The sequence below is a fragment of the Streptomyces sp. NBC_00178 genome (genome assembly GCF_036206005.1).
Lineage (GTDB): Bacteria > Actinomycetota > Actinomycetes > Streptomycetales > Streptomycetaceae > Streptomyces.
The window spans coordinates 6,499,914-6,613,983 of the sequence record NZ_CP108143.1; the positions used below are offsets into that span (position 1 = coordinate 6,499,914).

Here is a 114,070-nt window from a genome sequence, read left to right on the forward strand (position 1 = left end):
ACGGGCCGGTGCAGCGCGGGTCGTCGCCGTAGCGCGCACCCGTGTCCGCCTTCCGGGGCACGGGGGAGACGCACGGCTGCGCCATCAGGTGGTCGAAGTCGGAGAACGGGGTGCGCAGCCGGAACACGATCGTGCGTGCGTCGGGGGTGAGCACGGCGGGCAGGCCGTCCTCACCGCCGTCCCGGTAGGGCCCGGCGTACGGGCGGTCCGGGTCGTCCAGCAGCGGAACCAGGTAGGTGGGGCCGCCGGGCAGCACGTCCTGCGCGAAGATGCGCTGCACGGCGTACCGTACGTCCGCCGACGTCACCGGGGTGCCGTCGTCGAAGCGGATGCCCTCACGGAGCCGGTAGGTCCAGGTCCGGTTGCCGTCGCTCGCCACGCCCGGTGCCTCGGCGAGGTCGGGTACGGGCACCAGTCCGGCCGGCCCCGGATCGGTGGGATAGGCCATCAGGGTCCGGTTCAGCAGCCGTTGCAGCAGCCACACCCAGACGTAGTAGGTCCGCGCGGGGTCGAGGGAGTCGACGTCGGCGGAGGAGACCAGCCGCAGGGTGCCCCCGCGCCGGTCCGACGGGTTGACACACGCTCCGACGGCGGCGTTCCAGCCGCCGCCCTCCTGGGAGCCGGTGGCGGAACTCATCGTGGCGTCCTCTCCCGGTCCTCGGCGTGCGTGCCCGCGGTGTCCTCCGTACGGCGCAGCGGCAGCAGGTACGAACGCTGCTCGCTGACCCGGCAGCCCCGGGCCAGCTTGGCCTTGACGCTGCCGATCCCGGCGTGCAGGACGGTGGCGCCTTCCTTGGCGGCGGCGTCCAGCACCTCGTAGTACAGGACGTCGTAGTAGAGGGGCAGCTTGCCCTGGGCCTCGTAGTCGAAGCCGGCGCGGTGGCCGTACCACTGCTCCTCGCCACGGGCCCGCGACCGAAGCACCATGCCGAAACCGATGACGGCGCCCCGCTGCCGGGCCACCGAGACCAGGACGTCGTCGCCCATGATCTCGGCGATCCGGCCGATCATCCGCGCCGAGCCCTCGTCGCTCGCCGGATTCCCGTACTTGCGCAGGAGGTTGGCGTCGAGCTGCCCGAGGCGCGGGCAGAGCTCCTGGGTCAGCGGTTCGACGTTCACCTCGACGCCCGCCTCGGCCAGCGCCCGGCGTTCCAGACGCACCCGGCGGCGCCGGTGGGCGCTCATCTCCTCGACGAACTGCTCGAAGCCGCCCGGAGGGATGTCCAGCCAGGCGTAGTGGTCCGAGGGATGGTGGTGGTAGCCGCGGCTCTCCAACAGCGCGACGAGCGACGTGTCGCGCACGTCCACGTGCGGGAAGCAGACCGTGACCGCTCCGCGGTCGGCCGCCATCGCCTCGGCCCTGCCCACCAGGGCGGCGAGGTCGTCCGCGGTGGCGTCGGCGGAGGCGAGGGTACGGGTGCGGCCCAGGTGCCGCCCACCGCAGACCAGGGAGGGCAGCAGGCTGTCCGGATCGCCCCCCGCGACCTCGCGGAGCACGGCGGCCGCCTCGGGAACGTCCTGCTCCAGGGCGCGCTTCAGCATCGCGTCCGGCCGGGCGAGCAGCCAGGCCACGGAGGTGTCGGCCCAGGCGGTCACCAGCCCGGCGACCGGGACGCCGCCCCGCTCGCGCACCAGGAAGTCCATCGCCGTACCGGAGTTGTGCTCCTGCACGGTGAGCCACCGGGGGGTCTGGAAGAAGTCCTCCGCCCCCAGCAGCGAGTCCCAGCCCGCCGCTTCCAGCCCGGCTGCGCCCTCGACCGCCCGCACACCGTCCGGGCCTTCGGTATACGGGCTCACCGGAGGTCTTCCTCGACGACGAAGTCCAGCAGGGCGGCGGCCTTGTCCGCGAGCTCCTGGGCGGCCACCCGGTCCGGCCCGTTGCAGTACGTGAAGCCCACGCACGAGGAGTTGTCCATGCGCTGGAGCAGGTGGTCACCCTTCTCGACGTGCAGCAGCACCTGCACGTTCTCCACGGCCTCGGCCGCCTCCAGCCCGTCGATGCGGGCCAGCGTCCCGCGCCGTGCCGGGTAGATCATGCGCACGGCCGCGCCACCGTTGTGGACGACCGGCTCGATCGGCGGGGTGACCCCGATGGTGAGCAGCCAGGCGTCCAGGATCGGGCTGCGGCCGGTGACGTCGGTGACCAGCATCGTCATGCAGCTCGACGGGGTACGGGGGTTGGCCTCGATGATCCGCCAGCCCGACTCCGTGCGCCGCACCTCGGTGTGGCAGGGGCCGTGCCGGTACCCGATCATCTCCAGGGTCGTGCGGACCACGTGGTACAGCTCGTCGCGCTCCTCGTCGGACAGCGGCACCGGGAAGGTGTGCCCGCACTCGATGTAGGCGGGGTCGCCGAAGAGGTCCTTGGACGTCACACCGAAGACATGGGTGTGCCCGTCCACGGTCATCGTCTCGACGCTGACCTCCACCCCCTCGACGTACTGCTCCAGCAGCACGTCACCGCTGCGCGGCTGGCCGCGCAGGCTGTGCCGGACGGCGGAGAGCTCCTCCCACGCCTCGACCAGGCCCGTCATGTCGTCGACCCGGCGGACCCCGTAACTGATGGCCTCCGCCGGGGGTTTGGCGATCATCGGGAAGCCGAGACGGCGGGCGGCCTCGTCGAGCTGGCTCCGGTGGCCGACCAGTACGTGGGGGATGTTGAAGGGCTGGTCGCCGAGCGCGATCCGCAGGTGGTCCTTGATGTTCGCCGTGCGCACCGCGGCGGGATCGGGACCGGGCAGCCCGAGACGCCGGGCGGCCAGGGCGGCGAGTTCGGTGTGGTAGTCGGAGAACGACGTGACGCCGTCCACCAGGGGCGCACCGTCGTCCCCCGTGACGACGGCGAGCACCGCGTCGAGGTCCGTGGTGTCGACGTCGATCACCCGGTCCACGATGGCCAGCGGGTGGGTGTCCCAGTCGTGCCCGTGGGTGTACCAGGACCGGTCACCCGTCAGCAGCCACACTTCGAGGCCGTGTTCCTGCGCCTGCTTCAGACCGAGGACGAAGGGGTGGTTCTGCATGTGCTCGACGATCGCGATCCGCTTCCCGGCGAACCTCGCGTAGTCGGCCAGAGGTGTTGTCATCGGACGCCTCCCGTGTGGGTGATGTGCAATCGACCGGTTCCGGGTTCTCGGGGATCAGTTGAACCGTCCCCGGGCCGGCCGTGCCATGCCCCGGGCGGCAGGACGCATAGGCGGCGGGCGAGGCGCATAGGAGGTCCGGGGCCGGCGCGGGAGAGCCGGGGCCGCCGGCGGAGCACCGCGCCGACCACCTGCCGCGCCCGCGCCGTGACACCGGGCAGACTCGACTGCTGACCACCGACTGCCAGACCCGCGTGCCAGACCCGCGTGCCAGACCCGCGTGCCAGACCCGCGTGCCAGTCCCGCGTCGAGGCTGCCGGCACGGCGCACCGCGACCGCCCGCCGTGCCGTGGACCGCCCGTACGAGAAGGGAGGCGGTACCGGACAGGTCCGGTACCGCCTCCCTTGGTGCTCCGCAGCTCAGACGCCGCGGTCGTCGTCCTGGATGTGGACCGCCGCCTCCTCCGCGGAGGCCGCGCCACCGTCGATGCCCACGTCGCGGCCCATCACCCGGTTGTTGCGCAACTGGTCCGCCTCGTCCGCCTCGGCGACGCGTCCCGCACGCTCGTCCCCCGCGTCGTCCTCCTCCGGACCGTTGTCCTCGGGACCGTCCGCCAGGACCGGGTCCGGCTCCGGTTCCTCCTGCGAGAGGCGCATGTCGAGGGACTCGCCCTCCCTCTGCTCCTCGTCGGTCGTGCCGTACTTCGTCACGCCCAGAGGCTTCTCGGGCGGGGAGTAGCCCGAGTCCAGTACGTCGTCGAGGTCGGGCTCGTCGAGCACGTTCTCCGGATCGAGCTCGTCCGTCGGCCGGTTGTCCGCATCGGACCCGTCCGGCTGGTAGACGTCGTCACCGCGTCCTTCGTCCGACATCCGGTCGCTCCTTCCCTTGAGGTATGCCGCGTCCGCCGTAGCCCGTAGCCGGGTCTGCGGCGTCGCCGCTCTCCTGCCCACGTGAGGGCGAGTCATGGATCCGTCTTCCCACGGACGTCCGTCCGCCCGATCCATCGGCCATCGCGGCAGCCGGGGGGACAGAAGGCCTGGTCAGCCCCATCGAGGCCGTGACCCCTCGGCCCCGGCAGCTTATGGCCGATCCCAGGACGGTGCGACCGGGGGCCGGATCGCCGGCCCGCCGGGGCACGGGCGCGGACCGGTGCGGAACGACAGGTCTCAAGAGGCCGGGAGCGGGCAGACGGCGAGACGCCGGGATCCAGCCCCGCACCCACACGCCCACAGGCCACCGAACGACGGGAACGACATGCCGACCGACATACCGGAGAGACCCGCAGCCCTCGCGGACGCCCACGTCGCCGCCGCGTCCCCGTATCCCGCCGACAGCGCCGTACCCCTGCCGTCCCCGGCAGGCGGACGGTCCGGCGACGTGAACGCGCCGCAGGTACCGGCGACCGCCGGGGGGAACGGCCGGGCCGTGGGCATCATCGCCTCGACGGCGGTCTGCCAGGCCGCCCTGATGGTGGGCCTCGGGCTGCTGATCACCGGGCCCGCCGCCGGCGTCTGGCCGCTGACGGCCGAGGACGCGGTGACCGACGGGCTGGAGCGCGTCCGCACCGCGACCCTCGACAACGTGTCCCTCGTCGTGTCCGAGGCGGGGAACACCGCCACGGTCGTCATCGGCACCCTCATCAGCTGCCTGGTCCTCCTCCTCGTGCCCAGGCTGCCCCGGTGGCGCGACGCGATCTTCCTGGCCGTCGGCGTGTCGTTGCAGTCCCTGGTCTTCCTGGCCATCACCGAGGCGGTGGACCGCAACCGGCCGGACGTCGAACGCCTCGACCCCTCACCCCCGACATCGAGCTACACCTCGGGCCACACGGGGGCCGCGACGGCTCTCTACGCCGGTCTCGCCGTGCTCGTCCTGCACCGCGTGAAGGGCCCCTGGCGCAAGGTCGTCGCAGCCCTGCTGCTGCTCGTGCCCCTGCTGGTCGGCCTCGCCCGGATGTACCGGGGCATGCACCACCCCTCGGATGTCGCGGGCGGCCTCCTCAACGGCGGGCTCTCCCTCCTGATCGTCGGCCGTGCCCTGCTGACCGGGCCGCACGTCCCCGCGCCGGCACCCTCCGGCGAGGTGACGGACGTGCCCCGCACGGCCCCGCCCGAGCGGCCCGCCGGCCGTACCACCGTCGTCTACAACCCCACGGTCACCGACGAGGACGCCCGCAGCGCCCTGCTGCAGGTCCTGGAGGACCACGGCCACCACGGGGCCGCGTTCGTACCGACCACCGCAGACGACCCCGGCGAGGGCCAGACGGCCGACGCGGTGCGGGACGGTGCGACGCTCGTCGTGGTCTGCGGGGGCGACGGCACGGTCCGCGCGGCGGCCGAGGCGCTGGCCGGCACGGATGTACCGCTCGTCGTGGTGCCCTGCGGGACGGGAAACCTCCTGGCCCGCAACCTGGGTCTGCCGGTGAAGCCCGCCGAGGCGCTGGCCGTGTCGCTCGGCGGCACCCCGCGCCGGATCGACCTCGGTCTGATCGAGGGCGACGGGCTGGCTCCCACCCACTTCACCGTGATGTCCGGCGCGGGGCTCGACGCCGCGATGCTGGAGGGCACCAGCGACCGGGCCAAGGCCGTCATCGGGTGGCCCGCCTATGTGATGGCCGGTCTGCGGGAGCTGCGCGCGCCCCGGATGCGTCTCACGGTCTCCGTGGACGGGGCCAAGCCCGTGCGGCGCAGTGCCCGGATGGTGCTCATCGCCAACACCGGCAAGGTGCAGGGCGGGGCGGCCCTGGTGCCGGACGCCCGGCCCGACGACGGGCTTCTCGACCTGCTGATCCTCGACCCGCGCGGACCGGCGGGATGGCTGAGCGCCGCCGGATCGCTCCTGCGTCCCCGACCGCACGCGAAGGCCGGTCCGGACGCGAGGACGGGCGGGGACGCGGGGAGGGGCGAGGAGGCGAGGACCGGCCCGGATACTCCCGGCTCGCACCGGTCCGTCGAGTACTTCACCTTCCGCCGCGCCGAGATCCGCTTCGACGCACCGCAGCCCCGCGAGCTCGACGGCGACCCCGTCGCGGCCGGACGGCACCTCACCGCCCAGGTCAGGCCCGGCGCGCTGACCGTGCTCATGCCCGTCCGGGGGGAGTGACGTGGGTACCGCCACCCGGGTCCCGCAGACCCGCGACATGATCGGCAGCGAGCTCTCCGGTGACGAGGCGCTCGCCACGCTCCGCCGCTACGGCCGCTGGCCGCTGCTGCGCGACTCCTTCGTCCGCTTCCGGTACGCGGACGGGTTCAGCCACTCCCGGGCGCTCGCCCTGCAGACCGTGCTGGCCGTGGTCCCGCTCGTCATCGCCTTCGTCGGGCTGTCCACCGCCCTGCATACGGAGGACCTGGGCAGGGTCGCGGAACTGACGATCCACCGGATCACGGCGGGCCCCAGCGCCGAGGTGGTGGACGACGCGCTGGACCGCAGCCGGCGCCACGCCGACGACGGGGCCCAGCTCGCCCTCTGGTTCGGGCTGGTCTTCTCGCTCACCAACACGACGACCGCGATGTGCCAGATCGAGCGCGGCGCCAACCGGATCTACGGGGTCGAGCGGGACCGGGTGTTCCACCGGAAGTACCTGCGGGGCCTGGTGATGTCGCTGACCGCCGGAATCCCCCTCGGCGTCGGCTTCGTCGCCATGGTGGCCGGCGGTGACCTGGTGGCCGCCGTCGTCGACGTCTACGACCTCGGGGACGGGTCCCGGTCCGCCTGGGACCTGCTGCGCTGGCCCGCCGGGATGCTGCTCGTCATCCTCTCGGCGAGCGCGATATTCCGCCGCTCGCCGAGACGGCGGCAGCCCGGCTACACCTGGCTCGCCTTCGGCGCGGCCGTCTACCTGGTCCTGTGGACCACGCTGACGTGGCTCCTGAGCCTCTACCTCTCGGTCAGCGGTTCCTTCGACACCGTGTACGGCCCGCTGACGGCGTTCATGTCGCTGCTGCTGTGGGCCTACCTCACCTCCATCGCCCTCTTCCTCGGCCTGTCCTTCGCCGCCCAGCTCGAGGCGGTGCGGGCCAAGCGCCCCGGCCCCGTAGAACCCGATCCAGGAGCCTGAATGTCCTTCCGCCCCGCCGCGCCGGCCGCCCGTCGGCGCACCCGTCAGGACGCCGACCGGAGGTTCGGCATCCGGCTGTTCGGCTCCGTCGCCGTCGGAGCCGTCGCGGCGGTCCTGTTCGGCCTGCTGCTGGTCCTCGTGGAGAGCGGGTGGCATCCGCTGCGGCGCCTCGACGCGGGCGCGGCCCGGTGGCTGAACCGGGCCGCCCTGGACCACCCGGCCTGGACCGGCACCCTGCGCTTCTTCTCGGACGTGGTGTGGGATCCGCTGACCCTGCGCGCGGCGGTGGCGTTGCTCACCCTGTGGCTGGTGTACCGCCGGGCGTGGCGGCTCGCCGCGTGGGCGGCGGTCACGGCGGTCGCCGGAGGACTGACGGGGCTGCTCGCGAAGACCGTGGTCGAGCGGGCGAGGCCGGTGCTCCCGGATCCGGTGGCGCACGCCCCGGGCTTCTCGTTCCCCTCCGGCCACGCGATGACGGCCACGACCTCCTTCGCGATCCTGCTGCTCGTCCTGCTGCCCATGGTGCGCAGGGGTCTGCGCCCCCTGTGCTGGGCCGTGGCGGCGGTCTCGGTGCTCGGGGTCGGATTCACCCGTATCGCGCTGGGTGTCCACTGGTTCAGTGACGTGGTCGGCGGCTGGATGCTCGGGCTGGCGGTGGTCGCACTGACCGGCTGGTCCTTCGAGGCGTGGCGCGCGGACGCGGGTATGGGCCGGACCGAGGTGGCCGAGGGCCTGGAACCGGAGCTGAGCGGTGACGACCCCGAGGGACCGGACCCCGAGGATCCGGCCCCCGGGAGACCCGGTCCCGAATCGCCGGGTACGCATCCGCGCCGTTCGCCTGCGCACGGTACGGAGCCGGACGGGCCCTCCGGCCCGGGGCCGGCGGATCCCCGGTAGACGTCCGGCGGACGGCACGCATCCGGCGATTCCGGCCGGTCCCTGCTGCCGCCATCCGCGGTAAGGGAACGTTTGTTCTAATGCGCCGCTAGACTGGCTCCCATGTCCCTACCTCTCCAGGGTTCGCTGTTCGACCAGGCCGGCAGTCCGGGCCTCGGGCCGCTCGCCGGGCTGCACCGCACGGTCCTGGGCGAGGGGGCCTGGATCGACCTGCTGCCCGGCTGGCTGGGCGGCGCCGACGACCTCTTCGGCGGGCTCGTGACCGACGTGCCCTGGCAGGCCGAGCGCCGGCAGATGTACGACCGGATGGTCGACGTGCCGCGCCTGCTCGCCCACTACCGCGAGGGCGACGCGCTGCCCCACCCGCTCCTCGCCGACGCCCGGGAGGCGCTGTCCTCCCACTACGCCGGCGAACTCGGTGAGCCCTTCACCACGGCGGGGCTGTGCTACTACCGGGACGGCCGCGACAGCGTCGCCTGGCACGGCGACCTGAGCGGGCGCAGCAGGCACGAGGACACGATGGTGGCGATCCTCTCCCTCGGTGCCCCGCGTGATCTGCTCCTGCGCCCGGTCGGTGGCGGTGACGTCGTGCGCCGGCCGCTGGGGCACGGCGACCTGATCGTCATGGGCGGGTCCTGCCAGCGCACCTGGCAGCACGCCATCCCCAAGACCGCGCACGCCAAGGGCCCGCGGATCAGCGTCCAGTACCGCACCCGCGGGGTGCGCTGACACGGTCCGGCGGGGAGAGGCCGGGGGAGGGCGCGCCGTCCGGGACACCCGGGGCGACGAGGGGCGTACGCATCGGTCGGCAGCCACGGGGCACGCGAGCCGCATGCACCCCACCCGCGCGCGGGCTGCCGCGTGCCCCGGAGCAAAGGCTTCGCATGGAGGCCGTCCGACCGGGCAGGCGATCCGACGTACGGGAACATTTCCGCTCGAAAGGATACGAACGTGCCCCAGGAGCTGCCCAAGAACGTCTTCGTCATCGGCCTCGACGACGCGAACCTTCCAACACTGGAAGCCGTCCCGGACGCCGACTCGTACAGGTTCCACCGCCTGTTGGGCATCGACGAACTCCAGGAGGGCGAGGTCTCCGTGCCCGTGCTGATGGACCGCGCCCGCGCCGTCCTCGACGCGCACGACGGCAGCATCGACGCGATAGTCGGTTACTGGGACTTCCCGGTGAGCACCCTCGTCCCGATGCTCGGCAAGGAGTACGGCGTGCGTACGACGAGCCTGGAGTCCGTGGTCAAGTGCGAGCACAAGTACTGGAGCCGGCTCGAACAGCAGAAGGTCATCGACGAGTACCCCAGCTTCGGCCGGGTGGACCTGGACACCGACGACCCGAAGCCGCCGGAGGGCGTGAACTTCCCCATGTGGCTCAAGCCCGCCCTGGCCTACTCGTCCGAACTGGCCTACGGGGTGTCGGACATGGCCGAGTTCAGAACCGCGGTCGACCGGATCCGCGAGGGCATCGGCCGGGTCGGCAAGCCCTTCGACTCCGTGCTCGAACTGCTCGAACTTCCGCCGGAGATGCAGGGAGTGGGAGGCCAGGTCTGTCTGGCCGAGGAGACCATGACCGGCATCCAGGTCGCCGTCGAGGGCTACGTCCACGAGGGCGAGGTCACCGTCTACGGCGTGCTGGACTCGATCAACTACCCGGCGTCACCCTGCTTCCTGCGCCACCAGTACCCGAGCGCCCTCCCGGCCCCGGTCATCCGGAAGCTGCACGACGTCAGCGAGCGGACGATGCGTCAGATCGGCATGGAGTCAGCCACCTTCAGCATCGAGTACTTCTACGACCCGAAGACCGCCGACATCGCCCTGCTGGAGATCAACCCCCGGCACTCGCAGTCCCACGCCGAACTCTTCGACTACGTCGACGGAGCCCCGAACCATCACCGCATGCTCAGCCTCGCCCTCGGCAACGACCCCACGCTGACCGGCGCCCGGGGTCCGTACGCGGTGGCCGCCAAGTGGTACTACCGCTGGTTCGGCGACGGGAAGGTCCACGAGGTGCCCACGCCGGAGCGCATCGCCGCGATCGAGGCGGAGATACCCGGGGTGCGCATCGACGTGGTGCCCGAGGAGGGGCAGAAGCTCTCCACCGTCTCCCAGCAGGACAGTTACAGCTACGAGGTCGCCCACATCTTCACCGGGGGCGACGACGAGGACGACATCCGCCGCAAGTTCGACCGGTGCGTGGCCGCCCTCGGGCTCACCTTCGACGAGACGGAGCCGGGGGAGCGCGGCAGGAAGACCCGGTGAGGGGCCGGACCAGCACGACGAAAGGAGGTCGCACAGGCATGCGCTACGTGGATCAACTGCCCTGCGCGGTCAAGGAAGAGAACAACGTCACCATCCCCATGCCGGACGGCGTCCGGCTCTCCGCCCGCATCTGGCGCCCGACCGCCTCGGACGCCGAACCCGTGCCGGCCGTACTGGAGTACATCCCGTACCGGAAGAACGACCTCACCTCGACCCGTGACGCGATCCACCACCCCTACATCGCGGGGCACGGATACGCCTGCGTACGGGTCGACGTGCGGGGGACCGGCGAGTCGGAGGGGGTGCTCCTGGACGAGTACCTGGAGCAGGAACAGACCGACGCCGAGACGGTCCTGGCCTGGCTAGCCGACCAGCCGTGGTGCGACGGAAGCACCGGCATGATGGGCATCTCCTGGGGAGCCTTCGCCGCACTCCAGGTGGCCGCGCGCAGGCCGCCGAGCCTGCGCGCCATCTGCATCTCGTCGTTCACCGACGACCGGTACGCCGACGACATGCACTACCTCGGCGGCGCGATGCTCTCCGACAACCTCGCCGAGGCAGGCACCATGTTCGCCTACGCGACGTGCCCGCCCGATCCGGCCGTGGCCGGCGAACGCTGGCGTGAGATGTGGCGCGAGCGGATGGACGCCTCTCGCCCCTGGGTCCTGGAGTGGCTGCGCCACCAGCAGCGGGACGACTACTGGCGCCATGCCAGCCTGAGCGAGGACTACTCCGCCCTGCGCTGCCCGGTGCTCGCGTCGAGCGGCTGGGCCGACGGCTACTCCAACGCCGTGACCAGGCTGCTGAGCAACGTCGACGTACCCCGCAAGGGCCTCATCGGCCCGTGGTCGCACAAGCTTCCCCACCTCGGCGAACCGGGGCCGGCCATCGGATACCTCCAGGAAGTGGTGCGCTGGTGGGACCACTGGCTCAAGGGCGTCGACAACGGCGTCATGGACGGGCCGATGCTCACCGCGTGGATGCAGGAGAGCGTCCCGCCGTCCACCTCCTACGAGGAGCGGCCCGGACGCTGGGTCGGCGAGCCGTCCTGGCCCTCGCCGAACATCGGTGAGTCGGTCTTCCCGCTGCTCGACGGCGCCCTCGGTATGCCGGACGACGACAGGGAACAGGAGGACCGCGTCCACACGGTGCAGTCGCCGCTCTCCGTCGGCCAGTTCGCCGGAAAGTGGGCCTCGTACAACGCCCCGCCGGACCTGCCGTACGACCAGCGCGAGGAGGACGGCGGCTCGCTCGTCTTCCAGACGGCGCCGCTGGCCGGCCGCATGGAGATCCTCGGCGCCCCCTCCGTCACCGTGGAGGTGTCCGCCGACGCGCCGCTCGCCCAGCTGAACGTCAGGCTGTCCGACGTGGCACCGGACGGGCGCTCGACCCGGGTCACGTACGGGGTGCTCAACCTCGCCCACCGCGACGGCGAGGAGAGCCCCGAAGCCCTGGAGCCCGGCAGGCGATACCGGGTGCGCGTACCGCTGCACAGCGTCGCGCAGGCGTTCCCGGCGGGACACCGCATCAGGCTGTCGCTGTCGACCTCGTACTGGCCGCTGGTCTGGCCGGCCCCCGAGCCCGTGCTGCTCAGCGTCCACGAGCCGGGGAGCAGCCTGACGCTCCCGGTCCGCCCGGCCGACGTACCGGAGGACGCGGCCCTGTCGCCGTTCGGCGAGCCCGAGGGCTGCGCGCCCCCCGCCGTCACCCGGCTGAGCGAACCCGAGCAGGCGTGGACCGTCTCCAGGGACCTGGTCGACTACCGATCGGTGCTGGACATCGTGAAGGACCGGGGACTCGAACGGTACGAGGCCAACGGGATCGAGACGGGCCTGCGGGCCTGCGAGCAGTACAGCTGGGTCGGTGAGGACTTCGGATCGGTGCGCGGGGAGTCGGCGTGGGAGATGCGGTTCCGGCGCTCGGACTGGGACGTCCGGGTCGAGACGCGGACCGTGCTGACCTCGGACGCGGAGGCGTTCCACGTGGACGCGACCCTGGACGGCTACGAGGCCGGACGCAGGGTGTTCTCCCGGACCTGGAACGAACGGATCCCGAGGGAGAACGTCTGACCTCCAGGCCCGTACGCACGGAGGCGGCACCCGGGGATCCGGGTGCCGCCTCCGTGCGTCTGCGCGACCGGCGGCCACGCACCCGCCGTACCGCCCCCCTGCCGGGAGCGCGTCGCGGGCCGGTCCGCGTCAGGCGAGAAGCTTCTGCTTGGCCCTCTCGTACTCCTCCTGGCTGAGGTGGCCCTTGTCCTTGAGATCCGCGAGTTTGGCGAGGTCGGACACGTGGCCGCCGGCGCCCGACGGTTCGCCGTCGGAGGCCGCTGCCTGCTTCACGTACTGCCGGAAGGACGCCTCGCGCGCCTCCGCCTCCTTGGCCTCGCGGCGCCCCATGCCCCTGCCGCGCACGATCAGGTAGACGAGCACGCCCACGTAGGGCAGCACGATCACGAAGACCACCCACACCGCCTTGGCCCAGCCGTTCAGCGAATGGTCGCGGAAGATGTCCGTGACGACCTTGAACAGCAGGAAGAACCACAGCACCCACAGGAACAGGTACATCATGGTCAGGAAGAGGTTCAGGAGCGGATAGTCGTCCATGGGCCTACTCCGATCGTGCGGATGGTCCCTTATTGGTACATCCACTCACGATCAGCCGCATTTCGTGCCGATCAGGCCGCGAGCAGGTCCAGGAAGGCCGACAGCTTCGTCCGCGTCCGCTCGATCTGCTGTTCCACGGTCAGAGACTCCTCGAAGCGCCCTCCGGGTGCGGGCGACTTCCTGCCGCGTACGTACAGCGAACAGTCGAGGTCGGTGCAGACGTAGATCCCCACCGAGTTGCCGTCCCTGCCCGCCTGTCCGCGCTTGCGGGCGGTCATCAGGGAGACGCCGCTGCCCGGGTGTGTGGTCAGGCAGACCGAGCACATGCTGCGGTGCAGGAAGCCTCGCTGCTGGGACGGGAAGCGGAGGGTGACACCCGTCAGCTCGCCGCGCAGTTCGGTGACGATGTAGCTCCGGTCCGGGGCGGAGAGGTCGCGCCACCCCAGGAAGTCCAGGTGCTCCCAGGGGCGCTCCTCCAGGTCGCGGGGCAGGGGCAGACGCTTCGCCTCGCCCTTCGAACAGTTGACGAACGACGCTCGGATGTCCTGCTCGCTGACGGCTCTCATGGCAGTGAAACTAACTCTGCCTATGAGCCCTAGGCAAATGGTTAATTGACTTAGGTCGCGGCCTGGTCCGCTGCGGGCGGGGCAGCGGGCCCGATCGGCAGACGGTGTGCGGCCGGGTGCGTGATGCCCAGGTCCGGGCGCCAGGCGGCCAGGATCTGGGCCGAGGGGTGGAACAGCGGACCGGGCAGCTCGTCGAGGGCGGTCCACCGCCACACGCTGATGAGGTGGGGCTCCGTGACCCGGGCGGCCCCCGAGCCCGCCCGCACCAGCGCCGCCATGCTGATCCTGTTGATGCCGCCCACCACGTCGTGGAGCATCGCGAAGACGGTCACCGCCTCCTCGGGCACCCGCAGACCCGTCTCCTCGCGCAGTTCGCGGACGGCCGCCGCCGCCACCGACTCGTGCGTCGGGTCGATCTTGCCGCCCGGCAGCTCCCACGTTCCGTCGCGGTGCCTGCCGAGGAGGATCCTGCCGTCCTCGTCCTCGACGACGACACCCACGCCGAAGGCCGCCTGGGCCAGCGGCGGACGGGTGTTGCGGGTGGGGGCGTCCATGGAATCACCGGTCATGCGCTGTGCTGCTCCCGTCGGGTCGGATGCGGGGCGTCGGGCTCCGACATCCTCACACGCGGAGCTACGCGACCAGGTTGAGTGAGGTGTCGGAGACCCCGAGGCGGACGGACTGGCCCCACGTCAGTTCCAGTGCGTCGGACTCCATTCCGTCGCCGAACACCACCATCCGGTCCGACTCGACGGTGAGCCTGAGGGCGTCGCCGCGCCCCAGCTCACCCGCTACCACGGAGGTGCCGGTGACCGGCGAGGGCCAGGCCTCGCGCACGAACCAGACCAGCCTCGGCTCCGAGGGTGCGGGCAGTCGCACCGTGCTGCCGCGTTCGAGCCAGAGGGAGCGCAGCCAGCCGGTCGAGCCCGTGCCCGTGCCGACCAGGACCCCCGAGGAGGCCTGGGCCTCGGCGGCGCCGGGAGCCGCGTCCGGTCCGATGCGGTAGCGGGCGGTCTGGTGCCCGGGCGGGCCGAGGTAGATCTCGTTGAGCGCGAGGAGCCGCTGGGTGTCGTCGGCGACGGCCTCGGTCATCGTGAGTGCGTCCGTCCGGGCACGCGGCCCCAGGGCGGCGCGGCAGAGAGCCGCCGTGTCCTTCGCCCGGTGCCGCACGAGGACCCCGGGATTGCGCCCCGGGTCGGCGTCGATGCCCACCACCGGCTGACCGGAGAGGTACTTCGCGACGTTGGCGACCAGGCCGTCCTGTCCGACCACGACGACCACGTCCTCCGGACCGAAGAGGAAGCGGTCCAGGTCCGCCCGCTCCACCCGGGTCCGGCGCCACCTCAGGGGCAGCGCCGCGGCGACGTCGCCGAGCGCCCGGGCGTTGCGCCGGTGGCGCTCAGCCACCTCGTCGAGGGACCTGCCGCGCCCGGCCAGCACGAACGCGGCCTGGCCGTGCGTCCCGTGGCGGGCCAGCAGTTCCTCGTACTCGGTCGTGCGGTGCACGAGCACCGCGCGCGGCGCCAGGCTCACGCCCCGGCCTCCGTCTGCGTCTCCGGCCTGCCGAGCCTGGCGAGCAGCCCCGTCAGCACGTCGGGGGAGAGGGTGAGGCTGTCGATGCGTGGCAGGTTCTCGGCCAGCCGGGTGGCCGCCAGGGCGTGCAGCGTGCGCGGGTCCACATCCGCGTGCGCCCGCAGCCATGCGGCCTGCGCCTCCGCGCGGGCCGCGCCGGTCTCCCGGGCCGCCTCCGCCTCGGCTGCGGCCAGCCGGACGGTGCGGGACGCCTCCGCCTCCGTACGCACCCCGTCGGCGGCCGACTTCTCCTCGGCCTCCCGGCGCGCGTTGGTGCCGCGCTGGTCCACCAGCTGTTCCTCGCGCCGCGCGAGCTCGATCCTGCTGGCCAGCTCGTTCTCGGCGATGGCGCGTTCGCGTTCGACGGCGACGGCCCGCCGCTCGTACACCGAGCGGTCGGCCTCCTGCTGGATCTGTTCCCTGGCCGGGGTGCGCAGGGCCCGCTCGACCTCGGCCTCGGGCCGGATGGCCACGACGCGCACGGCCACCAGGTCGATGCCGGTGGCCGGCAGCCGGGGCTCCGCCGCGAGGCCCGCGGCGACCCGTTCCCGTACGGCGGAGACGCCGTCCACGAGCGCCGTCGCGAGAGGGGTCCGGGCCAGGACGTCCAGGGTGTGCTGCTGGGCGGTCTCGGTCAGCAGGGTCGCGATCTGCTCCAGGGGTGCGCCGCGCCAGACCCCGGTGTCGGGGTGCACGGAGAAGTCGAGCCGAGCGGCGGCCTCGGCGGGATCGCTGATGCGGTAGGTCACCGTGGCCTGCACGGTGACGTCCTGGAAGTCGGCGGTACGGGCGTGGAACGCCATCGCCAGTTCGCGGTCGTCCACCGGCACCTCGGAGAGTGCGGCGGTGAGGGGGCGGAACCAGAAGCTCGCGCCGGGACCGTCGTGGGCGAGCCGGCCACGCCTGTGGTGGCGGATGTGGGCGGTGGGCGCGGAGCGGACGTGCCGCCAGCCGAAGCGCCGGGTGATGTCGGCCATGTCTCGGAACCCCCTCTTTTCTCGTCATGAAGACGATAATGACTCGTGACTCATATCGTCAAGAGGACGAAAAGGGGGGTGTTAAACGCGGAAGGCCGGCGGTTCCCGTGGAAACCGCCGGCCTTCCGTTCGTGCGCCGACCCCGTCCCCACGGTGCGGCGCGCAGGTGGACCGTCGTCATCCGCTGGAGCGACGGCCCACGTTCATCGGGTCCCGTCCTCCGGGGCGCCGGCCGGGCGCGGGGGGTCGGTCGGGCAGTTCGGAAGCCCGAGGGAGGGGAGTACGGCGCATTCGATGAAGCGGGTGAGGAATCCCGCGTCCGGATAGCGCCCTTCCAGCAGCGGCCTGCTGCGCATCGCTCCGATCACCTGCGCGGCCACGAAGTCCGCGGCGGGGTTGTCGGCCGCGATCTCCCCGCGCCGCACGGCGCGCTCGACCATCGTGTCGATCGCCGCGATCGACGGCGCGATCAGGGTGGAGCGGAGCGCGATGAGCAGGTCCTGATTCTGGAGCGCGGCGTGACCGAGCGCGTGCATCAGTGCGGTGTCCTGGCCGGACGCCGCGTCCACCGCCCGGGCCGCCTCGTGCAGGTCGCCGGCCAGGCTGCCCGTGTCGATGTCCGAGAGCAGCGTCCTGCGGGCGCAGCGCAGGGCGGCGACGACCAGTTCCGGCTTGGACCCCCACTGCCGGTAGAGCGTGGACTTCCCGCAGCGTGTGCGCGAGGCCACGCCCTCCATCGTCAGCGAGTCGTACCCGCTCTCCCGGAGCAGGTCCAGCACGGCGGCGTACAGCTCTTGCTGGCGTTCCGGTGTGATCTTCGACCGGCGTGACGCGAGCGATGTCTCCTGTGCGGAACCGGGCGACGGCATCTGATTCCCTCTCTGCGACTGCGGCGGGACCTCGGTACGTCAGTGTACCGATACGCGCGTGTACCGATACGCCGACGTATCGGTACACTGGCGTATCGATGCGGCACGGACTGGCCATGCCGCCGCGATGACAGCGCACCGTCAGCAAAGGGGCACGGGTGATGCACACCCGCAGCGAGCCTGCAGACCGGGAGCCGGACACCTCAGCCCGACCGCCCCTCGTCCGCGAGCTTCTTCTGGTCGCAGGACTCTTCCTCGTCTACAAACTCGGCCGCCAGGCCGCGAACGGACACGTCGAGGAAGCCTTCAGCAACGCCGGACACGTGTGGAACTTCGAGCGGGCCGCCGGCTTGCCCGACGAGGGAATCGTGCAGGGCGCTCTCCTGCACGGCCGCCACCTCGTCGAGGTGGCGAACACCTACTACGCGACCGTGCACTTCCCGGCCACCCTGGCCTTCCTCGTCTGGCTGTACGTGCGTCGGCCGCACCACTACGTCTGGTCACGCCGCGTCCTGACCGCACTCACCGGAGCGGCACTTCTGCTGCACCTGCTCTTCCCGCTCGCACCGCCGCGCATGCTGCACGCCGCCGGCCTCGTCGATACCGGCCAGGTCTACGGCCCCTCGGTTTACGGCGACAGCCCCGCCGGAGACTCCATGGCCAACCAGTACGCCGCCATGCCGTCCCTGCACTTCGGCTGGGCACTCGTCGTCGCCGTCGGACTGATCGTCGCCACCCGCTCCCGGTGGCGCCTGCTCTGGCTGCTGCACCCGCTGATCACCCTGATCGTCATAGTGGGCACCGCGAACCACTACTGGCTCGACTCACTGGTGGTCTCCGCCCTCCTCTCCCTGGCCTACGCCGCGCTCCACCTGCCGCGCACCGGGGGCCCCGCCCACCTGTCGTGGCCCGGCGCCGTCCCCGCCCAGGCCTACGCCTCGCCCGTCCTCGCCCGCCCGGGGGTGCGCCGATGAACGCCACACTGATCGCCGTCGCCCTCTCGCTGGTCTCCGCCGTCGCCTACGCCTCCGCCGCGGTGGCGCAGGCCCGTCTCGCCGCCAGGACCGACTCCTCCACAGGAACGCTGCGCATGCTCGGCCGGGGCGCCTGGTGGTCCTCGGTCGGCCTGAACGCGGGCGGCGCACTGCTGCACGTCGCGGCTCTTAAGTACGGCCCCCTCACCCTCGTCCAGCCGCTCGGCGCGCTCACCCTCGTCGCCGCCGTGCCGCTCGGCGCGCGTTCGGCGGGCCGCCGGGTCAGCCGCAGGGAATGGCGCGGCACACTGCTCACCCTCCTCGGCCTCGGCGCGCTGCTGCTGGCCGCGGGCGGCGCCGCACCGCACGACACCCTCACCCTTCCCGAGGCCCTGGGCGTCGGTGCGGTGACGATGGCGCTCGTGGCGGGGCTCAGCCGCCCGGGTGCCAAGCCCGGCCTCCGGCACGCGGCGGCCTCGGGCATCACCTCGGGGGTGGCCTCCGCCCTTACCCAGACCCTGACCGTCGCGGCCACCGACCATTCCGGGCCGCTGCTCAGCTGGCGGCTGGTCGGTGTGGCGGTGCTCGTCTCCCTCTTCGCCGTGGGCGGTCTCCTGCTCGCGCAGACCGCTTACAGGGGCGGTCTCGGCGCCCCGCTCGCGGTGGTCACGCTTGCCAACCCGGTCGCGGCCGCCGCGATCGGACTCGTCCTGCTGGGCGAACGGCTCCAGGGCGGGGCGGCCGGACTGGCCCCCGCGCTCCTCGGTGGCCTCGCCGCCGTGCGGGGCGTGGTCCTGCTCAGCCGGGCACAGGCGGCGAGCCCGGCCGAGGAGGCCTCGGTGCTGCCGGCTGCGCCCACACCGTCGAGGATCGTCATCTCGAACCCCGCCCCGGTCGCTCCGCGGACGCCGCAGCGGGTCTCCCCGGGCACGGCGGAACCGTTCACCGAGCGGCCGAGGGCGGTCAGGGTGCCCAGGAGGCGTCCGCTAGCGTCCGCCGGTCACGGGGCCCGCGGCGACCGGCGGACCTGAACCGTCCAACTCCTCGACCGCGCGGCTCAGCCAGCCCGTCCAGAACGTCTCCAGGTCGATCCCTCCCCGCAGCACCAGGTGGCGCAGCCGGTCCTCTTCCGAGGTCAGCCCGGGAGGGAAGTCCCTCTCCTCGATCTCCAGGTACTCCGCCAGCTGCTCGCGGTGCATCGCCAGATGCCTGCGCAGCTCCCCGGCCAGCCCGTGGGCCCCGACCACCGCCGCCGCCCGCATCCGCAGCAGCAGCGGATCGCGTACCGGCCGCGGGTCCTCGGCGAGCCGGACCCAGGCCGACAGCTCGGCGCGGCCCGCCGGCAGGACCTCGTACTCCTTCTTCCGGCCGCGGGCCGGCCGCGCCGCCGGAAGGACCCGGATGTGCCCGGCCTGTTCCAGCCTTCCCAGCTCGCGGTAGATCTGCTGGTGCGTGGACGGCCAGAAGTAGCCGATCGACCGGTCGAACCTCCGCGTCAGCTCCAGCCCCGACGAGGGCTTCTCCAGGAGAGCGGTGAGGATCGCGTGCGGCAGTGACATGGCTGCATCCTAGAGACGGCGGCGGGCCGCGCCGTCACAGCTCCGCGGCGACCTCCGTGCCCTGGCGTATCGCCCGCTTCGCGTCCAGCTCGGCGGCCACGTCCGCGCCTCCGATCAGATGCACCGCCCGGCCGCCGGCACGCAGCTCCTCGTACAGGTCGCGGCGCGGTTCCTGCCCGGCGCAGAGCACCACCGTGTCGACCGGCAGGAGTCGCTGCTCGCCGTCCACGGTGAGGTGCAGGCCCTCGTCGTCGATCAGGTCGTACGACGCGCCCGCGATCATCGTCACCCCCCGGTGGCGCAGCTCGGTGCGGTGGATCCACCCGGTCGTCCTGCCGAGCCCCGCCCCGACCTTGGTGGCCTTGCGCTGGATCAGGTGCACCGTGCGACCCGGCTTCGGACGCTCCGGAGCCCTCAGTCCGCCCCGGTCCGCGTAGTCGGTGTCCACACCCCACTGCCGGAAGAAGACCTCCGGGTCGAGGCTCGCCTCCTCGCCCCCGTCGGTCAGGAACTCCGCGACGTCGAACCCGATGCCGCCCGCCCCGACGATCGCGACCCGGTCGCCGACCGGAGCGCCGTGGCGCAGGACGTCCAGGTAGCTGACGACGCTGGGGTGACCGACGCCGGGGATCGCGGGGGAGCGCGGCTCGACGCCGGTGGCCAGGACGACCTCGTCGAAGTCCTCCAGCGTGGCGGCGGTGGCGCGGGTGTTCAGCCGGAGTTCGACGTCCTCCTCGGCGAGCCGGGTGCGGAAGTAGCGAAGGGTCTCGTCGAACTCCTCCTTGCCGGGGACGCGCCGTGCCACGTTCAGCTGGCCGCCGATCTCACCGGCGGCGTCGAACAGCGTCACCGCGTGCCCGCGCTCCGCGGCGGTCACCGCGCACGCCAGCCCCGCGGGGCCGGCGCCCACGACCGCGACGCGCTTGCGGACACGGGTCGCCGAGAGCACGAGTTCCGTCTCGTGGCAGGCGCGCGGGTTCACCAGGCACGAGGTGATCTTGAGGCTGAAGATGTGGTCCAGGCACGCCTGGTTGCAGCCGATACAGGTGTTGATCGCGTCGGCCCGGCCCTCGGCCGCCTTGCTCACGAAGTCCGGGTCAGCGAGGAAGGGCCGCGCCATCGAGACCATGTCCGCGCGGCCTGATGCCAGGACCTCTTCCGCGAGCTCGGGCGTGTTGATGCGGTTGCTGGTCACCAGCGGCACGGCGACCGCGCCGCGGACCTTCTCGGTCACCCAGGTGAAGGCGCCGCGGGGGACGGAGGTGGCGATGGTGGGGATACGGGCCTCGTGCCAGCCGATGCCCGTGTTGATGATCGTCGCGCCGGCGGCCTCGATCTCGCGGGCGAGGTGGACGACCTCCTGCAGCGTGGAACCGCCGGGCACCAGGTCGAGCATGGACAGCCGGTAGATCAGGATGAAGTCCGGGCCGACGCGCTCGCGGACGCGCCGCACGATCTCGACGGGGAAGCGGATGCGGTTTTCGTACGAGCCACCCCAGCGGTCCTCGCGGTGGTTGGTCGCGGCGACGATGAACTCGTTGATCAGGTAGCCCTCGGAGCCCATGATCTCCACCCCGTCGTACCCCGCGCGCCGAGCGAGTTCCGCGGCCCGGACGAAGTCCTCGATGGTCTCCTCGACCTCGTCGTCCGTCAGCGCATGCGGGGTGAACCCGCTGATCGGGGCCTTGAGGGCGCTCGGCGCGACCAGATCCGGGTGGTGGGCGTACCGCCCGAAGTGCAGGATCTGCATCGCGATCCGCCCGCCCGCCGCGTGGACGGCCGCGGTGACCTCGGAGTGCTGCTCCGCCTCCGCCTGCGTGGTCATCTTCGCCCCGCCGGGGAAGGAGCACCCGCGGTCGCTGGGCGCGATCCCACCGGTGACGATGAGGCCCACCCCGCCGCGGGCGCGGGCCGCGTAGAAGGCCGCCATCCGCTCGAAGCCGCGCTCGACCTCCTCAAGGCCGATGTGCATGGACCCCATCAGCACCCGGTTGGGGAGCGTGGTGAATCCGAGGTCGAGGGGGCTCAGCAGGGTGGGATACGGGCTCATCCGGGTCTCCTCGCAGGTGTCGTCCAGCCAGTTGTAGACCACCCGGACGGCCTTATGCAACTAGTTGCACAATGACGTACGTCGCAGTTCACCCACGGCTCCGCGGGCCGGTGGGGTCCGTCCACGCAGGCTTGCGGAGTGGGTGTGCGGAGTCCGTCCATGCGGGTGTGCGGAGTCCGTCCTCGCCCACGTCCACATCCCAGTCCCCGCAAGGCCGCGCCACGAATGGAGCAGCACCTTCGGACTCCCGCGCCTCAGGCCGAGGAGAGTGGGTCGGGTACGGCTTCGAGCCGTTACTCCTCCTCGTCGACAGGAGAAACACATGAGTTGCAGCTGCATCAACCGGCGTGATCTCGGACTCCTCGTGCTCAGGGCCGGTACGGGCGCCGTCCTGGCCATCCACGGTGCCCAGAAGCTGAGCCACCTGTTCGGCGGCGGAGGGATCGAGGGCACCACGGCGGCGATGGAGGCCATGGGCTTCCACCCGCCGAAGCACAGCGCCCTGGCGGCCGGGCTGGGCGAGGCGGGCGGAGGAGTCCTGCTGGCCCTCGGTCTCGCCACTCCCGCGGCAGGCGCGGCGGCGGCCGGCACGATGGCGGGAGCCGTCGCCGTCCATGCACCGGCCGGCTTCTTCTCGACCGGCGGCGGATATGAGTACCCGGCCTTCCTGGGCTTCACCGCCGCAGCCATCGGACTGACGGGCGCCGGACGCTACTCCCTGGACCATGCGACCCGGCACGTGTTCGACCAGTCGTGGTTCGTGGCCCTCGCCTTCGCGGGCAGCGCTCTCGCCGCGGCGGCCGTGGTCGGCCGCCGGGCCAAGGGACAGGCGGCGCAGGCACAGGCGGCCGCCGCCGACGAGGACGCCTCGCCGGGCGCGTGACCTCCCGGGCGGACGCGCGGCGCTCCCGCGCGGGGAGTCCGCTGCATTGATCGCCTTTTCAGGGGCATCAGGCAGTGCATGAATGCGAACGCACTGTCGACGAACGCTCAAGGTCAGGCCAGAAGAGCCGCGCGGAGCCGCGCCATGGACGTCGGGGCCCGCGCGGGCTTCGTCGCGCGCGGCGTGATCTACCTCCTGGTGGGGATCCTGGCCCTGCGCGTCGCCTTCTCCGACGGCGGCGGAAAGCAGGCCGACCGAGGCGGCGCCATCGCGGAGATAGCCGAGAAGCCCTTCGGGAGTGTGCTGCTCTGGGCGCTCGGCCTGGCGCTGGTGGGGATGGCCCTGTGGCGCCTCTCCGAAGCGCTGTTCGGCCAGGCCGGCGCCGACGGCGACAAGCCCTCGAAGCGGGCCATGGCGGCGGCGCGATTCGTCTTCTACGCCTTCGTCTCCTACTCCGTCCTCTCGTACGCCGCCGGTGACAAGTCGAGCGGCAGCGGGTCCAGCGACCGCCAGACCGACGACGTCACCGCGCGCGCCCTGGAATGGACCGGCGGCCAGTGGATCGTCGGGATCGCCGGAGCCGTGGTGACGGGCGCCGGCCTCTGGATCGCCTTCCGCGCTCTCGCACGCAAGTACCACAAGCATCTGAAGATGACCGAGATGTCGAAGAGGACCCGTCAGGCGGTCGACGTCGTGGGTGTGTTCGGCGGCACCGTCCGCGGCGCGGTCTTCGCCACGGCGGGCGGATTCGCCATCGCCGCGGCGGTCCAGCACGAACCGGGCCGGGCCAAGGGCATGGACGACACCCTGCGCTCCTTCACCGAGACCCCCGCGGGCCCCTGGCTGCTCGTCCTCATCGCGCTCGGCCTTGCCGCTTTCGGCCTGTTCTCCTGGGCCAACGCCCGCTGGCGCAAGGTCTGACGGGAAGGCGGCTCCGGCGCGTCGGACGATGCCCGTGGCCTGCCCGACCCGTGGGACGAGGCCCCTGACCCCCTCGACCCGTCAGTCGAGGCCCCTCGCCTTCTTGAAGCGGGCCAGCCCCTCCGACAGCCCGACGACCGGCTCCGGATAGCCGGAGCCGGACCGCTCCCCGGCCGGCCGCTTCCAGGGCTCGAACACCGCGGAACCGGAGACCCCCGCCAACTCGGGCACCCAGCGCCGCACATACGTGCCCTCCGGGTCGTAGCGTCTGGCCTGCGTCACGGGATTCAGCACCCGGTTCGGCCGGCTGTCCGTCCCGGTCCCCGCCACCCACTGCCAGTTCAGCTGGTTGTTGGCGATGTCCCCGTCGACGAGCAGGTCCAGGAAGTGGCGCGCCCCGGTCCGCCAGTCCACGTACAGCGTCTTGGCGAGGAAACTCGCCGCGAGCAGCCGTCCACGGTTGTGCATCCACCCCTCGTGGCGAAGCTGCCGCATGGCCGCGTCCACCAGCGGGTAGCCCGTACGGCCCTCCTTCCAGGCGTCCGTGTCGTCCGCCACCGCCCTGTCGGTGCGCCAACGGTCCTGCCGTGGGCGGTAGTCCGTGTGGGACGCGGCGGGTCGGGCGGACAGGACCTGGTGGTGGAAGTCCCGCCAGCACAGCTGCCGTACGAAAGCCTCCGCGCCCGGTCCGCCGGCGGCGCGGGCCTGGTGCACCAGCTCGACGGACGACAGGGTGCCGAAGTGCAGGTGGGGCGAGAGCCGTGAGGTCGCGTCCCCCGCGAGGTCGTCGTGGAGGTCCTCGTACGAGCTGATCCCGCTGCGGCGCCACGCGGTGACGCGCTTGCGGCCCGCGACCTCGCCGCCCTCGGCCAGACCGGGGGACAGCCCCTTGACGCCGGTGCGCGACGGCAGTGCGGCGGACCCGGGCCCCTCCGGCACGCGCACGGTGCGAGGGGCCCGGAACGGCTCGCGGAGCCCCTCGGCGGACCACTTGCGGAAGTAGGGCGTGAACACGCCGAAGTGGTCCTTGCCGGTGCCCGAGGGAACCACGGCTCCCGGTGCGACCGCGGTGATCACGGCGTCGTGCACCCGCACGCGGCAGCCCGTGGACCCGAGCGCCTCGCGGAGCCGTTCCTCGCGGCGGTGGGCGTAGGCGCTCGCGCCCGCCGCCATGTGGACCGACCTCGCGCCGGTCTCGGTGACGACGCGGGCCACCTCCTCGGCCACGTCGCCCTTCCGGACGATCAGCCGACCACCGCGCTCACGGAGCCCCGCGTCCAGGTCCCGAAGACAGTCGGCGAGGAACGCACGCCGGTTGGGGGTGCCGAACCCGGCGGCCTCCACGGCCTCGTCGAGGACGAACAGCGGCACCACCTCGTCGGCGGAGGCGAGCGCGGCGTGCAGCGGCGGATGGTCGTGGAGGCGGAGGTCCGAGGTGAACAGGACGACGGCGGTGGTCATGCCGGACCACCCGTCCTTCCCTGGTTCGCCGCCCGCGCGATGTTGCGGGCCATCCCGCCGAAGACCACCGCGTGGAACGGCGACACACTCCACCAGTAGGCGTGGCCGAGGAGCCCGAGAGGATGGAAGATGGCGCGCTGCCGGTAGTGCGACCTGCCGTTCTCGCCCACCTCCGCGTACATCTCGAGCCAGGCCAGGCCGGGCAGCCGCATCTCGGCGCGCAGCCGGAGCAGCCGGCCCGGCTCGATCTCCTCGACCCGCCAGAAGTCCAGCGAGTCACCGACGCGCAGTCGTTGGGCGTCGCGCCGTCCACGGCGCAGGCCCACCCCGCCCACGAGCCGGTCCAGCCACCCCCTCAGGGCCCAGGCCAGAGGGAAGGAGTACCAGCCGTTGACCCCGCCGATGCCCTCGATGACCCGCCACAGGGCTTCGGGCGAAGCGTCCACGTCCAGTTCGCGGACGTCCGTGTAGAGACTGCCACCCGCCCAGTCCGGGTCGGTGGGCAGCGGGTCGCTGGGAATACCCGGGGTGGAGGCGGAGGACCACCGCGTGGTCACGTTGGCCTCGCGTACCCGCTTGAGGGCCAGGGCCAGGGCCTTGTCGAAGGAGAACGGCTGCCCGGGGCCGTCCGGGACGTACCGGGTGATGTCGTGTTCGCTGCACACCACCTCGTACCGCAGCGACTCGGCGAGCGGGCGCGCGAGCTGACGGGGCACGGGGGTGACCGCCCCGATCCAGATGCTGGACAACCCCGGACTCAGCATCGGCACCGGAAGGATCACCCGTCGGAGACCGGCCACCCGCGCGTACTGCTCCATCATGTGGCGGTACGTGAGGACGTCGGGCCCGCCGATGTCGAAGGCGCGGTTCACGTCGGCGGGCATGTGCGCGCTGCCGACGAGGTACCGCAGGACGTCCTCCACCGAGATCGGCTGGATCCGGGTGGAGACCCAGCTAGGGGTCACCATCACCGGCAGCCGTTCGGTGAGGTAGCGCAGCATCTCGAAGGACGCCGAGCCCGAACCGAGAATGACCGCCGCGCGCAGCACGGTCGTCGGCACGCCCGAGTCGAGCAGGATGCGTCCTACCTCCGCGCGCGACCGCAGATGGGGTGACAGCTCCCGCGCGGGTACGTCGTCGGGGGTGAGCCCGCCGAGGTACACGACGCGTTTGACGCCCGCGGCCCGTGCCTGTTCACCGAAGATGCGGGCGGCCTCGCGGTCGGTCTTCTCGAAGCCAGGCCCACCGGCCAGCGCGTGAACCAGGTAGTAGGCGACATCGATGTCGCGCATCGCCGCGGCGACCGCGTCCGCGTCGGTGACGTCCCCCTTGGTCACCTCGGCGTCGCCCGCCCAGGGGTAGTCGCGCAGTTTCTCCGGGCTGCGCGCCAGGCAGCGCACGCGGTGACCCGCCTCGAGGAGCTCGGGCACGAGCCGGCCCCCGATGTATCCCGACGCGCCCGTCACCAGACACCGCAGTCCGCCGCTGTCGTCCTTGCTCTCCATGACCCCTCGTTCCGGCTCGTGTGTCCTGCGTCCACCGTGTCCCGGTACCGAGTATTCCGCTTGTCGGCGGCACTTCAACACGCCGAAGCCCACCCCAGGGATGGCGGAGTGGACATCAGTGCGGGTAGCGAAGGGTGCGCCTGCGGGTGGGGAAGGGTGCGCCTGCGGGTGCGCGTGGGCGGAACTTTCCGGGTGGGAGCGAGGGCCGTCGGGGCCGGGACCCTCAGTTCGGGCCGGGCTTCTCCGTGGCGGTGCCCCGGATGACGCGCGGATTGCCCGTGTTGCCTTCGTGCCCGTCCGCCGGAGTGGCCGGGGAGGCGGCGTCGGACTTCAGGGCGCGCGCCTCGCTCTTCAAGATCCGGGCCGACTTGCCCAGGGAGCGGGCCAGTTCGGGCAGTTTCCTGGCGCCGAAGATCAGGACGGCGATGACGACGAAGATGGCGATCTCGCTGATTCCGAACATGACGACTGTCTACTCCCTGATCGAAGCGGGTGTGTGCACCGGGCGGCCCCGACGAGGGCCGGGCTTTCGTCGACCCCGGGGCGGCTGCGGAGGGATGCGGGCCGTGTCCGGGGGCGTGACGGTAACGAACGGTTTCTGAGGGGTGCCGGCCGGTTCTTGAGGGGTGCCGGCCGGCTCCGGAGGGTGCCGAACGGCTCCGGGACTACTCCCGGAGCCGTTCGGCACGCGGATATCTCCAGCACCGCGGAGGGGGTGCGGGAGGTGGGATGTGGGGTTGCGGATAGCAGAAGGCGGGGAGCGGGGTGCGGAATGCGTCACCGGAACGGTGCCGCGCCGCGCGTCCTGCCGACGAGCTCAGCCCTCGTCGCCTTCCTCCTGCTCCTCGTCGTCCTCGTCACCTTCGAAGAAGTCGCCCACCTCGTCGACGACTTCGGCCGCCACCATGCCGCCCACCACGCCGACCGCGACTCCGGCCGCTCCGGCCGCGATCACGGCGCCCGTGCCAGGGCCCGTGCGGTGGTGCTCATGCCCGGCGTCGTGTCCGTGTCCCCACGCGCCGTACGCCGAGGCGCCGTGCGGCGTACGGGCGCCGAGCAACGCTTCGATCCGGCTGTCCATCTCGGCGACCCAGTCGCGGTCGTGAACCTCGTGGTGGGCGATGGTGAACCGGCCCAGAGTGTCGCCGCCCTGCGAGGAGAAGCCTCCTCGCTTGTCCGCCTCCAGCACGACCTCGAGCCCGCCCGATGCGGCCAGGAAGGTCACCTCGATCTCGTTGACCCGGTCGGCGTACCGGGGGGCCGGTGAGAGCTCGATCTCCTGGTAGAAGGGCAGCAGCTGACCCGTGCCGTGGATGTGGCCGAGTTCCAGGTCCGCCGACCTGAAGCCGAAGCCGAGCTGCCCGAGCGCCTCGAGCACGGCCTCCTGAGCCGGGAGGGGGCCCACGGTGAGCCGGTCGAGGTCTCCCTTGTCCCGGGCCCCGGACACGGAGAGCTCCGTGCGCACGCCGAGAACGATCCCGAGGTCCTGGCCGTAGAGCTCGGTGACGGGCGTCTCCCAGGGCAGCGGCACGTCGAAGGGGATGACGCGCACCTCGCCCCGGGAGAGGGTGAAGCCCCCGGCGACGGTGAAGCGGTCGAAGGTGAGCCCGCCCGCCGACTCCCCGTCCTCGTGCTCCGCCTCGACGTGTGCAACGAGCTCCAGCGTGATGTGCTCGATTCCGAAGTCGGCGTCGCCGCCCTTCAGGTGGACCTCGCCGCCGAGGCTGCCGCCGGGGGTGGCGGTGCCGGAGTGCAGGACCGTGTCCACGGTCGGGCCGCCCACGCCGAGTGAGCCGAGCAGCTTCTTGAACACCATCGTGGCGTTCACTCCTTCTTCCGTACACGGGAACGCGTTCGGTCGCGTTTCTACGCGACTGTAGAAGTCTAGTGGCCGGATGAGCTGCGCAGGCGGTCTCCGTGTGATCTCCGTGGGTGGTGGCCGAGGAAGTCCGGAAGTCGTCGCACCCGGCCTAGGATGGACCGGTGGACACTGCAGACGACCCTCGCGACGGATCGCGCTCGGAGGCGACCGGAGTGTCGGACCTTCAGGCTCTCGCGGTGGAGTTGCGCCGGATGAACGGCGAGATCAACCGTCTGGTCCACGCCTTCGCCCACGCCCAGGGTCTGCACGCCACCGATGTGCAGGCGCTCGGTGCGATCCTCGACTCGGAAGTTCCCCTGACGCCCGGCCGGCTGCGAGAACACCTCGGCCTGACCTCCGGGGCGGTCACCGCGTGCCTGGACCGGCTCGAACGCGCGGGGCACATCCGGCGCGCGCGGGAGAGTGCGGACCGGCGGGTCGTGCACCTCCACTACGAGTCCGGGGCCAAGGCGGCCGCGCGTTCCTTCTTCATGCCCCTCGCTCAGGCGGCTGCGGGTGCGCGCTCCGCGTCCGAACCGCACGAGCTTGCGGCAGCGCTTCGTTTTCTCGGCCGCATGAACGAGGAACTCTCCGGAATGCAGGTCCCCCGGCGCTGAGTCGGCGCCATTCGGGTATGCGGTGCAGAGCCGCTCGGTTCGCCATGTAATCTCAATCATTGAGATACATCATCATTGAGAGATCGCGGCCGACCCTGGAGTGCCATGTCCACCGCATCGAAGCCGGTCCGCCGGCTGATTCTTGTACCCGTCTTCTTCGTCCTCGCCTGGCTGGTCGTCGGGGGCGCGTTCGGCTCCTATGCGGGGAAGCTCGGGGAGGTCGCCACCAACGATCAGGCGGCGTTCCTCCCGCAGAGCGCCGAATCCACCCGTGTCATCGACGCCCAGAAAGCGTTCAGCAAGCAGGAGACCGTACCCGCGATCGTCGTCTGGACGTCCGAGGAGGGCGGCGAGCCGCTCGGCGCGGCGCAGCGGAAGGCGGCGACCGCCGCGCTCGCGTCGGCCGAGGGCGGACCTGGGGTCGCCGGCAAGGTCAGCCCCGCGCTTCCGTCCAAGGACGGCAAGGCGCTGGAGGGTGTCGTCCAGCTGCGGCCCGACCTCGGAGACGAACTCCCCGACGCACTCGCCGATATCCGGACCGCGGCCGAGCGAGTCCCGGGGACGGTGGTCCAACTGGCGGGCCCCGCCGCCTCCCAGGCCGATCTGTCGGACGCCTTCGCAGGCATCGACGGACTGCTCCTCGGCGTCGCCCTCGTCACCGTGCTCGTCATCCTGCTCCTGGTGTACCGGAGCGTCCTGCTTCCCCTGATCATCATCATCGGCGCGGTGTTCGCCCTCGGTGTGGCCTGCGCGATCGTCTATGTGCTGGCGGATCACGATGTCGTCCGGGTCGACGGGCAGGTCCAGGGCATCCTGTCCATCCTCGTCATCGGTGCCGCCACCGACTACGCCCTGCTGCTCACCGCCCGGTTCCGTGAGGAACTCGGACGCATGCCCGACCGGTGGACCGCGATGCGCGCCGCACTCCGCGAGTCCGCCGGCCCGATCATGGCCAGCGCCGCGACCGTGGCCCTGGGGCTGCTCGCCCTCCTGCTCAGCGACCTGACGAACAACCGGGCGCTCGGGCCGGTGGGCGCCATCGGCATCGTGTGCTCCGTGCTGAGTGCCCTCACCTTCCTGCCCGCCGTACTGGTCCTGCTCGGCCGGGCGGCGTACTGGCCCTCCGGCCCGAAGAAGGGGCAGACGGAACCCGATTCCGGTTCGACGGGGATCTGGTCGCGGATCGCGGCACTGGTCGACCGCGCCCCGCGCAAGGTGTGGGCCGTCACGCTGATTGGCCTGCTCGCCTGCGCGGCGTTCATGCCGACCCTGAACTCCAAGGGTGTGCCCCTGGAGGAGATCTTCGTCAACGACGCACCGTCCGTCGCCGCGCAGAAGACCCTGAGCCGGCACTTCCCGGGCGGCTCCGGCAACCCCGCCGTCGTCATCGCGGACGCGGACCGGTCGGAGCAGGTCGTCGCGGCCGCCGAGAAGGTGAGCGGCGTCGCGAGTGCGTCCGTGCTGACGACCTCGGGCCGTCCGGGCGGCGGGGAACCGCTCGTCGTGGAAGGCCGGGTGCGCATCGACGCCACGCTGTCCGCTGCCGCGGACAGCGACGCCGCCAAGGAGACCGTCACACGCCTCCGCGACGCGGTACACGCCGTGCCCGGGGCCGAGGCGCTCGTCGGCGGCTACACGGCACAGCAGTACGACACGCAGAAGACCGCCGAACACGACCGCAACATCATCGTGCCGGTCGTGCTCGTCATCATCCTCGTCATCCTGATCGGTCTGCTGCGGTCCCTGCTGATGCCGGTGCTCCTGGTGGCGACCGTCGCTCTCAACTTCCTGGCCACCCTGGGCATCTCGTCGCTGGTGTTCCGTCATGTGTTCGGATTCAGTGGTACGGACTCCTCCGTCCCGCTGTACGGATTCGTCTTCCTGGTCGCACTTGGCGTCGACTACAACATCTTCCTGATGTCGAGGGTGCGGGAGGAGTCCCTGATCCACGGCACCAGGCAAGGTGTGCTGCGGGGACTGACCACCACGGGTGGAGTCATCACGTCCGCCGGTGTCGTCCTGGCCGCGACGTTCGCCGCCCTGGGAGTCATTCCGCTCGCGTTCCTGGTCCAGATCGCGTTCATCGTCGCCTTCGGTGTCCTGCTGGACACCCTCGTCGTGCGGTCCCTCCTGGTGCCCGCCCTGGTCAGGGACATCGGCCGCACCGCCTGGTGGCCCGGCGCGCTGAGCAGGGACGACAAGGGGACACAGGCACCTGACGGAGTGAAGCCCGTGGCATAGCCTTGCCGGATGCGCACCGGGAAGATCGAACTGCACGTCCATCTCGAGGGTGCGATACGTCCGGCCACCCTCCTGGAGATCGCCCGGCGCAATGGGGAGGCGCTTCCCGCCGACACGGTCGAGGGCCTCACCGCGCTGTACACGTTCACCGACTTCCGGCACTTTCTCGACGTGTGGCGGATGACCACCAACTGCCTGCGCAGGGCGGACGACTTCCGTCAGGTGGTGGTGGACTACGCGCGGGAGGCCAGCCTTCACGGCGCCGTGTATATCGAGGCCATTTTCTCGCCGGCCGAGCGGGTGGAGTTCCACGGCATCGCGTGGGACGAGATGTACACGGGATACACCGAGGGCGCAGTCGAGGCCAGGGAGAGGTTCGGGGTGACGGTGACGTTCACCCCGGACCTCTACCGCGGCTGCCCTGTGGAACTGGCCGAGGAATGCGCCGCGGTATCGGCGCGCTACCGGGACCGGGGAGTGGTCGGGATCGGCATCGGCGGCGACGAGCGCCGAAGCGGGCTCGCCCCCTACGCCACCGCCGTCAGGATCGCGCGGGACCGCGGCCTCGCGTTCGTACCGCACGCCGGGGAGACCGGTGGGCCGGAGTCCGTACGGGAGGCGCTCGCACTCGGCGCCGCGAGGGTGAGGCACGGATTCCGGGCGGCCGAGGACCCGCACCTGCTTGCGGAGATCGCGGAGCGCGGCGTCGTGCTCGACGTCTGTCCGACGTCCAACCTCCGCACCGGTGTGGTCGCGGACCTCTCCCGGCATCCCCTGCCGCTGCTGCGCGCGGCCGGAGTGCACTGCTCGATCAACACGGACGACCCCGCCATGTTCGGCACCGATCTCGGCCGTGAGTACGAGCTCGCCGCGCGGTTGGGCGTGTCCGCCGAGGACGCCTACGCGGCAGGCATCGCCGGGGCGTTGTGCGACGACGGCACCCGGCGGAGGCTCAGGCGCGGGGGAGCCGCGACCTGACCGCACGACCCCGCGGGCAGGCCCTTCCGTGACGCGGAGGAAGACAAGCCGGGTGTGGCGCCGACGCGGTGCCGGGCTCAGCGGATGTGCGCGGTGACGTCCGTCGTTTCTCATGCTTCGACCGTGACAGAGGCGCGTTGCGGCCTGCCTCCCCCGCAGGGGGAATGTGTCTCCCCCGGGTGGGGGATGTCTCGTCAGCGGGTGACCGGGAGCATTGGCCAAGAGCGCGACACGGACGCCGCAGGTGCTCAGCTCCCACCGGCAGTTGTGCATGGTGTCCCTGCCGCTCCAAGCGTCGCGAGACGGCCAAGAACTCGCGCGGGCTGATGAGATGGGGCAATGGGATGTGGCGTGGGAGGCGGGGCCGGATCCGGACGGCGGGCTGTCATGGAGGCGGTAGCAGAGCGAGTGCCTGGATGCGGGAGGTTGCGAAGTCGCTGCCGCAGACGGGGCATCCGCTGATCAGCCGGTGTGCTGCGAGATGGCTGCCGAAAAAAGGCATACCAAGGTCCGGGTGGACGGCTTGGAAGCGTTCTCCGCAGGCACGGCAGGTCAGGGAATGAATCTCTGCGAGGACAACATCTCGCATGTCCGGTGAGGGGGGTCCGGCGTTAGTGGTGAGGAGCTGCGGCTGCGGTCGGTTCGTGGGCCAGACTGCCACGAAGGGGTACTCGCGACCTCGGTGCAGGCGCAGCAGCGCCGGACAGAAGCGGTCCTCAGCGCGGGCGAGGGCTGCGGCGGTAGGTTGCAGAGTCTCACTCACGTTGTCGCGTGTGAATACGTCGAGTTCGGCCCAGGGCAGCGTGAACCGCCATATCGGTCGTGGAGCCCTGTCGGTCATGGTGTCGGCCATTGTGGTCGATTCGGCTTCCGGCTCCGGAGCCGGCTGATCTGAATGGATGCCTGCTGACCCCTGAGCCATGTCGGTTCGGTTTCGCCGACGGCTGCCCGGCTCAGCCCGTCCCACCATGGCGGTCTATGCGCGTCCCACCGCGGTGCAGACGCAGACCTTGTTGCCCTCGGGATCGGCGAGAACGGTGAAGGCGGGGGCCTGGGCGTCGTCGATCAGGGTGCCCCCTGCCGCGACGGCCGCCGCGATGCGGGCATCGGCCACCTCGGGGGCCAGCCACAGGTCCAGGTGCCAGCGCTGGCGAGGCTCCGGCTGTGCGTCGCGGCGCTGGAACCACACGGCCGGGACGCGATCCGACGGGTCGAAGACCGTGTCTCCCGTCAGATGCCCGGCGTCCCCGGTGAGCAAGGCGGCCCAGAACGGCCCGGTCACCGCCAGGTCGGCGGTGTCGAGGGCGAGTTCCACACGGGCGGCCTCGCCGGGCAGCGAGGACAGTTCGAACGACTGCGCAATCCCGGTGATGACCAGGGCTAGTTCGAGGTCCTTGGCGGTGACGCACCGGTCGCCCGTCTCGTCGACGCTGAACAGGGCCACGTCGACCAGCCCGCGACCCAGCCGGATCTCCGGGACGGCGTGGCCGGCCGCCGCGGCGGCCTGTGCGATCGCCGCCACGAACGCGGCACCGGCCACGTCGTCCTCCGCACGGAAGCGTGCGGTGAGCGGCTGGGCGAGTCTGCGCCAGTCGCTGAGCTCGTCCGCGGTCCTCGCGAGAATCTCGGGTGTGCCGACGCGATCCATGCTCCCGATGGTCCCAGCATTCCCGCCGGACGTCCTGGGAAGCGGACGACCGCACGGTGAGGAACCGGGACGGGTCCATAAGGCGCTTGAGGGTGACGTGCGCGTACGGGGCGTCTTCGGCGTGGACGGCGAGCGCTGACGCCGAGATCCCGAGACGGCCGGTGCGGTGGGCCGCACGGCCCAGCCCTTTCACCCCGTCGGATTTCCGTCTCGACGGGACAATAGTCCCACTGGGACATTTTAAGGTGTATGGTGCAACTATGGATGCGACAGGGAACGGTCCGGTACGGCGTGGCCGCAAGGCGCGCAGGACCCGGGAGGCGCTGGCGCGGTGCGCCCTCGACCTCGTGATCGAGCGCGGTCTGCGGGGCGTCACGGTCGAGGAGATCGCGCAGGCGGCCGATGTCGACCGGCGTACATTCAGCCGGTACTTCTCCAGCAAGGAGGCCGCCGTCCTCGATGTCGTGCGGGGCGACGGTGATCGCATCAACCGGGCGCTGCGCGCTCGTCCATCGGTCGAGGCGCCCCTCACCGCCTACCGCCGGGCCGTACTCGACTGGCTCGACGACCCCGCGGCGGAACCCTGGCATCTGCGCCCCCGCGTCTTCGACCTGCTCGCGATGGCCGAAGCGGAGCCGACCCTCTACGCCGCGTACCACCACATCCGTGTGGACGCCCAGGAGGAGTCGGTCGCGATCCTCGCGCAACGTCTCGGCGTCGACCCGCGGGCGGATCTCCGTCCCGCCGTTGCCGTCGCCGCGGGGGCCGGGGCGCTGCTCGCCGCGCAGGCGGCGTGGATCCGGGGCGGCCGTCCCGCCGCACTTCCCGAATTCGTCGTACAAGCCTTCGACGCCCTCTCCGTGAACCTGCGGGAATACCCGCAGGTTCACGGCGGCGCCGAACAGCACTGAGCAAGGAAGCACCACATGAACACCAACCTCCCCACCGCCTACGAGGCGGAGTTCGACGGCAGGATCGCCCTCGTCACCGGCGGTGCCTCCGGTATCGGCCTGGCTCTTTCCCACCGGCTCGCCGCGAGCGGCGCGACCGTCGTCGTCGCCGATCACAACGAGGAGAGCGCCCGCAAGGCCGCCGACGACCTGCGGGCCGCGGGTGCCCGTGCGGCCGCCGTCGCCCTCGACGTCACCGACCCGGCCTCCGTCGAGGCCGGCGTGCGGTTCGCCGTCGACACCTTCGGCGCCCTGCACCTCGCCGTGAACAACGCGGGCATCGGCGGTCCCGCCCAGCCCACCGGCGCGTACGGGATCGAGGACTGGAACAGGGTCCTCGCCACCAACCTCAGCGGCGTCTTCTACTCGATGCGTTACGAGATCCCCGCCATCCTGGCCGCCGGAGGGGGTGCCGTCGTCAACATGTCCTCGATCCTCGGGACCAACGGCTTCGCGAACTCCCCGGCGTACGTAGCCGCGAAGCACGGAGTCGTCGGCCTCACCAAGACCGCCGCACTCGAATACGCGGCGCAGAACATCCGCATCAACGCGGTCGGACCCGGCTTCATCGACACGCCCCTGCTGCGTGACACCGACGGCCCGGCCCGCGACCACCTGATATCCCTGCACCCCGCGGGTCGCCTCGGAACCTCCGAGGAGGTCGCCGAGCTCGCCGCGTTCCTGCTCTCCGACCGGGCGTCCTTCATCCACGGCAGTTACCACCTCGTCGACGGCGGCTACTCCGCCTCCTGAGCCCCGAGTGGCACACCGCCGCCACGGGGGTCACAAAGGAAGCACGGAGAACGAAGGAGAGTCATGAAGGCCGTCCAGTACCGCACCGTCGGCGCAGCCCCCGAGGTCGTCGACATACCGGAGCCCGTAGCGGGCCCGGGACAGATCCTGCTCAAGGTCAGCGCCGCGGGCGTCTGTCACTCCGACATCGCCGTGATGAGCTGGCCCGCCGAGGGGTTCCCCTACGAGCTGCCGCTCACGCTCGGTCATGAAGGAGTCGGCACGGTCGCCGCGCTCGGTGAGGGTGCCGTCGGTGTGTCGGTCGGAGACGCCGTCGCCGTCTACGGCCCGTGGGGGTGTGGCACCTGCGTGAACTGCGCGGAGGGCCGGGAGAACTACTGTCTGCGCGCCGCGGACCTCGGCATTCACCCGCCGGGGCTGGGCAGTCCAGGGGCCATGGCCGAATACATGATCGTCGACGACGTGCGTCATCTGGTGCCGATCGGCGGCCTCGACCCGGTCCGGACGGTTTCCCTGACCGACGCGGGGCTCACGCCCTACCACGCCATCAAGCGCTCGCTGCCGAAGCTGCGGCCGGGTGCCACCGCGGTGGTCATCGGTACCGGCGGCCTCGGCCACGTCGCCATCCAGTTGCTGCGGGCCATGACGGCGGTACAGGTCATCGCCCTCGACGTCACCGAGGAGAAACTCGCCCTCGCACGTGCCGTCGGTGCCCACGAGACCGTTCTCTCCGACGAGGACGCCGCCGCCACCGTCCGCGAGCTCACGGGCGGCATCGGTGCGGAGGTGGTCCTCGACTTCGTCGGGGCCGAGCCCACGGTGAGGACGGCGGGAGCGGTCGCCTCCATCGACGGCGACGTGACGATCGTCGGGATCGGTGGCGGGCTGCTGCCGGTCGGATTCGGTGCCCTGCCCTTCGCCACGTCGGTCAGCGCGCCGTACTGGGGTTCCCGCAGGGAACTCGCCGAGGTCATCGAGCTCGCCCACGCCGGATCCGTCGACGTGCACGTCGAGACGTACTCCATCGAGGAGGCCCCGCTCGCCTACGAGCGGCTGCACGCGGGCAAGATCAACGGTCGCGCGGTGATCCTTCCCGACAGCTGACGTGGGATCCTGCCCGACCGCGCCCGCGACGGCTACCGCGCCCGCGACCGCGACCGCGACCGGGGCCCGCCCGACGGCGCGCCTGGGGTCCCGTCCGACGGCTGGTCGAGAGCCGACGGCCCGCCTGGCCCCTGTTCAGGGGCAGCCGGCAGGCCGTCGGCCCTCCCCGCACCGCCGCCCGCCCCGTCGGCACGCACCAACACCCGACCGCCCGACCGCCCGCGCCTGCCCTCGCGGGCAGGCAGCCGGTACGCGCCGGGCGGACAGGCAGCCGGCACGACTCAGGGCGCTGTCGTCACCGCGTCGGTCCGGGTCAGGCGTACCGGCTCGGTTCCGGTCGCACTGTGCCGTTCCGCCCAGTTCTCCAAGGCCGTACGGCATGCGTGGTCCAGGTGGTTCAAGCCGGACAGGTCCAGTGAGATCGGCCGGTCGTCGGGGAGGGCCTCCAGGCTGTCGAGTATCTTCGGCAGGCGCAGGAAGGTGGCGTTGCCGGACAGCCGTGCCCGGATACAGCCGTCGCTGCGGTCGACCACCTCCAACTTGATGTGCGAGGCGTCCCAGGCGGCCTTGGCCACCGAGAGCGCCAGCCCGGTCAGAACCCCCTCGAACATGTTGACCGCCACGATCGCCACGGCGGTGACGACGAGGATCAGCGCCTCGCCCCGGTGCTCGCGCCACAAGGTCGCGATCGCGCGGAGCGGGATCAGCTTCCATCCGGCGTGGATGAGGATGCCGGCCAGGGCCGGCAGCGGGATGAGCTCCAGCGCGGAGGGGAACAGGGCCGCGAAGAGGAGCAGCCAGACGCCGTGCAGCACACGCGAGGCCCTGGTCCGCGCCCCCGCCCGTACGTTGGCCGAACTGCGGACGATCACGGCGGTCATCGGGAGTGCGCCCAGCAGCCCGCACACCGTGTTTCCGGCACCCTGAGCCATCAGCTCCTGGTCGTACCTGGTGCGGGGTCCGTCGTGCAGCCGGTCCACAGCGGCAGCGCTGAACAGGCTCTCGGCCGAGGCGATCAGGGTGAACGCGGCAATGGTTCCCAGCAGCCCGAACACGGCGGCCCCGCCGAACTCGCCGAAACCGGGGAGCCGGACGGCGTCGAGCACGCCCTGGACGCGCACGGTTGCGACGGGCAGGTCGAACACCAGCGTGGCCACCGTGGCCAGGGCGACCGCGGCGAGGGCGCCCGGAACGGCACGCACCCGCTTCGGCGTCCTGGTCCACGCCACCACCAGGACGATGGTCCCGGCACCCATCGTCAGGGAGATGAGCGCGGTCGTGCTGGACAGCGCCTCCGCGAGCATGCCGGGAAGTCCGGCGATCTTGCCGGTCCCGGTGCGCGGTGCCGCGATGCCCGCCGCGGCGTAGAGCTGGCCGGCGATGAGGACCAGCCCGATGCCCGCCAGCATGCCCTCCACCACCGAGACCGAGATGGCGCGGAACCAGCGGCCGAGCTGCATCGCGCCCATGGCGAGCTGGAGCAGTCCCGTCGCGAGCACGATGGCGCCGAGTGCGGCCAGTCCGAACGACTGCACCGCCTCGAAGACGAGCACGGTCAGCCCGGCGGCGGGACCCGAGACCTGCAGACTGCTGCCGCGCATGACGCCGGTGACGAGCCCGCCCACGATGCCGGTGATCAGCCCCAGCTCGGCGGGGACCCCGGAGGCCACGGCCACTCCCACACACAGCGGCAGCGCGACGAGGAAGACGACGACGGACGCGGCGAAGTCCTGCCGCAGGTAGGGGAATTTCGTTCCACGGTCCATGGCGGCCCTCATCCCGTGCGGCGGGGCGCCGGGCGGACGCCACCGGGCGGGCGGGCCCAGGTGGCGGTGTCGCTGGAGCGTGGGACCTCTGAGGTGGATCGATCGACGAGACGTTGCATACCAGTGGTTCCTCCTGGCGCGCCGAAGGACGGCACGTCGGTGTACGTACGAACTGTGGCTCGGGAGGGCCGGGAGACACGGCTCCGCGCCCGCACGTCACGGGGGACGCCGGAAGGAGCGGGTTCTTCGAGGGCCTCGGGGTCAGCTCAGCAGCGGAACACTTGGAGTACGTGCGAGGAGTGCGCGGTCGAGGATCTGGAGGTGTGCTGCGCGTTGCCCATCGCCGCGACGGCGGCAGGGGCGAGCAGGCCGGCGGTGTCGTCCGCTACGGCGGACCGTGCCGGTGTGTCGACGGCGGATGCGGTGGTGGACCGATGGCGGTCCCGGTGGCGCAGAAGGCCGTTCGGCTCACCCCGGCGATCGGGTGCGCCGCACGTGCCGTATTCCCTGTCGCTCTTCTCGCGAGTCGTTTCCGGGACCCGGTCCACCGTAATTCCCGGAGCGGAGACGTGGGTATGGAGCCCGGATGAACCGGAGAGCGGGAGCTGCGGTGCGAGAAGGAGGCTCATAAGGAGAGCGAGTACGAACCGGACTCCCGTTGTCCGCACTGTTCTCCTCCTTCCTTACTCCGAAGACTCCATCCTTGCTTCGTGACGCTAACAGGCCGAAGCCCATTTGGAGTTAACCCCTTGCGAAGAGTCCGGAAGTCGCCGCGCGAACGTGTCGGCATGCGCGCCGGGGTGCCGATGGCCTGCGGAAGTACCACCTGCCGCGCCCTCGTCCCGAGGCCACGCGTGAGACCGGCGGTGATGTCCGTGGCCACTGAATCCGGAGGTGTGTGCGGAATGCGAATAATTCGTACACCGGTTCGGTGGAGTGTGGGAGGCGAGGGGCGTGAAATGGCGGAAACGGAATGCGGCCCGGCGGCCCGGACGGTACGGCACCGAATTATTCGTCGAATATCGGCCGCAAGTCCGGGTGCTTTGGCTGGAAATGCGTGTCGGTGCGCGTCGGTGACTGCCGTCGGTGCCTCCCGTCGGTGGCATCCGCTTCCGCCGGTGCCGCGATGGGGCCGACGCGAACGGACCGGCGCGATGGGACCGTGGAGTCCCGCGCCCCGGCACCGGACGCCGGCCCTGTGGGATGCTGGGCGGGTGAACCTGGAGGACCTCGTCCGGCTCCGCCGGGCCCGTGACCGGATGGACCGTGACTACGCGGACCCACTGGACGTGCCCGCCCTCGCGCGCACGGCACTGATGTCGCCCGGACACTTCTCCCGCAGCTTCCGGGCCGCCTACGGGGAGACGCCGTACAGCTACCTGATGACGCGCAGGATCGAGCGGGCCAAAGCGCTGCTCCGGCGGGGCGACCTGTCGGTGACGGACGTCTGCTTCGCGGTCGGATGTACGTCGCTGGGATCGTTCAGCTCCCGGTTCACCGAACTCGTCGGCGAGAGCCCCAGCGCCTACCGGGCGCGCGACCACGTCGACGGCGCCGCCATCCCGGCCTGCGTCGCCAAGATCCACACGCGACCGGTCAGGAATGGAGAAGCAATACCCGACCCCCGCCCGTAGCGTGACGTGCATGGACATCAAGCTCTCGCAGTGCTTCATCGCCGTCGACGACCACGACAAGGCACTCGCCTTCTACCGGGACGTTCTCGGCCTGGAGGTGCGCAACGACGTCGGGTTCGAGGGAATGCGCTGGGTGACCGTCGGCCCGCCGTCCCAGCCCGGCGTCGAGATCGTCCTCGAGCCGCCGCTCGCGGACCCCAACGCGTCGGCCGCCGACAAGGAGGTCATGGCGGAACTCCTGGCCAAGGGCCTGCTCCGCGGTGTCATCTTCAGCACCGACGACGTCGACGCCACTTTCGAGCGGATCCGCGCCGCCGGCGCCGACGTGCTCCAGGAACCGATCGACCAGCCGTACGGCGTCCGCGACTGCGCCTTCCGCGACCCCGCGGGCAACATGCTGCGCTTCAACCAGCCCCGCGAGCGGTGATCCCTGGCCCCGCGAGGGGGCGGACGCTACGCTGCCGGGCCTGAACGGACCCGGCCTGCGCCCCCGCGCACTCCGGCCGTCCCGGGAAGGGGACGCGCACAATCGGACCTGCCGTCCCCGGTGCGAGGGCCTCGCGCCGGGGACGGGGCAATACCTGCGGAGGCCGTTGCCACGGCCCGCGTGACGGATGGAGACAGGAAGAGCATGGCCAAGAGGACGGGCACGCCCGCGCCCGAGCTGGACGCCGCCGACAGCCACGATCTGATCCGTGTGCACGGCGCGCGGGTGAACAACCTCCAGGACGTCAGCGTCGACCTCCCGAAGCGGCGGCTGACGGTCTTCACCGGGGTCTCCGGGTCCGGTAAGAGCTCCCTGGTGTTCGGCACCATCGCCGCCGAGTCGCAGCGGCTGATCAACGAGACCTACAGCGCCTTCGTGCAGGGTTTCATGCCGACGCTCGGACGCCCCGACGTCGATGTGCTGGACGGACTGACGACCGCGATCACCGTCGACCAGCAGCGGATGGGCGCGGACCCCCGCTCCACGGTCGGCACCGCGACGGACGCCAACGCGATGCTGCGCATCCTCTTCAGCCGTCTCGGCAAGCCGCACATCGGACCGCCCAGCGCCTACGCCTTCAACGTCCCGTCGGTCCGGGCGAGCGGTGCGATCACCGTCGAACGCGGGGCGAAGAAGGCCGTGAAGGCGACCTTCAACCGGACCGGCGGCATGTGCCCACGCTGCGAGGGCCGGGGCACGGTCTCCGACATCGACCTGAGCCAGCTCTACGACGACTCGAAGTCGCTCGCCGACGGTGCCTTCACCATCCCCGGCTGGAAGTCGGACAGCTTCTGGACCGTACGGGTCTACGCCGAGTCGGGCCTCCTCGACCCGGACAAGCCGATCCGCAGGTTCACGAAGAAGGAGATGCACGACTTCCTCCACCACGAGCCGGTCAAGGTGAAGGTCGAAGGGGTCAACCTCACCTACGAAGGGCTCATCCCCAAGATCCAGAAGTCGTTCCTGTCCAAGGACAAGGAAGCGATGCAGCCGCACATCCGCGCGTTCGTGGAGAGGGCGGTCACGTTCACCACCTGCCCGGAGTGCGACGGGACACGGCTCAGCGAGGGAGCCCGGTCGTCGAAGATCGAGCGGATCAGCATCGCCGACGCGTGCGCCATGCAGATCAGCGACCTGGCGGAGTGGGTCCGCGGCCTGGACGACCCGTCGGTGGCTCCCCTGCTCGCCGCGCTGATCCGGACCCTCGACTCCTTCGTGGAGATCGGGCTCGGCTACCTCTCGCTCGACCGGCCGGCGGGCACGCTGTCGGGCGGCGAGGCGCAGCGCGTCAAGATGATCCGTCACCTCGGGTCCTCGCTCACCGACGTCACCTACGTCTTCGACGAACCCACCATCGGGCTGCACCCCCACGACATCCAGCGGATGAACAACCTGCTCCTGCGCCTGAGGGACAAGGGCAACACGGTCCTGGTCGTGGAGCACAAGCCGGAGACGATCGCGATCGCCGACCATGTCGTCGACCTCGGTCCCGGTGCCGGTTCGCAGGGCGGCACCATCTGCTTCGAGGGGACTGTCGAGGAACTGCGCGCAGGGGACACCGTCACCGGCCGTCACTTCGACGACCGGTCCGCCCTCAAGGAGACGGTACGCAAGCCCACCGGCGCACTGGAGATCCGCGGCGCGACGGCCCACAACCTCCAGGACGTCGACGTCGACATCCCCCTGGGCGTGCTGGTCGTCGTCACAGGCGTGGCCGGCTCGGGAAAGAGCTCCCTCGTGCACGGGTCCATCCCGGCGGGGGAGGACGTCGTGTCCGTCGACCAGAGCCCGATCAAGGGATCGAGGCGGAGCAACCCGGCGACGTACACCGGACTCCTCGACCCGATCCGCAAGGCGTTCGCCAAGGTCAACGGCGTCAAGCCGGCGTTGTTCAGCGCCAACTCGGAGGGGGCCTGCCCCACGTGCAACGGGGCCGGGGTCACCTACACCGACCTCGCGATGATGGCCGGTGTGGCCACCGTCTGCGAGGAGTGCGAGGGCAAGCGGTTCCAGGCGTCGGTGCTCGACTACCACCTCGGCGGACGTGACATCAGCGAGGTGCTCGCGATGTCGGTCGCCGAGGCGGCCGAATTCTTCGGGGCGGGGGACGCCCACACCCCGGCCGCCCACCGTATCCTCGGCAGACTCGCGGACGTCGGACTCGGATACCTCCGCCTCGGCCAGCCGCTCACCACGCTGTCCGGCGGCGAGCGCCAGCGGCTCAAGCTGGCGACGCACATGGGCGACAAGGGCGGCGTGTACGTCCTCGACGAACCCACCACCGGCCTCCACCTCGCCGACGTCGAGCAGTTGCTCGGTCTCCTCGACCGGCTCGTCGACTCCGGGAAGTCGGTCATCGTGGTCGAGCACCACCAAGCGGTGATGGCCCACGCCGACTGGATCATCGACCTGGGCCCCGGGGCCGGACACGACGGCGGGCGGATCGTCTTCGAGGGCACCCCGGCCGACCTGGCCGCCGAACGCTCCACCCTGACCGGCGAGCACCTCGCGGCCTATGTGAAGGCCTGACGGCCGAGCCGGGCCGCACCGTGCCGAGGCACGGCCGCGACCTGCCGAGGGGTCCGGGACCGTACGGTCCCGGACCCCCGACACACATGGGCCATTCGCAGGTGCTGCTCTCCCCGCACCAGAGCCGGGACGGCGACACCGCCTATTCCAGCTCGACCGAATCGGTCGCCGCGAAACTGCGCGGCACGGGCGTGAAGATGGTCGCCCGCTACAACAACCTCATGGGCGGCTGGCCGTACGTCTGGAAGGGCGTCGACGACTGGATGGGCAAGGTCGACAGCGCCACCCGCTCCATCCAGAAGTACAAGGACGTCCTGCACTCCGTCGCCCCGCTCAACGAACCCGACAACAAGCTCGGCCCGCAGGCCGGCAGCCCGTTCATGACCGACCCCCGCGTGCCCGGTGGCACCTACGATGCCAAGGTCGAGTGGCTGTGGACGGAGACCGTCCGGCGGATCCGTGCCATCGACCCGTCGGTGAAGGTCATGGGTACCGACTACGAGCACTACAACCCCTGGGAGGCCGCGGACCGGCAGCCCCGGATGCGCGCCTTCCTCGTCAACGCGAAGAACACGGGGACGCTGCCGGACATCATCGAGTGGCACAGCCTGGGCCCCAGTCCCGGTGACGTGCCGGAGTCCCTGACCCGCTACTACAGGCCGCTGGCGAAGGAGGTCGGAATCTCCCCGCGACCTGTGATGATCGAGGAGTACGGCCCGGGCAACGGGGAGTTCGAAGGGGTGCCGGGCATCATGATCAAGCACTGGGCCGAGTTCGCCCGCTACGGGGTCGACTTCGCGGCCATGGGCACCTACACCAATCCCGGGCTGCTCGGGAACACCCTGCGCCGTACCTCGGACGGGCTGCGGCCCAACGGTGGCTGGTTCACCATGAACTGGTTCCGCGAGATGCGGGGGCTCAGCTCGCGGTCAGCCGCTGGGACACCCGCCACTACCAGGCGTCCGACGGCGTGGCCTCGTGGGACCCGGCCGCGCGCACGGTGACGTTCCTGGCGGGCGGGGAAGACGGTGACGTCGACGTGGGGCAGCTCGGGCTCGCGGCCCGTGGCCTCGGGCCGCAGGTCAGAGTGCGGGTCGACTGCGCCCTGTGGACCACGGACCCGCTCGCGGCCGACCGCAGGGCGGACCGCGCGGGCGATCCGCGGAGCGCCCCGTACAACGTCTACGACAAGGTGCTCACCCTGGACGGAGGAGGCCACCTGACCGTACCGATCCGCCGGATGGAGCGCCTCAACGGCTACCGGATCACGGTCCAGCCCGTCTCGGCGCCCGCCGTGTACGCCGGCAAGTACGAGGCCGAGGCCGTGAGGGGTACCAACACCGTGTCCCATCTGGGAAGCGACACGGCCCTCGCCTCCGGGCGCGGCTACGTGGGAGGGATCGACCGCCCCACCAGCGCGGTGGAGTTCTCGGTCGACGCGCCCAGGGCGGGGGCGTATCTGCTGGACGTCGGATACGCCAACAGCCTGGCGGGCGCCGCCGACCACGTCGTCACCGTCGACGGTACCGAGGCCGGGCGCATCGACTACCCGACGACCGGGGCGTGGCTCGGCACCGCAGAGCAGGACGCCGTGGCGAAGGTCGCCACGGTGCGGGTCACCCTGCGCGAGGGCACGAACCACGTGCGACTCTCGCGGGGGCAGGGCTACGCCGAGCTCGACTGGGCAGCACTGCGCGCTGCCTGACGTCGTTTCAGGTGTTCGGGCAACCGGTTCGACGAGCCGGGCGAGGGGAGCGGTTGCCCCCGCCCGGCCGGCTCGCGCGACAGGGCGTGGTGTCGCACGAGCGTGGACGTGGCCTCGTGCGCAGCCTCGTGAACAGTCGGGGGCGGGCGCGTGGCGTCGCAGATATTGACATGCTCAGAACTAATCTCGATGCTGATACCGCACTCTTCCATCGATGTAAAAGTCGGGGTCGGCACGGTGTCGCGTCTGACGGCGTCCCGTCCCGACCCCGGCACGTCCTGCCCGGACGCCGCCCCCGGCTCCTGGGGCGGGAGTCCGCCCGGCGCCCATGAGGCGGCCGCCAACCAGGGAACGAGGCCATGAAACTCTCCCGCTTTCTCTCCGGCGTCACGGCACTCGCGCTGTCGGCCGTCGCCGCCACCGTGATGTCCGTGTCGTCCGCCGAACCGGCGCGTGCCGACCAGACCGGTCTCCGGGCCGCCGATCCGAGTGTCCTCAGGGTGGGCGGCACCTACGTCTCGGTGCAGTCGACCGGGGGCGGCATCGCCGTACGGCAGGCGTCGTCCACCGGGGGGCTCGCCTCGGCCCCCGCGCGGCAGGTCTGGTCGGACACGCGCAACCTCGGCGAGGTCTGGGCGCCGGAGATCGTGGTCGACGGCGGTCGCTACTACGTCTACTTCTCGGCCGGCCGGGGATCCGCCCACCGGATGTACGTGATCAGCTCCGGTGCCCCCGACAGCGGCTACACCGCCGAGACGAAACTGGCGCTGCCCGACGACAAATGGGCCATCGACGGGAGCCTGTTCACCTTCAACGGCCAGCGCTGGTTCGTCTGGTCCGGGTGGGCCGGTGACACGAACGTCGAGCAGAATCTCTACGTCGCGCGCATGAGCAGCCCGACGACGCCGACGGGTGGGCGCTCCGTCATCTCGCAGCCGCGCGAGAGCTGGGAGAGGGTCGTCGGCAATCCGTTCATCAACGAGGGCCCCGAGCCCGTCAAGGACCCCGACGGCCGACTGCACATCGTCTACTCCGCCAACGGCAGCTGGAGCGACCAGTACTGCCTGGCCGATCTGCGGCTGCGGGCGGGAGGGGACCCGGCATACGTCTGGGACTGGTACAAGTCCAACGGATGCCTGTTCGGCTCCAACCGCGCGACGATGATGGCCGGCTGGGACCCCACCCTGCACGTCAACGGCCCCGGGCATCACAGCTTCGTCCTGCTCAACGGTGACATCGACACGAGCCCGCCCGCCGGCCCGAAGTTCCCGTCCATGTTCCACGCGGTGCCGAAGGGGACCCCGTACACCTGGGAGAACCGCTACTGGTACACCGGCACGTTCGCCTGGTGGGGCAACACCACCTACAGCCGGGCCAACGTCCCCGGACCGAACACGAACACCGGCTGGAGCCTCAAGTTCTTCGAATGAGAGGACGGGTCTCCCGGGCGGGCCGGCCGGAGGAGTCCCGGTCCGCCGGCCGCGCTTCGGCCCCCGGCCGTACGGGTCAGGGGCGGGCCGGCACGCGCAGCGCGAGAAACGCGGTGTCGTCGCTGGCCCAGCCGCCGTGATGGGCGGCCAGCGCCGCGGTGAGCCTGTCCACGGTGGCACCGGCATCCAGGCCGTGCGTGCCGGCAAGCGTCCGGGCGAGGTCGGCGTCGTCGAACATCGGCTGCGCCGGCCCGGCCACGCGCGGCGGACGGGCCTCGCAGGCGCCGTCGGTGTACAGGAGCAGCAGGTCGCCGGGTGCCAGGCGGAAGCGGACGTCGGTCAGGGACAGTTCGTCGAGGACGCCCAGGAGGGAACCGGGAGTGCCGAGCTGCACGACACGTCCGTCCGCGCGGCGTACGAGAGCGGGCGGATGACCCGCCAGCGCGAGCCGTCCCGCGAGACCGGCGGGGGTGAGACGGAAGGTGGTGTAGACGGCAGTGAGGAAGCGCTCCGCTTTCTGCTCCCGCATGGCGGTGTTCAGCCGTCGCAGGAGTCCGGCCGGTGACGCGTGGGCGTCGGCGTCCGCGCGCACGGTGTATCTGGCCATCGCCGTCACCTGCGCGGCCTCGACACCCTTGCCGCACACGTCGCCCAGCACGGCTCCGAAGTGGGCACCGCGGGTGCGGAAGAGGTCGTAGAAGTCGCCCCCCACCTCGACGTGCTCCCCGGCACTCTGGGAGGCGGGGAGATAGGCGGCCGCGGTCTCGAGCCCCGGAACGGGGCGCAGCGCGGGAGGGAGCATGCCCTGCTGGAGGGTGTGCGCGAGATCGGCGGAGACCCGGTGGGCCTTCTGCGAGGCGGCCAGCGACTGGCGCAGGTGGATCTCGGCGGACACCGAGCGGGCCAGGGTCGCGAGTGTGGTCAGGTCCGAGGCCGACCAGGTGCGGGGGGCGTCGTCGATGACGCAGAAGCTGCCGAGGACTTCGCCACCGGGACCCCGCAGCGGATACCCGGCCCAGGCGCCGATCTCCATCGGTGCGACCGAGGGGTGATCGCGCGTACGGGGGCGGCGGCCGCGTCGTCGACGACGAATGGCTCGCCGGCCAAGCCGACCAGGTAGCAGCAGAAGCTCTCGTGCACGGGGTTCTGCCGGTCGGCCACGTCCGTGAGGTCCACGCCGACGCAGGACTTCCAGAACGAGCGGTCGGCGTCGACCAGGGTGACGAAGGCCCGACCGGCTCCGGTGATCCGCGCCGCGAGCGCGGCCAGGTCCTCGAAGACGTCCTCCGGGCCCGTGTCCAGCAGGCCGGTGGCCTCCACCGCCATCAGCCGGAACGGATCGGACAGGGCTGCCGGCAGTCCGTCCGCACGCAGTCCGCCCGCGAACTCCATCACTGCCGCCATTGCCCCGCCCCTCCACGATCTGCTCTCCCGAGCCGGCGAAGCCGATCACGGCGCGCACCTGCGGTCACGCCCGCGCACGGGTGGCCGACGTGCCCCGGTGACGCCGCACAGGCGTCACCGCGTTGTCTCCTCCGCTCCGGGGAGTCGGAGGGCACGCGGCCCCATCGTACGTGTGTGCGGGTGCCGGCCCTGTCGATGGGGAGGCGGGCCGCCGGGCCTCGCCGCCGGTGCCGGCCCGCCTGCGCACGGGCAGCGCCGGCCGTGGCGCGGGTACGGCCGGACGGGTGAAGCTCGTCGGCCCTGTTCCTGTGCGGAGGGCGCCCGGGGCCGCCCATGTTCCGGCGCCGGTGCGCTTCGGGCCCATGGAGCGGCGCCGTGACGGCGCGGGCGGAGATTTGCCGCGGGAAGCCGCGACTTTGCAGGCTGTCCGTTGCTGATCCCTCGTGCCGGGCAGTCGGTACGGGGACAGCAGCAGTCAGCCGAGGAAAGGAACCGCCCGTGCCCACCGGACTCTCAGACGACCTCAAGAAGCTCATCGACGACACCCCGGTCTTCGCCACCCTGGCCACGATCCAGCCGGACGGCAGTCCTCAGCTGTCGGTCACCTGGCTCGGCCGGGACGGGGACGACCTGCTGGTGTCCACGACGGTCGGCCGCCGGAAGGAGAGGAACCTGCGCGCCGACCCCCGGGTCAGCGTGATGATCAACCCGCCGAACGCGCCCTACACGTACGCCGAGGTGCGCGGGTCGGCCGTGCTGGCCACCGAGGGCGGCCAGGAGCTGATCGACGTGCTCTCGCGGAAGTACACGGGCAAGGCCTACGCCGACTTCAACCCGAACTCGCACGAGGACGCCGAGCGGGTCGTCGTCCGCATCACCCCGCGCAAGGTGGTGGGCTCGATCTGACGCCAACGGCGGCGCGTGCGACATCGCGCCCACGTGTGGCCGGCCGGCGCCGCTCCCGTCCCGTGGGTGAGGGAGCGGCGCCGTCGTCGTACCGGTGGCGCAACGCGCGGCGTGCATCCTGCCCTCTTGCCCGGGGAGTCGGCCGCGCTCTACCTTACTTTTAAGTAAGTTTACTTTCTGGTAAGGAGGTTGTTCCGGTGGCCTATCGGACTGTCATGGTCGGCACGGACGGATCGGAGTCGTCGTTCGCGGCGGTCGAGCGCGCGGCCCGGCTCGCCGCCGTGTGCGAGGCCGAACTCGTCATCGCCTGTGCTTACATGCCCATGCGGGGAACCGAACTGGCCGTGGCTCAGGACCAGCTGGGATCCGAGGCGTACCAAGTAGTGGGCTCGGCGCCCGCCGAGGACACCCTGCGCACCGCCAGGGACCGGGCCCGGGCCCAGGGTGCGACGACGGTGCGGTCGGTCGCGGTGCAGGACGAGCCGGTCGCCGCCCTCGTGCGGACGGCCCGGGAGACCTCGGCCGATCTCCTCGTCGTCGGCAACCGCGGACTGCGCTCCCTCGCGGGGCGCATCCTCGGCTCGGTACCCGCCGACATCGCCAGGAAAGCGGGCCTCGACGTGCTGATCGTGCACACCACATGAGTGCGCCGGAGGACATAACCGCCTCCTCCGCCCCCGGCGAACCGCACCTGACCGTGGAGAAGGTCCTGCTCGGCGGCGGCCGTGTCTGGACGAGGCGGGACATCGTCGAGCGGTCCGGGGTCGGGCCCGGCCGCACGGTGCAGATCTGGCGCGCTCTCGGCTTCCCCGTGGTCGACGACGACGCGAGGGTGTTCACGGACGCCGACGTCGACGCGCTGCGGGCGGGAGAGCGGCTCATCGAGGCGGGACTGATCACCGAGGACAGCGAGACGATGATGGCGCGCGCTCTCGGACACCACCTGTCCCGGCTCGCCGAATGGCAGGTCTTCGCCCTTCGGTCGTGGGTGAACCGTGGCGCCGGCGACCCCGCCGACGGGAGCGCGTGGCTGGAACGCGCCGGGCAGCTGCTGCCGGAGCTGGAACTGCTGCAACGGCATGTGTGGCGCCGGCACCTCGCGGCGTACGCGGGGCAGGTGCTCGAGGCGGAGGGGGACGACGCCTCGGTGGGACATCGGGGTCCCGGACCGGCTGGGCCGGGGGAGGCCCGGCCGGCACCGTCCCACGAGGACGCCGATGTGCGCGACCGGGCGGTGGGCTTCACGGACATGGTCGGCTACACGCGCATGACCCGAGGGCTGGACAGCAGCGCACTCGTCCGGGTTCTCGACCGCTTCGAGAGCCTGACGGGTGATGTGGTCGCCGAAGGGCACGGCCGGGTCGTGAAGACCATCGGCGACGAGGTGCTGTTCGTCTGCGAGTCCGCCTCCACGGCCGCCGACATCGCCCTGGAACTCACCGCGCGCGCCACGGCCGAACCGGGCCTGCCGCAGATGCGGACCGGACTGGCGCACGGCGCCGTCCTCGGCCGCTACGGCGACGTGTACGGCGCGGCGGTGAACGTCGCGGCCCGCCTGACCGCGGTGGCCCGCCCCGGCACGGTGCTGGTGGACACCGCGTTCGCCGGTGAACTCGCCGGGATGACGGAGTACGCGCTCAAGGGACTCCGCCCCGTCTCGGTACGCGGGTACAGCAGGCTGCGCCCGGTGCTGCTGAGGCCGGCGCCGGCCCGCCAGGGCATGCCTGACAAGTGATCAGCTGGTTCGGTTCGCGTGGCCGGAGGATCAGGCAGGCCAGAACGGTTCCGGTGCGCCGGCGATCGGCGAGCTGGTCGAATCGCCGGGTCCACAGCCCGTCTCCGACCGGTCCCCGGCCCGCCTGCCGAACTGCAGCACGATGGCGCTCCGGGATCGCTGGACCGTCGTACGGGTCGGAGGCGTGATCGCGACGATGGACGTCAGCAACTCGACGGGACCGCTGCCACCCGACGAAGTCGGCCGTCTCGAACCGGATCCCGGCCACGACGAGGCCGTCGTCGCGACCCTGATCAGGAATGTCACCGAAGCCAGAGGGCCTAGCCCAGGAGGCGTCCGTCCCGTGACCACACGCCGAACCACTGCTCGGCGCCGTACTCCTCGAACCGCTCCGCCTCGGTGAACCCCAGCTTCGCCGCGAGGCGCAGCGCGCGGTCGTTGGCCGATCGAGTGGCAAGCACCAACGGTTCGTCGGGAAGGGCGGCGGCGAACCAGTCGAGTGCGGCTGTGCACGCCTCGGAGGCGTAGCCGCGTCCCCACGCGTCCGGAAGGAACATGTAGCCGAGCTCGGGCTCCTCGCCCTCCGGACGGACGTGGCCCGGACGCTGCGCGTCGCGGCGGTCGAACGTGACCATTCCGATCATCGCCCCGTCGAGAGCGGCCACGAAGCAGCCGGGGCGCCGTCCGGGGACCGCGGGCACCGAGCGCTCCAGTTCGTCACGTGGCCGAGGCCCACCGATGTACGCGCCCACCTCCTGCGAGGCGAACAACTCGATGAAACCCGCGCGGTCGCGGGCCTCGGATGCGCGCATCACGAGCCGCTCGGTGCTCCTCGCGGCGGGCGGCCAGGGGACGGGGCCTGGTGTGCTCATGCCGGGCAACGTAGCGCACACCCCTCACACACCATCCGGCGTACCCGCGATGTGGCGCGGACCGAGCGGTAGTCGGGACGTTCGGGTCCCTGTGCGGCGACGAGAACGCCCGGGCGTCGTCCCGGACCCCACCCCCGCGCGGGCCGGCCTGCGATCCAGGCGGGTGTGCCGGCGGCGCGGGCACCGTCCCGCGTCCGTGAGATCCGCTCCGGGGGTCACCCGGAACGGACCTCGCATCCCCGGACGGTCACACGCGTGAGCGCGGCCGACCAGGTGCCCCGCCGCTCAACGCTCGGTCCCGTCCCCGGTCGCGTCGCCGGTCGTCGTGAGCGAGCGGGGCGGGTTGTCGTCGCTTCATCACGGTTGAGTCCCGAGCCGGAACTATGGCTTCCGTCACAGCCAAGGTGATCTTGCCCTGGTGAGATCGCCCCATGCTCGGTCTCCTCCCCCGTCTCCTGCCCTTCTGGGTTCGTGAGCCCCTGTTCATCGTGGTCGGGTCCGTCTTCGGCGTACGCATCATGTATCTCGCCGTCCATGACGAGGAATGGGTGCCGGCCGGGATCGGCACGGTGTTCCTGGTGGCCACCGCGCTCCGCGTGCACACGGTGGTCAGAGCCCTGCGCGCACGCCGGAACCCGAGCCCGGCGGCCGTCGCGGAAGCGGCAGTACCCGAGCCTGCTTCCCAGCCCCAGCCCCAGCCCCGGCTGCAGGAGCCGGCTCCAGTGGGTCGGTACCCCGCCCCGCCCGCCGCGCAGAAGGAACCCAACGCGTGGGGGCAGGCCTTCGCGGCCGTGGCCGTGTTCGCGGCGCTCGGGGTCGCGCTGTGGCTCGGCCCGAGCCTGGTGCCCTCCGACGACGCCGGCACGCCGCAAGCCGCCGCGTGTCCGAGTGGGGAGGACGAGAAGCTGCCGAGCGCCTACAGGAAGACGCCCGGGGCCGTCACCGGCGAAGAACTGTGCCAGGCGCTCAACAGGCCCGGCCTCGCCCAGCTCCTCGGAACGCCCGGCGAGACCGTGACCGGGGCATCCAGTGGCAGCAACACCGCCCCCCTGACCGACGGGAAGGTCGCAGCGCCGGAGGCCAAGGTCCAGTTCGACACCTACACCGTGAACGTCGCGGTCACGTACAACAAGCTGTCGATCGCCCAGTACGTGAAGCTGATGGACTTCGGGGAGGAGACGGACATCGAGAAGCTCTCGGTCCTCGGCCGGCCCGCGGTCCTCTCCTCGGATCACACCATGAAGATCGACATCAGCAGGGGGAGTGGTCCCGTCGAGCAAGGGCCCCTGGCCAGGACCCTGACCGTCGCCCTCGACGGTAAGGACCGGGGCGGCTATTGCGACATCACCGTGTGGAGCGACTCGGGAGCCCTCCCGGACGACAGCGCACTCCTCGGCATCGCCGAGACGGTCGTCCCGGCGATCCCCGAGCGGACGGCGTGAGTCAGGTCCAAGGTGGTGGCGGTGTCCGTCGGTCCGAGACCTGCCGACGCCCGAAACACCGGGCCTGAGCCTGACAGCCGGTCATCCGAGCGGGCATGACGCTGTCTTGATCACATTGCATCCGCGCTGCGTACAACCGTGTGACGTCCTCCCCTGTCACACAGGAAGCAGCCGAGGATGCCCTTCGGCACGGCGGGGCCGCCAGGTCCGGGCTGCGGAGAAGGCGGGCCCGAACATGGAGAGGACGAGGATGGGGAAGACGATGCGGAGCGCGGTGGTGGCCGTGGGATCGGCCATCGTGTTCACAGGGGTGGCGGCGGTGCCGGCCGGTGCGGTGGAGGGCGGTGTCTCCTTCTCCCGGGTCGCGGTGAACGGCGGGAAGCCGATCGTCGTCGGGGTCCAGGAAGAGGTCGAAGTTCCCGCTGTCTTCCGGATGACGACCAAGCTCAAGTACCGCTCCGGGCCGACGGTGTTCCCCTACCGGGGGAAGACGGGCACGGGGGACACTCTTCACAGCGCCGTCATCACCAGTGACTGCAAGGTCGTGGACAGGGCGAAGGGAGTCTGCGACTTCGAGGAATGGCTGTACATCGACCCGCGGAACCTTGACTTCGGGAACGAGGACGCCGGCACCTGGAAGACCGCCGCACGGGTCTTTCTCCCCGGTGACAGCCAGGACATCGACGACATGAGCATGCCGTTGGAGGTCAAGCGGGCTACACGCGTGACCGCCGACGCGTCGCCTGAGCCGGCGGTAGCAGGGAAGACGATCACTGTGACCGGTCGGGTCACACGGGCGAACTGGGACACCCACACGTACCAGGGGTACGCGGGGCGCACGGTCAGCCTGCAGTTCAAGGCGGCGGGCGCCTCCTCGTACACGACGGTCAAGAAGGCGACGTCGAGCAGCACGGGAGCGCTCAAGACCACGGTGAAGGCCACCAGGCCGGGGACGTGGCGGTGGACGTACTACGGGAACTCCACCTCCGGGGCGAAGTCGTCGACCGGGGACTACGTCGCCGTGCGCTGACCGGCAGGCCCGGACCACCCCCTGAAGCACGCTGCGGCAGATCGCGCGCCGGGACGGCACCAGTTCGTGCGATTCCGGCGCGCGAGGTCGGTGCCGGGCCTGGCCGGCGGCAACCGGGAAGGGGCCTTCCCCGTCCCGGTTCGGTTCCGCCTCCACCTGACAACCGATCGACCGGCGCGGGGTGCCGCTCGCCTCGGCAGCCACGACCCGGCCCGCCGGGGAGCCCCCGCGCGCCCGGTGGTGCTGGGCATGGCAACCGCCGCGCACGCCCGATTTCGCAGCTCAAGCATGAAACACCGGAAGATGCCGGTTCCGGCGACCGATCGCAAGCCTCGGCCACTCGGCGGGCCTCCCGGTGCGGCTACTCGGCAGCCTCGCGTTCGCCGACACTGACCAGTCCCGTCTCGTAGGCGACGATGACGGCCTGGACACGGTCGCGGAGTCCGAGCTTGCCGAGGATACGGGCGACGTGCGTCTTGACGGTCGACTCGGCGAGATGGAGGCGGGCGGCGAGTTCGGAGTTGCTCAGTCCTCGGGCCAGCAGGCCGAGGACCTCCAGCTCACGCGGGGTCAGCGCCGCGAGGTCGCGATGAAGTGCGGCGGTGTCCCCGCCTCGCCGCGTGAACCGCTGCACGAGACGGCGGGTGATGGCGGGAGCGAGGAGAGCGTCGCCCGTATGGGCTGTACGAACAGCCGCGGTCAACTGCTCGGGGGTGACGTCCTTGAGGAGGAAGCCGCTGGCTCCGGCGGACAGCGCCGCGTAGACGTACCGGTCGAGGTCGAAGGTGGTCAGGATGATCACGCGCGGTTCGCCGGCAGCGCCGGTCAGGATGCGGCGGGTGGCCTCCAGACCGTCCATCGCGGGCATCCGGACATCCATCAGAACCACATCGGGCCGGGTGCGCTCGACCGCTTCGACCGCTTCGAGGCCGTCGGTCGCCTCGGCGACGACATCGATGCCGTCGGCACCGAGAATCATCCTGAAGCCGGTGCGGACCAGGGTCTGGTCGTCGGCAAGAACCACACGCAGCGGCTCGGTCACGGCGTCTCCAAGGGAATCAGGGCTTCGACACGGTAGCCGCCGGTGAGTCGCCGGCCGGTGTTCAGGGTTCCGCCGTAGACGGCGAGGCGCTCGCGCAGTCCGATCAGGCCCCGGCCGCTTCCGGAACCCGTGCCCGGGTGTCCGCCGGTGTCGGTGACTTCCACCCGGAGTTGACGCGGGCCGTAGTCGACGGTGACGGCAGCGGTCGCGCCCGACGCGTGCTTCACGGTGTTGGTCAGGCCTTCCTGGACCACGCGGTAAGCGGCGAGTTCGAGGCCGGGGGGAAGGGAGCGGGGCGGACCTGCCACGGTCAGGTCGACGTGCAGTCCGGTGTTCCGTACCCGTCCCACGAGCGTCTCCAGCTGGTCAAGGCCGGGCTGCGGGGCCAGTGCGGCCTCCGTGTCCGCATCCGTGCCCTCGTCCCGGTCGTCCATGGTGAGCAGGCCCATGACGTGGCGTAGCTCGGTCATGGCCGCCCGGCCGCCCGCCTCCACGGCCAGCAGCGCCTCGCCTGCCTGCTCCGGGGAGGTAATCATGATCTTGCGGGCGGCACCCGCCTGGATGACCATCACGCTGACGTTGTGCGTGACGACGTCGTGCAGTTCGCGGGCGATCCTGGCCCGCTCGTGCTCGACGGCCCGGCGAAGGACCTCGCCCTGCTCGTGCTCCAGGGCAGAGAGCCGGGTGCGGCCTTCGTCGGTACGGAGTTTCCAGGTGCGCAGGCCGATGGCGGCCCCGGCCATCGGGACCAGAATCAGCAGGGCGATGTACTCGTTGGGGACGATCGGCGTCACCGAGTTCCCCGAGGTGCCGACCAGGAGGACCGACACCGGCAGCGCAACGAGGGTGGCCGTCCGGTAGGGACTGTGGACGGCGGCGCTGTATACGGCGATGACGAACGCGTAGAACGTCAGCCGCATCACGCTGTGGGGTGTCGCCAGTGTCGCGGCCGTCACCACGCTCAGCACGGCGAGGGGGAAGCGGCGGCGCAGCGCCAAGGCGCCGGAGGCGACGGCCGCGAGCGTCACCATGAGAGCCAGGCCTCCCGGGCCGGACGGGCGCGGGACGGCCACCTCCACACCGGGTGCGACCTCCCGCAGCACGATGTTGCCCACGTTGTCGATGCCGTAGTGGACGGTGGCGATTCCGACCACCAGCGCCACCAGCACGTCGAACTGCCAGGCGCGCCGGGTGGGCCGCAACGGTGGGCCGCTCGGAATCCTGGCGTCGCGGACCCTCTCGCGGGCTGCTTCCCGCAGCCGCACCAGCGTCGTACGTGCGTTCATCACCGGCTCATTGTCGCCGTCGGCCGGATCCGTGGCGTCCGACTCGGAGGTTGTTCCGGCCCGACCGGATACATCCCCCGCCTACATCGCAGGGATGACGTTTCCGGCGTTCGTCCCAGCGCGGTACCCCAAAGGGTCCGGGCGGGCGACGCGCGCGCGCCGGGCCCGCTCCTAGCGTTCAGGCAACGCCCACAACCCGCTGACCGTACGCAAGGAGCCGTTGATGACCGTGCCAGTGATCGAACTGCGGGGGGCAAGCCGCCGGTACGACGACGGCCCTCCCGCCCTGCATGAGGTGTCGCTGACCGTGCGGCGGGGCGAGGCCGTCGCGGTCCTCGGCCCTTCCGGCAGCGGCAAGTCGACGCTGCTCAATCTGATCGCGGGCCTGGACCGGCCGGACACAGGGACCGTCACCGTGGACGGGGTGCGCGTGGACGAGTTGGGGGAGTCCGGCTCCGCTCTCTACCGTCGCTCGAAGATCGGCATGATCTTCCAGTTCTTCAACCTGCTCGACGATCTGACCGTCGCCGACAACGTCGCTCTGCCGGCACGCCTGGCAGGGGTGGCACGGGCCGAGGCACGTCGGCGGGCGGCGGAGCTCCTGGAGAACCTCGGTATCGACCGGCACGCCGGCGCGTACCCGGGGCGGCTTTCCGGCGGCGAACGGCAGCGCGTCGCGGTGGCCCGGGCGCTGATGAACCGGCCGCCCCTGCTGCTGGCCGACGAGCCGACCGGAGCCCTGGACACGGCCGCGGGACAGGACGTCAGCAGGCTGCTGGCGGACCTCAACGCCGAAGGCCAGACCCTCGTCGTGGTCACCCACGACCTGTCACTGGCCCGCTCCTGCACGCAGCGTCGGGTCGAGATCGCCGACGGCCGGTTGACCGAGGACGTCCCGCCGCGGGCGGCCGCCACGGAGGCCGTCCGTTGAGCGCGCTCGCTGAAGTGGTGCGCTCCGGGGTGGGACGGCGCCGGGTGCAGTCGCTGGTGATCGGGCTCGCCGCGGCGATGGCGGTGGCCGCCTCCGTCCTGGGCGGTTCGCTGCTGGTGATCTCCAGCGCGCCCTTCGACGACGCCTTCGCCCAGCAGCGTGGCGCACATCTGTCCGTCGAATTCGACGCGGGCAAGGTGAGCGCGGCACAACTGTCGAAGTCCAGGGACAGCGCAGGGGTGAGCAGTGCGGCCGGACCGTTCCGCACGTCGACCGTCACCCCTCGGGCGGACGAGGAGGGCCCCGGCTGGCCGATGACCGTGGTCGGCCGCTCCGATCCCGGACGGGACGTGGACGAGGTGGCACTGGTCGGCGGCCGGTGGCCCGCACGTGCCGGCGAGATCGTGCTGTCCGTCGACTCCCCGCTCATCCCCACCCTGGGCAGGCAGGTGACCTTCACTCGTCTGCCCGGCGAACCGACCCTCACCGTGGTCGGTGTCGCCCGCTCGGTCACGCGGACCGCCGACGCCTGGGTGGAGCCGGCTCAGATGCCCGCGCTCACCTCGTCCGGCAGCGGCGGGTACCAGATGCTCTACCGCTTCACGAACGCGGGTACCGCCGCGCAGGTCACCGCCGGCGGCGAAGCCGTGACGCGGTCACTGGTGCCGGGGGCGGCCGTCGGCAAACAGTCCTGGCTCACCGTCAGGAAGGACGCCGAGCGCGACACCGCCCTCTACGTCCCGTTCCTCATCGCGTTCGGCACCCTGGGCCTGGTCATGTCGGCGCTCATCGTCGGCAACGTCGTGGCGTCAGCCGTGGGGACGGCAACGCGCCGCATCGGCATCCTCAAGGCCGTCGGCTTCACCCCGGCCCAGGTCGTGCGTGCCTACATCGGTCAGGCACTGGTCCCTGCCGGCGTCGGTACGGGTCTCGGCGTCCTCGCCGGCCACCTGCTCGCCGTCCCTGTGATGGCCGAGACGGAGGAGGTCTACGGCTCCTCGTTGCCGGCCATCGCTCCCTGGGTCGATCTGACGGTGATCGCCGGGGTGCTCGGACTGGTGACGGCCACCGCCTGGGGGAGTGCGTGGCGGGCGGGACGGCTGCGTACGGTCGAGGCGCTCGCCGTCGGGCGGGCCGTTTCGGCGGAGCGCGGCCGGTGGGCCGTCCGGCTGGCCGGATGGTTGCCGCTGCCCCGGCCGGTGGCCCTGGGCCTGGCCAGGCCCTTCGCGCGGCCCGCCCGCGCGCTCGCCATGGGCACGACGATCCTGTTCGGCGCCGTCGCTGCCACGTTCACCGTGGGGATGGCCGCCACCCTCGGCAACGTGATGGACGCCAAGGCCCACGACGTCGCCGATGTCACCGTGCCCGCGCCCATGCCGGACTTCGGTCCCCAGCCCCCCGGCGGCAGCAAGCAGCCCAAGGCCGATCCGGCCGCGGTCGCAGAGGCCGTCGAAGCCACCCCTGGAACCGGTAAGTACTACCGCGCTTCGACGGTGCGCTCGACCGTGTCCGGACTGACCGGCACCGTCGACGTGGTCGCCTTCACCGGCGACGCGTCGTGGGGTGGCTACACGATGGTCGCGGGACGCTGGATCGACAGGCCCGGCGAGGCCGTGGTCCCCACCCCGTTCCTGACCGCCACCGGCACCCACATCGGCGACAGCATCACCTTGAACGGCCTGGCCGAGCCGGTCACGGCCCGGGTCGTCGGGGAAGTCCTCGACCCCCGCAATTCCGGCATGCAGGTCTTCACCGACGTCGCGACCCTCGCCGCCGCACACCCCGACATTACGGATACGAGCCATCACATCGCGGTCGCATCAGGCACTGACGTCGCCGCCTACGTCACCGCGCTGAACAAGGATCTGGCACCGCGGGGGGCCACCGCTCAGGCCGGCGGCCTCGACGCCGGAGGCGACATGGTCGTCACGCTCAAGGCGCTGTCGGCGATGCTCACACTGATGCTCGTCGCCGTCGCCGCGCTCGGTGTGCTCAACGGTGTGCTGCTCGATACCCGCGAGCGGGTGCGGGAGATCGGTGTCCACAAGGCACTCGGCATGACCCCCCGACAGAGCCTCACGATGGTCCTCACCTCGGTCGTCGTGACCGGCCTGGTCGCGAGCGCCCTGGGTGTGCCGCTGGGGGTAGCCCTCCACGGCTGGGTCCTGCCCGCGATGGGCGACAGTGTGGAGTTGAGGCTGCCCGATTCCGTCCTCGCCGTCTATCACGGCACCGAACTGCTCCTGCTCACGCTCGGCGGCCTGCTCATCGGCGTACTCGGCGCACTCATGCCTGCCGGCTGGGCTGCCAGGACCCGGACCGCCACGGCCCTGCGCACCGAGTAGGAGGTCGAGTCCAGAGTTCGTGCCACCGGCCCTCACCGCGAGGAGAGAGGGGGGCCGGTCCTCCGGCCACGGCGACCGAGGCCCTGTCATCCCATCCCCGATCCCGCCGCGAAGCAGCGCCTGCCCCGCCAGGACAGCGATCGGTTCGATGAGGCTGTGACCACCGTCGCCCGCCCGCCCGCCGGTCCGTGCGCCGCCCGACTCCCGTTGGTCCTAGCGGCACGCACACGATCACCCCTGATGGCGGACCGCTGAACTCACGGAGAACCGCCGCGCACCTCCGTACGGCCGTCGACTGTGACGCACCTCCACCCTTGACACCCTCTGCGGTCGGCCGGGCGACAGCAAACGGGTTGCTCACGTGCCGGCCGACAGGGCGCCCTGCGTGTTTCGCCGGGGAAGCAGGGGGCACGCGGCACACTCGTTGGCGGTTGTCGGCGGAGGACGGAGCGGGATCATGCGGGCACTGACCTATCAGGGAAAACGTGACGTGCGGGTGGAGACCGTTCCGGATCCGCAGATCCGGGACCGGACGGACATCATCGTCAAGGTCACCTCGACGGGTATCTGCGGGTCGGATCTGCATCTCTACGAGGTGCTGGGCCCGTACCTCGATCCGGGGGACATTCTCGGCCACGAGCCGATGGGCATCGTGGAGGAAGTCGGGCCCGAGGTGACCGCCGTGGCCCCGGGCGACCGGGTGGTCATTCCGTTCAACGTCTCCTGCGGACACTGCTACATGTGCGCACAGGGGCTGCACTCCCAGTGCGAGACGACCCAAGTCCGTGAACGTGGCACCGGCGCCGCACTGTTCGGGTACACCAAGCTCTACGGCCAGGTACCCGGGGGACAGGCCGAGTACCTGCGGGTTCCCTTCGGGAACGCCCTGCCGATCAAGGTGCCCCACGGGCCGTCGGACGACCGTTTCGTCTATCTCTCGGATGTGCTGCCGACGGCCTGGCAGGCCGTCGAGTACGCGGACATCCCGCCCGGCGGTAGCGTCACGGTTCTCGGGCTGGGACCGATCGGAGCCATGGCTGCCCGGATCGCCCTCCATCGAGGCGCCGGTCTTGTCATCGGTGTGGACATGGTCCCCGAGCGTCTCGACAGGGTCAGCGCTTACGGAGCCACGTGTCTCGACCTCCGTCGATACGGCAAGGACCTCGGCAGCGCCGTCCGTGACCTGACGCAGGGGCGAGGAACGGACGCGGTGATCGACGCGGTCGGCATGGAGGCGCACGGCGCACCGTTGGCCAAGGCCGCGCATGCGGCGGTCGGACTCCTGCCCGACGCCGTCGCCCAGAGCCTGATGGAGAAGGCGGGCATCGACCGGCTCGCCGCCCTGCACACGGCGATCGACCTGGTGCGCAGGGGCGGCACCGTCTCCGTCTCCGGAGTCTACGGAGGGTCGGCCGACCCGATGCCGCTGCTGACCATGTTCGACAAGCAGATCCAGCTCCGCATGGGCCAGGCCAACGTCAAGCGCTGGGTGGACGACCTGTTGCCTTTGCTGGTCGACGGCGATCCGCTGGGCGTGGACTCCTTCGCCACGCACCACCTGCCCCTTGAAGACGGGCCGCAGGCGTACGCGACGTTCCAGAAGAAGGCCGACGGCATGATCAAGACGCTTCTTGTCCCGTGACGGCGCCGCCGGTCACGGGCAGGCAGGACGGGAGGGGATGGACCGGTGAACAGCGATGGGCTGAGGCCGGGCAAACGAGTGGTCGCCACGGGGGCCACCGGGAATGCGGGGACCAGCGTGGTCGCCGCGTGGCAGGCGGTCCTGGCGTCGCCTCGGTTCTCGCGCCGGCCCGCAGAAGACCCGTCGCTGACGATCGCGAAGGCCGACTGGGACACCGTCGATCTTGCGCGGGCCGACAGCGCCGACCGATGACGCCGCAGAGGCCTACCGACTGGCCGTTGCGAGGCGTACGCAAGGGCGCGGCGGAAGACGCCGCGCCTCTGACCGGCCGGAAGATCGGCTGACCTGCCGCGCCGCGCACGCAGGCGACGGGTCCACCTGCACTCAGCGACCGAGAAGAGGCGAGACCGATCGCGTCCCGCCCGGCACAGGAGGTACAGCCATGGTGAGCGATGAACGAGCGCAGGACCCGACCCGGGCCCATCCCCGGCCCGACTTTCCCCAGCAGGACCAGGCCCACCCCGGATGGACCGGTCCCATGGACCCGCCACCGGACCACGGTGAGGATTCCTACCGGGGCTCCGCCCTGCTCGTGGACCGCAAGGCGGTGATCACGGGTGGTGACTCGGGCATCGGCCGCGCCGTCGCTCTGGCCTTCGCGCGGGAAGGCGCGGACGTGTTGTTCACCCACCTGGCCGAAGAGGAGGAAGAGGCAGGGGAGACCGTCCGCCTGGTGGAGGAAGCGGGCCGCAGCGCGGTGCCCGTCCTGTGCGACATCCGGGACGAGAAGCAGTGTCGCTCGCTCGTCGAACGGGCCGTATCCGAGTTCGGCCGGATCGACATCCTGGTCAACAACGCCGCCTACCAGATGTCCCAGCCCGACGGGATCTCCGCCATCTCGACCGAACAGTTCGACCGTGTCGTACGCACCAACCTCTACGGGATGTTCTGGCTGTGCAAGAGCGCGCTGCCGCACATTCCGGCCGGGGGCTCGATCATCAACACCACGTCGGTGCAGGCGTACAAGCCGAGCCCTCATCTGCTCGACTACGCGATGACCAAGGGCGCGATCGCGACCTTCACCCAAGGGCTGGCCCAGATGCTCGCCTCCGACGGCATCCGCGTCAACGCGGTCGCCCCGGGGCCGGTATGGACGCCCCTCATTCCGGCGACGATGCCCGACACCGCCGAGTTCGGCAAACAAAGTCCGCTGGGCCGCCCCGCTCAGCCCGCGGAGATGGCGCCCGCATACGTGTTCCTCGCCTCCGACAACGCTTCGTTCATCACCGGCGAGATCATGAACGCGACCGGGGGCACACCGCTCCCTTGACGCGTGAGGAGATCACCGGCCCCACGGACCCGTCGGAGCCGACACCTCGCCTCATCGCGAAGGAGAGAGCCACACCATGCGCGCACTCGCCCTGGTCTGCACCCTGAACGCTTCGCCCGCCCCTTCCAGCAGTCACCATCTCGCCTGACAGGTCGTGGCCCAGCTCGCCCACCACGACGTACAGGGCGAGACCATCCGGGTCGCCGATCACGACGTCGGCCCGGGAACCGGAACGGACATGGGCGACGGCGACGCCCGGCCCGTCCTGCGGGAGGTCCTCGCCGCCGACATCCTTCCGATCGCCACCCCCATCCGGCTCGGCCACCGCTCCAGCGTCTGCCAGAGGGTTCTGGAACGCCTCAACGCCGGATCCCCCGAGTCCGACGGTCAGGGCCGCCCGCACACCTACGGCAAGGTCGCGGCGGTAGCTGTCGTCGGCAACGAGGACGGGGCGCACAAGGTGAGCGCCGACGTGTTCCAGGGCTTGAACGACATCGGCTTCTCCCTGGCGCCCGGGGCCGTCACGTACTGGGTCGGTGAGGCCATGCAGGGCACCGACTGCCAGGACCTGGACCGGACTCCGGACGCCGTCGCCTCGACCACGAAGACGCTGGTCGCGAACGCGGTCCAGCCGGCTCGCCGACTGGCCGACCACCCGTACCCGGCACCGGCCGCGGCGCCCTCCGCCGACTCCTGATGTCCGTGCGAGGGCGCCGGCGGCCGGTCCGCGTCGCGGCTCAGTGGCCGAGGGCTTTGCGGAGCTGCTCCTTGTTCATCGAGGATCGGCCTTGGACGTGGCGCCTCTTGGCCTCTTCGTAGAGCTGATCCCGAGTGGGGCTCACGGGGCCGCGGTGCGAACGCTCACCCCCGCGCTGCGAGGCGGACTTCTTATCCCGCAGGGACGCCTTGCTTGCTTCCCTGGACTCACCCGCACGGGCCCGTTCCTTGTTGACCGTACGTGCCGCGATCTCCTTCGCGCGCTCGGCGGAGGCACCATGCTCTCGCGCACTGTCCTTGACGTGCTCGTACTGCCGTTCGCGCTTGGGGCTCGAACCTGCCGGCATCGTCGTTCTCCTTCCGTGCGGCGTCGGCACGTACCGACGCCGTATCCATCGGGTGCTCACCGCGGTGCGTGTTACTCCCGCGGTTCCAGTGCACGCCGTACGGCCGGCGCTCGCTACCCGGAGGCCGCGAGCTTCTCCGCTCAGGGCGCACGCCGTGCCAGGGGAGCAGCGGGAGCCCGAGCCGGGATACGGGGCGCGGGATCGGGCTCGAACGGCGTTTGTGGCGATGCCATGCCCTGACGCTCGGTACGGGCAGGCCGTGGTTCCCGCCAGCTGCTTTCGCCTCGGGTTTGCCGAGGCCGAAGCGCGCTGGGCTCGTCGTGGGCGGGAAGACAGTCGGCGCGCAGGTGCACGCCCAAGAAGTCGCCCACCTCCCACCCGTTCTCCGGTCGCGGGTTCGCCGCCACCGTGATGTCCTTCCCTGGCGGGTTCTCCACGTCGCTGCCCGGCGACGCGTGGCCAAGAATTCGACGCGCAGCCGGGCGAAGTTGCAGCAGCTCGTGCGTTCGAGCCGGGGGAGGCGTCAATGGGCCGGACACCGGCGGCCGAGGGTGACGGCGAGAGAGACGGCATCGCGGTGAACCCGCACAGTGGCCGGCGCGAGTCCGAGGAGGAGCGGGCCGACCGGCGGTGGGGTGACCTCCTCCAGGAGCTCCGGGTGGCGCAGACGGGCGTCCAGATCCTGTTCGGATTCCTGCTCGCGGTGGTCTTCCAGCCCCGGTTCGCCGATCTCTCAACCGTCGACCGCGACATCTACGTGGTGACGGTCATGTTGGGATCCGCGACCGCGGCGGCCCTGATCGGTCCCGTGTCCTACCACCGGCTCCTCACCGGCCGGCGGATGAAGGCACGAACGGTGACCTGGGCCTCGCGCCTGACGAAACTCGGGCTCGGCCTCCTGTTCTGCACGATGTGCAGCACCCTGCTGCTCATCCTGCGGGTGGCGCTGCACAGCGTCGTGGCGTTGTGGCTCGTGGGCGTGATGGCGCTGTGGTTCGCCGTCTGCTGGTTCGTCTTCCCGCTCTGGGCCATTGCCCGGGACCACGGCGAGGGAGCGGTCGGAGACCAGGCAAGGACGCCCGCGAGAGGCGGCTCGGACGACCTGCGGGGCTGAGCGCCGAAGCCGCTCTGATGGCGGCCCACCCTTGCAGTCCGGCCGAAGGCCGCAAGGCCTCGGCGACGGTCAACAGCCCGGCGGCGCCTGCCCGCTCGCGGGCGACGTGCGCGCGCGGTCCACGTGCGGGAGTGCAGCGTACGGGTGATGCTGGCGGAGACCGTGCGCCGCATCCCGGCGTGGGACGCGAGAGAGGTGGCCCGATGGCCGGCAAGGGCAAGAACAAGAGGTTGTCCACTGGCGACAGCGTCACATGGAAGAGCCACGGCCAGGAGGTCGAAGGCACGGTCGAGCGGAAGCTCACGAAGCGGACCAAGGCTGCCGGCCGGACCGTGGACGCCTCCGAGGACGAGCCGCAGTACAAGGTGAAGAGCGACAAGACCGGCAGGTCCGCCGCCCACAAACCCGAGTCGCTGCGCAAGAAGGACGGCGGCTCGTGAGCGGGGGAGGGGGCACTCTTTCCCCAGCGGTCCCTGGCGGCCGGGCGCGTGCGGATCGCCGGCAGCTGACTCCGGGCTCCGGCGGAGTCGTCGCCGGCCACGCTCGGCGGCTTCGAGGAGGACGTCGGAGGTGTATCTGAACTCTTCCGTCAGCCGCCCTGCTTCGGTGACGAGGATGCCGTACGGGACAGTGGGATCGGCAGGAGACAGGGCCAGCCGTCCGGCCTCCTCGACGGACCTCGGCGCGGTGCGACTCGGCTTCCCGGGTGAGGCGTTCCAGTCGCTTGGCTTGCTGGAACAGGGTCGTCTCGTCGAGCGTCGTCAATACCGCGGCGGCCTCGCCGGTGGCTTCGAGGAACGCCCCGTAGCGCTGCAGGAGAGGTCTGCCGGCGTCCCCCAGCTCGCGTGACTGATCGGGGGCGCGGGTGAGGCCGGCCACCTGGTGCAGCGTGCGTTCCAGTGCGTCCAGCACGGCATCGTAGCCTGCGAAACCAGGGTGACCGCGGTAGCGGCGCATCATGCGCCGCGGGTTGAGAAGTGTGCTTTCCTTGGCCGTTTCGATTCCTGACCGGGCCTGCTCGATCATCTGGCCGGTGTGCGCTGCGCGGGCCCGCCATCCGGCGGTCGTCTCCTGATCCGGGACCCGCTGCGAGAGCACGGGATGCATGTCGGCGAGGAGCCCGTAGAGAGTGCCGGCGAGGTTGCGGATGCCGTACTCGGCGCTGCGATAGCGCAGCGGCGGGGCGATGAGGACGTTGACCGCGGTACCGGTGGCACATCCGATCAGCACGAGCACCACGATCTCCCCGAGCCGCATGAAGCGCTCGGAGCTCCCCGCGGACGCGGTGTAGGTCGCGAAGGCGAAGAAGGCCGCCGTGGAGACCTGCGATCCTTGGGCGCCCAGGACCGGCCAGCGTCCGATCGTCAGGGCGATGAGGGCCCGAGCGCGAACGTCAGCAGTTCGGGGCCTGCGAACAAGCCGAGGGCAGCCTGCACCATGACACCCGCCACCACCGCGGCGACGTAGCGCAGCGACTGTACGAGGGAGCGGTAGACGGTCACCTGCATGATCAACACAGCGGAGAACGGAGCGAACGCCGGCGAGTGGGCGTCAAGGACATCGGCCGCGATCGCCCAGCTCAGGGTGGCGGCAAAGGTGCTCTTGCCGATCACGAGCAGAGTGTTCCGCTCCTCGCCGCCGCCAGTGACAGCGCGGTGCCACCACTGCGCCGCGGCTCGCAGCTTCCCCGGCACTCCTGCCCGGGCCTTCGTATTCTCCGAGATGGCCTCCACCTCCGTCCGTCCTCGGCCTTCATCAGTGCGGTGCGGCCCGGTCCTCGCTGAGCACGGTCGGGTGCGACGGCCGTGCGTCCCTCACGAGCTGGGCAAGGTGGTCTGCGTACCCGCCCCGTGCCCGGGCGGCCAGACGCGCAGAGGTGAGAACCGGGAAGCGCCTGGTCCGCAGGACCTGGTATCCATGCGCCTGCAGGGCGGCGACCAGCGCGTGATCCTCTCCTGCCGTGAGGGCGGGGAATCCGCCGACCCGTAGATAAGCATCCGCTCGCACACCCAGATTCGCCCCGTGGACATGCGGGTGAAGACCTGAGGGCTGCCCCTCGCCGCCGGCTGTCGCATAGGCACGCACATGGTCACCGATCACATCGGCGAGCGCGGGGGGCCACCCTTGCGGTCGGATCGTGCCGACCACCGCGTCCCAGCCGCGTTCCGCACAGGCACGTTGATGGGCGAGCCAGCCGGTCGGAACCTCGCTGTCCGCGTCGGTGGAGGCGATCCACACGGTGGCAGGGTCCAGGCCGAGGGCACTCAGAGCCAGCCGCGAGCCCGCGGCTCTGGCTTCCCCCGGGCTGCGCGCATCGAGCGTCGCGACCACGGCGCCCCCCTGCCGGGCCACCTCGTACGTCCGGTCGGTGCAGGCGTCGGCAGCGACCACCACAAGGAGCCTGGACGCCCTGACGGCCGGATGCCGTGCCGCTGTGCGGACAGAGGCGAGGGCCGCCGGAAGGAAGGTCTCTTCGTCGTGCGCGGGGATCACCACGGCGATGGCGGCGAGACCCGTCACAGAAGTCCCTCGAACCCGGCAGGGGAGGGGGGAGGGGCCTCGCCCGGCAGAACCCGGCTGAATGTCTGCAGAACGAAATCCTCCTCCGCGTGGTCCACGCCCAGGAGCAGCCCCGGTTCACGCGACAGCCGTTCGGCCAGCTGAGCACCGGTGTACAAGTGCTCCTGCACCGGATGGTTCCAGTGCACCGTCACCAGGGTCCCGCCGACGTCGAGTGAGCCGGTGGCCCGTGACAGGAGTTCGTCCAGTCGCCGCTCGTCGAAATAGTAGAGGAGCTCGGAGAACACGATGAGATCGAACGTGCCCTCGGGCCACTCATGCGGCACGGTGAGACGGGTCACCTCGACATGGCCGAGGTCCGCTGTGTGACGGCGGGCGGTGGCGACGGCGGATTCGATCCGATCGGCGGCGATCAGTTCGTCGCACCTCCCAGCGAGAAGGCGGGTCAGCTGCCCTACGGAGCAGGCGGGTTCGAAGGCGCGTCGGTAGTGCGGCCGTGGAAGCGAGGCCACGGTCAGCGCGTACTTGCGTTGTTCGTACCAGCGCTCCTGGAGTCGCCACGGATCCCTGCTGCCCCGGTACATCTCTTCGAAGTATCCGGCCGGAGTGCTCACCGGAACACCACCTCGCGCGGACGCAGATGATGGGCGATCTCCTCGGGCGGCAGAATCGCCGCATCCTGCGCCCCCGGCCCGAGAGGCAGGATCTGCGAGGCGAACGCGTCGATGGCATGCCGCTTGCGCACCTGCACTTCGGGGCTGAGCGGGAGTTGCGCAGCCCGGCTCCAGGGCACGCGCGGATCACCCGGTTCGGCCCAGTGCCACAGCCATACCGGGTACTCGACCAGGGGTACGTCAGCCTCTTCGGCCGCTGCTCGCGCGGCGCGGCCCGCTGCCTCGTGGTCGCTGTGCACGTCACCCGTCCACGGGGCGGCGACGAGAGCGGCGCCGCGGCACAGCGGAAGAAGCGCCGTACGCAGATCGTCCTCGTGCTGTGCCACCCGGGAGTCGGGGATGTTCAGCCGCACCACGTCGGCGTGGCCGGCCCCCAGCCTGCCCAGAGCGGTCCGGGTCTCCTCCGAGCGGATGGCGGCGAGCTCACGAGGCCTGAGCACTGCGCTGTGAGGATGAGAGGCCTCGCCGTCCGTCACCGCCACGACGGTCAGCGGGTGCCCGAGGTCCGACAGCAGGGCGAGGGTGCCACCGAAGCCGAGTACCTCGTCGTCCGGGTGTGCGGCCACGACCACCACCCTCCCGGAGGACGGAAGCGGATACTCACGCATGGCACCCCAGCCCGGCCACGTCGCCCAGAGACCCTCCGCGGTGCCGGGGGCCTGGATCGGATCCGCGTAGCCGGACGGATCGTCGGGACGTGCGCTCACAGGCCCTCACGCTCGCTGAGGAGGGTGCCGAGCTCGGCGAGATTTCGCTCCGCGTGGTGCTGACGGATGTACACGGTGAGGTCGGCGACGTTGCGCGCGTGCCGTTGGTCGTGGCACAGAGGTCCCGCACCGGTGGCGCGTCCGACGTGGTCCAGTGCGCGACGGCAGGCAGCCTCGATGAGTGCCCGGACGCGCAGGCTCAGCAGCCGGGCCTCGCCCTTGGCGTCCAGGGGGTCGCTGTCGATCGCGGTCGCCGCCGCCTCCAGGGTCAGTCCTGCCGCATGCAGGTCGACGTCCACCGCGCCGAGGTGCGCTCTGGTGTGCGGGTCGTTCCCGCGCGCCGCCGCCGCATGCAGCGGACGCGCCACCGCGTGGGCTCCGCCGAGCCAGCAGGCGGCCACGCCGATGCCTCCGTGCTGGAAGCCGGGCCGGTTCACGTAATCCTCGACGCCTCCGACGGGTTCGGCCGGCGCCTCGTGGAAGCGCACATCCGGCGTGTCCGAGCCGGCCATGCCCAGTGCGCGCCACGTCCCCTCGACCGGTTCGTAGGAAGCGTCGCTCAGGGCGACGGCGAAAAGACGTCGGCCCTCCTCAGCACGTGCGGTGACCAAGGCGTGCGTGCAACTGTGCGCCCCCGAGCAGTACTGCTTGAGTCCACTGACCGACCACCCGCCGCCCGGCCGACGGGTCGCCGACAGACCTTCACCCGGAGGTTCCGCAGCCCACACGCCCCAGCGGCTGCCCGACTCCGCAGAAGGACCATCGAGCTCGGCGAGGATCGCCACAGCGTCGACATGTCCCTCCACCAGCCGGGCTAGGCACAGATCATCCTCTGCCACCGCGCGCAAGGCGGCGAAACGGTCGGCTGTGCTGCCGTTACCGGGCAGTGGGAAGTGCAGGCGCCCGCTTTCCATCGCGGCGACCGCCTCGGTGAAACGCCCCGAGGTCTCCGCCCGCAGGGCACGTGCTTCGAAGTCTCCGGCGCGGTCTGGAGGTGCAAGGTTTTCCGGCACGACAATGCGCCGTTCGGAATTGCCTGTCACGAGGACGTCCTTTCGCTCTGGTTTTCGGGGTGTTCCATCCGTCGAGAAAGCTCTCGCGACGTTCGTGCGGGCCGGGCCGGCGTGCGAGGGAGGACGCGGCGCCCTGAAGACGGGGCAGCCCTTAGGACCGGTGTTGCGCGCGAAGGCCGCGGAGGCGTCCGTCGAGCTCACGGCTGTAGAAATCGATGAAGCCCTCGGGGTCCGGGCCGGCGTTCTGCATCACGACCCGGTCGAATCCCGCATCCAGGTAGCGCTGTACCGCCGCGACATGGCGAGCGGGGTCCGGGCCGCACGCGAATTTCTCCGTGATGTCCTCGATCCGCACCGTGGTCGTAGCCGCGTCGAAATTCACCGGATTCGGCAATTCGCTCATGACTTTCCACCCGCTCAACGCCCATCGGGAGGTTTCGAGGGCAGCCCGCGCCGCGGTCTCCTCCTCCGGTGCCCAAGCGACCGGAACCTCGGCGTACCGGGGCCCGGTCCCGCCCGCGGCCCGGTACTCGTCGACGAGTTCGGGACGGTCCTCCGTCGCGAAGAGCCCGTCCCCGAGCTCCGCAGCCAGGACGGCTGCACGCTCCCCTCCCGCGGCCACAGCGATGAGGGGCAGGGAGTCGGGCAGGTCGAATACACGGGCGTCGGACAGCCGAAGGTGCTTGCCGTCGTACGACCGATAACCTCCCCGCCACAACAGCCTGATGATCTCGATGGCTTCACGCAGCATGTCCTGCCTGGTGCTTACCGTGTCCGGGAAGCCGAGGCCCACCACGTGCTCGTTGAGCCGTTCGCCCGACCCCAGCCCCAGAGTGAAGCGCCCGTCGGACAGGAGAGCCAGAGTCGCCGCGGCCTGCGCGATGATCGCCGGGTGATAACGCACCGTCGGACAGGTCACCCCCGTTGCCAATCCGATTCGATCGGTCCGGGCCGCGATGGCGCCGAGCACCGTCCACGCAAAAGGCGAGTGCCCCTGACTGTCCAGCCAAGGGTGGTAGTGATCACTGATCTCCACGAAGTCGAAACCGGCCTGCTCGGCCATGACGGCCTGACGCACCAATTCCCTCGGACCGAAGGCCTCAGCTGAAAGTTTGTACCCGATTTGCACAGCCATCGACTCCTTGCGCGGGTTTCAGAAACACCACACCTGTTAAGGGCGGGCACGCGAGAGCAAGCACCATCGCCTGCCTGCCTTCGCGTGCCCAGGCTTTCCGCTCACAACCTAGTCGCGACGTATCGTCCGATTCGGGAGCCGCGTCCCGGCCGGAAGCGTGCCGTGTGGCCCGGCCCCGATCACTACGGCGCCCTTTCGACTGCCGCCGCCGCGGCACGCGCGACCCCGAGCTCGTCATTGGCGACGGTGCCATGGGCCTGTGGCGGGCGCTCGCCGAGGTGTTCCCGGCAGCCAGGCCGCAAAGGTGCTGGGTTCACAAAGCCCGCAACGTCACCAACTGCCTGCCCAAGTCCGCGCAGCCCGCCGCGACGAAGGCGATGCGGGAGATCTGCAACGCCGAGGACCGCACCCACGCCGAGAAGGCGATCGAAGCCTTCGCGAAGACCTACGGCGCCAAGTGGCCCAAGGCCGTCGCGAAGATCACCGAGGACCGGGACGGACTGCTCGCCTTCTACGATTTCCCCGCCGAGTACTGGATCCACCTGTGGACCACCAACCCCATCGAGTCGACCTTCTCCACGGTCAAACTCCGCACCAAGGTCACCCGCGGCGCAGGCAGCCCGGCGGCCGCCCTCGCGATGGTGTTCAAGCTGGTCGAATCCGCTCAGGCGCGATGGCGCGCGATCACCGGAGCCCACCTGGTGTCCCTCGTCCGCGCCGGTGCACGATTCGAGAACGGCGTCCTGGTCGAGCGCCAGGAGCAGGCCGCCTGACGCGAAAAGCAGGTGCACAGATCAGGTGCAACGATGCGACACTGCCTCTATGGCCAGGCCAGAGCTCTCCGAACTCGACTATCTGCGGGAGATCGAACGGCTCGCCAGGGCAGTCACCTCCGCAGCAGCTGGCGAGCATTGGTACGCCGGCGACACCGAAGATGAGGGGCCGCTCCAACGCTGTATCAACGCTCTGGGAAGGGCCCTGCTGCACTACCACTTCCCCCTAAGGGCTGTCCCGTAAATGATCTCAGGCTGGGCATGGACGTGGCTGATGGCCAGTCCGGCAAGGCGAGGTTGTGGAGGCGGGCGATGCCGAGCGTGGCGTGGTGGACGCCGGCACCCTGAGGCGGCAGTCGCGGAGAGTCTTCAAGGTCTTCATGCGGGCGAAGACGTGCTCGACGCGGGCGCGGACGTTTGTGGGACTTGTTGTGGGCCTGTTTCCAGTCGGGCAACTCTTCGCCTTTCCAAGGCCGAGCGCGAGGCTGGCCCGGCGAGATCGAGGGACTCAAAGTCAGCCTCGCCGGCGCCGAGGATAAGCTCGCGCAGATCGACCGGAAGTCCCAGAAGGCCACCATCAGCCTGGGCATGCCTACGACCAGGAGGGGGGACCTTGAGTAGCGACACACACCGAGAAGAGCCCGCCGGCGATCTGAGCACCTGGACGTTCGACCAGCTGCAGGCGTTCATCCATGATGCCTGCGGCCAGCAACTTGAGACGGCGCGCGTCGCCGCGCTGGGCCATGCTTACAACTCCAGCCATCCGCAGAAAGTCCGTCGCCAGTGGGCGAAACTGTCGTTGCTCGCGAGCCGACGCATGTTCGACCACGCCGACGGACGCGCTGCGCGCCTGGCTCAGCAGGAATTCATGCTCCGGATGTGGGTGATTGACCGTCTGGGCCCCGACGACACGGATACCGACTGGAGTCCCGAGGCGCTGGCGTGCGACACACTCGACGCATTGGCCTTCACGCCCCCACAGGCTGCTGGAATCGCCGAGAGCTGGCGCGACCTTCCCACCGAGCAGATCCGTGAACTGCGGCGACACAAGAACCTGACGGCTCACCTGGAAAGCCTGGTCGACTACCTGGCACCCGGCCCGGCCCGCGAGCAACTTCTCACCTGGACCGCAATCCGACTGCTCCTGCCTTGACCAGCCCCCTTAAGGGCAGTCCGTAAATGATCTTTACTTGAGGCGGTTGCAGTTGATCGTGGGGACATCTGTCTCTCTACCCTGCGAGGCTGATGTTGTGTAGGCGGGCGATGCCGAGCATGGCGTGGTGGACGCCGTCACCCTTCAGTCGGCAGTCCCGCAGGATCGTCCACGTTTTCATCCGTGCGAACGTGTGCTCGACGCGGGCGCGCACCTGTTTGTGCGAGCGGTTGTGCTCCTGCTTCCACCCGGCCAGATCCTCGTCGGCCTGGCGTCTATGCGGCATCACGAGCCCAGTGCCCGGATAGCCGCCGTCGGCCAATGTCGTGGTCTTGCCCACGGCGGACTGGGCCCCGGATTCCTCCCACGCCTTGCAGTCGTTACGGTTGCCCGGCAGCGGTCGGCCCACCACAACGACGAGCCGCGTATCAGCGTCGATAACGACCTGGTGGTTGGTGGAATACCGATAGTTCTTGGACTTTTCCGCGATCGTGTGGTCCCGGGTGGGCACCAAGGTGCCGTCCACGATGAGCACGGCATCCTTCGCGAAGCGCCGCCGAGGCTGGAGCGCCAGGAGCGGGCCCAGATGGTCGATGACCCGGTCAGCCGCCGACTTTGAGACCCCGAACAGCGGGCCAAGCTGGCGCAACGTCAAGTTCGTGCGCCAGTAGGACACGACGAGCAACACACGATCCTCCAGCGAGAGCTGCCAGGGCCGACCTCGGAGCGGCGCGTCGGCTCCCTCCCGGCGCAGCGCGGTCACCAACTTGCCGAGTGCTCGTGGCGTCAGCCCGGTGAATGGAGCTATCCAGGACGACTGCGACGCCGTGATCACACCAACCATGCGGTAGATCATTTCAGTTGCTGGCACGCCCCCCGCGACCGATCCTGAGCACCAGACAAACAAGGAGAACAGGATGGGGCTCGTGCTCTTCCCAGGAGACGACGATGTGACCAGCCCGGACATCTCCTGGTCCTACACTGGATTCAACATGTTCCGGGAGTGGCTGGCCCAGGCTGAGGGGTTCACCCTCTCTGAGATGCACGGATTCCATGGAGACCGCCCGTGGAGCAGCGACTCCACACCGCTGACACCACTACTCGACCATCCAGATGACGATGGTCCGGACCTCACGCCCGCTCAATGCGCGGCCATGCTGCCCCGGCTGGAGGCCATCATCGATGAGCGGCATCACGATGGCAGCGACCCCGCTCTCGCACGACGCATCGATGGCACCCGCCAACTGGTCACCGTCATGAAGTTCTGCCTGGACAGAGACGTTGAGATCATCTTCGGCTGATCACCAAACCGCGGGCGCCCACAACTTACGGGACAGCTCTTAGACGGGTGCCTGGAGGAGGAAGCGTAGCGCCCGCAGGTTCCCCTCGCCGCCGTGGCCCTCATCCGGCCCGAGGCTATGCCTATCGGCACCGACGAAACCTACCCGCATGCCTGTGCTCGACTGGGAGTGGAAGCACGCCCCGAAGGATGGGCGTTGTGGGACACCTGGGTCGACGGCAACGCGAAGGTCACCATGGTCGTCTCCGCCGTGGACACCACCGAGGGCCTCCTCACCAACTGGGCCAAGGGCAGAAATCTGCTCCCCGTCATGCCTCTGCCCTCCCAGATCGCCCAGGTCCACGCCGGCTGGACCGGTTGGGCGTCGATCTTTTCCCCCTACGGCAAGAGGAAACTCGGCCTCAACGGACAGCCGTGATCCGCAGGTATTGACAATTACTCAGGTCGCGGTCAGCTCGGCGTGCTCGACGTAGTGGATCGTCTTGAAGACGGTGAACAGCGTGTCGTCGTAACGCTCCAGCTTGGGCCGCTGATGGTTGGCGCACCACGCGTCCCGCCCCCACACCCGGAGAGTGGTTCCGTCCTCGCCTGGCGACGGCATCCGATTCCTGGCAGACGGCACCACGTCCTCACCGGACACCCTCATTGCTGCCCTGAATGCCTGGTGACGCCCTCTGGGGTGACTGAGGTGGCCGCGTGCCTGACTGAACGCCTTCACCATGCCGGCGCGCTGCCCGTTCGGCTCCTGCACGTGTCTGATATGCTTGACGGGTCAATTAAGTGTATTACCCCAGATCCTTCGAGAGAGGTGCTGTGTCGGTGGGCTACCCAGACCCTTCGCCTCACCGCACCAGTCACGGGGCTCAGGCCGCGGTCCGCGATTTTCGGCACCCAGAACTGCCGAATGCGCGCGCCGGCCGACGTCCTCTGCCGCATAGCGGTGCCCCACGCGGACTTCCGTTCACTACGTCGTCCAGAGACGTTGATCGCGAGTGAGATGGGATGACTTCGCGCGAACCCCAGCGATACGCCGACTATGTGACTGTGCGTCCATGCGGCGAATCACGGGCTTGCGGGCAAGGTGAACCCCGCCATGCCGTTCGCCGCAAGCCGACGTCCTGCCTCGAGTTCCGGCTCGTGGTCCGGAACGACGGCGGCTGTCCTACAAGCGGGTCCAGTCCGTCAAAGAGTCTTGGCTTTTCACTCTCCGAAGACCCAAACATACGGAAGAAGGTCGCATGTCCCAGAAGATTGATGTCGATGTTCCGGTGCTGATCGTCGGTGGAGGTGGAGCCGGCCTCACGTCGTCGATCCTGCTGTCCCGACTCGGAATCCGCTCGCTGCTGGTCACCCGATACCCGGACACCACTACGCTTCCCCGGGGCCACTACCTGAATCAGCGATCCATGGAAATATTGGCTGATATGGGCGTCGCTCCGGACATCAGGGCGAAGGCCACACCCTTGGAGAACATGAGAGGGGTCGCCTGGTACTCCGGACTCGCGGGCGGCGGTCCTGAGGACGGCCACGGTCGTCTGCTGGGGTTCTTGGAGTCCCTTGGCGCGGGACACGCAGACCCGGATCACATCGCAGCCAGCCCCGAGGCAGGCGCGAACCTCTCCCTGCTGCACACGGAACCGATACTGCGGAAGCACGCCGAGAGCTATCCCGAGGCTGCGGTACGGTTCCACCACGAACTCGTCGGAACTGAACAGGACGCCCACGGGGTCACTTCGACGATTCTGAATCGGAGCACGGGCGAGACGTACACTGTCCGCTCCGCCTATCTGCTCGGCGCAGACGCCGGACGCACCGTGGGTAATCTTGTCGGTGCCAAGGTGGCGACGCATGAACGTATGCGGAAGCTGGTGAGTCTGTATCTTGCCATGGACCTTTCGCAGTATCTCCCCGGCGACGATTCCATGATCACCTGGGTTTTCAACCCGGAGTTCCCCGAGCATCTGGAATACGGGGCGGTTCTCGTCCCCCAGGGGCCCACCCGATGGGGTCGGCACTCCGAGGAATGGACGCTGGCCGTTTCCAGGCCGGACCTGGACGGTTCGGAGACCGAGAAGATGCTGCGCTGGGCGAGCGAGGCACTCGGCCTTCCGGATATCGAAGCCAAGGTTCTCGGAGTGAGTGAGTGGAACCTCGAGCTGTTCCTGCTCGACGACTTCCGTGTCGGCCGGACATTCCTGCTCGGCGATGCCGCACACCGCTTGCCCCCCGCAGGCGGCCTCGGCCTCAACGGTGCGATCCAGGACGCCTACAACCTCTGCTGGAAGATTGCAGCCGTACTGGACGGACGGGCCGACGACGGCTTGCTGGACACGTACTCCGCCGAGCGCCACCCCGTTGCACAGCACAACATCGAGACCGCGAGCAAGGCTGTCGGTAATCAGGACTCGATGGCCTCGGCACTGGGACTTTCGACCAGCGAGAGCGCTGAGGACAACTGGGCGGCGCTGAGCAAGTTCTGGGACGACGACCTTCCCGGTGCGGCCGAGCGTCGGCACCGTTTCAACGAGTGGCTCGGGATGGCCACGCTGGAATTCAACCAGCACAACGTTGCCATGGGTTACTCCTACGACTCCGCAGCCATCGTCGGTGACGGAACCCCGCCGCCGGTATCACCCGACGAGATCCGTCTGTACCAGCCCAGCAGCAGGCCGGGCCATGCTCTGCCCCACGCTTGGGTCGAGCGCTCCAACGAGCGACTGGCCCTCCGCTCACTGATCCATGACGGACACTTCGCCCTCATCGCCGGAGAACAGGGCCAGGCTTGGGTCGAGGCGGCTGAAGACATCGCACGAACTCGGGGAATCCCGTTGCGGAGCGCACGGGTGGGACTTGGCAAGGTCGACCTCATCGATATCCGGTTGGCGTGGAAGCGCAGCCGCACCATCTCTGCTGAGGGCGCTCTCCTGATCCGTCCCGACGGCTACATCGCCTTTCGTTCGATCAACGCCGACGACGACCCGCTTGCGTGTCTCACGGCCGCCTTCGACCAAATCCTCCCTCGCCCCAGCAGCTGACCCCGGGCCGTGTCCTCTGACGGTCCGGCCTCGCGTCGAGGCTGAACGCGAGGCCGGACCGTCAGAGGCGCCGTCATCGAAGCACTGCCAGAGGACGTGACCGAAGGGGTGGTCTGGGCCTCCAGAGCGCCCCGTTCATGGACATGGTGGTGGCTACGTTCCCAGCAGCCCGCTAGACCATTTCCGTGACGGACGCGGCGGCTCGCGGGCCAGGGCGGGACATGGCGGTCGCGGAAGCCGAGCTAAGGGCTTGCAGATCATTAACACGTTGTTTTGATCTTGCTGTCCTCGCCGGTCTGTGCCTTGACACGGTCCTGAAGGGCGGCGAGGGCCGTGGGTGGGGTTGTCGCCGGTGGGGTGGTGATGCCGTGTGCCTCGAGCAGTCGCCGGTTCTTCAGGAGGGTGCGGTGCATCGCGGTGCGGCTGGAACCGAACAGTACGGCGAGGGGTTCCGCGGCCAGGGCGGCCCGTAGGTGGAGCACGGTGGCCAGGACCTGGTCGGCGAAGGCCAGCCGAGGTGGCCGACCGCGCCGGATATCCCCGTCCGGGGCCAGGGTCTCGGTGAGGTCGTTCAGTTGCCGGCGGGTCATTCCGGTCAGTGCTGGATCGGAGAGCAAGACCTGGTCCCACTCCGGATCCGGCGTCTGCGGGGCCCGGGCCGCCGGGATTACGGGTGAGGGGTGGGGGTGCAGTGCATAGTTCCAGGCGCCCTGGAACGCGTGCCGGGTCAGCGGCAGGGCGGCCATTTCCACGTCTTTGATGCGGACTCCGGTCGGGTAGGTGTTGGTGTCGAGTTCGGCTCTCACACGCAGTCCGGTGCGGGTGGTGGTCGCGGCGATCGACTGCACGATGACTTCGTGGCTGGTCAGCGGGCGGCCGCCCCAGTTCATGGTGATGTGCGAGAAGAGCCGGTGCTCGATCTTGTTCCACTTCGATGTGCCTGGTGGCAGGTGACACACGGTGATCGTCAGCCCTGTTTCAGCTGCGAGTTGGGCTAGCTCGAGCTTCCAGGACCGGGTGCGGTAGCCGTTGGATCCGCCAGCGTCGGCGGTGATCAGCAGCCGTGTCGCGCGCGGGTAGGCAGCCTGGCCCTGGCCGTGCCACCAGCGGCGGATCGATTCCACTGCGAACGCGGCGGTGTCGTGATCGGTGCCGACGTTGACCCAGCCGGTGTTCGCGGCCTGATCGTAGATGCCGTAGGGGACGGCTTTGCCCAGCTGGGGGTCGGGGAAGTCGTGGACGCTGTCCGGGACAGGCTCGCCGGCGGGACGCCACTGGCGGCCGCTGTTCTTGAAGTCGCCGACGAGCTCCTTCTTCTTGGTGTCCACGCTGATGACCGGCTGCCCGGCGTCCCGGTAGTTGCGGGCCTGCTCGTTGAGGTAGCGGAACTGGGTTTCCCGGTCCGGATGTTGACTGCCCTCGAGCGTCTTCGCGTTGGCCTGAAGACTGAAGCCTTCCTCCCGCAGCAGGTCGCCCACGGTATCGGCGCTGATCCGGTGCCCGGCCCGGGCCAGCCCCGCCGCGAGCGTACGGGTCGATTTCACCGTCCACCGCAGCGGCGACATCGGGTCGCCTCTCTCGTCGGGCTCGACCAGCGCCAGCAGTGCCGGCCGCAGCCCCGGATCCAGATCGGCGACCCGCTTGCGTCCTCCGCCGGGACGTCGGACCCGCCCCAACGGCTCCTCTCCCGATTCCAACTCGAACACGCCATTGCGGACCGTCGTCTCGCTGACCTGGGCCGCCCGAGCGACAGCGCGGATGCCACCATGCCCCAGCAGTCGGGCCTCGGTTCCCATCAGCAGCCGTCGCTGCCGCTCGTCCAGATGTGGGAACAACACCGCGAACTTCGCGGAAAGTTGGTCACGGGTCTCATCCGGGATGCGCATACCAGACCAACGAGCCCCAGGCCAGGAAGCAACACCTTGATGATCTGCAATCCCTAAGGGCTGTCCCGTAATCCCCGGCGGGCGCGCGACGACAGCTACGGCGCCTCGCCGCGTTGTCGGAACGCCCGAATACACCCAGTATGCGGACGTCCCTCCGCCTTGCGATGCACCGCATCTGACGCCGCGCGCTGATCCACCAGGGATTACGGGACAGCCCTTAGAGGTCATCTCATTTGGTTGACTCGCTATTCTGTGAGTCATGGTGGGGATCGTTGAGCGTCTTGTGCCGGACGAGTTGTGGGAGTTGTTCCAGCGGGTGGTGCCGGAGGCGCCGTCGCGGCCGCAGGGCGGTGGTCGGCGTCGGCACGGTGACCGGGAAGTGCTGGCCGCGATCGTCTTCGTGGCTACGTCGGGTTGCACCTGGTTGCAGCTGCCTTCGGCGTCGTTCGGCCCGTCCGGAGCGACCGCCCACCGGCGGTTCGCGGAGTGGTCGAAGGCCAGGGTGTGGGCCAAGCTGCACCGTCTGGTCCTCGACGAACTCGGTGCCCGCGGCGAGCTGGACTGGTCGCGTTGCGCGATCGACTCGGTGAACATGCGGGCCCTGAAAAAGGGGACCTGACAGGTCCGAATCCTGTCGACAGGGGCAAGTACGGCTCGAAGATCCACCTGATCACGGAACGGTCCGGTCTGCCCATATCCGTCGGCATTTCCGGGGCCAACGTGCACGACAGCCAGGCCCTGATCCCGCTCGTGAAGGGCATACCGCCGATCCGCTCACGCCGCGGCCGGCGACGGCGCAACCCCGGCAAACTCCACGCCGACAAGGGCTACGACTACGCCCACCTGCGGCGATGGTTACGTGAGCGCGGCATCACCCACCGCATCGCCCGCAAGGGGGTCGAGTCCTCGCAACGGCTGGGCCGCCACCGCTGGACCGTGGAACGCACCATGGCCTGGCTCGCCGGCTGCCGCCGCCTCCACCGACGCTACGAACGCAAAGCCGACCACTTCCTCGCCTTCACCAGCATCGCCTGCACCCTCATCTGCTACCGCAGACTCGCCAAATGAGATGTCTTCTAAGGGCTGTCCCGTAATCCCCGGTGGGCGCGCGACGACAGCTACGGCGCCTCGCCGCGTTGTCGGAACGCCCGAATACACCCAGTATGCGGATGTCCCTCCGCCTTGCGATGCACCGCATCTGACGCCGCGCGCTGATCCACCAGGGATTACGGGACAGCCCTTAGAGGTCCTAACAGAGGCGTTGGACGTGGCGGTTGGTGATGAGGCAGGTCGCGAGGCCGAGGAATGCTTCGTGGATGTCGTCGCGTCGTTCCCACCGGATGCGGAGGCGTCGGAAGCCGTGGAACCAGGCGATCGTGCGTTCGACAACCCAGCGATGGACTCCGAGGCCGGAGCCGTGCGCTACTCCGCGGCGGGCGATGACCGGCTTGATGCCCTGAGCCCAGACCAGACGGCGGTACTTGTCGTGGTCATAGCCGCGGTCACCGAGCAGGACGTCAGGGCGCCGACGTGGCCTTCCCACGAGCCCTGGGACCGACGGGATCTTGGCGAGCAGGGGCATCAGCTGGGTGACGTCGTTGCGGTTTCCGCCGGTCAGGGACACCGCGAGCGGGATGCCCTGGCCGTCGACGAGGATGTGGTGCTTGCTGCCCGGCCGCGCGCGGTCGACCGGGCTGGGACCGCTTTTGGGCCGCGCCGAGCTGCCCGGACGTGGGAAGAGTCGATCACCGCCCGCGACCAGTCGAGCTGTTTCGCCGCTCGCAGCCTGGCCAGCAGCACGACGTGGAGCCGGTCCCAGACGCCGGCCTCATTCCAGGCAGCGAGCCGGCGCCAGCACGTCATGCCTGAACCGAAGCCCAGCTCCTGCGGCAGGTACTCCCACTGGATCCCGGTATGCAGCACGAACAGGATCCCGCAGAGCGCTTGACGGTCAGGAACTCTCGGCCTGCCGGGCACCAGCTTCGGCGCCGGAACAGGCAACAACGGCTCTATCAGCGACCACAGTTCATCCGAGACGATCCACGGACGCGACTCTCTCTTCCCCACGAACAGCCCAACGAGCAACCAAGCCGACAGTCACATCATCTGAGGCTTCTGTTAGGACCTCTTAGTCAGGCAAGGTCGTTCCGAGCGCGGAGGAGCGCCACGATGGATGGTGGCGCTCCTCCGCGTCGCGCGATGGTCAGCCGCGGTTCGCGCTCTTCGGCAGTCCGCCTCGGAAGTCGCAGCCGCAGCAAACATCTTCGCCCTGGATATGGCCCTCGTACCAGCCGTGGACCGATCTGCGGGTCGTCGAGCAGATCATCGCGGGCTATCCCGAGACGATCACCGAAGAACTCCGGATCTGGGTGAAAGTCATGCGCTGCGAGGGCCGTCGGGAACACAAAGCCCGCAGCTACCACAACATCCGCCGGTACTTCCATCCTGTCGGAGCGATCCTGGACAGCTGGGCGACCCACGTCATCAGCCTGCGGGAGATCACCAATCAGGGCGTCAAGGAAGCGATCAACACTTGGCAGGGCAATGCCGCAGGGCCCGGAACAGGTTCCGCAACACGATGTGGATCAGGCGACCGGGACCGCTCCGAAGCATGGGAGTGATGTCGTGGCGCGGCGCGGACGTGCCGGTGGTGCCGGGTCCGTAAAACGTTCCCGGCCGGGCCGGCCCTCGGCGCGAGCGGGGCGGGTGGTCCATGTGCGGCGGTTCATGTGCTGCGCTGGTCGTGGGTGTGCTGGCGGAGCTGGTCGGTGTGCTGGGTCAGGGCCTCGATGCGTTCGGTGAGGCCTGTGTCCTCCGGTTGCAGGTGGGTCCGGAAGCCGGTCAGGGACCCTACGAGGCGGGCGGCATTACTGTCAGCGAGGGCCAGGTTCAGGTCGCTGACCGCTTCCGCGGCGCTGTCGGGGAGGTTGGTGAGGGCGGTGATCTGTGCGGCGAGGCGGCGGAGGTCGGCGGCGTTGTCGCGGGCCCAGGCGGTGACGGTGCGGTCGGCGGCGCGGGTGTCGCGGGTGGCCTGGACGCGTTCCTCTCCGGTGCTCCCGGCTGCGCCGGGGCGCAGCCTCAGGTAGCGGCGTTCGGCGGCCTGGCGGCTGGCGACCCCGATTGGCTCGGCGAGCTCGGCCCAGCTTGCGCCCTGTCCGCGGGCGGTTTCGATCAGTGCGCTCTCCCAGCCCGCGAGCTCCTCGCGGACCTTGCGCAGCATCAGCAGCGCGGCCAGTGCCGGGTGCGGGCCGGAGTCGGGCGGGTGCGGCGTCGCGGCTGTGGGTGCCTGCGCGTCGGGCACGGACTGGTTGATGGCCTCCAGAGCGGCTGCGACGGCCGGGAAGGGGATGGGTGTACCCGGTGAGGCGGTTTCGTTCACGGGACCCTCCGTCGCGATGTCATCCTCCCGACGACGCTGTGAATCGCTGGCGGGCGCGCGACGACAGCTACGCCGCCTCGCCGACTTCCAGGTTGTTGCAACGAATCAGAGGGTGGCAGCGCTCAGCACGATCAGAGCGACGGAGGTCATGGTGAGGACCACTGCCGGAAGCGCGCCTCTGCGGTCGCCGACGCGAAGGTGGAGTGCGGTCGCCCCGGTGAAGTACAGCGTTAGGCCGACCGCGGCGGCGATTCCGACGGGCCCCCACCGGAGTCCGGCGATCACACCGGCCGCGCCCGCGATCTGGGCACCGATCAGGAAGGTCATCATGCTCGGCGGCACGCCGAGGGTGGTCATCTGCTCGGTGATGTGCCGGGTCCGCAGCGACTTGGCTCCGGCTGATGAGAGGAGAACCGCCGATATGAACACGGTGACGACAGCAAGGGAGACGAACACGGCAGAAACCTCAATCATGCGAGATGCGGTATGGGCGTGCGCACATCGATGACGATAGGCGGCCGTCAGGTACCTCCAGGTAACCTTCTCGGCATGACCCTGCGACCCGGAACCGCCTTCCTGGGCCGACTGCCCTGCTCTCCTCGCCATGGAGATCATCGCCAGCAAGTGGTCCATGGTCACGGTCTTCGCGCTGACCGATGGCCCGCTGCGCCACGGCGAGTTGGTCGAACTGAGCGGCGGCATCTCGCGCAAGGTACTGACCCAGACGCTGCGCCGACTCCAGGCCAACGGTCTCGTCGAGCGGCGCGCGTACGCCGAGGCTCCGCCACGTGTGGAGTACGGCCTGACCGACCTCGGGCGAACCCTGGAGGAGCCCATCAGGATCCTCACCGCGTGGGCGCGGGAGAATGGCGAGGCGGTCGTCACCTTCCGGGAAGCAGCGGAGGCGGCCAGGACCATGGAGGCAGCCCAGGCGACGTCGGTGAAGACCCGCTCTGTCGATTAACGAGTTGGTGTGTGATAGCGGGTGGGTCGTCGGTGCCGCCAGGTTGCATGGTCCGGCTGTGGCGATCATGGTCGATCGGGCGGTCCTGGAGCATCGGCTGTTCACTGGGATCTCGCGGCATCATCTGGTCTGCCTGATCGGTGAGTTGGCCGTCTAGCAGGCCGGTGGCGAAGGCCGCCGCCATGCTGCACGAGACGGGTTCAGGAAGCGACGTTCGTGTCGGGCAAGAAGAAGCAGAACGCCATGAATGGCACCGTGGTTGCCGACCGGCGGGGCTGCCCGCTATGGACCGATGCCTTGCGACCTGGACCGCCCTCGCCGACCACCAGCGCTGGAAACCACTGACGCGCTGGACTGTACCCACCGCCGCGACCGCATGCCCGACACCTACCCTGCTATCACCGGTCTAACGGGGTAGTTCGTGCAGCGCAACCGGCACCAGCGGGTGCCGGGGGAGAGGGCTGGGACGAGAGCGTGGGGAAGAGTGCGTGGCCGTGCGGATGTGCGTGGATCTGGGGTTATGTCGAACGCCCCACGCGTGCGTGGGGCGCTCGGTGGCGCTTGCCGACCACGGGGGAGGGATGGGCAGGCGCCTGGACGGGTAGCGACCGGGGGACGGTGTCGTGGGTGCGCTACCCGTGGTTTTCGCAAGCGGCCGCTGCACGGTTCGCTTGACTGTGCAGTTTTTATTCTGGGCTCGCCTGCTGTCAAGCTCATGGGGCCGTGCTGGACCCGGTTCTGCAGCAACGACCGGCGAGGGCCTCGTGTCGCACAGGCCGATCGGGTGCAGATTGCTCGATTGAGCGCTGTGATGTACTGCTTGATCATGGCTGGAGGGGTGAGACCGCGTGTCGGTCTCACCCCTCCAGCCTTGCTTTGTGGCGCGCTGTGGGCGGGCCCATCGTCCTCCTGTGTTCGGGTGGGTGTGTGTTTGGTGGTGCGTGTGGGTGGGTTTACCAGGCGCTTGCGCCGCCGTCGACGGGGTAGTTGGCGCCGGTGATGAAGGATGCCCGGTCGGAGGCGAGGAAGGCGGCGAGTTCGACGATTTCCTCGGGCTGCGCGAAGCGCTTGAGGAGGACCTTGCTGGTGACGGCGTCCCGCATGGCCTGGTTGTCGCCGAGGTCCCGGTCACTTGCGGGGGTCAGGACCGGGCCCGGGCTGATGGCTACGGCGCGGATTCCGTGGGGTGCGCCCTCGAGTGCGAGCTGTCGTGTCATTCCGATGACGCCGGCGTTGGTCGCGGTGTGGGCGACCATGGGGGGAGTGGAGCCCGCGATCAGCCCGGCCTCCGATGCGACGTTGATGATGACCCCGCCACCGCGCTGGACGAGGTGGGGCCAGGTGTACTTCGATACGAAGAAGGGGATGTCGAGTTCCCCGGCTTCCGTCGCGCGCCAGTCCTCGATGGAGAAGTCGGGCATTGCGCCGAAGCGCATCATGGCCGCGTTGTTGTAGACGGCATCGAGCCCGCCGTAGGCAGCTGCGGCCTCGTCGGCCATCCGGTGCACCTGGTCCGCGTCGGTGAGGTCGACCGGCGCGATGCTCGTCATCTCGCCGCCGGCCTCGCGTACGAGGTCGGCCGTTTCCGCGTTCTCGGCGGCGTGGATGTCGACGCCGACGATCTTCGCCCCCTCTCGGGCGAAGATCAGAGCGGCGACGCGACCCATACCTCCGCCGGTGCCCGTGACGAGTACTACCTTGCCGTCGAGTATTCCCATGACCTTGTCTCCTGCTTCTGGATCTGTCAGCCGAAATTTGCTTGACGAGGCAAGCATGCTCCTGCCTCTGACAAACGTCAAGCGCCGATCTGACAAGCGTCAAGTGCGTCGCTTATGCTTCTCACAGGCGCGGGCGATCGGCGGGGAAGGCTGCGGCACCGTGGCAGCGGTGATCCGGGGGAGTGGCGACGGCAGGCATATGGCTGTGAACGGATTGGTGGAGAAGTGGTCGACGGGAATCGCAGGGCCGCGAAGTCGCCGGCGCGAGGCAAGTACGCCCCTGCGCAGCTGGACGAGGGTGAGATCCTCCGGCGCGGGCTCGACACTTTCGCCGAGCTCGGCTACGCCGCGACCACGGTGCGGGAGCTTGCTCGGCGCCTTGAGGTCAGCCACAACTTCATCAATGACCGCTATGGGTCAAAAGACAACTTCTGGCGCACTGTCGTGGACTTCGCGATGCGGGACGATCAGGACGATTTCGATCATCAGTTGGCCAAGTCAGGCGACGACGACGAGCACCTGACCGGAGTGATCGTTCAGCTCTACCGCCGATCAGCGAACGCCTCGGCAAAAAACCGGCTGCTGGCCGACGAATCCACACGCGACTCCGACCGCTTGGACTACCTGCATCAGCGGTTCATCCAACCGTTCTGGGACAGCATCGAGCCCGCCATCAACAACCTCATAGCCGTAGGCCGCATCCCGCGAGTCCCGCCGCACGTCCTGTACACCGCCATCACCGGACCCGCGCTGGCCCTCGCCCAGGCCCCCGTCGCCGACCGCCTCAACCCCACTGCCGCACCGGTAGCGCAGCAGGATCGCAACGACATGGCCGATACACTCTCCAGCCTCGTCATCCATGGCCTGCTCCGCCCGTGCGGGCAGTGAACGGCGTGCGCTGCAGCAGAGTCGCATCACTTTGAGGTCGGGTACTGCGACCGCGTCAACAGCGGTCGAGATATCCAACGTCATCGAGTGCCAAGGCGGACTGCGTGGCAGCTCTGCCCGCTCGTCGTGCTGCCGGAACTCCGTACTCGAGATGCCCGTACGGGCTTCGGCCGGCAGTCGCACAGGGGCCGTGCCGCCCTGTTTCCCCTGCGACTCGCCCGTCCGGCAGGGCGCGCTGCCGCGCCACCCAAGCCTCGGTATCCGATGACACCAGGGCGCGTCATGCATGCTGTCGAAACTCGATTCTGGCGCACATTCCGTGGTGACGGACCATTGAGCACTGCGTCGGCTCGGCGAAGGCAGGACACCAGCAGGCCAGAGGGTCGGCCCCGACGTGGGCACGAGTGGGGACGGCGCCCCATCACGGAAGCGTGCCAGAGCCGAACTCGTGAACACTTCGGCCCGGCCCCAGTCCTCTGTGCCTCCCAAGCAGGTGTCGAAGTGCTGCCGTTCTCGCGTACAGAGCCAAAGCGACCCGTGGTGGCGGTGACGCCACGCCGGCGGCCGCCCCCGGCGTGCGCACGCCGCCCTTGAGCGCATCCGGGCGAGGTGGGTGTGCGGCGCGCGGGAGCGCCACCGGATGGGCGTGGGGGTGGTGTTCAGCCTGATGCGCAGGTTGTGATGCGGTGGGTCTGCGCTGGTTCGGGTTGCGGCCGGCGCACCTTGGGTCGTGGGGTCAGCACGGGCTCCTCCAAATCCCCCCGGTATCGGGCGTATCGATTTCTGTGACGAGTCGGGAGTTCCACCGTGCTCGGCGGTCCTTCCCCTTCCGCTGCACGTTCAGGGTGTGACGCATATCAACTCTCCGCTGAGTAGCGGATCTTGAATGCCCGACAGATACTTGTCAGGTCAAGCAGATGGGTTCGTCGCGGTGGAGTGATTCACCGAGGGCGACCTGCTGCCAAGTTCGTGCGCTAAGGAGCACACACATGACCATGCGCAAGCGTCTCGCCGGCACCGCTGTCGCCCTCTCGGGAGCCGCCCTGCTCGTCGGCGCCGCAGCCGCCCAGCCCGCCACGGCCGCCACGGTTCCCTGGGGTCAGGCCAACTTCTACACGGGGAAGGACTTCACCGGCACGGTGTACCCCATCCCCGCCACCGACACCCACTGCACGAACCTGTCGGAGCCGGCCCTTTCCGTGGCCAACTTCAAGTACGCCTCCGTCACGGTCTTCTTCGGAGAGGACTGCACCCAGCCCTACGGGAACGTCACCGGCCTGCACCAGGCCAACCTGCCGGCCCCGGTGAAGAGCTACTACGTCGTTCCCTCTTGGTCCTAGCCCTCCTGGCAAGACCCTGCCCTCCACCTGAGGCCGTCAAGGCGCGGCACCGTCACCAACGCAGGACCCGGAACGGACTGAGGGCGATGGTGCGCATCGGCGCGTAGTGCGCCTGGGCCCCGAATTTGTGGCAGCAGCTCTGCGCTCGGCCTGCCGCGCAAGCGGTGTGTCGGCAGTGCTGAGACTTCTGAGAGGTGTCGCGCCGCATTTGCCGTCCTCTCCGGCCGGGCGATCCCTGACCCGCAGCCGTGGTGAGCGCCTTGGCCTTCACCACGGCAGGCGGCGCGATATCGGGACTGCCGGACCGCATGTGGTGTGCAGAGCGGGCGGTGAGCCTGCCCCACTACCGGACGTGCGGGGTCGGACGACCGCTCCCCGCGTGTGGAAGCATGGTTACCGACGGAGGGGGCGCGCGATTCCCGGGTTGGTGAACGCCCGGAGGAAGGGCCCGGCCTCGCCCTGGCTGCGCAGCCCGTCGCCCCGGCCCTGAGCGCAGCGTGCTCGAGGTGCGCCGGGATTCGGGGCCGCCGTACTCCTGGCGCGCGGTCCGGCCAGCGCTCGGGCGCAAGGGGCCAGGCCAGCCGCATCTGTTGAGTCAGCGACGTGAGCGCAGCGCCATGAGCTAGCGGAGCCGCCGGCGGTCTGTCGAGCCGCAACCCCCGGCGCCCACCCTCTCGGGTTGACATCTGTCAAGCAGCAGCTAATGTTTGTCATGGCAAGTATTTAGAGGTGTGGTCTCCCCTCAGGCGGTGCCGCCGGATCTTCGCGCGCACCCTCTCGTCCCGCGCGATGCCGCGCAGCAGAAGGTGCGGCTGTGGAGCACGTCCGCCGACGACGCCTCTGTCGGCGGCGAGTGTGCTGATCATGGCCTCGAGTTCATGCCGCCATAGCAGGGTGGGATACACCACGGCATGCCCCTAATGGGCGGCTTGCCGTACTTCTTGAGGAGACTAGAAGTGCCTACACTCCGGCGTTTGCGAGGAGGTCTCGTCGGCTGACAGCCAGGGAGCGGCATATCTGGCGCTCCTGCACCCAGGTCACCACTCTGCTCGCCTGGCACCTCGATCGCCATACCCGCGGCAGCGCCGGGGTACCGCACCTCTACTACGACTTGCTTGTCACGCTGGCCGAGTCCCCGCAGGAGCGAAAGCGGATGGCAGGCCTGGCCAGGGATATGAGGATGACACCCCCTCGTCTCACGCGGGCGGTCGAACGTCTGGAGAAAAAGGGCTGGGTGCGCCGCGAGAATCTGCCCTCCGGCAAGCGAAAGGTGTTCGCGATTCTGACCGATGAGGGCCAGGCGACAGTCGACGAAGCCGCTCCGGGGCACGCGCGTGCTGTACGCGAGGCGGTCCTGGACAGGCTCACTCCGCAACAGGCCGAATCCTTTGCCGAGATCATGCAGATCATCGCCGAGGGACTTGAGCCGGAGTGATGCGCGCCGACCAGCTCTGACGCTCCTGCGGTGTCGCCCTGAATCCCAGCCGCTCGCGGTGTCGGGCTGTCCGGATCACTGCGCCTCGGATGAACAGGGCGCTCTCGACGTCGATGGTGGTGAACTCCAGGTCGCCGTTCACGCGGGATCTGCGGAAGATCTGCCAGGACTTCAGTCGTGCCATGCCTCGTTCGACGGGTGACCGGCTGCAGACAGGGTCCGGTTCGCGGTCTGTTCGGTGGTGGTGAGTTCGCCGCCTGGCGGGCGGCGCTTGGCGGTGGTGACCCAGTCGCCGGCACCGATGTAGGCCATGTCGGCCAGGATCGGGACGCCCTGCCGTTCCAGATCCGAAGGATCTTGTGGGTGCGGGCTGCCGTCGGATCGTGGGTCCGGCCCGGCAGGGCAGGCGACAGCCAGAGGATGTCCCCGCTGGGGTCTGTGACGACCTGCACGTTCACCCCGTGCCGCTTGTGCTTCGAGGAGTAGTCGGCCCTGCCGTCACCGACGCGGTCGCACCCCGCGAGCGTGCCGTCCAGGAGAACGAAGTCCGGATCGTGTGTGCGTAGCGTCTTCAGCAGGCCCGGTGCCCCCGCTCGGCGAGCAGCGCGGTGACCGCGGTGACGTAGGCGTGAGCGGTGGGCCGAGATTTGAAACCGTGGCTGACCGGGCTCGCGCCGGGCCCCCGTCGTTGGATGCGCAGGTGTGGCGTGGAGGCATCATGCGGTCGGTTCGGTGGCGGCTCCAAGCCCTCCAGGCGCTGGCGTTGCTCGGGCAGCAGGTTCTCCCATACCGCGTGCTGTCGCTGGCGGTTGATCCATGCGCCGACGTCGCGGCCCGTGGACGAGCACGCCCGGCTGTACATCGGTCAGCCCGGTCTCCTCGGACAGGGGGGTGCGCGCGGTCGCGTAATTGCGCTGCCAGTCGGTGGACCATCCGGGGTTCCAGTCCCGGTCGATCTGCTCCAGCGCCTGGCGCCGCTCCGCCGCGCGGTCGGCGTTCGCACCGAGCCCGCCGGCCTTTCGGAGATTGGCGAGCCACGGACCAACGGCCACCCCGTCCACGAAGGCGTCTTTCGGGGCCGCGAGGCTGCCGTGCACCGAGAAGTACGTACGAGCCGCGGTGAGGTTCTTCCAGAATCCGGCGTCCGCGACCGACCACACCATGCCCACCTCGTTCAGCAGGTCGGCCCGCCAGGGCTAGTGTGCCGAGCCTAAAGGCGCGGCGCTGTTCGCTGACCCATGCGCCCAGCGCATACGTGATGCCGTCCTCGCTCAGGCGCGGACGCGTCCAAGGTCACCTGCGGGTCGCCGGTCTCCTCCACCCACGTGCGCAGCGCGTTGTAGCCGCTCAGCCAGACCTCGGAGTCCGAGTACAGGACGCGGGCGCGCAGGAACAGGGCAACGGTGCCGGGGTCGCGGGGCGGGGAGAACCGCAGCAGCGGCACCGAGCTGCTGCCCGCGCGCTCGTCCTGCTCGCCGTCGTCCGCCCCCTCGCTGGACTCGAGTTCTGCCGTCTCCTCGTCCGGGCCCGGGGTGGCGCTCGTCGTGTCGGCCTGCATCTCGCCGTCGGCATCGGCTGCGGCCTCCGGCGCCTGGCCGCCGTGCTGGTCGGTGCGCGTGCGGCCGGGGTCCAGGGCGACGACCTCGGTCGCCTGTCCTCGGGCTGTGGTGGTGGCGAGCGCCAGGCGCTCGATGGCCCGGGCGTCATGTGCCCTGAATCCCTGGAGGACCGCGACAAGGCTGCGGTAGCTGGGGGAGGCCAAGGCAGTGTGCTTCCCGACGCTCGCCGTACTCTGCGAAGTTCTCGACTGCCAGCCGGGGGACCTGCTGCGCTGGGAGGCGGCCGACGAGCCGGATGGGCTGCCCACTCGGGACGCTCCGGTCGCGACCTGAGGGCCTGACGTCGTCCGAGATTGCGCGTCTCGGGCGGCTGGTCGTCGTTGGAGGGGATGTGACAGCGAAAACGCGGCGTGTGCCCGATGACTTCTCTGATGACGTTCTTGCCGGCTGTCCCGGCATGCCTGTGCGGGATCAGGAGCTGTTGCGGGTTGTGGTCCGTGAAGCGCTGGAGGGGTGTCCTGGGGGGAGTGGACGGTCAGGTTCGCCGGCGTGATCATCGTCAACCGTGATGAGCCCTTCGCGAAGCCGTTCTTCGACCGGTCGGTGGGCCGTTCGGTAAGGGAAGCATGGGCTGCCGGCTTCCGCGCAGGACAGCGACCGCCACCGCCCCGCCCCCCGTGTGGTGATCAGCGACGTACAGGCCGACAGCCCTGGGCGTGACGACCGCAGCAACCGGTCGCTGAACGCCGAATGGGTCGAGATCACCAACCAGACCCGCCGCGCCGTCAACCTGGACGGCTGGACCCTGCGCGACGCGGACGGACACCGCTACCGCTTCGACAACGTCCGCCTCGCCGGCCGCGCCACCGTCCGGATCCACACCGGCATCGGCCGCGACACCCGCACCGACCTCTTCCAGGACCGCCGCGCCTACGTCTGGGACAACAACCGGGACACCGCGACCCTGCGCGACGCCCGCGGCCGCACCGTCGACACCGACTCCTGGGGCCGCAGCCACCACCGCCGCTAACCCCACCCGCGCGAACGCGGCTCCGGCCCCCTGACCGTCGTGCCCCAGGTGGGATGAGGGCAGGGAGCATCCTTTGTGGCTGGCTTGCCCTCATCCCTCCGTGATGCCCGCACCCGAACGGTACGGGCATCACGACGTTCCAGCCCTTGTGGCCGGCGGCGGGATTGGCGGGCCCCGGGTGGTCGGGTGTTGCGTACGCAGAAAGGAAGGGGGACTGCTCCGGGTTCACACTGTGGAGCAGGTCTGCGGGGCTGTGCTGCTGGCGGCCGTGGCATGATCCGGGCCCATGGAGCAGCTTTCGTACTCGGCGGCGTGGCCGGCTCGTTGGTCCGGCGAGGTCACGGGCGCGCTGAGCTGCATGGTTTCGACGTTCGAGGAGCGGTACGGCTATGAGCCGGGCGCGAACGAAGTCCGGATCGCCGGCCGGAAGGATTCCGTTACCCCTGCCATTGATCGGGAGCTCCGGGGATTCGAGGATCTGCTGACGTTCTACGAGGCGATCGACGAGGTCGTCCTGCCGGACGTGGGCAACGGCTACTTCATCCACTCGGCGGACGATGTCCTGCGCCGGCTCGCGGAGGAAGGCCCGGTCTTCGTGCCGGAAGCGGACGACCCTCACGGGATCGTGATCGCTTCGGATGGAGGAGGCATCTCCTACGTCGCCGACCGGGGTGGTGCGATCCACCGGTCACGGACCGCGTCTCTTGACGATGCTGACTTCGACAAGGTCGCCGACAACCTGCCGCAATTCCTAGACCACGTCCGACGCAGCATCATCCGCTTCGTCGAGACGGCTGAGCCCGGAGACCTGTAGTGCTCACCGGCCCGGGACACCGGGGCGTGCCGGCCCAGGTCGGCGCGCGGCCCCAGATTCGATGTGGGGATGACCGGCACACGTGATTACCTGTCACAAAACGTTGGACGCCGCCACCATGAGCGGGTATCACCCACATCCCATCAGGGAGTCTGCTCGTGAATAGGGGGTGGACAGGTCATGGATGCTCTTCATCCGGTTCACGGCGGCGTCGGGGCTGACGTTCTTCGCGAAGACCAAAGCCAGGGGCGGTAGCCGTCGCGGGGTGAGTCGTCCCACTGGGTCGACCAGAACGGCACGTCTACGCTTGGTGGTCCTTGTCGGTGCGTTGGAAGAACCGGCGGTAGTTCTCGATCTTCCTCGCGACGACGGCGGCGGGTTCGGTGTGGTTGTCGACCTCCACGAACGTCACCAGCACCCTGTCCTCAGGGGCGGTCAGCACCGCGTTGGCGCGCAGACTGACGTTCGCGATGAGCAGCGCCGTCTTGAGCGCCATGCGTAGGTGGAGTGTGAGCGTCAGGAGGAGGAAGAGGCCGAGCGCCGGAGGGAGGCGGCAGCGTGGTCGTGCCCGACCTGCGGCCGCGAAGTCTGGCCGGACGACGACTGGGAGACCCGGCCCCCAGGCAGCGACTGCAGCGTCTGCACCAGCATCAGAGGCGCGAGCAGGAGGGCGCCGCGGCCCTCGCCGCGGAGGAAGACCGGGAAGAGGCCGGGAGAAACGGCCTCTTCCGCTTCCTCCGCTGAGCAGAGCGGGGGTTGCTCCCGTAGGCGGCTGCATAGGCGGTTTCGGGATTGCACCGGAGTTACTACCGGAGGTGTGGACTTCCCAAATCGGACACCGCTCGTTTTCGCGGGTCATCCCCGGTGGGCAAGCCTCTGTCGGGCGGGGACACCTCTTTGCCACGCGATAGCCGTGGGGAAGAGGTCGGTTTCGACCGGGGAGCCGGCGGCGGCGCGATGGATACGCGTGTCGGCCCCTAGCCGTCCGACGGCCCCGTGACGGGGCTGTGCGGCGGGCCGCTGGCCTGGGGTCCGCCGGGTCGCCCTGTACCCGTAGTCCCGTTCCGCCCGGGTCTGTGGGTGTGTCAGGCAGGGTGTTGTGCCGTTGCCCGGCCGGGCCAGCGGGGGCCATCTGCCCTTCGGCATGTTGGTGGCACGTGAACCTATACACATCCGACTTCGTCTTTCTATATGACGTTGCGTCAGCAGCGTGACTCGTGGGCGCTGCTGGTTCCCTGGTTGTGAAGGCGCGCGTTCCAGGCGCTGTCGACACGCCCAATCCCCGGTGGTGCGGCGAGTCTGTCCGAAGTAGCTGGAGAAGAAGTGAAGAAGGACCAGTTGTTCACCGGGCTGGGGGGCCCGCCGAGAGGTGCGGTGAGTGCTGATGTCTCGGTTGCGTCGCCCCTTCGCTCCTACGTACTCGATGCTCTGCCGGCAGATTTGAGCGCAGTTGCCGCAGGCCGCATGACGTACCGTGAACTCGCGGACAGGCAGGGGCAGCTTCTGTCCTCCCTTGAGCCGCACGCTCTGCGTGTCGACGACCTTGCTGTGGCGCAGGTGATCCAACTCGATCTGCTCTTCATGGTCAATGGGTTCCTTCCCGGGGGGCCGGGAGCAGTGCCGCGCCACCTGTCGGACGCTGTAGCGGCGCAGTGCGCACGATTCCCCTCGCTCGATCCCCACATGAGCTACGAGCTGCTGATCGATGTCAACGCGGGTGAATGGCACCGGAGCGGCGACATGCGCGTGTTCACCGAGGGTGAGCTCGGCGGGTTGGAGCGGGACTTCTACCTGGGGCACCATCTGTCTGAGCCCACTGTGCGGTCCGCTTTCGGCCTGCTGTGCACACTGCTCCAGGAGCCAGACAGCGTGGATGCGACCGAGACGCTGGGCGGGGTCCTGCGAGGCCTGGAAGAGTTCAGGCTGTACATGGCGCAGTACAGCAAGCTCACCAGGGACGCGTTCAACTCGTTCCGCCAGTACCACATGGGGCATCCGGGCGGCCCACGAGGGGCGAGCGGGGCCTTCATGCCCAGCGTTCAGCTGCTGGAGCTGGCCCTCCTCGCGCCGACGACGGAGTACGAGGTCTATCTCGACCAGTCGATGGCCTACTTCCCGAACTGGTCCCGCCCGCTGATCGCGGAATGGCGGGAGACGTCCAGGAAGGGGGACAACGTTGTCGACGCGGTTCTCGACGGCCGGTTGAAGCTCAACGACGATGCCACCGCCACGTTGCTGAATGTCATCGACAAGTTCGCGGACTTCCGCATGGTGCATCTCGGCGTCACCCGCAAGACGATCCCGGAGGCATTCCCGGCCGGGAGCGTGGTCACCAAGAAGGGCATCGCGCGGCAGACCGGGGAAGCAGACATCCTCGACGACCAGAATCCGGGTACATCCGGCTTCAGCGTCCACAACGTGCTCGTCAACTCGGTCTACCGACTGCTGGAGGCACACCGCAGCGTCGCATCTCTTGGACAGACGCCCACAGACGGAAGGGCGAACTGACGATGTCAACATTCCGAGTGGCCGTTGTCGATGCCTACGCAACCAGCTTCCGATACACGGACGCGTTCAGTGCCATGGGTGGCGAAGTCATCCACATCAGGAGCACGGTCGCGCCTCTGCCTGCGGTCTCTCCCGTGGACACCTCCAGGTTCAGCCACATCCTCGTCAACGAAGGTGAGTTCGAAGACCTTGCGGAGCGGCTGGCGATACTGCAGCCGCGCGCGGTGCTGCCCGGTCGTGAATCCGGGGTGGAGCTCGCCGACGCGCTTTCCGAACGGCTAGGCCTACCGACGAACGGCACCGCGCTCAGCGCGGCTCGCCGCGACAAGTACACACAGATCGAACGGCTCCGATCGTTGGGCATCCCCGCCATGCGACAGATCCGGACCAGTGACGCAACGGAACTGCACGCCTGGCACGCCCTGTCCGGGGGCACCATCGTGGTCAAACCGCTGCGTAGCGGGGCCGGCGAAGGAGTCCGATTCTGTGATCGCCCGGAAGAGGCGGTTGCCGCGCTGGAGGCCGTCAGAGACCGCACGTCCGTCCTGGGAGAACCGATCACCGAGGTGGTCGCCCAGGAGTATCTCGTCGGTGCGGAATACATCGTCAACACCGCCAGCTGCGACGGCGTGCACCAAGTCACCGACGTGTGGAGCACGGACCGCATCAGCCTCAACGGTGTCCGAGACCTGGTCGTCGCCCAGATACTCCTCGGCTCCGACGACCCCGTAGTTCCCGAATTGGTGCCCTTCGCCCGTGAAGTGCTTGACGGGCTGGGCATCCGCTATGGTGCGGCGCACGTAGAGATCAAGCTGACACCCGACGGTCCGCGCCTGGTCGAAGCCGCCGCCCGTGCATCCGGGCTCCCCTACTACGTCGCGGATCTCATAGGTGAGGGCCAACTCGAATGGTCTGCTGATGCATATGTCAGGCCGCAGCGCTTCATGGCCCGGGCAGGATCGGCATACCGGCGCCGAGCAGCGTTCGCCTGGGCGGCACTCGCATCGCCAGTCGCCGGCCGACTGGTCCGCTACTGCGCTCTCGACGAGATCAAGGCGCTGGACACCTTCAACGACCTCAACCTCAACGTGAAGCCCGGCGATCCGATCGTCCCCACGACATGGGATCTGGAGTACCCGGCAACCCTGACCCTCCGGCACCCCGTGGAAGCCATCCTGAGGCGGGACCTCAACACAGTGCGCTATCTCGACGGCGCAGGCATGTACGAAGTCGACACGGACGGGCACCCGGACCCGGCCACGAACTCGGTGTAGCGGCAGGCAACATAGCGCCGCGCCCTGGCCTCCTTCGTGCGAGGCCGGGGCGCGGCAGGCTGGACGTCGTCCTACTGATCTTTTCGTAAGTTCGGTGGGTGTGGTGGGTGGATGGTCAGGCCAGTGTGGGCGAGGAATGACCATGGCAGTCGGGGGTTGGCGTTGATGCGGTGGACGCCTTGCTCGGTAGCGTCGGCGACATCGGCGAGGTGGTCGCCGGCGAGGTTGGCGAGTTCGCGCTACTTGAGCGAGGACCACAGCAGTTCCACCGGGTTCAGCTCGGGAGCGTAGGCGGGTAATCGCTCCAGGGTGAGCCAGTCCTGTTCGGCGACCCAGGCCCGCATCGCCCGGCTCCAGTGGGCGGACAGGCCGTCCCGGACCAGGACCACTCGCTCGCCGCGGTAGAACACCTTCATCTGCTCCAGGACCTCGATGACTCCGGCGGTGTCGTAGCTGCCGGGCTTGAGGTGGAAGCACAGGCGCGCCCCACGATCAGGGTCGGTGGAGTGGTAACCCGAGGCCCCGGCCATCGACGCGCGCTTTCAGTTCAGGCGGTGCCGCAGGAGCGGAGTGCGCCCTCGGGGCGAGTAGGTGCGGCGGATCTGAGGGAGTAGGGAGACGCCTGATTCGTCGAGGAAGACGATCCAGGCACGTGTGTTCACGGCCCCTTTTTGATGCGCGGCCACTCATGCGCGATCCAACGGGCGATCTCCGACTCGTTCCGCTCGACCGCCCGTCGCTCGGGCCGTTGCAGGCTCCATCCGAGCCGGCTGGTCAGCAGCCGCCACACCGACGCCCTCGACAACACCACCCCCGTTGCCCGGGTGACGACCGCGCCGACTCGTTCCAGGGTCCACAGGTCGGCCTCGAAACCATGAGCCTGGGCACCTTGCTCCAACGCAGCCCGGATCGTCTCGACCTGGGTGTCGTCCAGCTTGGGTGGCCGTCCGGTGGCTGCCCGTCGCCGCAGGGCCGAAGCACCGCCTTGCTCCCACATCCGCCGCCAACGCCGCACAGTCTCGGCACACACCTCACCGCCCTCGCGATGTCCGCATTCGAGACCCCGTCCTCGAACAACTCGACTGCCCGAACACGACGGGCCTCCGCCAACTGAGGCCGCGACAATGGAGGAAGGGAAGGGCCGGCAATCAAAGGAGAAGGTTGATAAGCCACCCCGACAGCCTCCCACCCACGTGGCCACCACACCCACCGAACTCACGAAAAGAATCAGTAGATGGCCTCGCCGTCTCGAAGCTTCTTGCGGAGATGTGGGCCGTGAGCGTCAGAGCCGTCGTCCTGCTGTCGAGGTGACGCTGATCACGAGTGCTCTTGAGGGGGCGCTGCGCACGCTTGCAAGGGTCGTCGAGGTAGAGGCCAGGGGGCGGGCGAGGCCTCTGTCGTTGTCTGATGCTGCGTCAGAAAAGTCAGCAAGTGGTCAGCATGAGTCCTGAAAAACCTAGGGAAAGCTGCCCGGACATGCGAATCGTTGTAGAGTGTGAAAACAGCACTTGACCTGCAAAAACGCAGGCAGGGAGCCTACGCCCAGGAGCACCTCAATGCTACGAACGATATTCAAGTCCAAGATCCACCGGGCCACAGTCACCCAGGCCGACCTGCACTACGTGGGGTCCGTGACCATCGATGCCGATCTGATGGACGCCGCCGACCTGCTGCCCGGTGAGCTGGTGCATATCGTGGACATAGACAACGGCGCGCGGCTGGAGACCTACGTCATCGAGGGCGAGCGCGGCTCCGGCGTCATCGGGATCAACGGCGCCGCCGCCCACCTCGTGCACCCCGGTGACCTGGTCATTCTCATCAGTTACGCCCAGGTCGACGACGCCGAGGCGCGTGCGCTGGTGCCGAAGGTCGTGCACGTGGACGCCGGCAACCGCATCGTCGAGCTGGGCACCGACGCGTCCGCGCCGGTGCCGGGGTCGCGTACCGAGCGCAGTCCGCACGCCGTTCCCGCGAGGGGCTGATCGGCCCCTCGCGCAGCAGCGAGGAGCTTCCCCATGGCAGCAGAGCGTGCCGCGGTCGACATCCGGGACGACCGGGAGAGCGGCAGACTGGTGGCCTACCTGGACGGTGTCGCCGCCGGGGTCGTCGCGTACTTCGTGATGGACCCCGGGCCAGGCGCCCTCGTGGCCGTGCACACCGTCGTGGAGCCGCAGTACGGAGGCCGAGGCATCGGCAGCGCCCTCGTGCGTGAGTTCTACTCCATGGCGGCCCGCGAAGGGGTGCCGGTCGTGCCGCTGTGCCCCTACGCCGCCGAATGGGCCCGCCGCCACCCCGAGCAGGCTCCGCAGGTCTCCCAGGAGCTCGTGCGGAGCGCCGGACTGCAGCTCGGAGCGCACCGGGAGATGTTCTGAGGCATGCCTCCGGGTGCCGTCCGGGGGTGGGTACGTGTGGACTCGGCAGGCGAGGGCAGCCGCACGGGGAGACGGTGGAGAGGAGATCCACTCGTCCTGTCCGATGCACTTGGAGGCACGACATGACGCACCCGTATCCCGATCCCGTACCGCCCGCGCCGACGCCGCCGCCCGTGCCGGGGCCGCCCACACCGGTGCCCTCCCCGCCGCCGGTGCCGCCGGGCCCGGTCCCGCCCGGTCCGGCGCCGGACCCGATCCCGCAGCCGCCGGGCCCGAATCCCGACCCGGTGCCCGAGCCCGAGCCTTCGCCCCAGCCCGCGGGTGGGCCCGCCTAGGGGTTCTCGGCCGGCTCCTGGAGTTCCCCGGCCGGGCCGAAGAGCGCGGTCAGCGCCTCCGCGTGGCCCAGGCCGCTCTCCGCGGCCACCGAGTCCAGGGACTGCGCGTCGCGCACCGGTGCGAAGCGCAGGGCGCCGGGTTCCCCGGCGAAGCCGTACACGGCCGGCCGGGGGAGACTGTTGTACGCCCACGGGGTCGAGAAGTAGTACGCGCCCGTGTCGTAGAGGGCCACGAAGTCGCCCTCCCGGAGTTCCGGCAGCTCCCGGGCGTGGGCCACCACGTCACCGGCGAAGCAGCACGGCCCCGCGATGTCCTGCACCATCGTCGGCCCGTTCCGGGGGAGGCCCTCCGCGTCGAACGCGCCGATCCTGAGAGGCCAGGCGTCGGGCATCAGGACGGTCCGGGTGGCGATCTGCGCCCCCGCGTGGGTCAGTGCGACGCGGCGCCCGCCCGCGTCCTTCGTGTACTCCACCCGGGCGCCGATGAAGCCGTTCTTCGCGAGCAGGGACCTGCCGAACTCGGTGACGAGGTCGTACCGCCCGTCGAAGAGCCCCGGTACGGACGTGCGGAGGGCCGCGACGTACTCGGAGAACAGCGGCCGGGTCCGGTCGTCGTCGAAGTTGACGGGCAGCCCGCCCCCGATGTCGATCCCGGTGATCCGGCGCGTGCCCAGGGCCCCGTTGATCTCCTCGGCCAGGGCGTACGTCTCGGCGATCCCCGCCGCGATGAGCTCCAGGGGGCAGCCCTGGGATCCCACGTGGGCGTGCAGCCGGGTCAGCCAGGGCCGCTCGGCGAACGTACGCACGACCTGCTCGCGGGCGCCCGGGTCGCGCAGGGCCACGCCGAACTTCGACGTCGGCGTCGCCGTGCTCATGGCACCGATGGAACCTCCTCCGACCTGCGGATTCACCCGCAGCCCGAGGACGGAGGCCGAGCCGGGGGAGCGGAGCCCGTCGATGCGGCGGATCTCGCCGAAACTGTCCGCGTTCACCGCGACACCGAGGGCCAGCGCCAGGCGGAGTTCGTCGCGGGTCTTCGCGGGTGAGTCCAGGACGATGCGTTCGGGAGGGAAACCGGCCTCGAACGCGAGCCGCAGTTCGCCGGGCCCGGCCACCTCGCACCCCATGCCGCAGTCGGCGAGCAGCCTCAGCACGGGGACCAGGGAGGCGGCCTTGGCGGCGAAGGTGTGCAGCACCCGCACACGGGGCTCCGTCGCGAACGCGTCCCTCAGTGAGGCGACCGAGGCGCGCACCCCGTCCGCGTCGAGGAACCCCGCGAGGGGCCGCGTCTCACCGAGCATCCCCTCCGCGACGGCCAGGCGGAGCGCCTCGGCGAACCTCGTGGAGCGCTGAGCGTGGACCGTGTCCCGGGAGGGCACGGGGTCCGGTGGCATACGGCGGGTCTCGTCGATGGGAGCCTCCCAGGTCGGCGTGCGCCCTCAGGCGATCAGCGGGACGACTGCCTCCGGGGTCAGCATCCGGAAGGTGAAAGCCTGCTGGAAGTAGAGCCGGATGTTCCGTGCGTCGTGGTCCAGATACCCGATGGAGAGGTCCTGGCCCAGGCACAGTTCGAAGTCGCCGCCCCGGGTGGACAGCAGCACACCGCCGGACACGGCGGGTGCCCACAGGATCGGGTCCTCCAGGATCCGGGCCAGGTGGGTCGCCACCGGGTAGCCGTGGTCGGACGTCTCGGTCGCCTCGGTGAAGGCCTCGGCGCCTAGCAGCAGCCGGTACGGTCCGTCCACGCCGGCGAGGCGCAGCCGGGTCAGTGCCTGACTGACCGTGGCCGGGTAGTCGCGAGCGTCCGCGGGCAGCGGCAGCGGGGCGTGCGAGGAACCGTCCCGCAGCCCGGTGATGCCCGCTGCCGCGTATCCGTCGATGACGGCCATGTCCTCGGCGAACGCGCAGGTCCGCGCGGCGTCCTTGACGGGCTGCCAGTCGCTGTCCTCCGAGCCCCGCTCGACGTCGTCGACGGCCGCCCGGGAGACGGTGAAGGGCACCCGCCACTCGATGACGGGGGTGGAGGTGCGGGCGCGGGCGATGACGTCGGGGGTGGGCGGGTCGATGTCGCGCAGGTGCCCGTCGCCGACCGCCGAGAACCCGGGGCCCTGCGGGTCGGTCACGTCCACGACCCGGCGGGCCGCGACATGCCGGCTGAACGTGCGCCGGGCCTCCTCCTCGATCTGGACCCAGGCGGATTCGGTGACGGGTGCGAGTTCACGGTGGAGGTTGTTCATCACGGGGCGCTTTCTTGCAGGCTGCCGATGCGCAGCGAACCGTCGTGCACCGCCGCCCGGTCCGAGGGCCGTGACGCGTCGGCCCGCGGTTCGGGCGCGGCCTCGGCCGCGACGGGTGAGGGCGGTGGCGGAGGGGAGTCGAGGAAGTCGGCGCTGGGGGCGTGGAAGAGGGTGCCGGTGACGGCGGTCGAGAAGTCGAGAATGCGGTCGTGGGTACCGGGCGGACTGCCCAGGAACATGTTGCGGAGCATCTGTTCGGTGACGCCGGGGTCGGCCGCGTACCCGATGAAGTACGTCCCGAACTGGCCCTGTTCGAAGCTGCCGAACGGCATGTTGGCGCGCAGGATGTCGTGTTCGGTGCCGTCGGCGTCCGTGATGGTGTTCAGGGCGACGTGCGAGTCGGCCGGCTTCACGTCGTCGGCGAGCTCGATGTCGGAGAACTTCGTGCGGCCGATGATCCGTTCCTGCTCCTCCGTGGCGAGCCGGTTCCAGCCGGGCAGGTCGTGGAGGTATTTCTGGACGATCACATAACTGCCGCCCTCGAAGCCGGGGTCCTCGGGCCCGACGACCGCGGCCCTGCGCGCGTCGTCACCGACCGGGTTCTCCGTGCCGTCGACGAAGCCGAGCAGGTCCCGGTGGTCGAAGTAGCGGAAGCCCTGGACCTCGTCGACGACCTTCACCGCGCCGGTCAGCCGGTCCAGGAGGTGCGAGGCCCACTCGTAGCAGACGTCCATCCGCTCGGCCCGTACGTGGAACAGCAGGTCACCCGGCGTGGCCGGAGCACGGTGCAGCGGACCCCGCAACTCCTGGAAGGGGTGGAGGTGCGCCGGCCGGGGGCCCGCGAAGAGCCGGTCCCAGGCGTCGGAGCCGAAGCCCGTCACACACGCGAGGCCCGCGCCGGGCACCCGGAATCCGACCGACCGCGCGAACGCCGCGAGGTCCGGCAGGACGTCCCGCACGGCCGGCTCGCCGCCCGGCTCGATCGTCGCGACCAGGACCAGTGCGGCGCTGGTCAGCGGCGCGACGACGGGCTGGACGACGACCGGGTCCGGTACTGCCTCGGACATGCGCGCACTCCGTGGGTGGTGGACAAAACTCCCTGCCACTTACGCACACCACGGCCCGGGCCGCATCCCGCGCCGGTCCGGACGGGCTACCCCGCGACAGCCGGACTCGTCGACCTGGCCGGCGCGCCCTCGCGGTGTGGGCCGGCGGTGGGGGAGACGACCGGATCGGGGAGTCGCGCCCCGTCGGCGGGCCGGGCCGGCGGACGGGCGGCTCACGTCCCGCCGGGACCGTCCGACGGCTGATGCGGCACCCCCGGTGCGGACGCTTCGCGGAGCCTGGGGAGCAGATGGGCGCCGACGCGGGCGATCTCCTGCTTGTAGGGGGTGTCGGACAGGATGAAGTGGGTGACCCCGAGCTTGCGATAGGACTCCAGCGAGGCCGCGACCTCGTCCGGGGAGCCGACCAGCCAGGTGGTCGCGGCTCCGCCGCCGCCGAACCTGCCGGGGGTGGTGTAGAGGCAGGTGTCGAGCACCTCGCCCCGGGCGGCGAGGCCGAGGAGCCGCTGCTGCCCGACCGCGTCCCGCTGGTTCGGTGCCCAGTGCACCCCGTCCGTGCGGGCCATCTCCGCCACCTTCTCCTCCGCGGCCCGCCACGCCTCCTCGGCCGTGTCACGCACCAGCGTGGTGATCCGCAGGCCGAACTCCAACGGCCGGTGACGGCGCCCGTCGCGCTCGCTCAACGCCCTTAGCCGGTCGACGCGTTCGGCGATGCCGTCGAGGGGCTCGCCCCAGAAGAGCTGGACGTCCGCCTCGGCCACCGACACGCGCTCGGCGGCCGGGGAGGCGCCGCCGAAGTAGAGCGTGGGGTGGTGCCGGCCGTTGCCCACCCAGGGGCGCGGTGCGACGGTCGAGCCCGTGACCTGGAAGTACGCACCGGTGTACGTGACGTCCTCCTCGGTCCACAGACGCCGCAGAAGGTGCATGAACTCCTCGGTACGGGCGTACCGCGCCGCCGGATCGGTGTTCGTGTCACCGTACGCACCCGGGTCGTCCCGGCCACTGACGATGTTGAGGAGGACGCGCCCCCGGCTGAGCTGGTCGAGGGTGGCCGCCGCACCGGCGAGCTGGGCGGGCTGCCAGTAGCCCGGACGGATCGCGATCAGCGGCTCGAACGTCGTGGTCCGGGCCGCCAGGGCGGTGGCGACCGTGAAGGTGTCGGGCCGCCCCCACCCGGTGCCGATCAGGGCGCCGTTCCAGCCGTGCGCCTCCACCGTGCGGGCGAGGTCGGTGGAGTACTCGGCGGACCCCCAGCCGGACACCGTGTCGTCGCCGCGGTGCCCCGGCTCGACGGTGTTGGGGACGTACCAGAGGAACTTCGGGCTCATCGTGTCTTCCGATCACTGCTCGGGCCCCGGCCGGAGCGACGCGGGCCGGGCCGCCGGTGCTGAGGAGGCGCGGGGGCGGTCCCCGCCGGGGCCCCGACCGCGGAGCGGAGGAGCCGTTGCCGTACCTCCGTGTCCGGTCGGGGACTCCGGGGTACGGGCTGGACGCGTCACGGGACCGGCGGCCCGGTGGCACACAGCCGTGCACGGTCAGGACGCGACCGTGGGGCGGACGTACGGATGGGCGGACGGGGCCGCGTGCAGGGGTGGGGTGAAGGTCAACACCCGGCGCCGGAGGCGCGGACGAGGTCGGGACAGCGCTCGCTGGGAAGGGGCTGAACCTCGGTCATGCGATCGAGTCTCGGTGCGGCCCTCCGGATTGTCAATGAGCCCCCCGTGCTCTCGCGGAACGCGGCTGCCCCCGGCCCTCGTCGGGCCGGGGGCAGCGCGGACGGCGGAGTTATTCGGCGGCGGCGGCCTGCTGGACCGCGGCCGTGTCGACGAGGAAGCCGCCGGACTGGTGGTGCCAGAGCTTGGCGTAGGCGCCGTCGGTGAGCAGCAGTTCGTGGTGCGTCCCCTGCTCGACGATGCTGCCGTGGTCGAGGACGATGAGGTGGTCCATCGCCGCGACCGTGCTCAGCCGGTGCGCGACCACCAGCGCGGTCCGGCCCTCCATCAGCTGCCACAGGGCCTGCTGCACGAGGGTCTCGCTCTCCGAGTCCAGTGCGCTCGTCGCCTCGTCCAGCAGCAGGACCGGAGCGTCGCGCAGGATCGCCCGGGCCAGGGCCACGCGCTGGCGCTGCCCGCCGGACAGCTTGACGCCGCGCTCCCCGACCATCGTGTCGAAGCCGGCGGGGAGGTGATCGGCGAATTCCGTGACGTGCGCCGCGTCGGCGGCAGCGCGGATCTCGGCGTCGGTGGCTCCGGGACGGGCGAACAGGATGTTCTCACGCAGCGTGCGGTGGAACATCGCCGGTTCCTGGGGTACGTACGCGATCAGGCTCCGCAGGTCGGACTGGCGCATCCTGCTGATGTCCTGACCCCCGATCAGGATGCGCCCCGACTGGACGTCGGCCATGCGCAGGAGCAGCCGGGTGAGCGTGGTCTTGCCGCCACCCGAACGTCCGACGAGACCGAGCCGCGTCCCGCTCGGCACGTCGAGGTCGAGCCCATCGAAGATCGGCCGGCTTCCCGCGTGGGCGAAGCCGACGTGCTCGAAGCGGACGTCGGCAGATCCCGGACGGACCGCTTCGGGGGCCGGCGGGTCCAGCACGGTGGGCGGTTCCACGAGCAGTTCGGTGAACTGCGCCGCCTCCGTCATCGAGCTTTCGAGCCGCCGGTAGATCTGGTTGAACTCGAACATGATGCGTGTCGAACCGGTGTAGTAGGTGAACGCGACCACGATCGCCTCCACGCTGCCCCCGCCCGCGGCGAACGAGACGGCGAGGAGCAGACCGAGACCGTTGGTCAGCACCGACATGGGGGCGACCAGCGTGTCGATCCGGAGGTTGCCGTAGTCCCAGGAGCGCAGGGTCAGTCTGCGCGACTCCGCGACCCGGGACCGGTGTTCGGCGGCCTCCCGCTCCTCGGCGGCGAACGCGCGGACGGTGTCCATGTTCATCAGGGCGTCGGACACGTGCCCGGAGACCCGTGCGATGGCCTCCTCGCGTTCGTTGACCAGCCGCTGCCGACGACGGATGAGGGGTGCGGCGCAGAACGCGGTCAGGACGATCATCGTCAGCAGACCGGCGACCAGCAGGGGGTCGTAGTGCCAGAGGACCACCGTGCCGAACAGCAGCGGTGCCAGGCTCCCCACGACGTTGAAGGTCAGCGTGTCGACGAACTCCTCGAAGCGGGCGGCGAAACTCAGCACCCGCTTGGTCAGGGAGCCGGCGAAGTTGTCCTGGTAGAACGACGCGTCCTTGGCGAACAACGCGTCCATGCCGGTGACGTACAGGTGCTCGATGCCGCGGGCGTCGACCCGGTTCAGGCAGTGCAGACCCAGCCTCCACAGGGTCTCCGCGAGGAGCAGGACCCCGGCGAACACCCCGACGTAGGGGAGCGCGTCGTGTAAGCCGATGGCCCCGTCCTCGGCGATGCGGCCCACCAGCTTGGCGACGACCAGCGGGGCGACGTAGGTGATCCCGATGTTGCCGAGTGCGGGGAGCAGGAGAGCCGGAACCGACAGCCCTCGTTGGCGGGACAGTTCGTTCAGGTAGTGACGGAGTGCGAGCCGGACCGGGCCCCTGTCCGGCCCGGTGCCCTGTGCGTGCTGCGATCCCATGCCGACCTCGTGTCGTTGCGCGGGCAGTTGCGCCGGACCCCGCCACGGTGGCCGGCCTCCGCCCCGGGGGCGTGGCGAACCACCGGGCACATGCGCTCGTGCCGCGTGCGCGGCGAGGTGTCCGGGGGAGAAAGTCTTCCGTGACCGTGTGTCCGGCGTCCAAGTGTTTTCGGGGTACACCGGTGCGTTTCGGCCTCGTCGGCCGCGCGCCCCCGCACCACCCGGTGCGCCGCGTCAGGAGTCTCAGGACGGCACTCGCGGTGCATGCCTGCGGGGCTCGCGCCGGTCCTACGGGGCGGACGGCGCGGGCCGCACGGACGGGCGGGCGCTCGGAGGCGGACCCCCTCAAAGCGGCCACAGGGATTCAGGCCCGGAGCAGGTCTGTGAGGGCCTGCCGCACCTCGGCGGGTGGCGGAATCCCGGCGCGTCCCGCACCTCGGCGGGTGGCGGAATCCCGGCGCGACGCGACCGGGGGCCAGGCCCGCCCCAAGGGCTGTCCCGTCATCCCTGGCGGGCTCGCGACGACCGCTACGGCACCTCGCCGCGTCGTCGGGGCGCCGGAACGCGTCCCGGATGCGGTCCTCCGCCGTGCGGTGCACCGCATGTGACCGCGCGCTGATCCACCACGGACGGCGGGGCAGCCCTCAGCCGAACAGATCCTCCTCCTCGGGGATCAGATGCATGGCCGCTTCCTCCGCCGAGGCCGCGGCGCCGTCGATCCCCACGTCCTGCGCGGTGAGGGTGGAGGCGACGTGCCCGTCGCCCTCCTGCGTGAGGCGGCCCGCCCGGTCGGTGCCGACTTCGAGGTCGTAGGGCTCCCCGTCGCCGTCCTCGAGGTCGCCGATGCCGTCGCCGGTGTCCGAGGTCTCCGGAACCTCCCTGGTCAGGCGGCTGTCGAGGGATTCGCCCGATTGCTGCTCCGCGGCCGTCGTGCCCTTGTCGTCGACCGCCCAGGGCCGCTCCGGCGGGGAGTACCCCTCGTCCAGGACGTCGGTGATCCCGGAGGTGTCCAGCGTGTCCTCCACGTCCAGCAGGTCGTCCGGGTCCGAGGCCTCCGGCTCCTGCGGCTGGTAGACGTCGTCCCCCCGGTCGCTGTCCGTCATGGCGTGCCCCTTCCTCCGGGTGCCCCTCTACGTCATTCCACTCCGGTCGGGCGGCAGGCGCAACGGAAGCAGTTTCCCCGCGTGAGTGACACCGTTTCAGATGACAATGAAAACGATTGTCGATAACGTGTGTGAGGTCGGGCCGGACTCCCTCCGTACGGGTGGCCTCCGCATGCCCGCGTACCCGAATGCACTGTGAGAAGGGGGAGTTCATGCCTCACCTGTTGGTGGTCGAGAGCTGGGTCGGTTCGATGAGCAGACTGCTGCCGCGGACCCTGGGGGAGGGAGGGCACCACTTCACCTTCCTCACCCGTGATCTGATGCATTACCTCCGGGGAGCGCCGGAGGGCAAGGACCACCCGCTGCTCACCGCGCGTAACGTCGTCACGGCGCCCACCAACGACATCGCGACGCTGCTTCCGCTGGTCGAGCGCCTGCACGGAGCGCTCGCCTTCGACGGTGTGATCACGTCCTGTGACTACTACCTGCCCGCAGTGGCCCGGATCGCCGCCCGTCTCGGCCTCCCCGGCCCCGCCCCCGAGGCGATGGAGAACGCCTGCCGCAAGGACACGACCCGGCAGGTCCTCGCGGCCGCAGGTGTGCCCGGGCCGCGGTTCGCGGTCTGCGCGGACGAGGCGGACGCCCTCGCCGCCGCCACCGGGATCGGCTACCCCGTGGTCGTGAAGCCGGTGGACCTGTGCGGAGGCATGCTCGTACGCCGGGCCGACGACGGCGCGCAGCTCGCCGCCGCCTGCCGCGCGCTGGCGGACTTCCCGGTCAACGCCAGAGGCCAGCGGCGTACCCCTCACATCCTGATCGAGGAGTACCTGCCGGGCCCCGAGGTGAGCGTGGAGACGGTGACCTTCGGGGGAGTCACCCACGTCGTCGGAGTGACCGACAAGAGCGTCGGCAGGGCCCCCGCCTTCGTCGAGACCGGGCACATGTTCCCGGCCGACCTCCCCTGCGGCGAACGTGCGGCCGCCGCGGACGCGGCGGTCCGCGCCGGAGCGGCGCTCGGTCTCGACACCGTCGTCGCGCACACCGAGATCAAGCTGACGGCGGACGGCCCCCGTGTCGTGGAGGTCAACCCCCGCCCCGCCGGAAACCGCATCACCGAGCTGGTCCGCCACGTCACGGGAATCGACCTCGCCGCCGCATGTGCCGACGTGGCTCTCGGGCGGGCACCCGACCTCCGCCGGTCCGACACCGGACTGCGAAGTGCCGCCATCGGATTCCTCGTCCCCGAGGCCGCCGGCACCCTCGCCTCGGTGGAGGGCGCGGACGGCGTGCGCGACGCCGCAGGAGTGCTGGAGGTGCAACTCGCGGAAGCCGGCCGCACGGTGGAAGCCGCCCGGAGCAACAACGGCTACCTGGGGCACGTCATGGCGGGTGACGCCGCCGGACTCGGCGCCCGCCGCCACGTCGAGGCGCTGCTCGCCGGACTGCACCCCCGGCTGGTGAGCGCATGAGCAACGCGACCCGCACTCCCGCCGCGTCTCTCGACGGCCTGATCGACCAGGTGTCGGCCGGGAGGGCCGGCCCGGCGCCCCGTACCCGCAAGGTCACCGTCGCCTTCACCACGGCCCAGGCCGTCCGGCACGACGGGCGGCGCGGCGGATACCGCAACGAGGTCCTCAGCCTGCGCGTCGGCAGCGCCGTCGGCTCCTGCTCGGTGGAACCGGGAGCACTTCCCGCCGGGACCGCCGAGGAGTGTGCCGGTGCGGACGTCGCCGCGCTCCTCGCCCACCCGCTGCTGCCGGTCCGGGTCGCGGCACTGGACGCCTACCTGATGGACGTACAGCCGCACACCGGCGCCGCCGGCGCCGAGCCGGTGACCGTGCCCTCCGGAAGCTCGCTCGACCGGTCGCGGGCCAGGGCCGCCGCCGTCGTCGATCTGCTGGACCCGGCGCCCGGCGCCGTCGTCCTGGTCGTGGGCGTCGTCAACTCCCTGCTGGCCGAGCTACGTTCCCGGGGGTGCACGGCGCTCCCGTGCGACCTGAAGGGCGGCTCCACGGAGTGGGGCGAGCCCGTGGCCACGGACGCGCTCGCCGGGATCGGGCGCTGCGACGCGGTGCTGGCCTCCGGCATGACCCTGGGCAACGGAACCTTCGACCCGCTGCGCCGCCGGGCGCTGGACCACGGCAGACCCCTCGTCATGTTCGCCCAGACCGGCAGCGCCGTACTGCCCCGCTTCCTGGGTGCCGGCGTGACCGCCGTCTGCGCGGAGCCCTATCCGTTCTTCTGGCTCGACGGCGGACCCTCCGTCGTCCACCGCTACCGTGCGGACGACGGAGGCACCCCGTGACCACGGCGTTCCTGCCCGCCCTCGCACCCAACCGCGAACTGCTCGCGCTCATCGGCCGCACCCCGCTGGCCAGGATCACCACCGCCCTGCCCCGTCGCCACCCCGGCTTCTGGGCCAAGCTCGAAGGGCACGCCGTCGGCGGCATGAAGGCGCGGGCCGCCGTCTCCATGCTCCTGGGCGCCGAGGAACGCGGCGAACTCCTCCCCGGCGCACCGGTGGTGGAATCGACCTCCGGAACCCTCGGGATAGGCCTCGCCTTCGCCGGACAGGCGCTCGGACACCCCGTCGTGCTGGTCGGGGACACCGAACTGGAGCCCTCCATGCGCCGGTTGCTGCGCTCCCACGGCGCCCGTCTGGAACTGGTGGACACGCCTGCCGCCCAAGGAGGCTGGCAGGGCGCCCGCCTGGAGAAGCTGCACGACCTCCTCGGGCGCCTCCCCGGGGCGTACTGGCCCGACCAGTACAACAACCCCGACAACACGGCCGGTTACGCCTCACTCGCCGCCGAGCTGGCCACCCAGCTCGACCACCTCGACATCCTCGTCTGCAGCGTCGGCACCGGCGGGCACAGCGCCGGGATCGCCGGGCCGCTGCGCAGGCACTGGCCGGCCCTGCGCCTCATCGCCGTCGACTCCACCGGATCGACCATCTTCGGGCAGGCCGCCGCCCCCCGCCTGATGCGTGGACTCGGCAGCAGCATCCACCCGCGGAACGTCGCCCACCGGGTCTTCGACGAGGTGCACTGGATCGGACCGGCCGAGGCCGTCGACACCTGCCGGCGCCTCGCACGCGGCAACTTCGTCAGCGGCGGATGGAGCACGGGCGCCGTCGCGCGGGTCGCGGCCTGGGCCGCCGCCTCCCACCCCGGGGCGGCCGTCGCCACCGTGTTCCCGGACGGACCGCACCGCTACCTCGGGAGCGTCTACGACGACGACTTCACGGCCGCACACCACCTGGACCCCCGCCTCGCCGCCGGTGAGCCCGTCGACATCCCGCACCCACGCGCCGCGCACGCCGGTGGCTGGGCCAGGTGCACCACCGTCACCGACCCATCGGCGGGACACCCGGGAGGACAGCCGTGAAACTCACCCAGCGCACCGTGCGGCTGACCCTCACCGAGCCGCTGCGCATCTCCCGGTCCACCATGGCCGCCCGCGACGCCGTGTGGCTCACCGTCGAACACGACGGACTGCGCGGTCACGGCGAGGCCGTCACCAGCCGCTTCTACGGACTCGACACCCCCACCCTGCAACGCCTCGCGGCCCGCACCGGCGAGCGGCTGGCACGCTTCGCCGGTCCCGAGACCGCACTGCACGCCCTGCGCACCGGCGAACTCGGCCCGACCGGAACCCCGGCAGCGGTGACCGCGGCGACCGAGGCGGCGCTGCTCGACCTGGTGGGCAAGCGCGCCGCCACGGCCGTCCACCGCTTCCTCGGCTCGTCCGTGCCCCCGAGGGCCGCCACCGCCCGCACGATCTCGATCACCTCGCCGGGCCGTGCTGCCGCCCAGGCACGCAGGCTCGCCGACGCGGGCTTCTCCGTCCTCAAGATCAAGGCGGGGGACCCGGACCACGAGGCCGACCTGGACCGGGTGCGCGCCGTCCGCGCCGCGGCACCGGCGGCCCGGCTCCTCCTCGACCCGAACGGGGCCTGGACGGTGGGCCATGCGAGGAGGCTCCTGCCCCGGTACGCCGACCTCGGCATCGAAGCGGTGGAACAGCCCGTCGCCCCCGGAGACCCCGAAGCCCTCGCCCGGCTCGCGGCCCGCTCACCCCTGCCCGTCATCGCCGACGAGGACGCCGTCACGCACGAGGACGCCCGCCGCCTCGCCGGACGGGTCCACGGAATCAACGTCAAGCTCGCCAAGTGCGGCGGCGTGCACGCCGCTCTGCGCATCGCCGCGCTGATCGAGGGCAGCGGCACCGACCTCATGCTCGGCTGCCTCACCGCCAGCACCCTGGGAATCGCGCCCGCCGTCCACATAGCCGACCGCGCCCGCTGGGCCGATCTCGACGGGCACCTCCTGCTCGCCCACGACCCGTGGACGGGCATCGGCGGCGACGACGGCTCCGTCCGGGCCACCGGGCTGCCCGGCCTCGGCGTACGGCCCCACGACGACACCCGGACGTGGAGCGAGGCCTCATGAGGATCCTGCACGAGATACGCGGCCTCCCCCTCGCGATCCGGCTGCTCCTGGTCAACCAACTCGGCGTCACCACCGGCTTCTACCTGCTCATCCCCTACCTCGCCACCCACCTGGGCGACGACCTGGGCCTGTCCGCGGCCACCGTCGGTGTCGTCCTCGGCGTACGCACGCTCAGCCAGCAGGGCCTCTTCCTCCTGGGCGGCTCCGCCGCCGACCGGCTCGGGGCCCGCGGCGTCATCATCGCCGGCTGCGCGATACGCACGGCAGGCTTCGCCCTCTTCGCACTCGGCGACGGGCTGCCCGTCCTGCTCGCCGCCTCGGTGCTCAGCGGGGTGGCCGGCGCTCTCTTCAACCCCGCCGTACGCACCTTCCTCGCCCAGGAGTCCGGGGAGCGCAGAGCCGAGGCGTTCGCCCTCTTCAACGTGTTCGCGACCACGGGCGCCCTCGCCGGCCCACTCCTGGGCAGTGCGCTGCTGCTGGTCGACTTCCGTGCCGCCGCCCTCACCGCCGCGGGCATCTTCGCCCTCCTCACCTGCGCCCAGGCCCTGGTGCTTCCCGCCGGGGACGCGGTTCCGGCCACCGGCAGCGTGACCTCCGACTGGCGGGAGGTCTTCGGAAACCGCCGCTTCCTCGCCTTCGCCCTGGCGATGGTCGGCATGTTCACACTGGAGAGCCAGCTCTATCTGCTACTGCCCGACGGAGCCCGGCAGGCGACCGGCTGGGACGGCGCCGCCGGACTCGTGTTCGTCGTCGGCACCGTCGCGGGGATCACCCTGCAACTGCGCATCACCCGCTCGCTGAAGGCGCGGGGAGCCGGAGGGCGGTGGATCGTCGCGGGGCTCGTCCTGATGGGGCTGGCCTTCGTGCCCCCGATGCTCGTCACCACGGCGGGCCCCGGCGACGGCGCCCCCGGGCCGGTCCTGCGCGTGCTGCCCGTACTGGCGGGAGCGCTGCTGCTCCACCTGGGCGTCATGACCGCGCAGCCCTTCGTGATGGAACTGATCCCCGCCTTCGGCAGGCCCGCCCTGACGGGGACGTACTTCGGTGTCTTCTACGCCGTCTCCGGTATCGCGGCGGCCCTCGGCAACACGGCCGTCGGCTGGACCATGGACATCGCCGGTGAGAGCGGGGCGGACAGCACGCTCCGCGCGCTGCTCCCCTGGGTCTGCTGCCTGACCACCGGACTCGACTCCGCCGCCGGGGTGGCCTGGCTGCACCGCGCCGGAACCCTCCCGCGAACCCGGCGCGCACCCGTGGCGGTGACGGCATGAAACCCCGGACGGACAACCTGCTCACCGACCGGCCGGAGCTCTACGAGGCGAGGTTCCCCGACCCCGAACGCCTCGCCGGACGCTGGGCGGAGGACCTCCTGCGACGGTACGGCGCCGGCCCCACCGTGCTCGACCTGGGCTGCGGAACCGGCCGCGACGCCGCATGGCTCCACGACGCCGGACGCCGGGTCACCGCCGCCGACCTCTCGCCCGCCATGCTCGCCCATGCCCGCGCGCGCCACCCCGGACCGGACTACGTCCGCGCCGACCTCCGCGGTTTCGACCTCGGTGCACGTGCCTTCGACGCCGTGGTCTGCCTCGACAGTTCGCTGCTGTACTGCCACACGAACGGGCAGCTCGACGGCTGCCTGGCCTCCTGCCGCCGCGCCCTGGCTCCCGGCGGTCTGCTGATCGCGGAGATCCGCAACGGCGCGTACTTCCTGGGCCGCGACGAGCCTCCCGCCGTGCCCGCGGTCTCCCGCTTCACCCGGCTCGGCACCACCTACACCTCGACCACCGCACTGCGCGTCGACCGCGCCGCCCAGCTGCTGCGGCGCAGACGTGACTGGACCACCGACGACGGCGCCCCGCCCGTCGAGGAGCACTCCGCGTGGCGGCTGCTCCTGCCGCAGGAACTGCGGCACTTCCTCGACCTCCACGGCTTCGAGGTCCTCGCCCTGCACGACGGACCCGGCCCCCGCACCGAGCCGCCCTGGCGGCCCGGCGACGAACCGGGCAGCACCGCCGACGGTGACCGGCTCCACCTCGTCGCCAGAAAGCAGGGGAACCCCGTGCCACCGGGCTCACCCGTGCCACCGGCTGTACCCGCGCCCCCGCACCCACCCGCGACGTCCGGGCAGCCCTCGACGTATGGCGAACCCGCGGAGGCCGGGGCACCCCCGGCCTCCGGAAGGCCAGGCCCGCGCCCCTCCCGTGCCCCGGCGACCGGGACACCCCTCACACCGCCCACAGAACCCGCAACAGGAGAACAGCCATGAGCACACCGGCAGACGGACACCCCACCTTCCCCGGCCTGCACCGCCGCGGCCTCCTCGCCGCAGCCGGGGGAGCGGCCGGTCTCGGCGCACTGGCACTCGCCGGATGTTCCGGGCCGGGTGCCGCCGGACCGGGGACGGGCAAGGGCGCCGGCATCCCCCGGCGCGGCGGACGGCTCCGGGCCGCCTTCGCCGGCGGCGGCGCGAGCGAGACCCTCGACCCCCACCTGGGCAACCTCTTCGCGGACGCGGCCCGGGGCAAGGCGCTCTTCGACAAGCTCGCCGACTACGGCGCCGACCTCTCCGCCGTGCCCAGGCTCGCCGAGACCTGGGAGCCCAACAGCGCCCTCGACCGCTGGTCGGTGACCCTGCGCCCGGCGGAGTTCCATGACGGAAAGGCGCTCACCGCGGCCGACGTCCTGTACAGCTACCGCCGGATGGCCGACCCGCGCAAGGCGTTCCGGGCCCGGGCCTCCCTGGAACCCGTCGACCTGACCGCCAGCCGTGCGACGGGGGAGCGGACCGTCGAGTTCGTACTCAAGCGACCGACGGCCGAGTTCCCCAACGTGATGGCCGCGTTCGGCACCTTCGTCGTCCAGGAAGGAGCCACCGACTTCGACCGGAAGCCCGTCGGTACGGGGCCCTTCCGCCTCGTCTCGTTCGCGCCCGGCCGGTCCACCCTCCTGCGGCGCAACGACACCCACTGGGACGGCGCCCCGCACCTGGACGAGCTCGAACTCCTCGTGGCCAACGAGGAATCCGCCCGGATCAACGCCCTCCTGGGCGGCCAGATCGAATACGCCCACGAGCTCGCCCCGGCCACCGGCCGCGCCCACGAGAGGTCGGGAGCCATCGACATCGTCAGGCTGCGCAACAGCGCCATGCAGGCATTCGCCATGAAGACCGACCGTCCGCCCTTCGACGATCCGCGGATCCGCGAGGCCTTCTTCCACATCGCCGGCCGCCGGGAACTCGTGGACGGGGCACTGTCAGGTGCGGGGGAGGTGGGCAACGACCTCTTCGGCCGGGGGTACGAGTACTACGCGGACGAACTCCCGCAGCGCGAACAGGACATCGGACGGGCGCGCCACCTCCTGAAGCGGGCGGGCGCGGAAGGCCTGGAGGTCACGCTCGACACCTCCGCCGTCGCCGCCGGCTTCACCGAGGCCGCCGGAATCCTCCGCGACCAGGCAGCCGGGGCAGGCGTCGCCGTCACCGTGCGGACGGGCAGCAAGGACTCCTACTGGAAGGACGTCCTGGACTCGGGAACCCTGTGCTGCTACCGGTCCGGAGCCATGCCGATCGAGACCCACATCTCCCAGCGGCTGCTCACCGACTCCACCACCAATGCCACCAAGTGGCACGACGCGGCCTTCGACGCCCTCTACCGGCAGGCCCAGTCGACGAAGGACGAAGCCGGCCGGGCCGCACTCTACGGC

Annotated in this window: 102 protein-coding genes and 7 pseudogenes (2 of these 109 only partly in view); 60 read left to right on the forward strand and 49 right to left on the reverse strand. The window is 70.4% G+C overall.

The annotated features are described in order from the left end of the window. The 4 genes from OHT61_RS28400 to OHT61_RS28415 all read right to left on the reverse strand — a co-directional run. Positions 1–637, reverse strand: the 5' end (the start) of a protein-coding gene (locus OHT61_RS28400) for an ABC transporter substrate-binding protein (protein ID WP_329042127.1). It extends 1,070 nt beyond the left edge of the window; the window shows 637 of its 1,707 coding nt (coding positions 1–637); the start codon lies at positions 635–637; the stop codon falls past the left edge of the window. Beyond that, on the reverse strand, positions 634–1,797 hold the full coding sequence (locus OHT61_RS28405; RefSeq protein WP_329042128.1) for a GNAT family N-acetyltransferase: 1,164 nt from the start codon (positions 1,795–1,797) through the stop codon (positions 634–636). Before OHT61_RS28405 ends, OHT61_RS28400 begins: the two co-directional genes overlap by 4 nt. Beyond that, positions 1,794–3,083, reverse strand: coding sequence for an ATP-grasp domain-containing protein (locus tag OHT61_RS28410; RefSeq protein ID WP_329042129.1), 1,290 nt, complete (start codon positions 3,081–3,083; stop codon positions 1,794–1,796). Before OHT61_RS28410 ends, OHT61_RS28405 begins: the two co-directional genes overlap by 4 nt. Before the next feature lie 417 nt (positions 3,084–3,500). Beyond that, entirely contained in the window at positions 3,501–3,950 is a 450-nt protein-coding gene (locus OHT61_RS28415) for a DUF5709 domain-containing protein (RefSeq protein ID WP_329042130.1), read from the reverse strand. A 385-nt stretch (positions 3,951–4,335) separates the two neighbouring features. Between OHT61_RS28415 and OHT61_RS28420 the strand changes: the two genes are divergently transcribed. The 6 genes from OHT61_RS28420 to OHT61_RS28445 all read left to right on the forward strand — a co-directional run bounded on the left by OHT61_RS28420 (position 4,336) and on the right by OHT61_RS28445 (position 12,369). After that, positions 4,336–6,180, forward strand: a complete 1,845-nt coding sequence (locus OHT61_RS28420) for a diacylglycerol kinase family protein (RefSeq protein ID WP_329042131.1) — start codon at positions 4,336–4,338, stop codon at positions 6,178–6,180. Between the two features lies 1 nt (position 6,181). Next, a complete protein-coding gene (locus OHT61_RS28425) occupies positions 6,182–7,135 on the forward strand; it encodes a YihY/virulence factor BrkB family protein (protein ID WP_329042132.1) in 954 nt (317 codons plus the stop codon). Continuing rightward, positions 7,136–8,032, forward strand: coding sequence for a phosphatase PAP2 family protein (locus OHT61_RS28430; protein ID WP_329042133.1), 897 nt, complete (start codon positions 7,136–7,138; stop codon positions 8,030–8,032). Positions 8,033–8,134: 102 nt separating this feature from the next. Then, on the forward strand, positions 8,135–8,761 hold the full coding sequence (locus OHT61_RS28435; protein WP_329042134.1) for an alpha-ketoglutarate-dependent dioxygenase AlkB: 627 nt from the start codon (positions 8,135–8,137) through the stop codon (positions 8,759–8,761). A gap of 222 nt (positions 8,762–8,983) precedes the next feature. Next, positions 8,984–10,300, forward strand: a complete 1,317-nt coding sequence (locus OHT61_RS28440) for an ATP-grasp domain-containing protein (RefSeq protein ID WP_329042135.1) — start codon at positions 8,984–8,986, stop codon at positions 10,298–10,300. Positions 10,301–10,338: 38 nt separating this feature from the next. Further along, positions 10,339–12,369, forward strand: coding sequence for a CocE/NonD family hydrolase (locus OHT61_RS28445; RefSeq protein WP_329042137.1), 2,031 nt, complete (start codon positions 10,339–10,341; stop codon positions 12,367–12,369). Positions 12,370–12,498: 129 nt separating this feature from the next. Here the strand turns inward: OHT61_RS28445 and OHT61_RS28450 are convergent, their stop codons facing one another. From OHT61_RS28450 to OHT61_RS28475, 6 genes are all read right to left on the reverse strand, one after another. Beyond that, the gene (locus OHT61_RS28450) at positions 12,499–12,906 is read right to left on the reverse strand and encodes an SHOCT domain-containing protein (RefSeq protein WP_329042138.1); all 408 of its coding nucleotides are present in this window, start codon (positions 12,904–12,906) and stop codon (positions 12,499–12,501) included. Positions 12,907–12,977: 71 nt separating this feature from the next. Then, entirely contained in the window at positions 12,978–13,472 is a 495-nt protein-coding gene (locus OHT61_RS28455) for an FBP domain-containing protein (protein ID WP_329042140.1), read from the reverse strand. Between the two features lie 50 nt (positions 13,473–13,522). Next, on the reverse strand, positions 13,523–14,041 hold the full coding sequence (locus OHT61_RS28460; protein WP_329042142.1) for a nucleotide triphosphate diphosphatase NUDT15: 519 nt from the start codon (positions 14,039–14,041) through the stop codon (positions 13,523–13,525). A 64-nt stretch (positions 14,042–14,105) separates the two neighbouring features. Continuing rightward, positions 14,106–15,005: a hypothetical protein gene (locus OHT61_RS28465; RefSeq protein WP_329042143.1), complete on the reverse strand. Its 900-nt coding sequence runs from the start codon at positions 15,003–15,005 to the stop codon at positions 14,106–14,108. Beyond that, positions 15,002–16,021 carry an SPFH domain-containing protein gene (locus OHT61_RS28470; protein WP_329042144.1) on the reverse strand — a complete coding sequence of 340 codons (1,020 nt, stop codon included), beginning with the start codon at positions 16,019–16,021 and terminating at the stop codon, positions 15,002–15,004. Before OHT61_RS28470 ends, OHT61_RS28465 begins: the two co-directional genes overlap by 4 nt. A gap of 203 nt (positions 16,022–16,224) precedes the next feature. After that, positions 16,225–16,890 carry a TetR/AcrR family transcriptional regulator gene (locus OHT61_RS28475; RefSeq protein WP_329042145.1) on the reverse strand — a complete coding sequence of 222 codons (666 nt, stop codon included), beginning with the start codon at positions 16,888–16,890 and terminating at the stop codon, positions 16,225–16,227. Positions 16,891–17,051: 161 nt separating this feature from the next. On the opposite strand from OHT61_RS28475, the gene OHT61_RS28480 reads away from it, so the two are divergent. Both OHT61_RS28480 and OHT61_RS28485 read left to right on the forward strand, forming a co-directional pair. After that, positions 17,052–17,864 carry a phosphatase PAP2 family protein gene (locus OHT61_RS28480; protein WP_443049561.1) on the forward strand — a complete coding sequence of 271 codons (813 nt, stop codon included), beginning with the start codon at positions 17,052–17,054 and terminating at the stop codon, positions 17,862–17,864. Further along, entirely contained in the window at positions 17,861–18,895 is a 1,035-nt protein-coding gene (locus tag OHT61_RS28485; protein WP_329042147.1) for a hypothetical protein, read from the forward strand. Before OHT61_RS28480 ends, OHT61_RS28485 begins: the two co-directional genes overlap by 4 nt. On the opposite strand, the gene OHT61_RS28490 is transcribed toward OHT61_RS28485, so the two are convergent. Together OHT61_RS28490 and OHT61_RS28495 are read right to left on the reverse strand one after the other, a co-directional pair. Then, the gene (locus OHT61_RS28490) at positions 18,851–19,423 is read right to left on the reverse strand and encodes a PadR family transcriptional regulator (protein ID WP_329042148.1); all 573 of its coding nucleotides are present in this window, start codon (positions 19,421–19,423) and stop codon (positions 18,851–18,853) included. The two genes, OHT61_RS28485 and OHT61_RS28490, sit on opposite strands and share 45 nt — an antisense overlap. A 34-nt stretch (positions 19,424–19,457) precedes the next feature. Next, positions 19,458–21,473 (reverse strand): NADPH-dependent 2,4-dienoyl-CoA reductase, encoded by a 2,016-nt coding sequence (locus tag OHT61_RS28495; RefSeq protein ID WP_329043413.1) that lies wholly within the window; start codon positions 21,471–21,473, stop codon positions 19,458–19,460. Between the two features lie 322 nt (positions 21,474–21,795). On the opposite strand from OHT61_RS28495, the gene OHT61_RS28500 reads away from it, so the two are divergent. Together OHT61_RS28500 and OHT61_RS28505 are read left to right on the forward strand one after the other, a co-directional pair. Then, a complete protein-coding gene (locus OHT61_RS28500; protein ID WP_329042149.1) occupies positions 21,796–22,356 on the forward strand; it encodes a DoxX family protein in 561 nt (186 codons plus the stop codon). A gap of 144 nt (positions 22,357–22,500) precedes the next feature. Continuing rightward, positions 22,501–23,277, forward strand: coding sequence for a DUF1206 domain-containing protein (locus tag OHT61_RS28505; RefSeq protein WP_443049562.1), 777 nt, complete (start codon positions 22,501–22,503; stop codon positions 23,275–23,277). A gap of 81 nt (positions 23,278–23,358) precedes the next feature. Here OHT61_RS28505 and OHT61_RS28510 read toward each other — a convergent pair whose 3' ends face one another. The 4 genes from OHT61_RS28510 to OHT61_RS28525 form a co-directional block, all read right to left on the reverse strand. After that, positions 23,359–24,738: a cryptochrome/photolyase family protein gene (locus tag OHT61_RS28510; protein WP_329042151.1), complete on the reverse strand. Its 1,380-nt coding sequence runs from the start codon at positions 24,736–24,738 to the stop codon at positions 23,359–23,361. Further along, positions 24,735–26,243 carry an SDR family oxidoreductase gene (locus tag OHT61_RS28515; RefSeq protein WP_329042152.1) on the reverse strand — a complete coding sequence of 503 codons (1,509 nt, stop codon included), beginning with the start codon at positions 26,241–26,243 and terminating at the stop codon, positions 24,735–24,737. Before OHT61_RS28515 ends, OHT61_RS28510 begins: the two co-directional genes overlap by 4 nt. Positions 26,244–26,466: 223 nt before the next feature. Then, entirely contained in the window at positions 26,467–26,706 is a 240-nt protein-coding gene (locus OHT61_RS28520) for a Sec-independent protein translocase subunit TatA (protein ID WP_329042153.1), read from the reverse strand. 354 nt (positions 26,707–27,060) lie between these two features. Then, positions 27,061–28,059 (reverse strand): sporulation protein, encoded by a 999-nt coding sequence (locus OHT61_RS28525; protein WP_329042154.1) that lies wholly within the window; start codon positions 28,057–28,059, stop codon positions 27,061–27,063. Between the two features lie 167 nt (positions 28,060–28,226). Between OHT61_RS28525 and OHT61_RS28530 the strand changes: the two genes are divergently transcribed. The 3 genes from OHT61_RS28530 to add all read left to right on the forward strand — a co-directional run bounded on the left by OHT61_RS28530 (position 28,227) and on the right by add (position 31,940). Next, positions 28,227–28,721, forward strand: a complete 495-nt coding sequence (locus tag OHT61_RS28530) for a MarR family winged helix-turn-helix transcriptional regulator (protein ID WP_329042155.1) — start codon at positions 28,227–28,229, stop codon at positions 28,719–28,721. A gap of 105 nt (positions 28,722–28,826) precedes the next feature. Continuing rightward, positions 28,827–30,962 carry an MMPL family transporter gene (locus OHT61_RS28535; RefSeq protein WP_329042156.1) on the forward strand — a complete coding sequence of 712 codons (2,136 nt, stop codon included), beginning with the start codon at positions 28,827–28,829 and terminating at the stop codon, positions 30,960–30,962. 9 nt (positions 30,963–30,971) lie between these two features. Beyond that, entirely contained in the window at positions 30,972–31,940 is a 969-nt protein-coding gene (gene add / locus OHT61_RS28540; protein WP_329042158.1) for an adenosine deaminase, read from the forward strand. Between the two features lie 976 nt (positions 31,941–32,916). Here the strand turns inward: add and OHT61_RS28545 are convergent. After that, positions 32,917–33,588: a VOC family protein gene (locus tag OHT61_RS28545; RefSeq protein WP_329042159.1), complete on the reverse strand. Its 672-nt coding sequence runs from the start codon at positions 33,586–33,588 to the stop codon at positions 32,917–32,919. Positions 33,589–33,848: 260 nt separating this feature from the next. Here OHT61_RS28545 and OHT61_RS28550 point away from each other — a divergent pair, with 260 nt between their 5' ends. The 3 genes from OHT61_RS28550 (at position 33,849) to OHT61_RS28560 (ending at position 36,395) form a co-directional block, all read left to right on the forward strand. Beyond that, positions 33,849–34,499 carry a TetR family transcriptional regulator gene (locus OHT61_RS28550; RefSeq protein ID WP_329042161.1) on the forward strand — a complete coding sequence of 217 codons (651 nt, stop codon included), beginning with the start codon at positions 33,849–33,851 and terminating at the stop codon, positions 34,497–34,499. 15 nt (positions 34,500–34,514) lie between these two features. Then, positions 34,515–35,291: an SDR family NAD(P)-dependent oxidoreductase gene (locus tag OHT61_RS28555; protein ID WP_329042163.1), complete on the forward strand. Its 777-nt coding sequence runs from the start codon at positions 34,515–34,517 to the stop codon at positions 35,289–35,291. 63 nt (positions 35,292–35,354) lie between these two features. Then, positions 35,355–36,395 carry an NAD(P)-dependent alcohol dehydrogenase gene (locus tag OHT61_RS28560; protein ID WP_329042164.1) on the forward strand — a complete coding sequence of 347 codons (1,041 nt, stop codon included), beginning with the start codon at positions 35,355–35,357 and terminating at the stop codon, positions 36,393–36,395. 281 nt (positions 36,396–36,676) lie between these two features. On the opposite strand, the gene OHT61_RS28565 is transcribed toward OHT61_RS28560, so the two are convergent. Then, positions 36,677–38,161: a SulP family inorganic anion transporter gene (locus OHT61_RS28565; protein ID WP_329042166.1), complete on the reverse strand. Its 1,485-nt coding sequence runs from the start codon at positions 38,159–38,161 to the stop codon at positions 36,677–36,679. 1,214 nt (positions 38,162–39,375) lie between these two features. Between OHT61_RS28565 and OHT61_RS28570 the strand changes: the two genes are divergently transcribed. From OHT61_RS28570 to OHT61_RS28595, 6 genes are all read left to right on the forward strand, one after another. Further along, positions 39,376–39,795 (forward strand): helix-turn-helix transcriptional regulator, encoded by a 420-nt coding sequence (locus OHT61_RS28570; protein WP_329042167.1) that lies wholly within the window; start codon positions 39,376–39,378, stop codon positions 39,793–39,795. A 10-nt stretch (positions 39,796–39,805) separates the two neighbouring features. After that, positions 39,806–40,222, forward strand: coding sequence for a VOC family protein (locus OHT61_RS28575; RefSeq protein WP_329042169.1), 417 nt, complete (start codon positions 39,806–39,808; stop codon positions 40,220–40,222). A 204-nt stretch (positions 40,223–40,426) separates the two neighbouring features. Continuing rightward, a complete protein-coding gene (locus tag OHT61_RS28580) occupies positions 40,427–42,811 on the forward strand; it encodes an excinuclease ABC subunit UvrA (protein ID WP_329042170.1) in 2,385 nt (794 codons plus the stop codon). Positions 42,812–42,897: 86 nt separating this feature from the next. Beyond that, the gene (locus OHT61_RS28585; protein WP_329042171.1) at positions 42,898–43,815 is read left to right on the forward strand and encodes a hypothetical protein; all 918 of its coding nucleotides are present in this window, start codon (positions 42,898–42,900) and stop codon (positions 43,813–43,815) included. Then, complete coding sequence (locus tag OHT61_RS28590; RefSeq protein WP_329042172.1) at positions 43,782–44,516, forward strand: CBM35 domain-containing protein; 735 nt, start codon at positions 43,782–43,784, stop codon at positions 44,514–44,516. Before OHT61_RS28585 ends, OHT61_RS28590 begins: the two co-directional genes overlap by 34 nt. Before the next feature lie 359 nt (positions 44,517–44,875). Beyond that, positions 44,876–45,946, forward strand: a complete 1,071-nt coding sequence (locus OHT61_RS28595) for a glycoside hydrolase family 43 protein (RefSeq protein ID WP_329042173.1) — start codon at positions 44,876–44,878, stop codon at positions 45,944–45,946. Positions 45,947–46,022: 76 nt separating this feature from the next. On the opposite strand, the pseudogene OHT61_RS28600 reads toward OHT61_RS28595, so the two are convergent. Further along, positions 46,023–47,350 (reverse strand): annotated as a pseudogene (locus tag OHT61_RS28600) (PP2C family protein-serine/threonine phosphatase). A gap of 498 nt (positions 47,351–47,848) precedes the next feature. On the opposite strand from OHT61_RS28600, the gene OHT61_RS28605 reads away from it, so the two are divergent. The 3 genes from OHT61_RS28605 (at position 47,849) to OHT61_RS28615 (ending at position 49,991) form a co-directional block, all read left to right on the forward strand. Then, positions 47,849–48,256, forward strand: a complete 408-nt coding sequence (locus OHT61_RS28605) for a PPOX class F420-dependent oxidoreductase (RefSeq protein ID WP_329042174.1) — start codon at positions 47,849–47,851, stop codon at positions 48,254–48,256. Between the two features lie 215 nt (positions 48,257–48,471). After that, positions 48,472–48,900 (forward strand): universal stress protein, encoded by a 429-nt coding sequence (locus tag OHT61_RS28610; protein WP_329043414.1) that lies wholly within the window; start codon positions 48,472–48,474, stop codon positions 48,898–48,900. Continuing rightward, positions 48,897–49,991, forward strand: coding sequence for an adenylate/guanylate cyclase domain-containing protein (locus tag OHT61_RS28615; RefSeq protein WP_329042176.1), 1,095 nt, complete (start codon positions 48,897–48,899; stop codon positions 49,989–49,991). The genes OHT61_RS28610 and OHT61_RS28615 overlap by 4 nt, the downstream gene beginning before the upstream one ends. A gap of 320 nt (positions 49,992–50,311) precedes the next feature. Here the strand turns inward: OHT61_RS28615 and OHT61_RS28620 are convergent, their stop codons facing one another. Then, positions 50,312–50,863, reverse strand: a complete 552-nt coding sequence (locus OHT61_RS28620; RefSeq protein WP_329042177.1) for a GNAT family N-acetyltransferase — start codon at positions 50,861–50,863, stop codon at positions 50,312–50,314. A 431-nt stretch (positions 50,864–51,294) separates the two neighbouring features. Between OHT61_RS28620 and OHT61_RS28625 the strand changes: the two genes are divergently transcribed. After that, complete coding sequence (locus OHT61_RS28625) at positions 51,295–52,305, forward strand: DUF6215 domain-containing protein (protein ID WP_329042178.1); 1,011 nt, start codon at positions 51,295–51,297, stop codon at positions 52,303–52,305. 262 nt (positions 52,306–52,567) lie between these two features. Then, on the forward strand, positions 52,568–53,335 hold the full coding sequence (locus tag OHT61_RS28630) for a hypothetical protein (RefSeq protein ID WP_443049635.1): 768 nt from the start codon (positions 52,568–52,570) through the stop codon (positions 53,333–53,335). A gap of 361 nt (positions 53,336–53,696) precedes the next feature. Here OHT61_RS28630 and OHT61_RS28635 read toward each other — a convergent pair whose 3' ends face one another. After that, entirely contained in the window at positions 53,697–54,377 is a 681-nt protein-coding gene (locus tag OHT61_RS28635) for a response regulator transcription factor (RefSeq protein ID WP_329042179.1), read from the reverse strand. Then, positions 54,374–55,663: a sensor histidine kinase gene (locus tag OHT61_RS28640; RefSeq protein WP_329042180.1), complete on the reverse strand. Its 1,290-nt coding sequence runs from the start codon at positions 55,661–55,663 to the stop codon at positions 54,374–54,376. Before OHT61_RS28640 ends, OHT61_RS28635 begins: the two co-directional genes overlap by 4 nt. Positions 55,664–55,886: 223 nt before the next feature. On the opposite strand from OHT61_RS28640, the gene OHT61_RS28645 reads away from it, so the two are divergent. From OHT61_RS28645 to OHT61_RS28670, 6 genes and pseudogenes are all read left to right on the forward strand, one after another. Further along, positions 55,887–56,594, forward strand: a complete 708-nt coding sequence (locus OHT61_RS28645; RefSeq protein WP_329042181.1) for an ABC transporter ATP-binding protein — start codon at positions 55,887–55,889, stop codon at positions 56,592–56,594. After that, positions 56,591–58,939, forward strand: a complete 2,349-nt coding sequence (locus OHT61_RS28650; RefSeq protein WP_329042182.1) for an ABC transporter permease — start codon at positions 56,591–56,593, stop codon at positions 58,937–58,939. The genes OHT61_RS28645 and OHT61_RS28650 overlap by 4 nt, the downstream gene beginning before the upstream one ends. A gap of 457 nt (positions 58,940–59,396) precedes the next feature. Then, a complete protein-coding gene (locus OHT61_RS28655) occupies positions 59,397–60,581 on the forward strand; it encodes an alcohol dehydrogenase catalytic domain-containing protein (RefSeq protein ID WP_329042184.1) in 1,185 nt (394 codons plus the stop codon). Positions 60,582–60,626: 45 nt separating this feature from the next. Then, entirely contained in the window at positions 60,627–60,833 is a 207-nt protein-coding gene (locus OHT61_RS28660; RefSeq protein WP_329042185.1) for a hypothetical protein, read from the forward strand. Positions 60,834–61,023: 190 nt separating this feature from the next. Beyond that, positions 61,024–61,911 (forward strand): SDR family oxidoreductase, encoded by an 888-nt coding sequence (locus OHT61_RS28665; protein WP_329042186.1) that lies wholly within the window; start codon positions 61,024–61,026, stop codon positions 61,909–61,911. 76 nt (positions 61,912–61,987) lie between these two features. After that, positions 61,988–62,608: pseudogene (locus tag OHT61_RS28670) on the forward strand (flavodoxin family protein). Between the two features lie 40 nt (positions 62,609–62,648). Here OHT61_RS28670 and OHT61_RS28675 read toward each other — a convergent pair. Next, the gene (locus OHT61_RS28675) at positions 62,649–62,975 is read right to left on the reverse strand and encodes a plasmid stabilization protein (protein WP_329042187.1); all 327 of its coding nucleotides are present in this window, start codon (positions 62,973–62,975) and stop codon (positions 62,649–62,651) included. 526 nt (positions 62,976–63,501) lie between these two features. Here OHT61_RS28675 and OHT61_RS28680 point away from each other — a divergent pair. Both OHT61_RS28680 and OHT61_RS28685 read left to right on the forward strand, forming a co-directional pair. Next, a complete protein-coding gene (locus tag OHT61_RS28680) occupies positions 63,502–64,089 on the forward strand; it encodes a DUF6328 family protein (RefSeq protein WP_329042189.1) in 588 nt (195 codons plus the stop codon). Between the two features lie 203 nt (positions 64,090–64,292). Continuing rightward, the gene (locus OHT61_RS28685) at positions 64,293–64,529 is read left to right on the forward strand and encodes a DUF2945 domain-containing protein (protein WP_329042190.1); all 237 of its coding nucleotides are present in this window, start codon (positions 64,293–64,295) and stop codon (positions 64,527–64,529) included. A 924-nt stretch (positions 64,530–65,453) separates the two neighbouring features. Here OHT61_RS28685 and OHT61_RS28690 read toward each other — a convergent pair. From OHT61_RS28690 to OHT61_RS28715, 6 genes are all read right to left on the reverse strand, one after another. Beyond that, a complete protein-coding gene (locus tag OHT61_RS28690; protein ID WP_329042191.1) occupies positions 65,454–65,822 on the reverse strand; it encodes an aromatic acid exporter family protein in 369 nt (122 codons plus the stop codon). Positions 65,823–65,844: 22 nt separating this feature from the next. After that, positions 65,845–66,609: a glycosyltransferase gene (locus tag OHT61_RS28695; RefSeq protein WP_329042192.1), complete on the reverse strand. Its 765-nt coding sequence runs from the start codon at positions 66,607–66,609 to the stop codon at positions 65,845–65,847. After that, positions 66,606–67,223 (reverse strand): SAM-dependent methyltransferase, encoded by a 618-nt coding sequence (locus tag OHT61_RS28700; protein WP_329042193.1) that lies wholly within the window; start codon positions 67,221–67,223, stop codon positions 66,606–66,608. The genes OHT61_RS28695 and OHT61_RS28700 overlap by 4 nt, the downstream gene beginning before the upstream one ends. After that, complete coding sequence (locus OHT61_RS28705) at positions 67,220–67,990, reverse strand: PIG-L deacetylase family protein (RefSeq protein ID WP_329042194.1); 771 nt, start codon at positions 67,988–67,990, stop codon at positions 67,220–67,222. Before OHT61_RS28705 ends, OHT61_RS28700 begins: the two co-directional genes overlap by 4 nt. Then, the gene (locus tag OHT61_RS28710) at positions 67,987–69,033 is read right to left on the reverse strand and encodes an acyl-CoA dehydrogenase family protein (RefSeq protein WP_329042196.1); all 1,047 of its coding nucleotides are present in this window, start codon (positions 69,031–69,033) and stop codon (positions 67,987–67,989) included. Before OHT61_RS28710 ends, OHT61_RS28705 begins: the two co-directional genes overlap by 4 nt. A gap of 121 nt (positions 69,034–69,154) precedes the next feature. Next, positions 69,155–70,132, reverse strand: coding sequence for a TIGR03557 family F420-dependent LLM class oxidoreductase (locus OHT61_RS28715; RefSeq protein WP_329043416.1), 978 nt, complete (start codon positions 70,130–70,132; stop codon positions 69,155–69,157). Between the two features lie 206 nt (positions 70,133–70,338). Here OHT61_RS28715 and OHT61_RS28720 point away from each other — a divergent pair. Continuing rightward, positions 70,339–70,911, forward strand: a pseudogene (locus OHT61_RS28720) (transposase); the annotation flags it as partial. Positions 70,912–70,960: 49 nt separating this feature from the next. Next, positions 70,961–71,155, forward strand: coding sequence for a hypothetical protein (locus tag OHT61_RS28725; RefSeq protein ID WP_329043462.1), 195 nt, complete (start codon positions 70,961–70,963; stop codon positions 71,153–71,155). On the opposite strand, the pseudogene OHT61_RS32590 reads toward OHT61_RS28725, so the two are convergent. Further along, positions 71,097–71,375, reverse strand: a pseudogene (locus OHT61_RS32590) (hypothetical protein); the annotation flags it as partial. The gene OHT61_RS28725 and the pseudogene OHT61_RS32590 overlap by 59 nt on opposite strands. Positions 71,376–71,524: 149 nt before the next feature. On the opposite strand from OHT61_RS32590, the gene OHT61_RS28735 reads away from it, so the two are divergent. Beyond that, positions 71,525–72,064 (forward strand): hypothetical protein, encoded by a 540-nt coding sequence (locus OHT61_RS28735; protein WP_329042198.1) that lies wholly within the window; start codon positions 71,525–71,527, stop codon positions 72,062–72,064. A gap of 76 nt (positions 72,065–72,140) precedes the next feature. Here the strand turns inward: OHT61_RS28735 and OHT61_RS28740 are convergent, their stop codons facing one another. After that, positions 72,141–72,908 carry a transposase gene (locus OHT61_RS28740; protein WP_329042200.1) on the reverse strand — a complete coding sequence of 256 codons (768 nt, stop codon included), beginning with the start codon at positions 72,906–72,908 and terminating at the stop codon, positions 72,141–72,143. Positions 72,909–72,981: 73 nt separating this feature from the next. On the opposite strand from OHT61_RS28740, the gene OHT61_RS28745 reads away from it, so the two are divergent. Together OHT61_RS28745 and OHT61_RS28750 are read left to right on the forward strand one after the other, a co-directional pair. Then, positions 72,982–73,365 carry a hypothetical protein gene (locus OHT61_RS28745; protein ID WP_329042202.1) on the forward strand — a complete coding sequence of 128 codons (384 nt, stop codon included), beginning with the start codon at positions 72,982–72,984 and terminating at the stop codon, positions 73,363–73,365. A gap of 93 nt (positions 73,366–73,458) precedes the next feature. Continuing rightward, a complete protein-coding gene (locus OHT61_RS28750; RefSeq protein ID WP_329042204.1) occupies positions 73,459–73,782 on the forward strand; it encodes a hypothetical protein in 324 nt (107 codons plus the stop codon). Positions 73,783–73,803: 21 nt separating this feature from the next. Here the strand turns inward: OHT61_RS28750 and OHT61_RS28755 are convergent, their stop codons facing one another. Next, a complete protein-coding gene (locus OHT61_RS28755; protein ID WP_329043464.1) occupies positions 73,804–73,965 on the reverse strand; it encodes a hypothetical protein in 162 nt (53 codons plus the stop codon). Positions 73,966–74,602: 637 nt separating this feature from the next. Between OHT61_RS28755 and OHT61_RS28760 the strand changes: the two genes are divergently transcribed. Continuing rightward, entirely contained in the window at positions 74,603–76,399 is a 1,797-nt protein-coding gene (locus tag OHT61_RS28760; protein ID WP_329042205.1) for an FAD-dependent monooxygenase, read from the forward strand. Positions 76,400–76,659: 260 nt separating this feature from the next. Here OHT61_RS28760 and OHT61_RS28765 read toward each other — a convergent pair whose 3' ends face one another. Further along, complete coding sequence (locus OHT61_RS28765) at positions 76,660–78,285, reverse strand: ISAzo13 family transposase (protein WP_329042206.1); 1,626 nt, start codon at positions 78,283–78,285, stop codon at positions 76,660–76,662. A gap of 259 nt (positions 78,286–78,544) precedes the next feature. Between OHT61_RS28765 and OHT61_RS28770 the strand changes: the two genes are divergently transcribed. Continuing rightward, positions 78,545–79,353 (forward strand): IS5 family transposase gene (locus OHT61_RS28770; protein ID WP_443049566.1). Its coding sequence is split into 2 segments (ribosomal slippage): positions 78,545–78,893 and positions 78,893–79,353, totalling 810 coding nucleotides; the frame shifts between segments, so codons are not numbered across the junction. 181 nt (positions 79,354–79,534) lie between these two features. Here OHT61_RS28770 and OHT61_RS28775 read toward each other — a convergent pair. From OHT61_RS28775 to OHT61_RS28785, 3 genes are all read right to left on the reverse strand, one after another. Next, a protein-coding gene (locus tag OHT61_RS28775; RefSeq protein WP_443049636.1) for an IS5 family transposase occupies positions 79,535–80,325 on the reverse strand; the annotation gives its coding sequence in 2 pieces (ribosomal slippage) (positions 79,535–79,995 and positions 79,995–80,325; 792 coding nt in all). Positions 80,326–81,010: 685 nt separating this feature from the next. Then, positions 81,011–81,664, reverse strand: coding sequence for an HSP18 transcriptional regulator (locus tag OHT61_RS28780; protein ID WP_329042208.1), 654 nt, complete (start codon positions 81,662–81,664; stop codon positions 81,011–81,013). A gap of 105 nt (positions 81,665–81,769) precedes the next feature. Next, a complete protein-coding gene (locus OHT61_RS28785) occupies positions 81,770–82,138 on the reverse strand; it encodes a DoxX family protein (protein ID WP_329042209.1) in 369 nt (122 codons plus the stop codon). Positions 82,139–82,268: 130 nt separating this feature from the next. Between OHT61_RS28785 and OHT61_RS28790 the strand changes: the two genes are divergently transcribed. Next, a complete protein-coding gene (locus OHT61_RS28790; RefSeq protein ID WP_329042211.1) occupies positions 82,269–82,628 on the forward strand; it encodes a winged helix-turn-helix transcriptional regulator in 360 nt (119 codons plus the stop codon). A gap of 953 nt (positions 82,629–83,581) precedes the next feature. On the opposite strand, the gene OHT61_RS28795 is transcribed toward OHT61_RS28790, so the two are convergent. Beyond that, complete coding sequence (locus OHT61_RS28795; protein ID WP_329042212.1) at positions 83,582–84,346, reverse strand: SDR family NAD(P)-dependent oxidoreductase; 765 nt, start codon at positions 84,344–84,346, stop codon at positions 83,582–83,584. 225 nt (positions 84,347–84,571) lie between these two features. Between OHT61_RS28795 and OHT61_RS28800 the strand changes: the two genes are divergently transcribed. The 3 genes from OHT61_RS28800 (at position 84,572) to OHT61_RS28810 (ending at position 88,009) form a co-directional block, all read left to right on the forward strand. Beyond that, on the forward strand, positions 84,572–85,234 hold the full coding sequence (locus OHT61_RS28800; protein ID WP_329042213.1) for a TetR/AcrR family transcriptional regulator: 663 nt from the start codon (positions 84,572–84,574) through the stop codon (positions 85,232–85,234). A gap of 989 nt (positions 85,235–86,223) precedes the next feature. Beyond that, positions 86,224–86,574, forward strand: coding sequence for a hypothetical protein (locus tag OHT61_RS28805; protein ID WP_329042215.1), 351 nt, complete (start codon positions 86,224–86,226; stop codon positions 86,572–86,574). Positions 86,575–87,619: 1,045 nt separating this feature from the next. After that, positions 87,620–88,009: a MarR family winged helix-turn-helix transcriptional regulator gene (locus OHT61_RS28810; RefSeq protein WP_329043418.1), complete on the forward strand. Its 390-nt coding sequence runs from the start codon at positions 87,620–87,622 to the stop codon at positions 88,007–88,009. A gap of 136 nt (positions 88,010–88,145) precedes the next feature. Here OHT61_RS28810 and OHT61_RS28815 read toward each other — a convergent pair. The 3 genes and pseudogenes from OHT61_RS28815 to OHT61_RS28825 form a co-directional block, all read right to left on the reverse strand. Beyond that, positions 88,146–88,664, reverse strand: a pseudogene (locus tag OHT61_RS28815) (HARBI1 family protein); the annotation flags it as partial. A 61-nt stretch (positions 88,665–88,725) separates the two neighbouring features. Beyond that, positions 88,726–89,172, reverse strand: coding sequence for a helicase associated domain-containing protein (locus OHT61_RS28820; RefSeq protein ID WP_329042216.1), 447 nt, complete (start codon positions 89,170–89,172; stop codon positions 88,726–88,728). 47 nt (positions 89,173–89,219) lie between these two features. Next, complete coding sequence (locus OHT61_RS28825) at positions 89,220–89,771, reverse strand: hypothetical protein (protein WP_329042217.1); 552 nt, start codon at positions 89,769–89,771, stop codon at positions 89,220–89,222. Here OHT61_RS28825 and OHT61_RS28830 point away from each other — a divergent pair. The 3 genes and pseudogenes from OHT61_RS28830 to OHT61_RS28840 all read left to right on the forward strand — a co-directional run. Further along, a pseudogene (locus OHT61_RS28830) lies at positions 89,761–89,901 on the forward strand (helix-turn-helix domain-containing protein); the annotation flags it as partial. The gene OHT61_RS28825 and the pseudogene OHT61_RS28830 overlap by 11 nt on opposite strands. Positions 89,902–90,199: 298 nt before the next feature. Further along, on the forward strand, positions 90,200–90,598 hold the full coding sequence (locus OHT61_RS28835) for a lamin tail domain-containing protein (RefSeq protein ID WP_329043419.1): 399 nt from the start codon (positions 90,200–90,202) through the stop codon (positions 90,596–90,598). A gap of 286 nt (positions 90,599–90,884) precedes the next feature. Then, positions 90,885–91,412 (forward strand): hypothetical protein, encoded by a 528-nt coding sequence (locus tag OHT61_RS28840; protein WP_329042218.1) that lies wholly within the window; start codon positions 90,885–90,887, stop codon positions 91,410–91,412. A gap of 301 nt (positions 91,413–91,713) precedes the next feature. Here the strand turns inward: OHT61_RS28840 and OHT61_RS28845 are convergent, their stop codons facing one another. Beyond that, positions 91,714–91,908, reverse strand: a complete 195-nt coding sequence (locus tag OHT61_RS28845; protein ID WP_329042219.1) for a replication-relaxation family protein — start codon at positions 91,906–91,908, stop codon at positions 91,714–91,716. 827 nt (positions 91,909–92,735) lie between these two features. On the opposite strand from OHT61_RS28845, the gene OHT61_RS28850 reads away from it, so the two are divergent. Beyond that, positions 92,736–93,920 (forward strand): hypothetical protein, encoded by a 1,185-nt coding sequence (locus OHT61_RS28850; protein ID WP_329042221.1) that lies wholly within the window; start codon positions 92,736–92,738, stop codon positions 93,918–93,920. Positions 93,921–94,054: 134 nt separating this feature from the next. Continuing rightward, positions 94,055–95,194 (forward strand): ATP-grasp domain-containing protein, encoded by a 1,140-nt coding sequence (locus tag OHT61_RS28855; RefSeq protein ID WP_329042222.1) that lies wholly within the window; start codon positions 94,055–94,057, stop codon positions 95,192–95,194. A gap of 239 nt (positions 95,195–95,433) precedes the next feature. On the opposite strand, the gene OHT61_RS28860 is transcribed toward OHT61_RS28855, so the two are convergent. Continuing rightward, positions 95,434–95,724: a transposase gene (locus OHT61_RS28860; RefSeq protein ID WP_329042223.1), complete on the reverse strand. Its 291-nt coding sequence runs from the start codon at positions 95,722–95,724 to the stop codon at positions 95,434–95,436. Between the two features lie 128 nt (positions 95,725–95,852). Then, complete coding sequence (locus OHT61_RS32595) at positions 95,853–96,413, reverse strand: winged helix-turn-helix domain-containing protein (RefSeq protein ID WP_443049567.1); 561 nt, start codon at positions 96,411–96,413, stop codon at positions 95,853–95,855. A gap of 337 nt (positions 96,414–96,750) precedes the next feature. On the opposite strand from OHT61_RS32595, the gene panD reads away from it, so the two are divergent. Both panD and OHT61_RS28875 read left to right on the forward strand, forming a co-directional pair. Beyond that, positions 96,751–97,176: an aspartate 1-decarboxylase gene (gene panD / locus OHT61_RS28870; protein ID WP_329042225.1), complete on the forward strand. Its 426-nt coding sequence runs from the start codon at positions 96,751–96,753 to the stop codon at positions 97,174–97,176. A 33-nt stretch (positions 97,177–97,209) separates the two neighbouring features. Next, positions 97,210–97,566, forward strand: coding sequence for a GNAT family N-acetyltransferase (locus OHT61_RS28875; RefSeq protein ID WP_329042227.1), 357 nt, complete (start codon positions 97,210–97,212; stop codon positions 97,564–97,566). A gap of 331 nt (positions 97,567–97,897) precedes the next feature. Here OHT61_RS28875 and OHT61_RS28880 read toward each other — a convergent pair whose 3' ends face one another. The 6 genes from OHT61_RS28880 to OHT61_RS28905 all read right to left on the reverse strand — a co-directional run bounded on the left by OHT61_RS28880 (position 97,898) and on the right by OHT61_RS28905 (position 105,914). Further along, the gene (locus OHT61_RS28880; protein WP_329042228.1) at positions 97,898–99,295 is read right to left on the reverse strand and encodes a diaminopimelate decarboxylase; all 1,398 of its coding nucleotides are present in this window, start codon (positions 99,293–99,295) and stop codon (positions 97,898–97,900) included. Positions 99,296–99,340: 45 nt separating this feature from the next. Beyond that, the gene (locus tag OHT61_RS28885) at positions 99,341–100,138 is read right to left on the reverse strand and encodes a family 1 encapsulin nanocompartment shell protein (protein WP_329043420.1); all 798 of its coding nucleotides are present in this window, start codon (positions 100,136–100,138) and stop codon (positions 99,341–99,343) included. After that, a complete protein-coding gene (locus OHT61_RS28890) occupies positions 100,138–101,205 on the reverse strand; it encodes a Dyp-type peroxidase (protein WP_329042229.1) in 1,068 nt (355 codons plus the stop codon). The genes OHT61_RS28885 and OHT61_RS28890 overlap by 1 nt, the downstream gene beginning before the upstream one ends. Before the next feature lie 212 nt (positions 101,206–101,417). Next, positions 101,418–102,530 (reverse strand): LLM class flavin-dependent oxidoreductase, encoded by a 1,113-nt coding sequence (locus OHT61_RS28895; RefSeq protein ID WP_329042230.1) that lies wholly within the window; start codon positions 102,528–102,530, stop codon positions 101,418–101,420. A gap of 457 nt (positions 102,531–102,987) precedes the next feature. Next, positions 102,988–104,811: an ABC transporter ATP-binding protein gene (locus tag OHT61_RS28900; RefSeq protein WP_329042231.1), complete on the reverse strand. Its 1,824-nt coding sequence runs from the start codon at positions 104,809–104,811 to the stop codon at positions 102,988–102,990. A gap of 644 nt (positions 104,812–105,455) precedes the next feature. Beyond that, a complete protein-coding gene (locus OHT61_RS28905; RefSeq protein WP_329042232.1) occupies positions 105,456–105,914 on the reverse strand; it encodes a DUF5709 domain-containing protein in 459 nt (152 codons plus the stop codon). A 212-nt stretch (positions 105,915–106,126) separates the two neighbouring features. Here OHT61_RS28905 and OHT61_RS28910 point away from each other — a divergent pair, with 212 nt between their 5' ends. The 7 genes and pseudogenes from OHT61_RS28910 to OHT61_RS28940 all read left to right on the forward strand — a co-directional run. Then, the gene (locus tag OHT61_RS28910; protein ID WP_329042233.1) at positions 106,127–107,383 is read left to right on the forward strand and encodes an ATP-grasp domain-containing protein; all 1,257 of its coding nucleotides are present in this window, start codon (positions 106,127–106,129) and stop codon (positions 107,381–107,383) included. Beyond that, positions 107,380–108,219, forward strand: a complete 840-nt coding sequence (locus tag OHT61_RS28915; protein ID WP_329042234.1) for a Rossmann-like domain-containing protein — start codon at positions 107,380–107,382, stop codon at positions 108,217–108,219. The genes OHT61_RS28910 and OHT61_RS28915 overlap by 4 nt, the downstream gene beginning before the upstream one ends. Then, the gene (locus OHT61_RS28920) at positions 108,216–109,301 is read left to right on the forward strand and encodes a PLP-dependent cysteine synthase family protein (RefSeq protein ID WP_329042235.1); all 1,086 of its coding nucleotides are present in this window, start codon (positions 108,216–108,218) and stop codon (positions 109,299–109,301) included. Before OHT61_RS28915 ends, OHT61_RS28920 begins: the two co-directional genes overlap by 4 nt. Further along, positions 109,298–110,365: an enolase C-terminal domain-like protein gene (locus tag OHT61_RS28925; RefSeq protein ID WP_329042236.1), complete on the forward strand. Its 1,068-nt coding sequence runs from the start codon at positions 109,298–109,300 to the stop codon at positions 110,363–110,365. The genes OHT61_RS28920 and OHT61_RS28925 overlap by 4 nt, the downstream gene beginning before the upstream one ends. Further along, on the forward strand, positions 110,362–111,636 hold the full coding sequence (locus OHT61_RS28930; protein ID WP_329042237.1) for an MFS transporter: 1,275 nt from the start codon (positions 110,362–110,364) through the stop codon (positions 111,634–111,636). Before OHT61_RS28925 ends, OHT61_RS28930 begins: the two co-directional genes overlap by 4 nt. Then, positions 111,633–112,415: pseudogene (locus OHT61_RS28935) on the forward strand (class I SAM-dependent DNA methyltransferase); the annotation flags it as partial. The gene OHT61_RS28930 and the pseudogene OHT61_RS28935, both read left to right, overlap by 4 nt. A 215-nt stretch (positions 112,416–112,630) precedes the next feature. Beyond that, on the forward strand, positions 112,631–114,070 hold the 5' portion of the coding sequence (locus tag OHT61_RS28940; protein ID WP_329042238.1) for an ABC transporter substrate-binding protein. It continues 156 nt past the right edge of the window; the window shows 1,440 of its 1,596 coding nt (coding positions 1–1,440); it begins with the start codon at positions 112,631–112,633; its stop codon lies off the right edge, out of view.

Bases quoted from the DNA above. Each gene is read 5' to 3' on its own strand.
- OHT61_RS28505 (WP_443049562.1), top strand. From the start codon at position 22,501: ATGGACGTCGGGGCCCGCGCGGGCTTCGTCGCGCGCGGCGTGATCTAC.
- OHT61_RS28510 (WP_329042151.1), bottom strand. From the start codon at position 24,738: ATGACCACCGCCGTCGTCCTGTTCACCTCGGACCTCCGCCTCCACGAC.
- OHT61_RS28820 (WP_329042216.1), bottom strand. From the start codon at position 89,172: ATGGTGTGGTCGGTCGCGGACGCCGGATTCTGGAAGAACCTCACCGCG.
- OHT61_RS28495 (WP_329043413.1), bottom strand. From the start codon at position 21,473: ATGAGCCCGTATCCCACCCTGCTGAGCCCCCTCGACCTCGGATTCACC.
- OHT61_RS28620 (WP_329042177.1), bottom strand. From the start codon at position 50,863: ATGAGCACACCAGGCCCCGTCCCCTGGCCGCCCGCCGCGAGGAGCACC.
- OHT61_RS28675 (WP_329042187.1), bottom strand. From the start codon at position 62,975: ATGCCGGCAGGTTCGAGCCCCAAGCGCGAACGGCAGTACGAGCACGTC.
- OHT61_RS28410 (WP_329042129.1), bottom strand. From the start codon at position 3,083: ATGACAACACCTCTGGCCGACTACGCGAGGTTCGCCGGGAAGCGGATC.
- OHT61_RS28910 (WP_329042233.1), top strand. From the start codon at position 106,127: ATGCCTCACCTGTTGGTGGTCGAGAGCTGGGTCGGTTCGATGAGCAGA.
- OHT61_RS28445 (WP_329042137.1), top strand. From the start codon at position 10,339: ATGCGCTACGTGGATCAACTGCCCTGCGCGGTCAAGGAAGAGAACAAC.
- OHT61_RS28645 (WP_329042181.1), top strand. From the start codon at position 55,887: ATGACCGTGCCAGTGATCGAACTGCGGGGGGCAAGCCGCCGGTACGAC.
- OHT61_RS28890 (WP_329042229.1), bottom strand. From the start codon at position 101,205: ATGTCCGAGGCAGTACCGGACCCGGTCGTCGTCCAGCCCGTCGTCGCG.
- OHT61_RS28450 (WP_329042138.1), bottom strand. From the start codon at position 12,906: ATGGACGACTATCCGCTCCTGAACCTCTTCCTGACCATGATGTACCTG.
- OHT61_RS28795 (WP_329042212.1), bottom strand. From the start codon at position 84,346: ATGGGAATACTCGACGGCAAGGTAGTACTCGTCACGGGCACCGGCGGA.
- OHT61_RS28480 (WP_443049561.1), top strand. From the start codon at position 17,052: ATGCACACCCGCAGCGAGCCTGCAGACCGGGAGCCGGACACCTCAGCC.
- OHT61_RS28655 (WP_329042184.1), top strand. From the start codon at position 59,397: ATGCGGGCACTGACCTATCAGGGAAAACGTGACGTGCGGGTGGAGACC.
- OHT61_RS28760 (WP_329042205.1), top strand. From the start codon at position 74,603: ATGTCCCAGAAGATTGATGTCGATGTTCCGGTGCTGATCGTCGGTGGA.
- OHT61_RS28900 (WP_329042231.1), bottom strand. From the start codon at position 104,811: ATGGGATCGCAGCACGCACAGGGCACCGGGCCGGACAGGGGCCCGGTC.
- OHT61_RS28420 (WP_329042131.1), top strand. From the start codon at position 4,336: ATGCCGACCGACATACCGGAGAGACCCGCAGCCCTCGCGGACGCCCAC.
- OHT61_RS28630 (WP_443049635.1), top strand. From the start codon at position 52,568: ATGCGGAGCGCGGTGGTGGCCGTGGGATCGGCCATCGTGTTCACAGGG.
- OHT61_RS28575 (WP_329042169.1), top strand. From the start codon at position 39,806: ATGGACATCAAGCTCTCGCAGTGCTTCATCGCCGTCGACGACCACGAC.
- OHT61_RS28585 (WP_329042171.1), top strand. From the start codon at position 42,898: ATGGGCCATTCGCAGGTGCTGCTCTCCCCGCACCAGAGCCGGGACGGC.
- OHT61_RS28840 (WP_329042218.1), top strand. From the start codon at position 90,885: ATGGAGCAGCTTTCGTACTCGGCGGCGTGGCCGGCTCGTTGGTCCGGC.
- OHT61_RS28885 (WP_329043420.1), bottom strand. From the start codon at position 100,138: ATGAACAACCTCCACCGTGAACTCGCACCCGTCACCGAATCCGCCTGG.
- OHT61_RS28685 (WP_329042190.1), top strand. From the start codon at position 64,293: ATGGCCGGCAAGGGCAAGAACAAGAGGTTGTCCACTGGCGACAGCGTC.
- OHT61_RS28525 (WP_329042154.1), bottom strand. From the start codon at position 28,059: ATGGTGTTCAAGAAGCTGCTCGGCTCACTCGGCGTGGGCGGCCCGACC.
- OHT61_RS28765 (WP_329042206.1), bottom strand. From the start codon at position 78,285: ATGCGCATCCCGGATGAGACCCGTGACCAACTTTCCGCGAAGTTCGCG.
- OHT61_RS28545 (WP_329042159.1), bottom strand. From the start codon at position 33,588: ATGGATCGCGTCGGCACACCCGAGATTCTCGCGAGGACCGCGGACGAG.
- OHT61_RS28555 (WP_329042163.1), top strand. From the start codon at position 34,515: ATGAACACCAACCTCCCCACCGCCTACGAGGCGGAGTTCGACGGCAGG.
- OHT61_RS28415 (WP_329042130.1), bottom strand. From the start codon at position 3,950: ATGTCGGACGAAGGACGCGGTGACGACGTCTACCAGCCGGACGGGTCC.
- OHT61_RS28860 (WP_329042223.1), bottom strand. From the start codon at position 95,724: ATGGCCGGGGCCTCGGGTTACCACTCCACCGACCCTGATCGTGGGGCG.
- OHT61_RS28455 (WP_329042140.1), bottom strand. From the start codon at position 13,472: ATGAGAGCCGTCAGCGAGCAGGACATCCGAGCGTCGTTCGTCAACTGT.
- OHT61_RS28475 (WP_329042145.1), bottom strand. From the start codon at position 16,890: ATGCCGTCGCCCGGTTCCGCACAGGAGACATCGCTCGCGTCACGCCGG.
- OHT61_RS28785 (WP_329042209.1), bottom strand. From the start codon at position 82,138: ATGATTGAGGTTTCTGCCGTGTTCGTCTCCCTTGCTGTCGTCACCGTG.
- OHT61_RS28595 (WP_329042173.1), top strand. From the start codon at position 44,876: ATGAAACTCTCCCGCTTTCTCTCCGGCGTCACGGCACTCGCGCTGTCG.
- OHT61_RS28880 (WP_329042228.1), bottom strand. From the start codon at position 99,295: ATGCCACCGGACCCCGTGCCCTCCCGGGACACGGTCCACGCTCAGCGC.
- OHT61_RS28640 (WP_329042180.1), bottom strand. From the start codon at position 55,663: ATGAACGCACGTACGACGCTGGTGCGGCTGCGGGAAGCAGCCCGCGAG.
- OHT61_RS28515 (WP_329042152.1), bottom strand. From the start codon at position 26,243: ATGGAGAGCAAGGACGACAGCGGCGGACTGCGGTGTCTGGTGACGGGC.
- OHT61_RS28875 (WP_329042227.1), top strand. From the start codon at position 97,210: ATGGCAGCAGAGCGTGCCGCGGTCGACATCCGGGACGACCGGGAGAGC.
- panD (WP_329042225.1), top strand. From the start codon at position 96,751: ATGCTACGAACGATATTCAAGTCCAAGATCCACCGGGCCACAGTCACC.
- OHT61_RS28565 (WP_329042166.1), bottom strand. From the start codon at position 38,161: ATGGACCGTGGAACGAAATTCCCCTACCTGCGGCAGGACTTCGCCGCG.
- OHT61_RS28915 (WP_329042234.1), top strand. From the start codon at position 107,380: ATGAGCAACGCGACCCGCACTCCCGCCGCGTCTCTCGACGGCCTGATC.
- OHT61_RS28580 (WP_329042170.1), top strand. From the start codon at position 40,427: ATGGCCAAGAGGACGGGCACGCCCGCGCCCGAGCTGGACGCCGCCGAC.
- OHT61_RS28550 (WP_329042161.1), top strand. From the start codon at position 33,849: ATGGATGCGACAGGGAACGGTCCGGTACGGCGTGGCCGCAAGGCGCGC.
- OHT61_RS28500 (WP_329042149.1), top strand. From the start codon at position 21,796: ATGAGTTGCAGCTGCATCAACCGGCGTGATCTCGGACTCCTCGTGCTC.
- OHT61_RS28625 (WP_329042178.1), top strand. From the start codon at position 51,295: ATGCTCGGTCTCCTCCCCCGTCTCCTGCCCTTCTGGGTTCGTGAGCCC.
- OHT61_RS28485 (WP_329042147.1), top strand. From the start codon at position 17,861: ATGAACGCCACACTGATCGCCGTCGCCCTCTCGCTGGTCTCCGCCGTC.
- OHT61_RS28470 (WP_329042144.1), bottom strand. From the start codon at position 16,021: ATGGCCGACATCACCCGGCGCTTCGGCTGGCGGCACGTCCGCTCCGCG.
- OHT61_RS28845 (WP_329042219.1), bottom strand. From the start codon at position 91,908: ATGGCGCTCAAGACGGCGCTGCTCATCGCGAACGTCAGTCTGCGCGCC.
- OHT61_RS28560 (WP_329042164.1), top strand. From the start codon at position 35,355: ATGAAGGCCGTCCAGTACCGCACCGTCGGCGCAGCCCCCGAGGTCGTC.
- OHT61_RS28520 (WP_329042153.1), bottom strand. From the start codon at position 26,706: ATGTTCGGAATCAGCGAGATCGCCATCTTCGTCGTCATCGCCGTCCTG.
- OHT61_RS28435 (WP_329042134.1), top strand. From the start codon at position 8,135: ATGTCCCTACCTCTCCAGGGTTCGCTGTTCGACCAGGCCGGCAGTCCG.
- OHT61_RS28610 (WP_329043414.1), top strand. From the start codon at position 48,472: ATGGTCGGCACGGACGGATCGGAGTCGTCGTTCGCGGCGGTCGAGCGC.
- OHT61_RS28460 (WP_329042142.1), bottom strand. From the start codon at position 14,041: ATGACCGGTGATTCCATGGACGCCCCCACCCGCAACACCCGTCCGCCG.
- OHT61_RS28805 (WP_329042215.1), top strand. From the start codon at position 86,224: ATGACCATGCGCAAGCGTCTCGCCGGCACCGCTGTCGCCCTCTCGGGA.
- add (WP_329042158.1), top strand. From the start codon at position 30,972: ATGCGCACCGGGAAGATCGAACTGCACGTCCATCTCGAGGGTGCGATA.
- OHT61_RS28895 (WP_329042230.1), bottom strand. From the start codon at position 102,530: ATGAGCCCGAAGTTCCTCTGGTACGTCCCCAACACCGTCGAGCCGGGG.
- OHT61_RS28680 (WP_329042189.1), top strand. From the start codon at position 63,502: ATGGGCCGGACACCGGCGGCCGAGGGTGACGGCGAGAGAGACGGCATC.
- OHT61_RS28615 (WP_329042176.1), top strand. From the start codon at position 48,897: ATGAGTGCGCCGGAGGACATAACCGCCTCCTCCGCCCCCGGCGAACCG.
- OHT61_RS28930 (WP_329042237.1), top strand. From the start codon at position 110,362: ATGAGGATCCTGCACGAGATACGCGGCCTCCCCCTCGCGATCCGGCTG.
- OHT61_RS28725 (WP_329043462.1), top strand. From the start codon at position 70,961: ATGGCCAGGCCAGAGCTCTCCGAACTCGACTATCTGCGGGAGATCGAA.
- OHT61_RS28490 (WP_329042148.1), bottom strand. From the start codon at position 19,423: ATGTCACTGCCGCACGCGATCCTCACCGCTCTCCTGGAGAAGCCCTCG.
- OHT61_RS28665 (WP_329042186.1), top strand. From the start codon at position 61,024: ATGGTGAGCGATGAACGAGCGCAGGACCCGACCCGGGCCCATCCCCGG.
- OHT61_RS28745 (WP_329042202.1), top strand. From the start codon at position 72,982: ATGGGGCTCGTGCTCTTCCCAGGAGACGACGATGTGACCAGCCCGGAC.
- OHT61_RS28905 (WP_329042232.1), bottom strand. From the start codon at position 105,914: ATGACGGACAGCGACCGGGGGGACGACGTCTACCAGCCGCAGGAGCCG.
- OHT61_RS28740 (WP_329042200.1), bottom strand. From the start codon at position 72,908: ATGGTTGGTGTGATCACGGCGTCGCAGTCGTCCTGGATAGCTCCATTC.
- OHT61_RS28790 (WP_329042211.1), top strand. From the start codon at position 82,269: ATGGAGATCATCGCCAGCAAGTGGTCCATGGTCACGGTCTTCGCGCTG.
- OHT61_RS28430 (WP_329042133.1), top strand. From the start codon at position 7,136: ATGTCCTTCCGCCCCGCCGCGCCGGCCGCCCGTCGGCGCACCCGTCAG.
- OHT61_RS28535 (WP_329042156.1), top strand. From the start codon at position 28,827: ATGTCCACCGCATCGAAGCCGGTCCGCCGGCTGATTCTTGTACCCGTC.
- OHT61_RS28755 (WP_329043464.1), bottom strand. From the start codon at position 73,965: ATGCCGTCGCCAGGCGAGGACGGAACCACTCTCCGGGTGTGGGGGCGG.